Raw genomic sequence first — 113,647 nt, 5'->3', positions numbered from 1 at the left:
TGCAGCTCGCCCAGCCGCTGCTCACACTGGTGTGGTCGGTGCTGCTGCTGGGCGAGCACCTCACGGTCGCCGCCCCGCTGACGGCCGCGGCGGTGCTGGTCTGCATCGCCGTCACACAGCGATCACGCGGCTGAGCGGGACGGCGCACGGCCACTGCCGGCAGGCGCCCCCCGCCGTAGACTCAAGGCCACGGACCGCTGCTCCGCACATTCTGAGGAGGCCCCAGATGCGCGCAACCGTGGGCGACCAGCTTGTCCAGCACGGCAGGGTGGTCGGTCAGCACGACAAGGTCGGCGAGATCGTCGAAGTGCTCGGCCGGGAGGGCAACCCGCCGTTCCGCGTCCGGTTCGAGGACGGGCACGAGGGCGTGTGCTCCCCGGGACCCGACACGGAGATCCGGCACAGGGAGACCACCACCGGGCCATGACTCAGCGCGGGGGCGGCGCCGGCTTCCCGTAGTGGTCGGCGACCACCCGCGCCATCGCCCCGATCCGGTCGGCCGCCACGTCCTTGGCCGCGAAGTAGACGTGTCCGCGCACCTGCGGGTAGTCCCCGGCCAGCGTCAGGTGCCGGGACAACTCGCCGGTCTCCTGCCAGGCGGCGGGCTGCGCCGGGGCGCCGGCCTTGTACAGCGCCTCTCCCACGTAGAGCTGCGTCGAGCTGCCGCGTGCGACCCCCGCCCACCACGGCACCAGCTTCGCGTAGTCGGCGGCTGCGAAGCCGATGTTCCAGTACAGCTGCGGGACGATGTAGTCGATCCAGCCCTCGCGCACCCACTTCCGGGTGTCCGCGTGCAGATCGTCGTACGTCTCCACACCCGCCCGGGTGTCCGAGCCGAGCGGGTCGGTGGCGGCGTTGCGCCACACGCCGAAGGGACTGATACCGAAGCGGGCGCGCGGCCGGACCTCCTTGATGCGGTCCGCCGTCTCCCGCACCAGCCGGTCGATGTTGTCCCGCCGCCAGGCGGCCCGGTCCGGGAAGCCGCCGCCGTGCTCGTCGTAGGCCGCGTCGTCGTCGAAGCTCTGCCCCGCCACGGGGTACGGGTAGAAGTAGTCGTCGAAGTGGACGCCGTCCACGGGGTACTTCGCCACCGCGTCGAGCATCGCGTCCTCGACGAAGGCGCGGACCTCGGGCAGCCCCGGGTTGTAGAACAGCTTCCCGCCGTACGTCACCACCCAGTCCGGGTTCTGACGGGCGGGGTGGGAGGCGGCGAGCCGGGCCGGGTCGGCGTGGGCGGCGATCCGGTACGGGTTGAACCAGGCGTGCAGATGGAGGCCCCGGGCGTGCGCCTCCTTCACCGCCGTGCCCAGCGGGTCCCAGCCGGGGTTCTTGCCCTGGGTGCCGGTGAGGTACTGCGACCAGGGCTCGTACGGCGAGGGCCACAGGGCGTCCGCTGTGGGCCGGACCTGGAAGAACACCGTGTTGAGCCGGTTGCGGACCGCCGTGTCGAGGTGGGTGAGCAGTTCGGCGCGCTGCTGCGACGCGGTCAGCCCGGGTTTCGACGGCCAGTCGCGGTTGGCCACGGACGCGATCCAGACGCCCCGCATCTCGGGTTGCGGCGCCCCGCCCTTCCGTCCGGGGGCGGCCGATGCCTGCGGGATCATCGTGAAAGCCGACAGCGCCGCCACCGCGAACGCCCTGCGTGAGACTCGTCCCATCCGCATGCCCCAAAAGCCGCGGATCCGCCCGGTCGCGGATCGCTCCGGGCCCAGCATGCCCGAACCGGACCCGCCCCCCGCGATCGATCATCGATACTTGGCGGTAACGTGCACGAACGGAGCAGGCGCCGGGACCCGGCCGGCCTGCCCGGTCGTGGATCAGCAGCGAAAGGGACGATGTGACGGACATCCCAGCGGGAGACATTGCACGCGTCGGAGTCGTGGGCTGCGGTCAGATGGGCGCGGGCATCGCCGAGGTGTGCGCCCGGGCCGGCCTGGACGTCATGGTCGCCGAGACCACCGGCGAAGCCCTGGAGATCGGCCGCACCCGGCTGTTCACCTCCCTGGCCAAGGCAGCCGAGCGCGGCAAGATCACCGAGGAGGAGCAGGAGGCCACACTGGCCCGGCTGAGCTTCACCACGGATCTCGGCGAGTTCGCCGACCGTGACCTGGTGATCGAGGCCGTCGTCGAGAACGAGCAGGTCAAGACCGAGATCTTCCAGGTGCTCGACCAGGTCGTGACCCGGCCCGACGCGATCCTGGCCTCCAACACCTCCTCGATCCCGCTGGTGAAGCTGGCGGTGGCGACGTCGCGGCCCGATCAGGTCATCGGCATCCACTTCTTCAACCCGGCCCCGGTGCAGAAGCTCGTCGAGCTGATCCCGGCGCTCACCACGTCCGAGGGCACCCTCAGCCGCGCCCAGCTGTTCACCGAGAAGCTGCTGGGCAAGCACGCGATCCGCGCCCAGGACCGCTCCGGCTTCGTGGTCAACGCGCTGCTGATCCCGTACCTGCTCTCCGCGATCCGGATGTTCGAGACGGGCATCGCCAGCCGCGAGGACATCGACAACGGCATGGAGATGGGCTGCGCTCACCCGATGGGCCCGCTGAAGCTGTCCGACCTGATCGGCCTGGACACGGTCGCCTCGGTCGCGCAGTCCATGTACGAGGAGTACAAGGAGCCCCTGTACGCCGCTCCCCCGCTCCTGCAGCGCATGGTCGACGCGGGCCGGCTGGGCCGCAAGACGGGCTCGGGCTTCTACACCTACGGCTGACCGCCCGGCTGAAGCTGCCACCTCAGCGCCGCCGCTCCTCCGGCCACGGCCGGAACCGGCGGCGTCCCCATTCCGCCGCCTGCTCGTTGAGGCGGCTGCGCAGCCACCCCATCCAGAGGGTGAGCGGAGTGGCCGCCAGGGCGAGCAGCAGCGCCGTGCCCCATCCCGTTCCGCCGGAGGAGTACCGGATCACCACGACCGACAGCGCGTAGAGCGCCAGCGCGTACGCCGCGTACTTCTGCCACTTCGTCATGCCGTCCCGGGTACCCCCCAGGCCGATTACGGACGGTCAGATTTCGGCCAAGCTGCGGGCCCGGCACCGGACTTGGTGCCGGGCTCGCGGCATTCACACACCGTGTGCGCGCCGGGCTCGCATATGCCCCTCGCACACTCTCCTCAGGCGCCCACCAGGCGAGTTGACTCCTCATACGCATGCAAGGGATGTGAAACGACTACGGAAAGGAGCGGACTCGTGACCGCCGATCCCGAGCATCCCGTCGTCCATGGAGAACTCGCAGAGTTACGACGCCGCCTCGATGTGGCCTACGCCCGCGTCGAGGGCGGACTGGCTCTGCTCAGCCACCGCACCGAGGAGACCGCCAAGGAGATCGAGGAGCTCAACACCCGGATCCACACGCTCGAACACGCGCGCTGGCCGCTGCCCGCGGTCGCCGCCCTCACCGCCGTGGGCGCCCTCGTCATGGCGATCTGGCAGGTGCTCGGCCGTTGACTCAGGGCAGCGTGTCCTGACCGAGCCTGAGATGGTGCAGCAGAAGTAACGCGGCCGCCATGTTGGCGGCCGGGACCTCGCCGCGGGCGACCATGTCGGGGACGAGCTTGAGAGGCACCCATTCCCGGCGGTCCGACTCGAAGTCGTCCACGGGGTGCCCGACGTACTCGCCCTCGTCGGCCCAGTACACGTGGTGCCGGGCGTCGGTGAGCCCGTTGGACGGCTCCACGCTCATGAGGTGGTGCAGGGGTCCCGGCCGCCAGCCGGTCTCCTCCTCCAGTTCCCTGGCGGCCGCGCGGACGATGTCCTCACCGTCCTCGACCACTCCCGCCGCGAGTTCCCACCCCCAGCTGTCGGTGATGAAACGGTGCCGCCAGAGCAGCAGGACCTCGTTGGCCTCGTTCACGACCGTGGCCACCGCGACGGGCCGCAGCCGTATGAGGAAGTGGTCCAGGTGCCTGCCGTCCGGCAGTTCGACATCTGCGAGATTGACGCTGAACCAGCGGTTTGAGTACACAGTTTGCTCATTGTGTTTCGTCCACTGCACGGTTCTGCCACCTTCCGTCGAGTAAGTGGCAATATCGCAGCAGGGACGTACGGACAGCAGGCGCACGGTAAGCGCCTCGGAGCGACACGGGCACCACCGCCCGGACCTACAACGGTACGCGCAGTGCTCCGTCGATGAGTTCGGCGGCCTCGGCCGTGCCCGCGGTGCCACTGCGCACCAGGTGCTCCCGCACCGCGCGCAGCCGGTCGCGCAGCCGCTGGGACTCCATGCCCCGGGCCTGCTCGGCCATCTGCACGGCGATGACCACCGCCTTGTCGGCGTTGCCCTGCCGCAGCTCGATGGTGCTGAGCATGGCCAGCCGGTGCACCCGGCCGCGGTCGTGCGCCGGGTTGTCGACGGCGGCCGCGGCATGCTCCCCGGCGGCCGCGATCTCCCCGAGGCTCAGCAGTGCCTCAGCGACCTGCACGTTGACGAGCCCGGGCTGGACATAACCCGTCTCGTCGGGCTCGTGGCCGCGCCGGATGCGCTCGGCGGCCTGCTCGGCCCGCCGGATGCAGGACAGGGCACTGCCGCCGTCGCCGAGATGCGCGTACGCCTTGGCCTGCATCGCGTACAGGTCGGAGGCGAGCGCCGGCGTGATGTGCTTGCCGGCGGCCCGCAACGCCGCCTCCGCGAAGGCGACGGACTGGCGGTACTCCCGCATGAACAGCGACTGGTTGACGAGCAGGGCGATCACATACGCCCCGAGTCCCCGGTCCCCGCTGGCCTTGGCGAGCCGCAGCGCCTGGTGGAAGTAGCGCTGGGCGAGGCCGTGCGCGTCGGAGTCGTACGCGCAGATGCCGGCGACCGCCACCAACCCACCCGTGGCCCGGTGCAGTTGGCGGCCGGTCTCGTCGGTGTAGCCGCCGCGCAGCAGCGGGGCGGCCTCGGCGTTGAGAAAGCCGACGATACGGGCCCGCGTCGCGATGCCCCCGGCCTTGCGGTACATCTGCTCGTAGTGGGTGCGGGCGGCCCGCAGCATCTCCAGGTCGCTTGCGGTGACCCGGTGCCGGCCGCCGCGGGAGACGTCCACGTCCTCGGGCGGGTTCTCCCACTCCCACACCGGCATCACGGCGGGCGTGCCGGTGAGCGCGGGCGCGCCCAGGATGTGCGGGCGCTGCTGCTGGTCGGAGCGCCACAGGGCGGTGGCCCGTTCGACGAACCCGGACAGCGAACCGGTGTGCGGGGCGGACGGCTCGCCGGGCACGCCCAGGCCGATGTCGTCGAGGGTGACCGGCCGCTGCAGCCGGGCCGCGAGCACCTCGCAGATCAGGTCGGGCACCTGGCCCCGGGGACGCTGCCCCTTCAACCACCGGGCGACGGCGGTGTGTTCGTACCTCAGGGACAGGCCGCGTGCCCGTCCCGCCTGGTTGACGTGTGCGGCCAGCCCCGCGTGCGAGATCCCCGCTTCGTCCAGGATCGCGTCGAGCAGAGTGTTGGGCTGCATGTGGGCCCCCCGGATGGCTCGGTGCGGCCAGATTAGTGGGTCCGTCATCACACGGGGTGTGAACGGAGTGCCCGAATCCGCGCTGTGTGCGCACTGTCGCTGAGAGTCGCCGGCCGGTTGACTGAGTTGCCTCGAAAGAGGCCGGCCGGGCCGCCGGCTCCCCCTCGTACAGTGCGGCGGCCCGCTACCGCCGTCCGCCCAGCCGCCTGCCCGACACTCCGTGGCGGGGCGGACGGCTCCGCCGGCTGGACCGTCAGGGGCGCGGGGAACTGCGCGAACGACCACGACGAACCCGCGGCCGCCGGCACATCGCAGTTCCCCGCCCCTCGGGCACTCAGCTCCGCAGCTCGGCGCCCACACGCTCGCCCGCGAGGGCCACCGCTGCGTCCCGGGCCGCGGACGCCTCGTCCACGGTCAGCGTCCGGTCGGTCGCGCGGAACCGCAGCGCGTACGCCAGCGACTTCCGCCCCTCACCGAGCTGCTCGACGTTCTCGTACACATCGAACAACCGGATGGACTCCAGCAGTTCCCCGGCACCGTCGCGCAGGGCCTCCTCGACCTCCGCCGCCGGAACCACGGCGTCGACGACCAGGGCGACATCCTGCGTGGCCACGGGAAACGTGGAGATGCGCGGCGCCGCCGCCGTGGCGTCACCGGCGGCCTCCACCGCGTCCAGGTCGATCTCCATCGCGCAGGTGCGCGCGGGCAGCCCGAGGGCCTTCACGACCCGCGGATGCAGCTCGCCCGCGTGCCCCACGACCCGCTCGGCACCGTCCACGGTGACCGCCAGCTCGGCGCACCGCCCCGGGTGCCACGGCCCGTACTGGCCCTTGCGGATGACCAGCTCGGCGCCGGCCTCCCGCGCGACGGCCCGCGCGGCCTCGACCGCGTCGGCCCAGTCGGCCGGACGGCCCTTGCCCCACCAGCCGGCCTGCTCACGCGCACCGGCGAGGACGACGGCCACCTGACGCGGCTGCTCGGGCAGCGCCGCGTTCAGCTCGGCGAGCTCCTCGTCGGTCGGGCGGCGGTCGACCGGCAGCACGGCCGCGATCCGCTGCTCCTCACGCGGGCGGAAGACCAGACCGGACTCGAACAGCGCGAGGTCGTGCGAGCCGCGGCCGTCGTTGCGCCGCAGGGCGGCGAGCAGACCCGGCAGCAGCGACGTGCGCAGCGCGGGCTCCTCGTCACTCAGCGGGTTGCTGAGCTTCACGACGCGCCGCGCCGGGTCGTCCGCGTCGAGGCCGAGCTGGTCGAAGACCTGCTCACCGATGAACGGGTAGTTCAGCGCCTCGACGTATCCGGCACCGGCCAGGGCACGGCCCACGCGGCGGTGCAGCCGCTGCCGGTTCGTCAGGCCGAGGCCCGCCGGGGGCTTGGGCAGCGTGGAGGGCAGGTTCTCGTAGCCCTCCAGCCGGATGACCTCTTCGGCCAGGTCGTTCGGGTCGGTGAGGTCGGGCCGCCAGGAGGGCACGGTGACGATCAGCTCGTCCTGCCCGTACACGTCGCAGCCGACCTCCTGGAGGCGGCGCACGACGGTCTCGCGGCCGTAGGCCACGCCCGCGACCTTGTCCGGGTGGTCGGCCGGGATGGCGATGGTGCGCGGCGCGGAGGGGGCGAGGACCTCGGTGACGCCGGCCTCCGCGGTGCCGCCCGCGAGCAGCACCAGCAGGTCGACGGTGCGCTGCGCGGCGGCAGCGGCGGCCTGCGGGTCGACACCGCGCTCGAAGCGCCGGGACGCCTCGGAGGACAGCTTGTGCCGTCGTGCGGTGCGCGCGATCGACACCGCGTCGAAGTGCGCGGCCTCGATGACGACGTCCGCCGTGGCGTTCTCCACGGCGTCGTGGTCGGCGATCTCCGTGTTGGCGCCGCCCATGACACCGGCGAGCCCGATGGGACCGCGGTCGTCGGTGATCACCAGGTCCTCGGCGTCCAGCGTGCGCTCGACACCGTCGAGGGTGGTGAGCTTCTCGCCCGCCTCGGCCCGGCGCACGCCGATGGTGCCCTGGACCAGGCCGCGGTCGTAGGCGTGCAGCGGCTGGCCGAGCTCCATCATCACGTAGTTGGTGACGTCGACGGCGAGCGAGATCGGGCGCATGCCGACCTTCTGGAGCCGGCGCTGGAGCCAGATCGGGGAGCGGGCCTCGGCGCTCAGGCCGGTCACCGTGCGGGCCGTGAAGCGGTCGCAGCCGGTGGGGTCGGAGATCCGCACCGGGTAGCCGTAGGCGTTCGGGCCGGGCACGTCGATCAGCGCCGGGTCGCGCAGCGGCAGGTTGTAGGCGATGGCGGTCTCGCGGGCGACGCCGCGGATGGACAGGCAGTAGCCGCGGTCGGGCGTGACCGCGATGTCGAGGACCTCGTCGACCAGTTCCAGCAGCTCGACGGCGTCCTTGCCGACCTCGGTCTCCGGCGGCAGGACGATGATGCCCTTGGTGCCGTCGTCGCCCATGTTCAGCTCGTCGCTGGAGCAGATCATGCCGCGCGACATCTTGCCGTAGGTCTTGCGCTCGGCGATCTGGAAGTCACCGGGCAGGACAGAGCCGGGCAGGGCCACGACGACCTTGTCGCCGACGGCGAAGTTGCGGGCGCCGCAGACGATCTCCTGCGGCTCGCCCGTGCCGTTGGCCTGGCCGACGTCGACGGTGCAGAAGCGGATCGGCTTCTTGAACTCCGTCAGCTCCTCGATCGTCGCCACCTGGCCGACGACCAGCGGACCCTTGAGGTCGGCGCCGAGCTGCTCGACGGTCTCGACCTCCAGACCGGCCGAAATGAGCTTGGCCTGGACGTCCCGACCGGTCTCCGTCTCCGGCAGGTCGACGTACTCCCGCAGCCAAGAAAGCGGGACCCGCATCAGATCTCCATCCCGAACGGCCGGGTGAACCGGACGTCACCCTCGACCATGTCTCGCATGTCTTCGACGTTGTGGCGGAACATCAGCATCCGCTCGATGCCGAACCCGAAGGCGAACCCGCTGTACTTCTCGGGGTCGACGCCGCAGGCGGTGAGCACCCGCGGGTTGACCATGCCGCAGCCGCCGAGCTCGATCCAGCCCTCGGAGGAGCAGGTGCGGCAGGGCCGGTCGGGGTTGCCGATGGACTCGCCCTTGCAGACGTAGCAGAGCATGTCCATCTCGGCGCTCGGCTCGGTGAACGGGAAGTAGTTCGGCCGCAGCCGGGTCTTCATGTCCTCGCCGAACAGGGACTGGACCATGTGGTCCAGGGTGCCCTTGAGGTCCGCCATGGTCAGGCCCTCGTCGATCGCGAGCAGCTCGATCTGGTGGAAGACGGGCGTGTGCGTGGCGTCCAGCTCGTCGGTGCGGAACACGCGGCCGGGGCAGACGATGTAGACCGGCAGCTCACGGTCGAGCAGGGCGCGGGCCTGCACCGGGGAGGTGTGGGTGCGCAGGACGACGCCGGACCCGGACTCCTCGGTGCCCTCGGGGCCCTGCACGAAGAAGGTGTCCTGCATCTGTCGGGCCGGGTGGTCGGGCAGGAAGTTGAGGGCGTCGAAGTTGAACCACTCCGCCTCGGCCTCCGGTCCTTCGGCGACCTCGTAGCCCATGGCCACGAAGACGTCCGCGACCCGCTCCATCATGGTGGTGAGCGGGTGCCGGGCGCCGGACGGTACGCGGTCGTACGGCAGCGTTACGTCCACGGACTCCTCGACGAGCACCCGCGCGTCCCGCTCGGCCTCGAGTTCCACCTGGCGGGCGGCGAGGGCCTTGTTCACGGCGCCGCGGGCCTGGCCGACGCGCTTGCCGGCCTCGGCCTTGGCGTGCGGGGGCAGGGCGCCGATCTCGCGGTTGGCGAGGGCCAGCGGCGAGGCGGGGCCGGTCTGGGCGACCTTGGCCTCGTGGAGCGCGTCGAGGGAGTCCGCGGCGGCGAAGGCGGCGAGCGCCTCGTCCCGCATGCGCTCGATCTCTTCCGGTTTCAACGTCTCGACCTCGACAGGGTCGTACGACTTATTCGGTGCCGACATCTCTTCCCGTGCTTCCGATTGGCTGGCTGAAGGTCCCCGTCACCGACTCGGACGGCTGCCTGAAGGGACACAAAGGTGCCATTGGCCGAGTCTAACGGGGTGGAGATACGCGAATGCGCCCGCGGGGCTCAGGCGAGATAGGCCGGAGCGCTCACGGGCAACGTAAATCGGAACTCGGCGCCGGCGCCGGGCGCGCGGCCGACCGTGATGGTGCCGCCGTGGGCCTCGACGATGCCCTTGACGATGTAGAGCCCGAGGCCGGTGCCGCCGCGCTTGCTGCCCCGCCAGAAGCGGGTGAAGACGCGGTTCATGGACTCCTCCGGGATGCCGGGCCCCTCGTCGCTCACGGTGACCGACGTGGCTGCGTTCTCGGCGTACTCGCCCTCGCGGAGGGACGCCGTGGCCGTGACGTCGATCGTGACAGTTCCCTCGCCGTGCCGCACGGCATTTTCCAGGAGGTTGCTGAGCACCTGGTCGATCTTGTCGGGGTCGGCCCACAGGTCGGGCAGAGGCTGCTGGACGCGCAGCAGGAACCGGTCGGCGGGCTGCCCGGCGGCGACGTAGGCCTGGATGTGCCGTCCGACGGCGGCGCCGATGTCGACGGGCTGGCGGCGCACCTCCAGCCGGCCGGAGTCGATCCGGGAGATGTCGAGCAGCTCGGCGATGAGCCGGGTGACCCGGTCGGCGTCGGCGTCGACGGTCTCCAGCATCAGCCGCTTCTGGTCGTCGGTGAAGCGTTCCCACTTGGCGAGCAGGGTGGCGGTGAAGCCCTTGACCGAGGTGAGCGGGGAGCGCAGTTCGTGGGCGACGGTGGCGATCAGCTCGGCGTGGCTGCGCTCGGTGCGGCGGCGGGCCTCGGTGTCGCGCAGGGTGACGACCAGGCGCCGGACCGGTCCGGTGGGCCGGGTGCGGACGTAGCGCGCGGAGACCAGGACCTCGCGGCCGCCGGGGAGGAGGAGGTTGCGCTCGGGCTGTCCGACGCGGATGGCGAGACCGCCGTACGGGTCGGTCAGCTGCCACCAGCGCCTGCCCTCCAGGTCCTCTAACGGCAGGGCCTTCTCCAGCGGCTGTCCGAGGGCGTCCCGGGCGCGGACGGCGGTGATGCGCTCGGCGGCCGCGTTGAAGCAGATGACGCGGCCCTGCTCGTCGGCGACGACGAGCCCGTCGGGCAACTGGTCGGGGTCGATGCCGAGGCCGGCGGTGTCACCGGGTGGCCGGGACGCGGCGGGCGGGCTCCCGGCGTCCTGGGCTCCCGGTGCGCTGCTCGTGCCGACACTCATCCCCGTACCCCACCTCCAAGGCTCCGCAGAGGGGTCCTGAGCTGGTCACCCTACTAGTTCCCGGTGACGGAGCGGCACCCTCCGGAGGCGCGCTGTGCACGCGCCGACGCATAGAGACATACGGCGGCGGCGGTGGCGAGGTTCAGGCTCTCGGCCTTCCCGTGGATCGGAACGCGTACGACGGCGTCCGTCAGGGCGCGGGTCTCCTCCGGCAGGCCCCACGCCTCGTTGCCGAAGACCCAGGCGGTCGGCCCGCCCATGGTGCCCTCGTCGAGCTCGTCGTCGAGGTCGCGGTCGCCCGCCCCGTCGGCCGCGAGGACCCGGACACCGGCGTCCCGCAGCGCGTCGACGGCCTGCTCCACGGGGACGCCGACGGCGACCGGCAGGTGGAACAGGGAGCCGACGGAGGCGCGGACGGCCTTGGGGTTGTACACGTCGACGGAGGCGTCGGTCAGGACGACGGCCTCGGCGCCGGCGGCGTCGGCGCAGCGCAGCACGGTTCCCGCGTTGCCGGGGTCCCGGACGTTGGCGAGGAGGGCCACGAGCCGGGGGCGGGCCGCGAGTACCTCCTCGAAGGGCGTGTCCAGGAACCGGCAGACGCCGACGAGGCCTTGGGGGGTGACGGTGGTGGAGATGTCGGCGATGACCTGCTCGGCGGCGAGGTGCACCCGGACTCCGGCGTCCCGGGCCGCCCCGATGATGTCGGCGTAGCGCTCGGCGGCCTCCAGCGTCGTGAACAGTTCCACGAGCGTGGCCGCGCCTCCGGCCCGGTGCCCGGCCGCCTCCCGCACGGCCTGCGGCCCCTCCGCCAGGAACAGCCGCTCCTTCCCCCGGAAGTTCCGCTTGGCCAGCCGCCGCGCGGCCAGGACGCGGGGGGAGCGGGGGGAGACGAGCTCGGGGGTGGCGGAAGGCATCCTGTTCGCTTTCTCGGTAGCTACACAGCAGGACCCGCAGACCGTCCGGCCTGCGGGTCCTTCAGTCGCATCGGCTCGAGCCGGTGTCACGCAGCCTTCGGCGCGTTCACGTCGCTCGGCAGCGCCTTCTGGGCGACCTCGACGAGCGCGGCGAACGCACCGGCGTCGTTGACGGCCAGCTCGGCCAGGATCTTGCGGTCGACCTCGACGTTCGCGGCCTTCAGACCCTGGATGAAGCGGTTGTAGGTCATGCCGTTGGCGCGGGCAGCGGCGTTGATGCGCTGGATCCACAGCTGACGGAAGTCACCCTTGCGCTTCTTGCGGTCGTTGTAGTTGTAGACCAGCGAGTGGGTGACCTGCTCCTTGGCCTTGCGGTACAGGCGCGAGCGCTGACCGCGGTAGCCGGAAGCCTGCTCGAGGATCGCCCGGCGCTTCTTGTGGGCGTTGACTGCCCGCTTGACGCGTGCCACTTGTTAACTCCTTGTAGCGGGGTCGTGGGGGTGCTCACACGACCCGAAATCGATTGGGTCCCGGTCCGGCGTCCGTACGGCGCTCACGCGCCGGGACGTCACTTGCCGAGAAGCTTCTTGATCTTCGCGGCGTCGCCCGGGGCCATCTCGGCGTTGCCCGTGAGGCGACGCGTCACGCGGGACGACTTGTGCTCGAGCAGGTGGCGCTTGCCGGCACGCTCACGGAGCACCTTGCCGGAGCCGGTGATCTTGAAGCGCTTGCTGGCACCGCTGTGCGACTTGTTCTTCGGCATAGCGCCGTACTCTCCTCGTCGGTGGCGCTCCGGTGCCCGGTCGCGAAACCGGGCACGGTGGAGCGTCGTCTCGTAGTGGTTGCTTCCTGGGACTGGCGTCCCGGGGGTCACGCCTCTGCGGGCTCCTCGGCGGGCTCTTCAGCCGGCTCCTCGGACTCCGCGGCGTTCTGCGACTTGCCGGGGTTGGCCTTCGCTTCCGCCTTGCGGGCTTCCTGCGCCTGGCGAGCCTCGGCCATCGCCTCGGTCTTCTTCTTGTGCGGACCGAGAACCATGATCATGTTTCGGCCGTCCTGCTTCGGGTTCGACTCCACGAACCCGAGGTCGGCCACGTCCTCCGCGAGCCGCTGCAGCAGTCGGTAGCCCAGTTCGGGCCGGGACTGCTCGCGACCACGGAACATGATCGTGATCTTGACCTTGTCGCCCTGCTTGAGGAACCGAACGACGTGACCCTTCTTGGTGTCATAGTCGTGCGGGTCGATCTTCGGCCGGAGCTTCATCTCCTTGATGACCGTGTGCGCCTGGTTCTTGCGCGCCTCACGGGCCTTCATGGCCGACTCGTACTTGAACTTCCCGTAGTCCATGAGCTTGCACACAGGCGGACGGGCGGTCGCCGCCACCTCGACCAGGTCCAGGTCGTACTCCTGCGCAAGCTCCAGTGCCTTGGCCAGGGGGACGATGCCCACCTGCTCGCCACTGGGACCGACAAGTCGCACCTCGGGAACGCGAATCCGGTCGTTGATGCGGGGCTCGGCGCTGATGGATCCTCCTCGGTAGCACCACGCGACAGTCTGGCGGACAGCCGCGTTAACGTCTGTGTTCGATAGACCTAACCGCGTCGAAGCAACAAAAATGCCCCGGACGATCCCAGGCGGGGCTCCTCGAACTACCGGAGCACCGCCGCGGGAAGCCGCGGGGCGCGCTTTCGGACGGATCTCCGCCGCTGGGACGGGACCGCCTGACCGGTGACCCGCCGCCCTGAGGGTGATCGGGTGGGAGTTCGAAAGCCTCCACTTGTGGGCCGGGCTCGCAGGCTGTGAGACATACGTGTCCGACCGGTCGTTACATGAGGTTACCAGCAATGGCCGGCAACGACCAATTGGGGCGTGCCGGGGTCACGTGGGGAGCACACGCTCCCTGCGCCTATCGTGTGGGGCATGAGTGAGACCCCTCCTGAGTCCCCCGACTTCGACGCCATGGCCCGCGACATCGCCGAGGTCCCGGCGGTCGAGGTGATCGTGACGGTCGCCGTCAACCTGATGAGCGCCGCCGCCGTGAAGCTCGGTCTGACCGAGGAGGGCGAGGAGCACAAGGACCTGGACGAGGCCCGCAAGCTGGTCCACGCCCTGGCCGGTCTGCTGGACGCGACCGCGACCGAGATCAGCTCCTTCCACGCGGCTCCCCTGCGCGACGGCCTGAAGTCGCTGCAGCTGGCCTTCCGCGAGGCCTCGCTCGTCCCGGACGAGCCGGGCCAGGGCCCGGGCGAGAAGTACACGGGCCCGGTCTACGGCTAGACGGTCAGCGGACGAAGAGGGGCTCGCCCGGTGGCGTCGCCTCGGCCGGCAGCAGTGCCAGGTCGAGGCCGCGCACCAGGCGGGCCCTCAGTGTTTCGTCGGCGGCGAGCCGCTCGGCGACGGCCCTCGCCGCCGAGGCCGGTTCCGCGGACGGGTCCAGCACCAGGGCGAGGGTGCCGTCGGCCCGGCCCGGGCCGAGATGGGCGCGCAGGACGGCGGGCTCGGCGGCCACGGCTCCTCGCACGGCCCCGACGACGGCCGGGTCGGTGAGCGGGTCGGTGGTCGTGCGGCCCTCGGCGAGGGCGAGCAGGGCGGGGCCGGTCAGCTCGAAGGGCACCGGCCCGGCCATGTCGAGCACGATCGTGTCCGCCTTCTCGTGCGCGGCGGCCTGCAGGGCCTGGTGCAGCGGCACGGCGACGGGGCGGGCCTCCGGGTCCCAGCGGGCGAGGGAGTCCGTGGAGGTGAAGGCGGGCAGGGCGGTGCGGTCGCCGGCCTTCAGGGTCGGTACGGCCATGTCGCTGGTCTTCTCGCGGCGCAGTCCCCGCTCGTCCTCCTCGACCTCGCCGAGCACGGCCACGACGGGGACGAGCAGCCGGGCACCCTTGAGGGCGGCGAGGACCGGGCCGACGGCGCCGCGGTCGGCGGACCAGGCGGCGAGTGCCGCGCTCAGCCGGGGGTCGGCGGAGCCGTCGTCGTCGGAGAAGCCGGAGTCCGGGATGTTCTTGTTCGCCACGCGTCGACCCTATCGGCCGGACGGCGCGCTCCCGGCAGGGGCTCAGAAGTCCTCGCGGCTCGTACGGCGGCCGCGCCACAGGACGACCGCCGCGACCAGCAGGACGCCGCCGGTGCCGCCCGCGAGGGGGGCGGCCCAGTCGGCGGGGTCGTCGCCGGAGTCGTCGGCGTCCGGTCCGCTGCCGAAGTATGTGGCGCCGTAGGACGCCGACTGGAGGTCCTCGGGCCGGAGCCGGCCGGCGGCCTCGATGGCGGCGGCCGGGTCGATGAAGCCGAAGCCGCGGGAGTCGTCGCGGCCCCCGGCGGGGGCGTTGCGGGCGGTGTCCTCGAGAAGCGACTTGATCTGGGCCGGGGCGAGGGCGGGGTGGGCGGCCTTGACCAGGGCGGCGGCGCCGGAGACGAAGGCGGCGGCGGCGCTGGTGCCCCAGCCCTCGTAGTACTTGTGGTCGGGGTCGGCGATGACGACGTCGACGCCGGGGGCGCTGACCGTGGCGTACCAGCGGCGGGTGGAGAAGGAGGCACGGGTGCCGGCGCGGTCGACGGCCGTGACGGCGATGACGCCCGGGTAGGCGGCCGGATAGGAGATGTGGTCGCCCTTCTCGCCGCCGTTGCCGGCGGAGGCGACGACGACGACACCCTTCTTCAGGGCGTACTGGATGGCCTGGTCCTCGGCGGGTTCGGGGTGCGCGGAGGCGGAGTCGTCGCCGAGGGAGAGGTTGATGACGTCGGCGCCGTGGTCTGCGGCCCAGCGGATGCCCTCGGCGAGAGCGTTGCCGCGGGTGCTGCGGGCCTTGGCGCGGGAGGGGTCGCCGTCCTCCAGGATCACGCGGACGGGGAGGATCTTCGCCTCCGGGGCGATACCGAGGATGCCGTCGTCGCCGCCGGGGCCGTGTCCGTGGCCGGCGATGATGCCGGCCATGGCGGTGCCGTGCCGGGCCCAGGCGCGGTCGCCGGGTTCGGCCCCGAAGCGGATCAGGTCCTTGCCGGGCAGGACGTTGCCGGCCAGGTCGGGGTGGTCCTCCTCGACGCCGGTGTCCAGGACGGCGACGGTGACGCCCCGGCCCTTCGTGGTCTGCCAGGCCTGCTCGGTGTGCATGGCCTGCAGGGCCCACTGCTGGGCGCGGATGCCGTCGGCGTGCGCGGTGGCGGCGGGGAGGAGGACGAGACCGGCGGTGAGCAGGACGCCGAGGGCGGCGGCCTTCCGGGACGGCCTGCGCGGGCGTTTCCCGGCCGGGGTGGGCACGGCGGTCACGAGGGCTGCTCCGAGGCCGAACGGACGTTTCTGCGGAAGTCGCGTTCGACGCGGTCGGCGAGGCCCTTCGCCTCGTTGCCGAGGCCGGCCTGTGCGGCGGGGGTGGTGGCGTCGGCCTCCATGGCGTCCCCGGCGGGCTGCGGGTCGTCGACGCTGCGGCCGTCGGCCCAGCCGGAGACGGCGTAGACGACGACGGGGGCCTCGGTGAGCACGGAGACGGTCCAGGAGGCGCGCTGCCGGGCGCCGAACCCGGCGGCGGGCGTGCCCTCGGCGGCGTACGGCAGGGGCATCAGGTCGCTGCGGCGGTCCAGGCGTTCCTTGCGGAAACGGTTCGCGAGGGCGGTCATGCCGGGGGCGTCGGCCGTACTGAAGAGCAGGCCGACGGTGGTCACGTAGCTCTCGGTGGCGTCGGTGTAGGTGGCGCGCAGGAGGCGTTCGCAGCCGACGGGGGCGAGGGCCTTGCGCAGCAGCGGGTCGAAGGCGTCCTTGCAGCCGCTGTCGGGTGCGACGGCTATGCGGGTCCAGGTGCGGTCGGCTCCGCCGGGGCCGGCGCCCCGGCCCTGCACGGTGGGCGGGAAGAGCTGGTCGACGGGGACGCTGTGCCAGAGGCTTCCGGCGGCGGCGAAGGTGCTGAGTGTGCCGTCCTCCCCGGAGCCGCCGACGAGCCAGCTGCCGGTGACCGCACCCGAGATGAGTCCCAGCCCGAGCACGAGGCAGACGGCGGCAGCGGCGGCCTGCGACCTCCCGCGCCGGCCGAGCGGCCGGGGCCGGGCGTCACCCTCGTAGCCCTCGGGCTCACCGAACGACACCAGGGGGCGCGTGGCGCTCCAGGAGAGGGCGGGGTCGGGAGAGACGGGGGCGGGGTTCCGCGGTGGCGGGGCGAAGGACGCCTGCGGTGCCTGTGCGGGGCGCGGCGGAGTGGCGGGGCGCACGGGCACGGGGCGGCCTGCCGTCGCTCCCGGCGCGGCAGGGCGGCCGAAGGGTGCGGGGGGCTCGTCCGGTGCCGGGTCCGCGGGGACCGGGCGCAGGCGCGCGGTCGTCTCGGACGAGTTCTCGCCGGGGGCGCCGCTACGGCGCGGCACGGGGAAGCGGAACGGCCGGCCGGCCGGCTGCGGGGGTGCTCCGGCCGAGGCGTCCGAACGACCCGGTGCGGAGAGGCGGAAGGGACGGCCGGGCGCCTCCGGTGAGGTCCCGTCCGAAGTGTCCGAACGCCCTGCCCGGCCGGAGGAGCCCGGCGTGGGGAGGTGACGCGGCCGCAGCGGGGCGTCAGGTGCCGGGGAGGTGGACGGCCTGTTCGAGTCGGTGCGTGTCTCGCGGCCGACGCCGGGCGGCGTGTCCGAGCCGGAGCGGGTGTCACCGCGGGTCTCGCGGCCGACGCCGGGCGGCGTGTCCGGGAAGCGGGTGGAGGCGCGGGGCGGGGGCGGTGAGGCGGGCTCGGCGCGCCGGGGTGCGGCGGCGCCGAGGTTCGTGGCCCCGAGGGTGGGGAAGCGGGGGCGGCCGTCGGGCCTGTCGGAGGACTTCACGCCGGCCGGCCCGGCCGTGGTGGCCTGCGGTCCCGTAGCAGGGCCGGATGCTGTGCCCGGGGTGTCCCGCTCGTCCGTCGCCGGGGCTTCCGGTGCGGCCGGGGGGTGTGACGGGCGGGGTGGCGTGGCGGGGCGTGGGGGGAAGGAGGCGCGCTGCGCTTCCGTGCTCATGCACCCCCCGTTTCCTCATGCCCGGGCCGCTCGTCTCGCGCGGGCCGGTGGCATCCTGCCCGAGGCCCGGTACGGAATCGTCCCGGGCACACATACCCGTACGGACGGAGCGTCATCCGGCACGGATCTCCGGCCGGCGTCGTCCGCCGTACGTGCGCGTCACTCTACGGCTTGTTCCTGGGCGAACGGGAACCAGTCCACAAGGCCGGGGCATCTGCCCGGAACGTCCCCCTACCCTGCGGTAATCCGGTCTGGCAGGCTGCGTTCATGACTGCGCGCGCCGCCGACCGGGCCCGTTACGACCGGGCCACCGCCCATCTCGACGCCCCACTCGCGATCGTGGACCTGGAGGCTTTCGACGCCAACGCCGCCGATCTGGTCCGCCGCGCCGGGGGCAAGCCCGTCCGGGTCGCCAGCAAGTCCGTGCGCTGCCGGGCGCTGCTGGAACGCGTCCTGGCCCGGGACGGCTTCGCCGGGATCATGTCGTTCACCCTCGCCGAGTCGCTGTGGCTGGCCCGGTCGGGGTTCGAGGACGTGCTGCTCGCCTACCCGTCCGCCGACCGTGCCGCGTACGCCGAACTGGCCGGTGATCCCAAGCTCGCCGCGGCCGTGACCGTCATGGTGGACGACGTCGCCCAGCTGGATCTGATCGACGCCTCCCGGGGCGGCGGGCGTGAAGTGGTGCGGGTGTGCCTGGAGTTGGACACGTCCCTGAAGCTGTTCGGCGGGCGGGTGCGGGTGGGGGCCCGGCGCTCGCCGCTGCACTCCCCCGCCCAGGTCGCCGACGTGGCGCGGGCCGTGGCCCGGCGGCCCGGTTTCGAGGTCGTGGGCATCATGGCGTACGAGGGGCATGTCGCCGGTGTCGGGGACGCGGTGGCCGGGCGGCCGCTGCGGTCCCGTGCCATCCGGCTGATGCAGGCGGCCGCCAAGCGTGAACTCGCCGAGCGGCGTGCGGAGGTGGTGCGCGCGGTGCGGGCCGTCGTGCCGGGGCTGGAGTTCGTCAACGGCGGCGGCACCGGCTCGGTGCAGCACACGGCGGCCGAGGACGCGGTGACCGAGATCGCCGCCGGGTCGGGGTTGTACGTGCCGCGGCTGTTCGACAACTACACGGCGTTCAGCGGCCGTCCGTCGGCCCTCTTCGCCCAGCCTGTCGTGCGCCGGCCGGGGGTCGGGGTCGTGACGGTCCTCGGCGGTGGGTATCCGGCGTCCGGTGCGGCCGGGGCCGACCGGTCGCCGGTGCCGTATCTGCCCGAGGGGCTGCGCTACGACCCGCAGGAGGGGGCCGGTGAGGTGCAGACGCCGCTGCTGGGCTCGCCCGCCGACGATCTGCTGATCGGCGACAAGGTGTGGTTCCGGCACGCCAAGGCCGGTGAGCTGTGCGAGCGGTTCGACCGGCTGCACCTGGTCGAGGGCGACACGGTGACGGCGACCGTGCCCACCTATCGCGGCGAGGGTCACACGTTCCTGTAGGGCGTCAGCCGGCCGGGCCGATGCTGCTGCCGACACCGCCGCCCGTGTCCGCGTCGCCGACCGGGCGGATGCCCTTGGTGATGCGGTCCATGTCGGCGAGCGGCGGGCCGTCCTCGCCGGCGTCGAAGACGTACCGGACGAGGACCGGTGACTCGGTGCCGACGCTGGAGGGGAAGACGAGCGACTGGACGTAGCCGCCGGGGCCCTTGACTGTGGTGACACGCCAGCGCACGAGGTACCCGGCGCGGCCCGCCACCGCGACCGGTCCGGACTTGACGACCTGGTGCGACCGGAGGCCCCCGTAGAGCTCGCGGCCGAGCTGGTCGCGGTCGTAGGCGTCGTCGGCGGCCTCGGAGATGTCCGCCTTGGCGAGGGCTTCGGGGGACTTCTCGTCGTTCTCGGTCACCGTGCGGGAGAAGACCATGCCGTGGCGGCACAGGCCGACGCCGGCGGGGCAGTCGTAGGTGCCGTCGGTCGTCATGACGACATCGTCCTGGGCGACGTGCTGCGGGCGGACCCAGCCGTCGCGCAGGGGGAACGTGACGCCGTTGAGCTGGTCCTCGACGACCGCCGGGTCGTCGGCGGACGGCTCCGACGCGGGCGCCTCGGGGGCCGGCTCCGGCGAGCCGGGCGTGGCCTCGGAGGTGGGAGTCGGGGCCGTCCTGGTCTCCGTGCCGGAGCCGTCGCCCCCGCTGAGGGCGACGGCTCCGGTGACGATCGCCGCGACCAGGACGGCGCCGGCGGCGGTCAGGGCGACCGTCTTCGTCCGGCCGGTGCCGCCGCGCCGCGCCGGGGCGGTGGCGGCCCCGGGGGTGCGGCGGTGCTCGGTCCAGGCCGTGCCGTCCCACCAGCGTTCCAGGTGCGGGCCGTGCGGATCGGGATACCAGCCGGGCGGGGGCGTCATGCTCATCCCGGCACTGTAGGGCGAGAACCCGGCGGTCAGGACACGGCTTACAGGGGTGTGACGTACGCCCCCGCGATCCCGCCGTCGACCAGGAAGTCGGTGGCGTTCACGAAGGAGGAGTCGTCGCTGGCCAGGAAGGCCACGGCGGCGGCGATCTCCTCGGCCTCGGCGAACCGGCCCAGCGGAATGTGCACCAGGCGGCGCGCGGCCCGCTCCGGGTCCTTGGCGAACAGCTCCTGGAGCAGCGGGGTGTTGACCGGGCCGGGGCACAGGGCGTTCACGCGGATGCCCTCGCGGGCGAACTGCACGCCCAGTTCGCGGGACATGGCGAGGACGCCGCCCTTGGAGGCCGTGTAGGAGATCTGCGAGGTGGCCGCGCCCATCCTGGCGACGAAGGACGCCGTGTTGATGATCGAGCCGCGGCCCTGGCGCCGCATGTAGGGGATGGCGGCCTTGCAGCACAGGTAGACGGAGGTGAGGTTGACCTCCTGGACGCGCTTCCAGGCCTCCAGGCCGGTCTCCAGGATGGAGTCGTCGTCGGGCGGGGAGATGCCGGCGTTGTTGAAGGCGATGTCGACGCTGCCGTAGGTGTCGTAGGCGGTCTGGAAGAGGGCCTCGACCTGCTCGGGGTCGGTCACGTCGACCTTCACGAAGGTGCCGCCGGTCTCCTCGGCGGCGGCCTTGCCGCGGGTGTCGTCGACGTCGCCGCAGACGACGTGGGCGCCCTCGGAGGCGAGGCGGCGGGCGGCGGCGAGGCCGATGCCGCTGCCGGCTCCGGTGACGACGGCGGTACGGCCGACCAGGCGGCGGCAGATGTTCTCCTGGGCAGTCACTGTGCGGGGCCCTCCGTGCTGATGAAGACGTTCTTGGTTTCGGTGAAGGCGGCCAGGGCGTCGGGGCCGAGCTCGCGCCCGACACCGGACTGCTTGTAGCCACCGAAGGGGGTCCAGTAGCGGACGCTGGCATGGGAGTTGACGGACAGGTTGCCGGCGCGGACGGCCTGGGAGACGCGCAGGGCCCGGCCGAGGTCACGGGTCCAGATGGAGCCGGAGAGGCCGTAGGGGGTGTCGTTGGCCAGGCGGATCGCGTCCTGCTCGTCGGTGAACGGCAGCAGCACGGCGACCGGGCCGAAGATCTCCTCGCAGGCCGCCGCCGAGTCGGGACTCACCCCGGTGAGCACGGTCGGCGGGAACCAGAAGCCCGGGCCCTCGGGGGCGCTGCCGCGCAGGGCCGGGGCGTCGTCGGGCACGAAGCCGCGGACGCGGTCCAGTTGCTGCCGGGAGATCAGCGGGCCCATCTGGGTCTTGTCGTCGGCCGGGTCGCCCACCACCACGGCGGCCAGCGCCTCGGCGAGCAGCTCGCGGACCTCGTCGTAGACGGACTCCTGGACCAGGACGCGGGTGCGGGCGCAGCAGTCCTGGCCGGAGTTGTCCAGGAAGGAGAACGGGTCGACGGCCGTCTTGAGGTCGGCGTCGGCGAAGACGATGTTGGGGCTCTTGCCGCCGAGTTCGAGGGTGACGGGCTTGACCTGCTCGGCGCCGAGGGCCGCGACGCGCGTCCCGGTCCGGGTCGATCCGGTGAATACGATCTTGGCGACTCCGGGGTGCCGGACCAGGGCGTCGCCGGTGATGTCTCCGCGTCCCGGCAGGACCTGGAAGAGGTGCTCGGGGAGCCCGGCCTCCAGGGCGAGTTCGGCGAGGCGCAGCGCGGTGAGCGGGGTGCTCTCGGCGGGCTTGAGGATGACGGCGTTGCCGGCCGCGAGGGCGGGCGCGGTGCCCCAGGCGGCGATCGGCAGGGGGAAGTTCCAGGGCGCGATCACGCCGACGACGCCGAGCGGTTCGAGGATCGTGACGTTCAGGCCACCGGCCACCGGGATCTGCCGGCCGGTGAGCCGCTCCACTCCCCCGGCCGCGTAGTCCAGCAGGTCGCGGACGTTGCCGGCCTCCCAGCGGGCGTTGCCGACGAGGTGGCCGGCCTCGCGTACCTCCAGGCGGGCCAGTTCCTCCAGGTGCTCGTCGACGGTGGCCGCGAAGCGGCGCAGCAGCCGGGCGCGGTCGCCGGGGGCGAGGGCGGCCCAAATCCGCTGTGCCCTGGCGGCGTGGGTGACGGCCGCGTCGACGTCGGCGGGACTGGCCCCGGCGACGGCCGCGACGACCTCCTCGGTCGCGGGGTTCAGTACTTCCAGAAGGTGCTCGGAAGACAAGAGGGACCTCACAGGCGTTCGAAGGAGCGGCGCAGCTCCCAGTCGGTCACTGCGGCGTCGAAGGCGTCCAGTTCGACGCGCGCCATGTTGCGGTAGTGCGCGACGACCTCGTCGCCGAAGGCGGCCCGGGCGACAGTGCTGTTCTCCCAGAGCTCGGCTGCCTCGCGCAGGGTGGTGGGGACGTGGTCCAGGTCGGCGGCGTAGGCGTTGCCGGGGCAGGGCTCGGGCAGCTCCAGCTTCTGCTCTATGCCGTGCAGTCCGGCCGCGACCAGTCCGGCGACGGCGAGGTAGGGGTTGACGTCGCCGCCGGGCAGGCGGTTCTCGAAGCGCAGGGAACGGCCGTGGCCGACCACGCGCAGCGCGCAGGTGCGGTTGTCCTGGCCCCAGGCGACGGCGGTCGGGGCGAAGGATCCGGGCTGGAACCGCTTGTAGGAGTTGATGTTGGGGGCGTAGAGGAGGGAGAACTCGCGCAGGGCCGCCAGCTGGCCGGCGAGGAAGTGGCGCATGACCTCGGACATGCCGCCTTCGAGGTCGCCGGCCATGGCGTTGGTGCCGTCGGCGTCGGCGAGCGAGAGGTGGATGTGGCAGGAGTTGCCCTCGCGCTCGTTGTACTTGGCCATGAAGGTGATCGACATGCCCTCCTGGGCGGCGATCTCCTTGGCGCCGGTCTTGTAGACGGAGTGCTGGTCGCAGGTGACCAGGGCTTCGTCGTAGCGGAAGGCGATCTCGTGCTGACCGGGGTTGCACTCGCCCTTGGCGGACTCGACCGTGAGGCCCGCGGTGGCCATCTCGTTGCGGATGCGGCGCAGCAGGGGCTCGATGCGGCCGGTGCCGAGGACCGAGTAGTCGATGTTGTACTGGTTGGCGGGGGTGAGGCCCTTGTAGCCGGCGTCCCAGGCCTGTTCGTAGGTGTCCTTGAAGACGATGAACTCCAGCTCGGTGCCGACCTGGGCGGTGTAGCCGAGCTCGGCGAGGCGCTCCAGCTGGCGGCGCAGGATCTGGCGGGGTGCGGCGACGACCGGGGAGCCGTCGTGCCAGGCGAGGTCGGCGTGGAGCATGGCCGTTCCCTCGTTCCAGGGGACGCGGCGCAGGGTGGACAGGTCGGGGTGCATGGCGAAGTCGCCGTAGCCGCGGTCCCAGGAGGACATGGCGTAGCCGTCGACGGTGTTCATCTCGGTGTCGACGGCGAGCAGGTAGTTGCAGCCCTCGGTGCCGTGCTTGAGGACCTCGTCGAGGAAGAAGCGTGCGGCGAACCGCTTGCCCTGGAGCCGCCCTTGCATGTCGGGGAAGGCCAGGACGACAGTGTCGATCTCACCGCCGGCGACGAGGGTGTGCAGTTCCTCGACGCTCAGCGGGGGTGTGCGGTCTGCCACGGGAAGGCCTCCTAGGCTCCTTGGATCCGCTGCCTTGGATCCGCCGGGAGCCATAAGGTATTGCGGAGAACCATTGCTTGGGAAGGGGGTGCGGCCACATGCCGGACAAAGACGGCGGGGGCGAGCTGCGGGACGGACTGACACCGGTGCTGCGACCGGTGCGCGCGGGCAACGGCTTCGAGGAGGCGCTGGAGCAGATCCTCCAGGTCGTACGGCTGGGTCTGGTGCCGGGGGGCGAGCGGCTGCCGGCCGAGCGGGAGCTGGCGGAGCGGCTGGGGATCAGTCGGGTGACGCTGCGCGAGGTGCTGAAGGTGCTCCAGGACCAAGGGCTCGTCGAATCGCGCAGGGGCCGCTACGGCGGCACGTTCGTGCTGCCGCGGACCGAAGCCGTCGGCGAGGACGAGCTGCGGCGCCGGGTCGCCGAGGTCGACATAGAGGACGTGCTGCGGTTCCGGGAGGTGCTGGAGGTGGGCGCGGCCGGGCTGTGCGCGGGGCACGGACTGGACGAGAGGCAGGCGGACCGGCTCCGTGCGGCCCTGGCGCGCACGCACGACGCGCCGCTCGCCGAGTACCGCCGCCTGGACACGCTGCTGCACCTCACGGTCGCCGAGCTGTCCGGCTCCCCCACGCTGACCGCCCAGTACGCGGCCGTCCGGGCCAGGGTCAACGACCTGCTCGACTGCATCCCGCTCCTGGTGCGCAACCTGGAGCACTCCCAGCGGCAGCACACCGCCCTGGTGGAGGCCGTGATCGAGGGCGACGCCGACCAGGCGCGGGAGATCATGCGCGAGCACTGCGGGGGCACGGCGGCGCTGCTGCGGGGCTTCCTCGGCTGAGCCGGGCGGTGTCGCGGGGCGGTGAGGATTTACGGGCGATTAACGCAAGGGTCTTGCCTTCCCCGGTCGGCACCGCAAAGGTATGGCTCCATTCCATTGAGTCGTAGTCCGCTCGGCCCCGTGACCGCCGCCGCCCCGTCGGGAGTCTGCCCATGCCCCAGGAACCCACCGTCACACCCGCCGCCCCGGAGGGCGACGACTATCTGGAACGCAGAGCTCTGCGCCGCGGCAGCGCCGGCTGGGTGCTGCTGACCGGCCTCGGCGTCGCCTACGTCGTCTCCGGCGACTACTCGGGCTGGAACTTCGGCCTGGCCGAAGGCGGCTTCGGGGGCCTCGCGATCGCCATGGTGCTCATGGGCGCGATGTACGCGTGCATGGTCTTCGCCCTCGCCGAGCTGTCCTCCATCCTGCCCACGGCGGGCGGCGGCTACGGCTTCGCCCGGCGGGCGCTCGGCCCCTGGGGCGGCTTCCTCACCGGCACGGCGATCCTGATCGAGTACGTCCTCGCGCCCGCCGCGATCGTCATCTTCATCGGCGACTACGTCGAGTCGCTGGGCCTGTTCGGCCTCGAGTCCGGCTGGCCGATGTACCTGGTCTGCTTCGCGATCTTCCTCGGCATCCACCTGTGGGGCGTGGGCGAGGCGCTGCGCTTCAGCTTCGTCGTCACCGGCATCGCGGTGGTCGCCCTGATCGTGTTCGCGCTGGCGGCGCTGCCCGACTTCTCCTTCGCGTCGCTGGACGACATCCCGGTCGACCCCTCCGCCGCGGGTTCGAGCTCCTGGCTGCCGTTCGGACTGCTCGGCATCTGGGCGGCCTTCCCCTTCGGCATGTGGTTCTTCCTCGGCGTGGAGGGCGTGCCGCTGGCCGCCGAGGAGACCAGGGATCCGGCCCGTACGCTGCCGAAGGCGATCCGCTGGTCGATGGGCATCCTGGTGGTGCTGGCCGTGGTCACGTTCTTCGCGGCGGCCGGGGCCCGCGGTTCCGACGCGATCCAGGAGGCGGGCAACCCGCTGGTCGAGGCGCTCCAGCCGAACGGCGAGGCGACCACCCTCAGCCGGATCGTGAACTACGCGGGCCTCGCCGGCCTGGTGGCGTCGTTCTTCTCCCTGATCTACGCGGGCTCGCGCCAGCTGTTCGCCCTGTCCCGCGCGGGCTATCTGCCCCGCTTCCTGTCGCTCACCAGCCGCCGCAAGGCGCCCTACCTCGGCCTGCTGGTGCCCGGCACGATCGGCTTCCTGCTGGCGGCGCTCTCCGGCAACGGCGCGCGGATGCTGAACATCGCCGTCTTCGGCGCGACCATCTCCTACGCGCTGATGTCCCTGTCCCACATCGTGCTGCGCCGCCGCGAGCCGGAGCTGCCGCGGCCGTACCGCACGCCGGGCGGGGTGCTGACGTCCTCGGTCGCCCTGGTGCTGGCGTGCGCGGCGCTGGTCGCGACGTTCCTGGTGGACGTGACGGCGGCGTTGATCGCGCTCGTGGTGTACGCCGTGGCCGTCGGGTACTTCGGCCTGTACAGCCGCAAGCGGCTGGTGGCGAAGGCGCCGGAGGAGGAGTTCGCGGCCCTGGCGGCGGCCGAGGCAGAGTTGGCACGGGACTGAGGCGTCGAGTTTGTGAGGGAGTGTCCGTGGGCAGGCCGTTGATCGGGGTCAGCACCTATCTGGAGTCCGGTGCGCGCTGGGGAGTGTGGGAGCTGGAGGCCGCCCTGCTGCCGGTCGGCTACCCCCGGCTGGTCCAGCGGGCGGGCGGCCTGGCCGCGATGCTGCCGCCGGACGACCCGCGCCACGCCGCGGCTGCCGTGGCCCGGCTGGACGGGCTGGTCATCGCGGGCGGGCCGGATGTGGAACCGGTGCGGTACGGGGCGGAGCGAGAGGAGCGGACCGGGCCCCCGGCGCCGGAGCGGGACGCGTGGGAACTGGCGCTGATCGACGCGGCGCTGGCCGGCGGTGTGCCGTTGCTGGGGATCTGCCGGGGGATGCAGCTGCTGAACGTCGCTCTCGGGGGGACGCTCGTGCAGCACATCGACGGGCATGCCGAGGCCGTGGGCGTGTTCGGGGGGCATGCCGTCAAGCCCGTGCCGGGGAGTCTGTACGCCGGTGTCGTACCGGAGGAGACGTTCGTTCCCACCTACCACCACCAGGCCGTCGACCGCCTGGGCGCGGGCCTCGTCCCCTCGGCGTACGCGGCGGACGGCACGGTGGAGGCGGTGGAGCTGCCCTCTGCCGACTGGGTCCTGGGCGTGCAGTGGCATCCGGAGATGGGAGAGGACGTGCGGGTGATGCGGGCGTTGGTGGAGGCGGCGGGCTGAGCACCAAGGGGCTCCGCCCCTTCGACCCCGGTGGGGGCCGCAAGCCGGGCTCCCTGGGCGACTGATGCGGCGGTGGGTGGGCACAGGCCAGGGGTCCAGGGGGGGCGGAGCTTCCTGGCCACGGGGCGCCCTACCCCCGCGTCAGCGACAGCAGGTCCCGCGCCGGACCGGTAGGGCGATGCCCCGTCGGCCACACCGCCCTCAGATCCCGCGCCAGCGCCACCCCCGCCACCGGTACCCGCACCAGCCGCCGCATCGCCAGCTCCTCCCCCACCGCCAGCTCGCTCAGCACCGCCGGCCCCGCCCCGCTCACCACCGCCGCCTTCACCGCCGTCGTGGAGGACAACTCGATCAGCGGCCGGGCCAGCCCCCCGAGCGCCGCGTCCAGCACCTGCCGCGTCCCCGACCCCTTCTCCCGGAGGATCAACGGCGTCGACGCCAGTTCCTCCGCGGCCAGCGACCGCCGCCGCCGAGCCCACACGTGCCCCGGCGCGGTCACCACTATCAGCCGGTCGTGGGCGATGACCGCCGAGTCGAGACCCGCCGGCACCGACAGCCCCTCCACGAACCCCAGATCCGCCTCGTCCGACAGCAGCCGCTCCGCCACCACCGTCGAGTTCCCCGCGTGCAGCGACACCGCCGTATCGGGCCGTTGCGCGCGCAGCGCGAGCAGCCAGCCCGGCAGCAGGTACTCGGCGATGGTCATGCTCGCGGCCACCCGCAGCCGGGAGTCCCGGCGGACGCGCAGCGCCTGCGCCCCCGCGTCGAACGCCTCCGCCGCCTCCACGATCCGCCGCGCCCAGTCCGTCACCAGCGCCCCGGCGTCCGTGAGCCGGGACCCGCGGGGCGACCGGTCGACCAGCGCCACCCCGAGCTGCCGCTCCATCGACCGGACCCGGCTGCTGGCCGCGGGCTGGGTGATGCCCATCTCCCGCGCCGCCCCGCCGAGGCTGCCGAGCCGCGCCACCGCCAGCAGCAGCTCCAGGGCGCCCAGATCCGGCACCCGGTGCCCCAGGGACCCGACGGCCGCCGGCCCGGCCTGCTCATCCGCGTTGCTCATAAACCCAGCTTATGTCGCCATAGAGGCATGGTCCCTGGTGGTGCGTCTCCCCCGGCCCCACCGTGGAGACATGGTCACCGCAGCCCAGCCCCTCACGTACCCGCTGTCCGTCCGTCATCTCGGGCCCAACTGGTACGCCACGGTGATGGGCACCGCCGTCGTCGCCACCGCCGGAGCCACCCTTCCCCCGCACGTCCCGGGGCTGCGCGGTGTGCTCGTGGGGGTGTGGGCCCTCTCGCTCGCCCTGCTCCTGACGCTGCTCGCGGGACGGGCCGCGCACTGGGCCCGGCACCGGGACCGGGCCCGCGCCCACCTCCTCGACCCGGCGACCGCGCCCTTCTACGGCTGTCTCGCCATGGCCCTGCTGGCCGTGGGCGGCGGTGCCCTGACCGTCGGCCGGGACTGGATCGGCCTGCGGGCGGCCGTGGCGCTCGACGCGGTGCTGTTCACCGCCGGCACGGTTCTCGGGCTCGCCGCGGCCGTCGCCGTGCCGTATCTGATGGCCGTACGGCATCGGGTGGAGCCGGGGCAGGCCACGCCCGTCTGGCTGCTGCCGCTCGTCGCGCCCATGGTGTCGGCCGCCGTCGGGCCGCCGCTGGTGCCGCATCTGCCGCCCGGCCAGGCTCGGGAGACGCTGCTGCTCGGCTGCTTCGCGCTGTTCGGTCTCAGCCTGCTCGCGACCCTGGTCATGCTGCCGATGGTCTTCGCCAGGCTGCTCACCGGCGGGCCGCTGCCCCTCGCCCTGACCCCGACGCTGTTCCTGGTGCTGGGCCCCCTCGGGCAGTCCACCACCGCCGTCGACGCGTTCGCGGACGTCGCGCCCGGGGTCGTGCCGGAGCCGTACAGCGAGGGGTTCGATGCCCTGCCCGTGCTCTACGGCGTGCCCGTGATGGGGTTCGCGCTGCTGTGGTTCTGCCTGGCCGCCGCCCATGTGCTGCGCGCCCGGCGGCACGGGATGCGGTTCTCGATGACCTGGTGGTCGTTCACCTTCCCGGTGGGGACCTGTGTCACGGGCGCCGAGGCGCTGGGCCGGCACACCGGGCTGATCGCCTACGCGGGTCCGGCGGTCGTGCTGTACGCGGTGCTGGTCGCGGCGTGGGGCACCGCCGTCGTGGGCACCGTGCGCGGGCTGCTCAGGGGCGGGCTGCTCGCAGCGCCCGGCCCAGCACCCGCGGTGCCTCGGCCAGTGACGGTCCGTACCACGTCAGGTGCCGTCCGCTGACGAGCGCGCAGGGCAGGCCGGGGAAGGCCTCCGGGCCGTCGTCGGCGGTGAAGCGGTACGGTTCGTCGGGCAGCACCACCAGATCCGGTGCCGCGGCGCGGAGTTCCTCGAGCGGGACGCGAGGGTAGCGGTCGGGGTGCGTCGCGTGCACGAGGTCGACGCCGAGCCGGGCGAGGACGTCGCCCGCGAAGGTGTCACGGCCGAGCACCATCCACGGGCGGCGCCAGATCGGCACGACCGCCGTCAGCCGTTTCTCCGGCTGCGGCAGGGACGACCAGATCCTCTCCGCCTCGTCCAGCCAGCGCGGACGGGCCGTCACTCCGCAGGCGTCCAGCACCCGGGCCAGCTCCCCGAAGGCCTGCGGCACGTCACGGATCTCCGTCACCAGCACCTCGGCGCCCGCCGCGCGCAGGGCCGCGAGGTCGGGTGCGCGGTTCTCCTCCTCGTTGGCGATCACCAGATCGGGCGCGAGGGAGAGGATCCGGCCGGTCTCGGGGTTCTTGGTGCCGCCGACGCGTACGACGTCCAGGCCGGGGGGATGCGTGCACCAGTCGGTGGCGCCGGCCAGGATTCCGGGCGCGGACCGGGCCACGGCCTCGGTCAGCGAGGGGACCAGGGAGACGACTCTCAACGGCGCGGCCGGTCCCGGACCGCCTCGATGTGCTCCGCCACGGCGACGACGATGACGCGGGTGTCCGACTCGGCCGCCCGCCAGCGATGCCGTACGCCACCGGTCAGGTACAGCGTGTCGCCACGGCCCAGGCGGTAGGCGCGGCCCTCCGCCTCGATCTCCACCGCGCCGTCGGCGACGTACATCAACTGGTCGTTGCGGTACCGGAATTCACGACCGGCGTCATGGTCGCCGGTGAACTCGGAGGCGTGCATCTGGTGGTGTCCGCGGACCAGGGAGCGGGTCCGGGGCAGCGGCTCGGTGCCGTCGTCGCGGACGACGTCCACGCTGCATGCCGGGTCGGCCGCGGCGAGAAGCTCCACGGCGGTGGTGCGCAGGGCGTCGGCGACCTTCTCCAGGGAACTGGTGCTGGGCCGTGCCCGGTCGTTCTCGATCTGGCTCAGGAAGGGGACCGACAGGCCGCTGCGCGCGGCCACGACGGCGAGGGTGAGCTCCAGCGCGCGGCGCCGCCGGCGCACGGCCGCGCCCACCCGAAGGGGTTGCTCTTTGTGGTCGCCCATCGCTCCGGTTCCCTCCTTCGGCCGTCGGTTTGCTCCCCGTGCGGCGGTGTCCCGGCGCACTGCTTCTGTGGAGTTGTCTGCACCCTACGCATGTTCGGCAAACCGTTTCCCGCGCCTGTCACATCGACGTCATACGGGACGGTGCACGACCTCAGACTTCGCGCCAGGGGATCCGCCGCCGAAGAGGGCGGGGAAGCCTTCCGTCTGCGGGAAGAACGGGGTGGGAGAGGGGTTCTGGGGGTGGCGTAGCGCTCTGTGGTTGTCCGGATCCCACTCGTGGGACCGAGGGGGCGGGGCAGGACGCGGCGTGTCGCGCGTCCCACCCCGGAACCCTACTGCGGTGTCATGCGCCGCACCATGTCCGGGTGCTGCTCGAGCCACGCGGCCACGGCCTCTTCCTCATGACCCTGGCCGCGGTCCTTGATCTCGCTCTCCAGGCTGCCGAGCTCGTCCTCGCTCATCCTGAAGTTCTTGATCCACTTCGTGAGCTGCGGGTACTCCTCGGGGAACTTCTCGTTGGAGATGGTGCGGATCGTGTTGCCCTCGCCGAAGGCCTTCTTCGGGTCCTTCAGCTTGGTCAGCTCGTAGTCGCTGTACGCCCAGTGCGGCGACCAGAGGGTGACGGCGATCGGCTCCTTCTTGGCGTACGCGCGCTTCAGCTCGGCCAGCATCGCGGGCGTGGAGCCGTCGACGACCTCGTACTCCTCGTCCAGGCCGTAGCCGGGCAGGACCTTGTTCTTCAGCAGGTCCATCTCACCGGTGCCCGGCTCGATGCCGATGATCTTCCCCTTGAAGGTGCCGGACTTGCCCTTGAGGTCCGCCAGGGAGTCGACGCCCTTCACGTAGGACGGTACGGCGATCTCCAGGGACGTCGGTTCGTACCAGGTGCCGAGGTCCTTGAGCCGGTCCTTGTTCTTGTCCCAGTAGTTCTTCTGGGCGTAGGGCAGCCAGGCGTCGAAGTTGAGATCGAGATCGCCCGAGGCCAGACCCGTGTAGACCGGGCCGACGTCCATCTGCTTGAGGTTCAGCTGGTAGCCGCGCCGCTCCAGGACGTTCTTCCACAGATAGGTGACGGCGATGTCCTCGTCCCACGGGAACCAGGCGACGTCCAGGGGCTGCTTCGCCTCGGCGGGCGTGCTGCCGCCGGAGTCCGGCACCGGGGCGAGCTTGTCGACGACGCCCGGGTTCTGCTTCAGCCAGGTACGGACGGCTTCCTGCTGGCTGCCCTTGCCCGCCTTGTTGATCTCGGCTTCGAGGCTGGTGAGCTGCTTCTCGCTCATCGTGAAGTTCTTCAGCCACTCGGCGACCGTCGGGTCGTCGTCGGCGAAGCCCTTGCGGGACAGGGTGTGCACACCGTCGCCCTCGCCCCAGGCGCCCTTCGGGTCCTTGAGCTTCTTGAGGTCGTAGTCGTTGTACGCCCAGTGCGGCGACCAGAGCGTGACGACGATCGGCTTCTTCTGGGCGTACGCGCGCTTCAGCTCGGCCAGCATCGCGGGCGTGGAGCTGTCGACGACCTTGTACTCCTTGTCGAGGCCGTACTCCTTGAGGACCTTGCTCTTCAGCAGGGCCATCTCACCGGCGCTCGCCTCGATACCGGTGATCTTGCCGCCGAACTCGGCGGCCTTGCCCTCGAGGTCCGCCAGGGAGTCGATGCCCTTCATGTAGGAGGGCACGCTGAGCTCCAGGGACGTCTTGTCGTACCAGGCGCCGAGGTCGTCGAGCTGCTTGCCGTACTTCTTCCAGTACTGGGCGTGGGTGGTGGGCAGCCAGGCGTCCGTCTGGAAGTCGACGTCGCCCTGGGCGAGGGAGGTGTACAGGGGGCCCGCGTCGAACTGCTTGGCCTCGACCTCGTAGCCGCGCTGTTCCAGGATCTCCTTCCACAGGAAGGTGGAGGCGACGCCCTCGTCCCATGGGATGTAGCCGATGCTGATCTTCTTGCCCTGGCCGATGTTCTTGCCGTCCGCCGCGGCCTCGGTGCCGGCGCTGCCGCCGAAGGCACCCATGCCGCCCGCGGTGAGCGCGAGGACGACGACGCCGATCAAGGCGACCGCGGGACGCGGCCGGTACGACCAGATCTTCAGCCCCTGGGCGGCGCGCAGCTTGGCGGCGGCGCGGCGGCCGAGCGGGGAGACCTGGGTGCCCAGCGCGCTGGTCATGCGGTCCAGGTAGATCGCGAGGATCACGATGGCCACACCGGCCTCGGAGCCCAGGCCGACGTTGAGCTGGCCGATGGCCTCGTTGACGTCGCCGCCGAGGCCGCCGGTGCCGACCATGCCGGCGATCGCGGCCATCGACAGGCCGAGCATGATGACCTGGTTGACGCCCGCCATGACGGTGGGCAGGGCCAGCGGGAGCTGGACGCGCAGCAGGGTGTTGCGGGGCGTGGTGCCGAACGCGTCGGCGGCCTCGACCAGTTCCTTGTCGACCTGCCGGATGCCCAGCTCGGTCATGCGCACGCCCGGGGCGAGCGCGAAGATCAGCGTGGCGACGATGCCGGCGGGGGCGCCGGTGCCGAAGAACAGGATCGCCGGGATGAGGTAGATCATCGCGGGCAGCGTCTGCATGAAGTCCAGGACGGGCCGGACCAGACCGCTGACGCGGTCCGAGCGGGCCGCCCAGATGCCCACGGGTATGGAGATCACGAGTGCGATGACGGTCGCCACGAGGACGAGCGCCAGGGTGATCATCGCGTTCTCCCACAGTTCGAGGGAGTCGATGAACGCGAAGCCGGCGAAGGTGAGGACACCGGCGAGCGTGCCGCGCAGCCAGAAGGCGATCACGGCGAAGATGCCCGCGAGGAGCAGCGGTTCGGGGGCCTGGAGGACGGCGTTGATGCCGTCGTAGAGGCCGAGGAAGACGGTCTTGCAGAAGTCGAACAGCCACGCCATGTGGGTGGTGAGCCAGTCGACCGCGTCGTTGACCCAACTGCCGAGCTGAATCCTAGGCACGGGCGGTCACCTTCTCTCCGCCCTTGTCGCGCGGGGAGTCGCAGGGCTGCGGGGTGGCGTCCTGCTCGTCGCCGAGGAACCCGATCAGGCGCTGCCGGGGGACGACGCCGATCTGCTTGTTGTCCTTGTCCACGACCGAGACGGGGTGGGAGAGCCGGGCGCTGATCGCGCACAGCTCCGTGAACGGGGTGTCGGCCGTGGCGGTCTCGCAGTGACAGCCCGGGTCGTCGCCGGTGACCGAGGGGTCCATGATCTCGCCCGCGGTCAGGACGCGGGAGCGGTCGACGTCCTGGGTGAAGGAGGCGACGTAGTCGTTCTCCGGCCGCAGCAGGATGTCCTGTGCGGTGCCGATCTGGACGATGCGGCCGTCACGCATGACGGCGATGCGGTCGCCCAGGCGCATGGCCTCGTTCAGGTCGTGGGTGATGAAGACGATCGTCTTCTTGAGCTTCTGCTGGAGTTCCAGCAGCTGGTTCTGCATGTCACGGCGGATCAGCGGGTCCAGGGCGCTGAAGGACTCGTCCATCAGCAGCAGGTCGGCGTCGGTGGCGAGCGCGCGGGCCAGGCCGACGCGCTGCTGCATGCCTCCGGACAGCTCGTCGGGCCAGGACTTCTCCCAGCCGGCCAGGCCGCACAGGGCGAGCGCCTCGTCGGCGCGGCGTGCGCGCTCGGCGCGGGGCACGCCCTGCACTTCCAGACCGTAGGCGGCGTTCTCGCGCACGCTGCGGTGGGGGAAGAGCGCGAAGTGCTGGAACACCATGCTGATCTTCTTGGAGCGGACCTCGCGCAGCTCGCGGGCGGTCAGCGTGGTCAGGTCCTGACCGTCGAAGCGCACGTGTCCGGCGGACGGCTCGAGCAGGCCGTTCAGCATGCGCAGCAGGGTGGACTTGCCGGACCCGGACAGGCCCATGACGACGAAGATCTCGCCGGGCTGCACGGTGAAGGACGCGTCGATCACGGCGGCGGTGGCGCCCTCGGCGCGCAGCTCCTCCCGGTCGGCTCCGCCGCGCAGCCGCTCGACCGCCCGGCCCGGTCTTCTGCCGAACACCTTGTACAGGCTCTCTGCCTCAAGCGTCGCTGACACGTGGACCTCTATTTCCTTGGCAACAGAACAGAGCGAGGACAGGGCGCAAACAGTTGAAATGCGCAACCAGCCTCGCTCCGGGGCGGCGCCTCCCCTCGATTGCCGATAGCAAACGGAAAAGTGGGGCGCTTCACATCAGAGGCGCAGGGCGCAACGTGTTGCGCAGCAGCGGGTGACTGTCGGCGGTGTACGGCATGATGCGTGGCGTGACCGGACGACTGATGCTTCTCGACACCGCCTCCCTGTACTTTCGCGCCTACTTCGGCGTCCCGGACTCGGTCAGGGCCCCGGACGGCACGCCGGTGAACGCCGTGCGCGGACTGCTCGACTTCATCGACCGCCTGGTCAAGGACCACCGGCCGGACGAGCTCGTGGCCTGTATGGACGCCGACTGGCGGCCGCAGTGGCGGGTGGAGCTGATCCCCTCGTACAAGGCGCACCGCGTCGCCGAGGAGCACGCGGTGGGCCCGGACGAGGAGGAGGTGCCCGACACGCTGTCGCCGCAGGTGCCGGTCATCGAGGACGTGCTGGACGCGGTGGGCATCGCGCGCGTGGGGGTCGCCGGGTACGAGGCGGACGACGTGATCGGCACGTTCACCGCGCGGGCGAAGGGCCCGGTCGACATCGTCACCGGCGACCGCGACCTGTACCAGCTGGTGGACGACGCGCGCGGGGTGCGTGTGCTGTACCCGCTGAAGGGCGTGGGCACTTTGCAGCACACCGATGAGGCGGTGCTGCGTGAGAAGTATGGGGTCGACGGCAGCGGGTACGCGGATCTGGCCCTGCTGCGCGGCGACCCCAGCGACGGCCTGCCGGGCGTGCCGGGCATCGGCGAGAAGACGGCCGCCAAACTGCTGGCCGAGTTCGGGGACCTGGCCGGGATCCTGGCGGCGGTCGAGGACCGGAGGTCGAAGCTGACGCCGACGCAGCGCAGGCGGCTGGACGAGGCGCGTCCCTATCTCGCGGTCGCGCCGAAGGTCGTCCGGGTCGCGGAGGACGTGCCCCTGCCTGGCGTCTCCACGGCGCTGCCGCGGGCGCCACGGGACCCGGCGGCACTGGAGGCACTGGCGGCCCGCTGGGGACTGGGCGGGTCACTGGAGCGCCTGTTGACGACACTCGTGGCGTGATCTCTCACCGCAAGAGGTGTGAAGTGGGGACGAGGTGCTAACTTAGGTAACCCTAACTACGCGAGACAGGGAGGTCCTCATGGCAGAGCGACCGGGACGCCAGCCGCGCAGGATCCACTCCGCGCTGGTCGTGCGCACCGAGCGGCTGACCCCGCACATGCAGCGTGTGGTGCTCGGCGGCGAGGGCCTCGCCGACTTCGCGGCGGGCACCTGCACCGACCACTATGTGAAGCTGCTGTTCCCGCCCGTGGGCGTCACCTATCCGGAACCCTTCGACCTGCAGCGCGTCCGGGACGAGCTGCCGCGCGAACAGTGGCCGGTGACCCGGACCTACACGGTCCGCCAGTGGGACGCCGAGCACCGCGAACTGACGCTGGACTTCGTCATCCACGGCGACGAGGGCCTGGCCGGTCCGTGGGCCATGCAGGTGAGGCCCGGCGAAACCGTGCGCTTCATGGGACCCGGTGGGGCCTACGCGCCCGACCCGGCCGCCGACTGGCATCTGCTCGTCGGTGACGAGAGCGCGCTGCCCGCGATCGCCTGCGCCCTGGAGGCGCTGCCGCGCGGAGTCAGGGCGTACGCCTTCGTGGAGATCGCCGGCCCCGAGGAGGAGCAGAAGATCGACTCGGACGTGGAGGTCGTCTGGCTGCACCGCGGCGCCCGGCCGCACGGTGAGGCGCTGGTCGAGGCCGTACGGAACCTGGAGTTCCCCGAAGGCCGCGTGCACGCCTTCGTCCACGGCGAGGCGCACTTCGTCAAGCAGCTGCGCCAGCTGCTCCGCGTCGAGCGTCACGTCCCACGCGAGGACCTGTCCATCTCCGGCTACTGGCGCCGCGGCCACGACGAGGACGGCTGGCAGGCCTCCAAGCGTGAGTGGAACGCCCGGATCGAGGCGGAGCAGGAGAGCGTGTCCGCGGCCTGAGGACGTTCTCGTCACCGGGGCGGAGACGTGCGGGAGCCGACCCGCGCATGCAGGTGCATGTCGTGCCACCCGTCCGGGTGCAGGATCGCGCTGCGCTTGGTGCCCTCCAGACCGAAGCCGGTCCTGGCGGCGACACGGCACGAGGCCTCGTTGCGGACGGCGTGCAGAAGCTCCAGACGGTGGAAGCCGGTCTCGTCGAGGGCCCAGTGGGCGAGCGCCGTCGTGGCGCGGGCGGCGACGCCCCGCCCCCGGGCCGCCGGGACGGTCCAGTACGCCACCTCCGCCGTCCCGTCGTCGAGCCGGAGCTCGCGCAGCGCCACCCGGCCCAGCAGCACGCCGGACTCCGCGTCGGCCACGGCCCAGTGCGCTTCCCGCTCCCCCTGCCATGCCTGTCGCCACTCGCGGATCCAGTCCCCGGCCTCCGCCACGGAGTCGGCTGCTCGGGCGTGCCACTGGTGCATCACGGGGTCCTGGAAGACCTCGTGGACAGCGGGCGCGTCCCCGGCCCGCCAGGGGCGCAGCACGAGTCCGCCGTCGGCGGGGAGTGTCGGTTGCGGGCGGCCCGCGAGGGTCCCGGCGTTCAGAACCGGGCTGATGAGGAACGGCATGCCCGCATCCTGGCAAGGGCGGGCCGGGCGGCCCCACTGGTTTTCCGCCCCCGCGCACCGGCCTCGTACGCTGGGCCGCGATGAGACGCAAGCCCCACACCCCGCCCGCTCCCCTGCCGCAGCGCCACGGCGTGGACCCGGTCCGGGTGCGGCTGCCCGCCGCCGGGACGTGGGGCACGGTGCGCGAGCATCTGGTGGAGCGGCTCTCCGGGGCAGGCGCCGGAGTCGTCGACGGCATGTTCGCCGCGGGCCGGATCGTCGGGGCGGACGGACGGCCCGTCGCGGCGGACGCCCCCTTCGTGCCCGGGATGTTCGTGTGGTTCCACCGGGACCTGCCCGACGAGGTGCCGGTGCCCTTCCCGGTGGAGGTCGTGCACCGGGACGAGCACATCGTCGTCGCCGACAAGCCGCACTTCCTCGCCACCACCCCGCGCGGCAGCCATGTCGCCGAGACCGCGCTGGCCCGGCTCCGCCGCGAGCTGGACCTCCCGGCGCTCACCGCCGCGCACCGCCTGGACCGGCTCACCGCGGGACTCGTGCTGTTCACCGTGCGCCCCCAGGAGCGCGGCGCGTACCAGACGCTGTTCCGCGATCGCCGGGTCCGCAAGGAGTACGAGGCCGTCGCCCCGTACGACCCCGCCCTCACCGTGCCCCGGACCGTCCGCAGCCGGATCCTGAAGGAGCGCGGGGTGCTCACCGCCCGGGAAGTCCCGGGCGAACCCAACGCCGTCAGCCACATCGAGCTCGTCGAGCACCGCGACCGCCCCGACGGGCCCGGCGGCCTCGCCCGGTACCGGCTCACACCGTCCACCGGGCAGACCCACCAGCTGCGCGTCCACATGACCGCGCTGGGCGTGCCGATCCTCGGCGACCCGCTCTACCCGGAGGTGACCACCCCCGGGCCGGCCGGCGACTTCCGCCGTCCGCTCCAGCTGCTGGCGCGGTCCCTGGAGTTCACCGACCCGGTCACGGGCGAGGAGCACCGGTTCCGCAGCGGCCGGGTGCTCGTGGCCTGGGCGTCGTACGACCGGTGGGCCGCCGGGACGTACGACGGCCCGTCAGACGGTCAGTAGCCGCGCCACCAGCTCAGGAACCGCTGCCAGACCCCCTTGCGGCGGAGCGGTTCCGCGACGGCCGGCTGCGGCGGCCCCGACACCGGCTGGGGCTGCACCGGCGCCGGCTGGGGCTGCGCGGCGGCCGGCTGGGGCTGCGCGCCGGCCGGGGCGGCCTGCGGCTGCGCGATGCCGATCTGCCAGTCCGAACGCTGCGCGGCGACCGGCTTGTGGTTCGGCACCTCCTGCACGTCCTGCGGCGGCTTGGGAGCGAACTGCACCGGCAGTTCCACCAGATGCCGGGAGGCGATGGACGCCGTCCACCGCAGCTCCTCCTCGTCGCAGTCGAGTTCGACGTCCGGCAGCCGCATCAGCAGCGCGTCGACGCCCACGTCGGCGATGGAGCGGCCGATGTCCTGCCCGGGGCACTCGTGCGGTCCGCCGCCGAAGGCGAGGTGGGAGCGGTTGCCCTGCATGCTGGCCTTCAGGTCCGGCCGCACCCGTGGGTCGATGTTGGCAGGCAGCGGCGCGAAGAGCAGCCCGTCGCCCCGGCGGATGCGCTGCCCGCCCAGCTCGGTCTCCTGCTTGGCGAAGTAGGCGAAGACCGTGCTGAACGGCGGCTCGTCCCACAGGGACTGCTCCACCGCCTCCGGCACCGTCATCTGGCCGCCGTTGAGCTGGGCCCGGAAGCGCGGATCGATCAGCACCGTGAGCAGCACGTTGGACAGCAGGTTGGTGGTGGCCTCGTAGGCGGCGAAGAGCACCAGGCGCAGGTGCTCCCTCACCTCGTCGTCGCTCAGCCGGGCCGGGTGGGTGATCAGGTAGCTGGCGAGGTCCTCCTCCGGCTGGGCGCGGCGGGTGGCGGTGAGCCGGCTCAGGGCGTCCATGACGTAGGAGTGGCTGGCGATCGCGGTGTCGGTGCCCTTGAGGGCGTCGCGGGCGGCCTCGACGAGCCGGTCGTCGTACTCGTCGGGCATGCCGAGGATCTCGCACATCACCGCCATCGGCAGGTGCTCGGTGAACTGGCTGACGAGGTCCGCCTCGCCCGCCTCGCAGAACCGGTTGACGATCACCTGCGTACTGCGGTTGATGTAGCGGCGCAGGCTGCGGAAGTCGATGGTGGAGATGGCGCCCATGACGGCGCCGCGCAGCCGCTTGTGCTCGTCGCCCTCGGCGTGCGAGGCGATGGGCTGCCAGGCGATGTGCGGCATCAGTGGGTGGTCGGGCTTGACCAGCCCCTCCCTGAGCGGGGTCCAGATCCGGCTGTCCCGGCAGAACTGCGAGGGCGAGCGCACCATGTGAAGGTTCTCGGCGTGGCCGAGGACGATCCACATCGGCACGTCGTCGTGGAGCAGCACGGGCGCCACGGGACCGTGCTGGTCCCGCAGCTGTTCGTACAGCGCTCCCAGGTCCTCCGCGTCGTGCAGCCGGTGCAGCCCCCCGGGCCCGAGGCCGTGGGCGGGGCAGCCGGGGGGCGGGCCGGGCCGGAGGTCGTCGTCCGTACTGGTCGGGGCGTGGGATTCAGGCGTCACAGTGGTCGCTCCGAAGCTTTCCAGGTGGCATGGGGGGATGGGGGGTGGTGCGTACGGACACGGATCAGGTGCGCGAGCCCGTCATGGCGAGCGAGTGCAGGAAGCGCATGAGGGTCATCAGGACGTCGCGGCTGGAGGCCCGCCGCCGCGCGTCGCACTCGATGATCGGGATGTCCGGTGTGAGGTCGAGGGCCGTGCGCAGCTCCTCGACGGCGAAACGGGGTGCGTCGGGAAAGGAGTTGATGGCGACCACGAACGGCACGCCGCGCTCCTCCAGGCGCCCCATGACGTCGAAGCTGACCTCCAGCCGCCGGGTGTCGACCAGCACCACCGCGCCGAGCGCGCCCTCGAACAGGCCGTTCCACAGGAACCAGAAGCGCTGCTGGCCGGGCGTGCCGAAGAGGTACAGCACGAGCTGGTCGGTGATGCTGATCCGGCCGAAGTCCATGGCGACGGTGGTGGCCGTCTTGGACGCGGAGCCGAAGTTGTCGTCGACACCGATGCCGGCCTGCGTCATGGTCTCCTCGGTGGTCAGCGGTGTGATCTCGCTGACCGAGCCGACCATGGTCGTCTTGCCGACGCCGAAGCCACCCACGATCACGATCTTGGCCGCGGCCTGTGCCGAGTGGGGCAGCTGGTCCTCGGTCCGGGGGCCCGGGATGGTGTCAGAGCCGTTGAAGTCCATTCATCACCGCTTCGAGGAGGGAACGGTCGGTGCGCGCCTTGCGGACGATCGGGGCGCGCGCCTGTACCAGTTCCGCCGTCAGCAGCTCGGTGAGCAGCACGCCCATCGCGCTGAACGGCAGGTGGAGGTAGGCCGACAGCTCGGCCACTGACAGGGGGGCGGCGCAGAGTCGGAGCAGCGCCGCCTGCTCGGGGGATGCGGAGGGCGGCGGGTCCGTGGCACGCGCCACGATTAACGTCACCAGGTCGAGCTCGGCCCGTTCACCGTCCGGGCCGGCCACCACGTACATCCGCTCCGGGTTCCCGGGTTTGTCCTCGCCGCCCTGGGGCGGCGTGGGCGGTTCCGGTGCGAGGTCGCGCCTCTGGCGTTGCGGAGGCGTCATACGATCTGCCCGTTCCGCCGGGGCGGACTGGTGAGATGGCCGCCGATCCGGACGACCAGATCGCGCATCATCGCGCTCATCCGGCCGGGTTCGCACCGGACGTCGGAGAGCACCGCGAGGAAGGCGTTGGCGCCGGCGGACATCAGGTAGAAGTAGCCGCGGTCGATCTCGATCATGACGAGTTTCATCTCGCCGTCGCCGACGGTGAGTTCCTGGCAGACGCTGCCCGCGAGGGACTGCAGGCCGGCGCAGGCCGCGGCCACCCGGTCGGCCGCGTCGGGCTCGCCGCCGTAGCGGGCGATGCGCAGACCGTCGGCCGAGAGCACCACGATCATCTCGATGCCCGGCACGCCGTCGGCGAGCTGCTTGAGCATCCAGTCGAAGTTGCCTCGCTGCTGGATCACTTGAGGTCCCCCTCGTCGTCGGCCTCGGTGGGAGCCGGGTCGTTGATCAGATGCAGGTACTTGGTCGGGTTCCGGATGAAGTCCGTCGGGTGCGTGCCGGGCTCGATGCCCTGCTTCAGCCCCTCCCAGAAGGCCTCGAGGCCCTTGCCGGGGGCGTCGGGCGCCGACATGTCGCGCAGGGGCTTGATCTCGGGCTCCTGCGTCGCCGCCCACGGGTTGTACTCGCCGCGCTCGGCGGCCTCCCGGTCGGCCTTCTCGTTGGCGGCCTGCTGGGCGAGTCGCTCGGCGAGCGGCATCTTCACCCGGCTGCGGCGCTGCGGCAGGCCGTTCGCGGTCCACTCGGTCACCTCGGGGACGTCGTCGTCCTCCAGGGAGACCGTGGCGGGGATCTTCGGGCTGGTGGGGCGTCGCCTCTTGGGCGCGCGCTTCGGGCCCTCGGGGATGCCGACCGTCATGGGGATGCCGGTGGCGCCGATGCCGTGGGCGAGTCCGACACCGGGCTCGTGGGTGATCATCTGGCTGGGCACGATGAGGATGGCGCGGACGCCGCCGTACGCGGAGGCGCGCAGCGAGACCTGCATGTTGTACGCCGTGCAGAGGCGGCCCACGACGGCCAGGCCGAGGCGCGGGTGCTCACCGATGTCCTGCAGGTCGACGCCCGCCTTGGCGGCCTCCAGCATGCCCTCGATGCGGGCGCGTGCCTCCTCGTTGAGGTTGACACCGCCGTCCTCGATCTCGATGCAGACGCCGGTCTGCACCTCGGTGGCGGTGACGTGCACCTTGGTCTGCGGCGGCGAGTAACGCGTGGCGTTGTCGAGGAGTTCGGCGGCGGCGTGGATGACCGGCTCGACGTAGATGCCCTTGACGCTGACCTTGGCGATGGAGGACAGCTGGATGCGCCGGTACTCCAGGATGCGGGACATGGCGCCGCGCAGGGTGCTGTAGAGGGACACCGGCTCGGGCCACTGCCGTCCGGGGCGGCCGCCGCCGAGGACGGAGACGGAGTCGGCCAGGCGGCCGATCAGGGCGTTGCCGTGGTCGATGCGCAGGAGGTCGTCGAAGACCTCCGGGTTGCGGCCGTGGTCCTCCTCCATCTCCCGCAGTTCCTCGGCCTGCTGGTGGATGATCGCCTGGACGCGGCGGGCGACACTGACGAAGGAGCGTGCGGCGGCGTCACGCATGGTCACTTCGCGGTCGACGATCTTGAGGACCGTCAGCAGCGTCTCGGCCTGCGGTGCGGGGAGGTTGCGGAACGCGGGGTTGGCGAGGCCGAGCTTGCGAATCACCTCCCTGGGGGATTCTCCGGTGCGCAGCAGGTCGAGCGCGGCGGGCACGATCTCCCTCGAGAAGCGGACCAGTTCGTTCTCGTGGGCGGCGATCCGCTGTTCCAGATGCGCGCTGTGCCGGGCGTGCTCCGCACGCTGGTTGCGCAGCGCACGGCCGCGGCGCACCGCCTCGGCAGCCGTCGCGAGCACCAGCGCGGTGGCGATGCCGCCGCACCAGCCGACGGCGGCCCGGGCGGGCTCCGTCACCAGGGCGACGGCGGCTCCGGTCGCCGCGGCCATGACTATGGCAGGCAGCAACAGCACGCGCGCGTAGGGAAGTTCACGGCGACCGGGAGGGGATTGAACACTCACCATGTGGGCCTTCTGACAGGAGTCGACTGAGGTTTGGAGGGACGTGCGAGGGGGTATGTCATGAAACTGTCGGGATCTTCCACACACTGGGGAACAAGCGCACGAATTCATCTCAAGCCGGTGCGCTGCGGGCGAGCTTAGTCCGACCGGATCATCGCCGTGTCATATTCAGCAACTGCCGGAAACCGGACGCGAAGGGATAGTACGCTCAGTCGTTTACACGGTGCGACATCGTTCGAATACGGTCCGTAGTGACGAACGGGCGTACGAAAGCCCACTCACCGTGGTGGGTGAATGGGCTTCAGTGCAACGCCATTCCGGGGGCGCGGGGAACTGCGCGAGCAACCACGAACCACCGGCACCCGCGCAACAGGCTCACCCCACCGACGAGTAGGCGACCACTCCCCGCAGCAGCAGATCCACGGCCTTACGGGCGTTCTTCACCACGGACGACCCCTGCGGGGCGGCCGCGGCGATCTGCCCCAGCACGTCGATGACCTGCTTGCACCACCGCACGAAGTCCCCCGCCGGCATCTCCGCCTCGCGCAGCACCTCGTCGAGCCCCTTCCCGGAGGCCCACTCGTACGCGGCCCAGGCGAAGCCGAGATCGGGCTCACGCTGCCCGACCCCCTCGGTCTGGGTGATCCGGAAGTCCTCCTCCAGCGCGTCCAGCCGCCCCCAGATCCGCACCATCTCGCCCAGCGCGGCCTTGGCCTTCCCGGACGGCACCTTCGGGGCCATCGCGTCGTCCGCGACACGCGACTCGAACACCAACGCCGAGACGCACCCGGCCAGTTCCGCCGGGCCGAGGCCCTCCCAGACCCCTTCGCGCAGACATTCGCTGGCAAGCAGGTCCAGCTCGCCGTACAGCCGCGCGAGCCGCTTGCCGTGCTCGGTGACCTCGTCGGCGCGCAGATAGTCCAGCTCGGTCAGCAGCGCCACAATGCGGTCGAACGTCCGGGCGATCGTGTTCGTACGGCCCTCGATCCGCCGCTCCAGCTGCGAGGTGTCGCGCAGCAGCCGGTGGTACCGCTCGGCCCACCGGGCATGGTCCTCGCGGTCGCTGCAACCGTGGCAGGGGTGTGCGCGCAGCGCGGTGCGCAGCCGGGCGATCTCGCGGTCGTCGGCCGCCTGGGAGCGCTGCTTGCGGTGCCGCTCGGCCGGGATGTGCCCGGCCTTGGTGCGCAGCGCCGAGGCGAGATCCCGACGGGACTGGGGGGAACGGGGGTTGAAGGACTTGGGGATCCGCATCCGCTCCAGCGGCGCCACCGGCACCGGGAAGTCCATGGACGCCAGCCGCTTCACCTGCCGCTCGGCGGTCAGCACCAGCGGGCGCGGCCCGTCGTGGTGCTCGAAGCCGCGGTGGCCGTTCGAACGGCCCGCCGGCAGGCCCGGGTCCAGCACCAGCGCCAGGCCCGCGTACTTGCCGGTGGGCACGTGGATGACGTCACCGGGCTTCAGCTTCTCCAGCGCGACGGCGGCCTCCGCGCGCCGGTGTGCCGCGCCCTGCCGGGCGATCTCGTTCTCCCGGTCCTTCAGCTCGCGGCGCAGTCGCGCGTACTCCTCGAAGTCGCCGAGGTGGCAGGTCATGGACGCCTTGTAGCCCTCCAAACCCTCCTCGTTGCGCTGCACCTGCCGGGAGATGCCGACAACCGACTTGTCCGCCTGGAACTGCGCGAACGACGTCTCCAGCAACTCGCGCGAGCGGTGCCGCCCGAACTGCTCGACCAGGTTGACCGCCATGTTGTACGACGGCTTGAAGCTGGAGCGCAGCGGGTAGGTGCGCGTGCCGGCCAGGCCCGCGAGGTGCTCGGGGCTCATGCCGCGCTGCCAGAGCACCACGGCGTGGCCCTCGACGTCGATGCCGCGCCGCCCGGCCCGGCCCGTCAGCTGGGTGAACTCGCCCGGGGTGATGTCCGCGTGCTGCTCGCCGTTCCACTTGACGAGCTTCTCCAGCACCACCGAGCGGGCGGGCATGTTGATGCCGAGGGCGAGTGTCTCGGTGGCGAACACGGCCTTGACCAGGCCGCGGACGAACAGTTCCTCGACGACCTCCTTGAAGGTCGGCAGCATGCCCGCGTGGTGGGCGGCGATGCCGCGCTCCAGGCCCTCGAGCCACTCGTAGTAGCCGAGGACGTGCAGGTCCTCGCGCGGGATGGACGCCGTGCGCTCCTCGACCAGGGCGCGGACCCGCTCGCGCGCCTCCTCGTCGTTGAGCCGGAGCCCCGCGTGCAGGCACTGCTGGACGGCGGCCTCGCAGGCGGCGCGGCTGAAGATGAAGGTGATGGCGGGCAGCAGCCCCTCGGCGTCGAGCCGCTCGATGACCTCGGGCCGGCTCGGTGTCCAGATCCGGGACCGCTGACGGCGCTCGCGCTCGCGGTCGGCTTCGCGCAGGGACCGGCCGCGTCGGCGGTCCTGGTACGAGGGCCGGCTAGCCTCCATGCGCGCCATGCGCGTGAGATCGGGGTTGACGGCCTTCTTGTGGCCCTCGCCCTCCTCGAACAGGTCGTACATCCGCCGCCCGGCCAGCACGTGCTGGAACAGCGGCACGGGCCGGTGCTCGGAGACGATCACCTCGGTGTCGCCGCGGACCGTGTCGAGCCAGTCGCCGAACTCCTCCGCGTTCGACACGGTCGCCGAGAGCGAGATGAGCGTGACCGACTCGGGAAGGTGAATGATCACTTCTTCCCACACGGCGCCCCGGAACCGGTCGGAGAGGTAGTGCACCTCGTCCATGACCACGTAACCGAGGCCCAGGAGGGTCTGGGAGCCGGCATACAGCATGTTCCGCAGCACCTCGGTGGTCATCACGACCACCGGGGCGTCGGAGTTGACGCTGTTGTCGCCGGTGAGCAGGCCCACCTTGTCCGTGCCGTAGCGGCGGCACAGGTCGGCGTACTTCTGGTTCGACAGCGCCTTGATGGGTGTCGTGTAGAAGCACTTCTTGCCCTGCTGGAGGGCGAGGTGGACGGCGAACTCGCCGACGATCGTCTTGCCGGAACCGGTGGGTGCGGCGACCAGCACGCCCTTCCCCGCCTCGAGCGCCTGGCAGGACTCGATCTGGAAGGGGTCGAGGCCGAAGTCGTACATCTCGCGGAAGGAGGCGAGCGCGGTGGCCTGCTCGACAGCACGCTTGCGGGCTGCCGCGTACCGCTCGGCCGGTGAGAGATCCTCTGTCATCGTGCTTTCGAGCGTACCGGGCCGCACTGACAACAGGACGATCATTATCCGGATCCGTTCCTGTGAAACCCGGGATCGGCGCAGCTCAGGGGCAGCGGGGCTCAGGGGCCGACGACCCGCACGCCCCCGCGTACGCAGTGCGCGCTCAGCGGCAGCGGGCCGAGCGGCTCCCCGTCCGCGTACCCGGTGACGCCCTCGGCGGCGATCTCGACCCGGGCCGCCCGCAGCACCGTCACCTTCGGATGGCCGACGTGCGTCCCGCGGTACACCCTGGGAAACACCCGCAGCAGTGTCGTCCGGCTGCAGTCCCCGACCACCGTGATGTCGAACAGCCCGTCGGTCAGGTCGGCGCCGGGGCAGATCCGCATACCGCCGCCGTAGGAGGTGCCGTTGCCGACGGCCACGAGGGTCGCCTCGACCTCACGGACCTCACCGCCGTCGAGCCGGATCCGGTACGGGACGGGCCGGAACCCGGCGAGTTCGGCGATCATCGCCAGGTCGTACTTGAGGCGGCCGGTGGGCCATCGCATGCGGTTGCCCCGGTCGTTGACGCGGGAGTCGAAGCCGGAGGCGAGGACCGTGCCGAACCAGCGGTCGCCGACCTGCCCGAGGTCGATGTCGCGGAGCCGGCCGCACTTGAGGGCGTCGGCGATCATGCGGCCGGCAGCGGCCGGCTCCCGCACGGGCAGGCCGAGGGCGCGGGCGAAGTCGTTGCCGGTGCCGACGGCGACCAGGCCGAGCGGGGTGCGGGTACCCGCGACCGCCCGCAGCGCGAGGCCCGCCATTCCGTCACCGCCGACGGCGATCAGCGCGCCCGTGCCGCCCTCGACGGCCGCACGCGCGCGGACGAGGGCGTCCGAGGCGTCCTCCCCGAGGACCGTCCGCACCGAGAAGCCGGCCGCCCGCAACGCGGAAGCGGCCGGCTGCGCCGCGCGGGCGCCCCGGCCGCGGCCCGCGGTGGGGTTGACGAAGAGGGTGATCTCGCTGGTCACGCGACCGACCCTACGAGCTGCCTGCCGATCTTCAGGTCACGTCGTCATAACCGTTGACCCGGTCCGAGCGGTCCGAGCTCGCCTGCTCGGGCAGGGCGGCCCGGCTGGTGGTCACGGGCTCGATCGCGCCGATGTCGTCGGGAGTGAGGTCCAGTTCGGAGGCCTCGTCGTCGCCGGGGCCCAGGGCCTCGCGACGGCTGCGCCGACGGTCGTTGAGCAGGGAGAAGGCGGTGGCCGCGAAGTACAGGATCCAGATCGGCCCGGCGAGCGCCAGCATGGTCAGCGGGTCGGTGCTGGGCGTGGCGAGGGCCGCGAAGACCGTGATGCCCATGATCATGCCGCGCCACCAGCCGAGCATGCGCTTGCCGGTGAGTGCCCCGGTGAGATTGAGCATGACCAGCAGCAGCGGCAGCTCGAACGAGAGGCCGAAGACGAGCACCATCCGCATGACCAGGTCGAGGAGGTCGTCCAGCGGAAGGAGGTTGGACGTGCCGCCCGGGGTGAACTCGAGGAGCACCTTCGCCGTGGTGGGAAGCACCGTGTACGCGAAGTAGGCGCCGACGATGAACAGCGGAGCGCCCGTGGCGACGAAGGCGTAGGCGTACTTCTTCTCGTGCCGGTGCAGGCCCGGAGCGACGAAGGCCCACAGCTGGTAGAGCCAGGCCGGGGAGGCCAGCACGACACCGGCCATCAGGGACACCTTCAGCGCCAGCGTGAAGGGCGTGAGCAGACCGTTGATGGTGATCTGCGCGCAGGGCTTCGTACCGGTCTGCGACTTGGCCAGTTCCGCGAAGGTCTTGTCACAGCCGACCGAGTCGAGGATCGGCTTGGTGATCAAGTTGATGATGTCGTTGTAGAAGAAGGCGGCGACGACCGTGACGGCGACGATCGCCAGAATCGCCTTGGCGAGCCGGTTGCGGAGCTCGCGAAGGTGCTCCGCGAGGGGCATGCGCCCCTCCGGATCCCTCTCCTGCTTGCGGGCAGACTTCAGCAACCCACGTTCCCATCTCGTGCGGCGGGCCGGAGGTCACCGGCCCTGCGTCAGCGCTTGGTCGTGTCCGTGGGCTCGTTGACCGGACGCGAGCTGGTCACGTCGCCGGGCGCTGCCTGGATGGTGCGGTGCGAGGACTGCTCGTCGTTGTTGGGCGGGCCGGCCGGGGTCGTGGACGACTTGCCTTCGTCCTTCATCGCCTTGGCCTCGCTCTTGAGGATGCGGGCCGACTTGCCGAGCGACCGAGCCATGTCCGGAAGCTTCTTCGCGCCGAACAGCAGGATGATGACGACGAGGATGAGAATGATCTCGGGGGCTCCGAGCCTTCCGAACATAAGTCTTTACCTTCTCACCGAGGCGGCTGTGGTGGGGGTGCTGTCCGACCGGTCGGACAAGTGTCCGAACGATCGTGCTGGCAGCGATCGTAACGCTCGGGGGTAAACGTGAGGCAATCCCTCTGCATCCCCCGTGCGTACTCCCGTCCGCGACCAGTGCCTCGTTAACCGGGCCGCGACCAGCAGCGTACCTGCACGAACCGCCGACGTGACAGGGCGAAGTGTCCCGAAACGCAACTCGAGGCCGCCCGCCGGACGGCTCACAGAGCGTCCGCGGAACGGGCGGCGCTCTCCGCGGCCCGCTCCAGGTCCTCGGCCGCCCGGTTGATACGGCGGGCCGAGTCGGTGACCTGCCTGCCCAGACGCTGTGCCGCCACGAAGACCCGCACGGCGAGCACCCCGAGCACCAGGAGACCCACGAAACCCACAGCAACCGCGAACATCGGCCAGAACATGACGCCGAGCCTAGACCTTCCCGCGCGGGCGAACGCCCCGGCCCACCAGCACCTAGACGGTGGAGTGCAGCCTGAGGGTCCGCACACCGCCGCCGGTGAGCAGTTCCACGATCCGCTCCCCCGCGGGCTTGCGGACGGACGCGCCGCACTCCGGGCAGATGAAGGAGTAGAAGGTGGTGCGGCTCGTGGCGCCGATGGCCAGGCGCAGGGCGCCCGCGGCGAGCTCGAAGCATCCTCGGCAGTCGGGGCAGCCCGCCTTGAACACGACCGGGGTCACGCTTCTCATCCCGGCGAACGCGGACTCCACCGTCATGCCCCGCACACCGGACGTCGCCGACTCGCTCAAGCCCTCGCTCCTCTTCCTGGGGTCGTTCGCCTCCGGGGCGCCACGGCCGGTGTCGCGGTCCGGCCGTGCCCGGCCGTGAACCCCGGTGGGCGCCTGCGGCTCACTCGCGTCCGTCGCCCGACCCGTCCGGAACCGCGTGCGGCCCGGGTACGCCGGCCTCCACGACTCGAGCCGTCCGCACCGCCTCGAGCCCGTCGTACGCCGCCAGCGCCTCGCGGGCCGCCTGCCGGGCGCTGTCGGCGAGCTCCGGCGGCGACACGATCCGGCCGTCCCGCCCGAGCCGCAGTGCCAGGCGCCGGAGCGACGCCGGTTCGGGGGTCCGCAGAGTGATACGCAGCCCGCCGTCCGGGAGCTCATCCGCACTGTCGTGCGGGTAGTACTCCGCGACCCAGCGGCCGCCGGGCCCGACCTCGACCACGACCTCCGGATCCTCCGCCGCAGGCTGCACCAGCGCCTCCGAGAGGTCCCGCAGCTCGATCTCGGGCGGCGCCGACGGCTCGTCCAGGATCTTGATCTCGGCGACCCGGTCGAGCCGGAAGGTGCGGCGCGCCTCGGAACGGCGGCACCAGGCCTCGACATAGGTGTGCCCGACGCTGACCAGGCGGATGGGGTCGATCTCCCGCTCGGTGACCTCGTCGCGCGCGGGCGAGTAGTAGCGGATCCACAGCCGGCGGCGCTCGGCGATCGCCCGGTCGACGTCCGCGAACACGCCGCCCTCGGACTCGAAGGTCACCGACAGGCGCGAGCTGGCGCCCGCCGCCTCGCCGGCCGCCGTCTCGACCTTGGCCGTCGCCCGCAGCAGCGCCTGCCGGTCGCTCTCGCGCAGACCGGGCAACGTGGACACCGCCCGGGCGGCGACGAGCAGGGCGGTGGCCTCGTCGGCGGCGAGCCTGAGCGGCTCGGCCGCTTCCGCCGCGAGGGCGGCCGGGTTGTGCCACCAGATGCGCTCGCCGTCGGTGTCGATGTCGAGCAGGTCGCCACCACGGAAGCTGGTGCCGCACATGGGCAGCACGTCGAGGTCGGAGACCAGTTCGTCCTCGCTGATGCCGAAGGCGCGCGCGACGTCCTCGACCCGGGCTCCGGGGCGCTCCTTCAGATACGTCACCAGCGAGAGCATCCGCCGGGTCTGGTCGATGGCGTTCACTGGCCTGACCGGTTTGCCTGCCACTGTCTTTCCGCTCCCCCTCAGCCCTTGGCCACGGCCCGCAGCCGGTCCACCACGTCGGCCCGCAGCTCGGCGGGCTCCAGGACGACCACGTCCGGCCCGAACTCCACCAGCCAGGCGTCCAGCCCGTGACCGTACGGAATCTCCAACTCGTCCCAGCCGTCGCCGAGTTCCCGAACGGAGGTGGCCTTCGCCCGAAGGGGGTACCCCGATCCCGTACGCAGCCGGATCCGCGCCGACCGGTCGGCGATCTCCCCGGCCCAGCCCGCGACGGTCTCCCGGACGGTGACGACGTCCGGCACGTCAGCGGTGTACCGGCCACCGCGCGAGCGGACCTTGCCGGTGATCCGGGACAGCCGGAAGACCCGCTCGGCGCCCCGGTCGCGGTCCCAGCCCGCCAGGTACCAGTGCCCCCGCCAGCACTCCAGCGCCCACGGCTCCACGTGCCGCTGCTCGGGGTGGGCGGCGGTGGCCTTCCGGTAGTCGAAGGCGACGGGCCGGCGGTCCCGGCAGGCCAGCATCAGCGGCTCGAACGCCGCCTCGTGCACGGGGATGCGCGGCTCCAGCGCGCCGTGCGACCCGTACGGGTCGACGTCCTCGGGGAGTCCGGCCGCGCGCAGCTTCTGCAGGGCGCCGCTGGCCGCTCCGGCGAGCCGGGCCTGCTGCCACACCTTGGCGGCCAGCCCGAGTGCGGCGGCCTCCTCGGCGTCCAGGGTGATGGGCGGGAGGCGGTTGCTGTCGCGGCGGGCCATATAGCCGACGTCGCCGTCGAGGCTCTCGACGGTCTCGATGACCAGCCCGAGTTCGCGCAGGTCGTCCTTGTCGCGCTCGAACATGCGGTTGAACGAGTCATCGGAGCCGCTCGCGCCGTTGCCCGGCCCGAAGGCCTCGACGTAGGCCTCGATGGAGTCGCGCAGCTCACGCTTGCTGAGCGGCCGGCGTGTCCCGAGCAGACACAGCGCCAGATTCATCAGCCGCTCCGCCTTGGCAATGGCCATCGACGCGCTTCGCCTCCCTATGGTGCTTACGAGCGATGACCGTACCGCCACACGGTGGCACGGCAAAAGCCGAGGGCCCATGCCCGAACAGGCATGGGCCCCACATGATCGAGTCTGTTCGGAGCTTGTCAGACCCCGAGCAGGTCGACCACGAAGATCAGCGTCTCGCCGGGCTTGATCAGAGGGGTCGGGCTCTGGTTGCCGTAGGCGAGGTGGGCGGGGACGGTCAGCTGGCGGCGGCCGCCGACCTTCATGCCCTGCACGCCCTGGTCCCAGCCCTTGATGACCCGGCCGCCGCCCAGCGGGAAGCGGAAGGGGGCGCCTCGGTTCCAGCTGGCGTCGAACTCCTCGCCGGTGCTGAAGGAGACACCCACGTAGTGCACGGTGACGGTCTGGCCGGCCTGCGCGACCGGGCCGTCGCCCTCCCAGATGTCCTTGATCTCGAGGTCCGCCGGGGGCTCGCCGCCCGGGAAGTCGATCTCGGGCTTGTCGATGCTCACTTCATCTCTCCTTGTTACGTGACCTGCGTCGGGGACAGTCTCACAGACCGGCCGGGTCAGACCGTGCCGAGGATGTCCACGGTGAAGACCAGCGTGTTCTTGGACAGCTCGCTCTGAGGGTTCCCGCCGTAGCCGAGCGAGGGCGGGATCACCAGCAGCACCCGGTCGCCCACGTGCTTGCCGACGAGGCCCTTGTCCCAGCCTGCCACCACGGAGCCGTTGCCGATCTGGAAGGCGGTGGCCCCGCCGTGGTCCCAGGAGGAGTCGAACTTCTTGCCGTCCTCCCACTTGACGCCGGTGTACTGGGCGATGAGGCCCTGGCCGGCCTCGACCTTCTTGCCGTCGCCCTTGATCAGCACCTGCTCCTTGAGGTCCTTGGGAGCCTTGTCTCCCTTGGGGACGGTGATGGTCGCGGCCTTCTGCGACGGCGACTTCACCTCGGGCATGCCCGCCTCGGAGGCCGCCTGCTCGCCCTCGGCCTCACCCTTGGCGTCGACGCTCGCGGCCCCGACCGGGTCGACCACCCAGATCAGCACGTCCTTCGCGGAGATCCCCGAGGACGTGTTCAGGCTCTGGCCGATCAGATCACCCGCGGTGCCCTGCACCAGGATCCGGCTGCCGGGCTTCTTGCCCTTGACCGCGTCGAGGACCTTCTCGGGAAGCTGCTGACTCGGCTTGCCGATCTGCTCGATGGACTGCCGTCGGGGCGCCTTGTCACCCGTCGCCCCCGCGGCCCAGCTGCCGCCGAGCTCCTGGCCGCCGCTCCACTTCTCGACGGTCCAGTCCAGGCGGACGAAGTCCGAGCCCTTGATCGGGGTCCCGCTGCCCGCCGAGACCGTCTCGACCACGGTCTTGTCGGACGGCTTGCCGTCCTTGGGCACGGAGATCTCGGGCTTCGCCCCGACCTTCCCCTTGACCTCGGCGACGCCGCCCGCCGCGTCACCGTTGTTCCCGTCGTCCGATCCGCACGCGGCGGTGAACAACAGGGCGGGAACGGCCAGCAGCGCGGCCACGAGTCGTTTCGTGTTGTAGTTCATCAGTCCAACTGGGATCGGGAGTGGGGGGCAATGGCCGCCACTCTACGGCGTACACGCTCCCCGCTCGGTTCACCGCGCGACACGACGTCGCCCTGGCCGGTTTCCGGCCAGGGCGACGTCACTGGGTGTGCGGCTCGCGGACGGACGGTCAGGAAGCGGTACCGCCGTCGAGCGACCGCAGCTTGCCGTGGAACGTCGTCCGCTTCATCCGGTCGGCCGGACCGCCGTCGTGCGCGCCGTCCGCGTAGGTGGCGTCGACGACGGTGTCGCCGGTCTCCCGGTAGAGGAAGTTGGGCGTCATGGCCGGGGCGGTCTCCGAGTCCACGGTCTCGTACGCGCTGCCGAAGACGACGAGCGAGGCGCCCTTCGTGAAGGTCTTCTTCGCCGGCGCCTCCTCTATCTCGTAGCGGACGCCGTCGGCGGTACCGCCCATGGACCGCAGGACGACCTCGGTGCCCTCTTCCAGACCGCCCTTGTGCACCTCGTCAACCCGGACGACGACAGGCGTGTAGACGACCTCGAACTCCGATCCGTCGTCGAGCACGTCCTTGGCGTACACGTCGGGACGCGTGCCCACGACCGTGCCCTCGAAGACGTTCTCGTTCATCGGGAACTCGAGGGCGGCCGTGGGACTGCTGTCGACCGCGTACGGGTGCGCCGATATGACGCGCACCGACCTGTCCCCGTCCTTCTTCGCGGCCTGATCCCTGTCGTCACCGCCGGCCCCGGCGCATGCCGTGGTGCCGAGTGCCACAAGGGCGAGAGCGGCCGCCACGCGGACCGCAGTGCTGTGCCGCATGGTGCGTACTGCGCTCATTTCTTGGTTTCCCCCGTTCAGTAGATGGCCCGGACGCCCGCGATGTCGTCGCTGTTCAGCGCGCGGCGGGTGCCCGTGTTGACGGCCGTCATGACCGACTTCTTCTCGGCGTTGGTGTACGAACTGCCGTCCGAGCAGTGCGGGGGCCAGGGGTGGGCCAGGCCGGTGAAGTGACCGACCTCGTGCACGGCCACCGTCTGCACGTCCGCCTTGCCCTGACTGATGTTCTGGCTGCCGTTCACCCACCGGAACCGGTTGGACAGGTACAGCGTTCCGCCCTTGTGGGTGCTGCCGGAGCGCTGGGCCGCCGCGTATCCGGGCGCGTTGCCCATGAGGCTGGTGTAGCCGTAGGAGGCGCGGAAGGCGTAGATCTGCCAGCCGCTGGTGTAGACGGGCGAGTTGTAACGCAGTGCGGAACTGCTGCGGTTCCACTGCTTCAGTCCACTGTTGAGGCCGGCCCGCAGACTGCTCGGGAACGTGGTGTTGGCGCCTATGGTCTTCGCGGTGCCGGGGCTGACCCACTTCGTCATGCCGGAGCGGCAGTACGCCTCGGCGTTCGAAGCGCTCAATCCCACCAGCGCCGTCGTCATCACGGTTCCCGCCGTTGCGAGGACGGCCGCGTGACGGGTCCTTGTCATGACAGAGCGCAAAATGACCCCCCGTTGTGTGTCGATGCTTCCGGGCTCCCCGGACAGGGCTCCCCTAGCGATGCCGTCGACCCGGTCATGGTCATGACGGCTGGCCAGAAGTTAACACCACGTCACTGACATGAACACGTGATTTTTCACAGGAGGATGCGAACCGAAGAGGACAGACAGGCCCACGCCCCGGCGCGTCACACGCAGCCATCGGATCCTGCGTGATAAAGACCTATCGGCGCACGGCAGGCGTTCCGCGCCCCCCGAGGGAACAAATCACCTGGAACAGTGCCAGGAATGAACGATTCCACTCAGGGCGGCTCAGCCTGCCCAAAGTGAAATCTTTCACAGCGGACACGCAAAAGCCCGCTGCCCGGAGGTGCGAACACCTCCGGGCAGCGGGATCACGGACGGACACGAGTCCGGCCGGCGCCGGCTCACATTCCGGCGATCAGCTTCTCCACCCGCTCGTCCACGGAACGGAACGGGTCCTTGCACAGCACGGTCCGCTGAGCCTGGTCGTTGAGCTTGAGGTGAACCCAGTCGACCGTGAAGTCACGGCGCTGTTCCTGGGCCCGCCGGATGAAGTCGCCGCGCAGCCGGGCCCGAGTGGTCTGCGGCGGGACGGACTTGCCCTCGAAGATCTTCAAGTCGTTGCAGATACGGGCCGCCTGGCCCTTCTTCTCGAGCAGGTAGTACAGGCCACGACGGCGGTGGATGTCGTGGTAGGCGAGGTCTATCTGCGCGACCCGCGGATGCGACATGGTCATGTTGTGCTTGGCGCGGTACCGCTCGATGAGCTTGTACTTCATGACCCAGTCGATTTCGGTCCCGATGCGGTCGAGGTCCTCGGCCTCGATCGCGTCCAGCGTGCGGCCCCACAGCTCCAGGACCTGCTCGACGGTGCCGGTGCGGATGCCCCGGCGCTCGCAGAAGTCCACGGCCTTCTCGTAGTACTCGCGCTGCACCTCCAGGGCGGAGGCCTCGCGTCCGCTGGCCAGGCGCACCTTGCGCCGGCCGGTGATGTCGTGGCTGACCTCGCGGATCGCCCGGATCGGGTTCTCCAGGGTGAGGTCCCGCATCACCGTGCCCGCCTCGATCATGCGCAGCACCAGGTCGGTGGCACCGACCTTGAGCAGCATGGTCGTCTCGGACATGTTGGAGTCGCCCACGATGACGTGCAGGCGGCGGTAGCGCTCGGCGTCGGCGTGCGGCTCGTCTCGCGTGTTGATGATGGGCCGGGAGCGGGTCGTCGCCGAGGAGACGCCCTCCCAGATGTGCTCGGCCCGCTGGCTGACGCAGTACACGGCACCGCGCGGCGTCTGCAGCACCTTGCCGGCACCGCACAGCAACTGCCGTGTGACCAGGAACGGAATGAGAATGTCCGCGAGCCGGGAGAACTCCCCGTGCCGGGCGACCAGATAGTTCTCGTGGCAGCCGTAGGAGTTGCCCGCCGAGTCGGTGTTGTTCTTGAAGAGGTAGACGTCGCCCGCGATTCCCTCCTCGTGCAGGCGTCGTTCGGCGTCCACCAGGAGTCCTTCGAGAATGCGCTCGCCTGCTTTGTCGTGGGTGACCAGTTCGGTCACGTTGTCGCATTCCGGTGTCGCGTATTCCGGATGCGATCCCACGTCGAGATAGAGGCGGGCGCCGTTTCGCAGAAAGACATTGCTGCTGCGGCCCCATGACACGACACGGCGGAAGAGGTAGCGCGCCACCTCGTCAGGAGACAGGCGGCGCTGTCCCCTGAACGTGCACGTGACGCCGTACTCGTTCTCCAGCCCGAAAATGCGGCGGTCCATGAGGGAACATTACGCCCGATCCCCTGAACTGAAACGGGGTTCGACAGCACGGTTTGGATCATTTTCCGAACCGGCCGCAACGACCGCTCCCTGGCCGGGAGCTGCGACTACCCGTCCTGTCGCGGTCAAAACCAGCAGAGACACGCCACCGGCGACACCCGGTACCGCGAAGCCCCACAGAGCTCCGCCCGCCTCGACCACGGGCCCCGCGACGCCCGTTCCGACCGAGTGGCCCACGGTGAACGTCGTCACCAGCCAGGAGAACGCCTCGGTGACCGTACCGCGCGGCGCGTGCCGGTCGACCAGGACGAACGCGCACGCGATGGCGGGCGCGAGGAAGACCCCGGCGAGCGCGGTCAGCGCCACCATCGGCACCGCGTCCGGCATGAGCATCAGCGGGAGGTAGCACACCACCAGAAGCCCCACCAGCACCCGCAGTCGCCGCGCCGGCTCACCGGCCCACTGCCGGGCCCCGTAGACGGCCCCGCCGACCAGCGCCCCGAAGCCCAGGGCGGCCATCAGCCACCCGTACACGGCGTCCCCGCCGTGGTCGTCCGCGTAGGGCACCGAGGCGACCGTGATGGAGCCGAGCGCCATCCCGATGAACAGGAACGCCGCCAGCAGCGCCAGCAGCCCCGGTGAGCGCAGCGCGCCGAGCCAGTGCGCCTCGCGCGGCGCCGACCGCCACGCGCGCGAGGGCTGCGACACCACCACGGACAGCGCTCCCAGCACGCCGACCACGTTCAGCACGAGCAGCGCGGCCTGGGCCGACCACAGGGACACGCACAGCATCACGAGCAGCGGCCCGACGGTGAACATCACCTCCTGGGCCACGGCGTCCATGGCGTACGCCGTGTGCACCTGGTCCTCCCGCTTCAGGACGGAGGGCCACAGAGCCCGCAGCCCGCCCTCCAGGGGCGGCGTGAAGAGCCCGGCGCCGGCGACGGCGGCGTAGGCGAGCGGCAGCGACCCGATCCCGGAGAAGGCGAAGACGGCCATGGCGAGCCCGGAGAGGACGGCCGCAGGAAGCTGCACACGGGGCTGCCCGCGCAGGTCCACGATCCTGCCCAGCACGGGCTGCCCCACGGCATTGGCGACCCCGTAGACGGCCGCCAGGGCCCCCGCCAGGCTGTACGTCCCGCCCTCGGCCCGGACGAACAGCACGATCGCGATGGCCGCCGTGGCATTGGGCAGCCGGCCCACCAGCGTGCCGACGAGCAGCCGGGCGGCGTGTCGCGCCCGAAGGATCTCCAGGTATCCCGTGGCCATGTCCCCGCCCTAGGTTTTACGTATAACGTCAGCTTCCATACGTACCATGGCCGCTGTTCACGAGTCCAGACGAAGGAGCAGGCCGACAGTGGCACGAGGCAGCACCCGCCCCACGAGCCGGGACGTCGCCCAGGCCGCCGGCGTCTCCCAGGCGGCCGTGTCCCTCGTCCTGGGCGACAAGTGGCGCGGCCGCGTCTCGGAAACGACCGCCGAACGCGTCCGCGAGGCCGCACGCGACCTCGGCTACCGACCGAACCTGGCCGCCCGCAACCTGCGCCTGGGCCGCACTCGTACCGTCCTCCTGGTCGTCCCGGCCCTCACCACGGAGTTCTTCGCCGGCGTCTACACGGGTGCCGCCCGCGTCGCCGCCGAACACGGCTTCGGCGTGGTCCTCTACCCCTCCCCCGAAGGCATCGGCCCCGCCCGCGACCCCTTCGCCTCCGCGCAGGCCGCACTGGACGGCGTGATCGCCTCCTCCATGGCCGCGGACGCGCTGACCGCCATCCGAGGCGAGGCACTCCCCCTGGTGATGCTGGACAGCGACCCCGCCGGAAGCCTGGGCGCCGCGACGGTGAACCTGGACATCGCCGACGGCATCCGCCAGGCCGCGGAGCACCTGCTGTCCCTGGGCCACCGCCACTTCCTCCATCTGGCCGCGGACGTCCCCTCCTGGACCTTCGACGTACGAGCCCGGGAACTGGCCGCGCGGCTGGCAGAGGTATCCGGCACCTCGGTCCGCACGGCCCGCTCCCCCATCCACATCGAGGGAGCGGTGACCGCCGCCGAAGCGGCGCTCTCAGCCCCCGGCCCTCGCCCCACCGCCGTGATCTGCGACGACGACCAGCTGGCGGCCGGCACGTACAAGGCGGCCCGCCGTCTGGGCCTGCGCATCCCGGACGACCTGTCGGTCACGGGCGTCGACGACCTGGCCCTTGCCACGGCCATGGACCCGGAACTGACGACGGTCCACCTGAACGCAGAGCTGTTCGGCGAGCGGGGCATGCGGGCGCTGCTGGCCGTACTGGAGGGCCGTGCACCGGAGGCAGGCGACATCCCGGTCCAGCTGGTGCTCCGAGGCTCCACGGCCGGTCCGCGTTAGCGGTGCTGGGCGTCGATGCCAGGACCGGGGGTGGGTGCGCAACCCGGCGTGACGGGGTGCCGCCCGCGCCCACCCGTGCCGCCCCAGGCGGCACGCATGCCCGCAGGATGGGCGGACCGGCACCCGCGTACGGCGAGAAGGGGCTGTGTCGGGGGGTGTCCGCCCACAGCTGGTTGGCGCGTCAACGGACAGTCAGTTGGTTCCCAAGCCCATCGCGCCGTTCCGAGGACGGACACCCCCCGACCCACCCCCGCACAGCGACGCGCCCCGGCCACATCCGGCCAGGGCGCGTCGCATCACGACAGAACCATCAGAACTACTCGGCGTCCTCCGACGCCGAGTCCTCCGTACCGCCACCGAGCAGCCGCGACAGCTGGGGCCCGGTGATCCGCCTGAACTTGCGCTTCTGCGGTCGTGTGCGGTCCAGCACCGCCACCTCCAGCCGCTCCGCGGGAATCTCCCGCTCGCTGCCGTTGGTATCGCGGGACAGCGCCTGCACCGCCAGCTTCAGCGCCTCCGCGAGCGTCATGCCCTCCCGGTGGCGCTGGTCCAGATAACTGCTGATCTGCTCGGCGTTGCCGCCCACCGCGACCGAGCCGTGCTCGTCCACGATGGACCCGTCGTGCGGCAGCCGGTAGATCTGGTCACCCTCGGGCGTCTCCCCGACCTCGGCGACGACAAGCTCCACCTCGTACGGCTTCTCCGCGGCACTGGAGAAGATCGTGCCCAGCGTCTGCGCGTAGACGTTCGCCAGGCCCCGGGCCGTCACATCGTCCCGGTCGTAGGTGTAACCCCGCAGGTCGGCGTAGCGCACGCCGCCGATCCGCAGGTTCTCGTACTCGTTGTACTTGCCGGCGGCCGCGAAGCCGATCCGGTCGTAGATCTCGCTGAACTTGTGCAGCGCACGGGACGGGTTCTCGCCGACGAAGACGATGCCGTCGGCGAACTGCAGCACGACCAGGCTGCGACCACGGGCAATGCCCTTGCGGGCGTACTCCGCCCGGTCGGCCATGGCCTGCTGGGGGGAGACATAGAACGGCGTCGACACCGGTTATCCGTCCCTCTCTTGAAGATTCCGTCGGTTCACTGGACCACCCTCACGAAGACGATCGCCGCTACAGCAGCGCGGCCCGCGGCCCGTCGGGCTGCTCCAGCCGCCGCTCGAGAATCGAGCGCGCGATCTCGGACGCCTCGCTGTCGGTGAGCCGACGGAAACCGTCGTCGGTGATCACGGTGACGATGGGATAGATCCGGCGGGCGACATCGGGACCGCCGGTCGCCGAGTCGTCGTCTGCCGCGTCGTAGAGCGCCTGGATCACGAGCGTGGTGGCCTCGGCCTCGCTGAGGTCGTCCCGGAAGAGCTTCTTCATCGCGCCACGCGCGAAGATCGACCCGGAACCGGTGGCCGCGTAGTTCTGCTCCTCGGAGCGGCCGCCGGTGACGTCGTAGGAGAAGATGCGGCCCTTGCCGCGGTCCACGTCGTACCCCGCGAACAGCGGCACCACGGCCAGGCCCTGCATGGCCATGCCGAGGTTGGAGCGGATCATCGTCGACAGCCGGTTCGCCTTGCCCTCGAGGGACAGCTGCGCGCCCTCGACCTTCTCGAAGTGCTCCAGCTCCAGCTGGAACAGCTTCACCATCTCCACGGCCAGGCCCGCCGTACCGGCGATGCCCACCGCCGAGTACTCGTCGGCCGGGAAGACCTTCTCGATGTCCCGCTGCGCGATGACGTTGCCCATGGTCGCCCGCCGGTCACCGGCGAGCACCACACCGCCGGGGAACGTCGCCGCGACGATCGTCGTCCCGTGCGGCGCCTCGATCACGCCCTGGGTGGGAGGCAGTTGCCGGTTGCCGGGCAGGATCTCCGGCTGGTGCTCGGACAGGAAGTCCATGAAGGAGGAAGACCCTGGCGTCAGGAAGGCAGCTGGTAGACGCCCGGTGCTACGAGTGTTGGCTTCCACGCGATTCCTTCCACGTATGCGACAGCCCGCCCTGTGACGTCGGGCCGATCCTTGGAACAACCCCGGTCCGGTTGCCACCGGGGGCTCGGTATGCCTCGGACCCTACCCGTCCTTCGGCGGTGATCCACATGCCCGGCGGGACCAACTCCGCCGGGGCGACGCCGCACTTGCCCGCCGCCCACACCGGGCGGGCCGGCGGGCTCCGGAGCCCGCCGGCGCCCGGAGCGCCGCACACGAGGGCATCACGTCAAACCCTGCCCCGCGCGCAGCGCTCCGCGCTCGGCTCGTCCGTCACCACGCACCCCGTTCACCTTCGGAGTGAAGGCTCAGGCGCCTTACTGGCCACCCTTTTGAACGAAGGACCGCACGAAGTCCTCTGCGTTCTCCTCGAGTACGTCGTCGATCTCGTCCAGAACCGAGTCCACGTCGTCGCTCAGCTTCTCCTGACGCTCCTTGAGGTCCTCGGAAGCCTGCGTCTCCGCCGCCTGCTCCTCGACCTCCTCGGTGGACCGGGTGGCCTTCTGCTGTCCGCCGCCGGTGTCCTTGGTCGCCATATCCCTCACCCCGCTCGGTTCGCCCGACACAGTTGCTCGGTCAAGATCAGACCCTACTCGCCGGGTCTGACAATGGCCCCGCAGTTGCTCCAACGTACGGGGACCACCTCGATGATTCCCGGACCAGGGATTTTCCACCCTGCCCGGCCGGCTCCCGACGAGTACCCGCTCAACGCGTTCACCCGCCCGACAGGACCCTGACCAGGTCTTCCGCGGTGCGGCAGCGGTCCAGGAGCTCCTTGACGTGATTACGCGTTCCGCGAAGCGGTTCCAGGGTTGGGACGCGCTGCAGCGAGTCCCGGCCCGGCAGATCGAAGATCACCGAGTCCCAGGAGGCCGCGGCGACGTCGTCCGCGTACTGCTCCAGGCAGCGGCCGCGGAAGTACGCCCGGGTGTCCTCCGGCGGCACCGTACGGGCCCGCTCGACGTCGGCGTCGGTCAGCAGCCGCTTCATGCGCCCACGGGCCACCAGACGGTTGTACAGGCCCTTCTCGGGCCGTACGTCGGCGTACTGGAGGTCGACCAGGTGCAGTCGCGGCGCGTCCCAGTCGAGGCTGTCCCGGCGCCGGTAGCCCTCCATGAGCTCCCGCTTGGCGACCCAGTCCAGCTCTCCGGCCAGACTCATCGGGTCGTGCTCCAGACGGGTGAGGGTGTCCTCCCAGCGGGACAGGACGTCCTTGGTCTGGTCGTCGGCGTCGGCCCCGAACCGCTCCTCCACGTACTTGCGCGCCAGCTCGTAGTACTCCATCTGCAGCTGGACCGCCGTGAGCGTACGGCCGCTGCGGAGCGTGACCAGGCGCTTCAGGGACGGGTCGTGGGAGACCTGGTGGAGCGTACGGACGGGCTGGTCGACCGCCAGGTCGACGGCGATGAAACCGTCCTCGATCATCGACAGCACCAGCGAGGTCGTGCCCAGCTTGAGATAAGTCGAGATCTCGGAGAGGTTCGCGTCGCCGATGATCACATGCAGGCGCCGGTACTTCTCGGCGTCCGCGTGCGGCTCGTCGCGGGTGTTGATGATCGGGCGCTTCAGCGTCGTCTCGAGGCCCACCTCGACCTCGAAGTAGTCGGCTCGCTGGCTGAGCTGGAAGCCGTGCTCGTGCCCGTCCTGGCCGATGCCGACGCGGCCCGCTCCGGCGAAGACCTGACGGGAGACGAAGAACGGCGTCAGGTGGCGCACGATGTCCGAGAAGGGGGTCTCCCGCTTCATCAGGTAGTTCTCGTGCGTGCCGTAGGACGCGCCCTTGTTGTCGGTGTTGTTCTTGTACAGGTGGATCGGCTGGGCACCGGGCAGCTGGGCGGCCCGTTCCGCGGCCTCGGCCATGATCCGCTCGCCGGCCTTGTCCCAGAGGACGGCGTCCCGGGGATTGGTCACCTCGGGGGAGCTGTACTCGGGGTGTGCGTGGTCGACGTAGAGCCGTGCCCCGTTGGTGAGGATGACGTTGGCCAGGCCGATGTCCTCGTCGGTGAGCTGGCTGGAGTCGGCGGCCTCGCGGGCGAGGTCGAAGCCTCGCGCGTCCCGCAGCGGGTTCTCCTCCTCGAAGTCCCATCGGGCCCGCCGGGCCCGGTGCATCGCCGCCGCGTAGGCGTTCACGATCTGGGACGAGGTGAGCATGGCATTGGCGTTGGGGTGGCCGGGGACGGAGATCCCGTACTCCGTCTCGATGCCCATTACTCGCCGTACGGTCATGCGGCCCTCCTTGCCCGGCGGCACCCTCGGTCGTGGGCGCCACTCAGATACCGCTGGCGCTCGGTTGCGTGTGCGGTGCCCGTCCCCGCACTGCGCGACTCGGCGGTACGCAAGAGCCTAGAACGCCTTTGCGCTGGTGGGGAGATCATTTGCGTCATTGCGTTGCTCCAGCCGTGGCCTGAAAAACAGTCGGCTGCGGGTACCCGCCTAGGGCACCCGCAGCCGCCCTGCCTTTTACAGGTACTGACCGGTGTTCGCCACCGTGTCGATGGAGCGTCCGGTGTCCGAGCCCTGCTTTCCGGTGATGAGCGTACGGATGTACACGATCCGTTCGCCCTTCTTTCCGGAGATCCGGGCCCAGTCGTCCGGGTTGGTGGTGTTGGGCAGGTCCTCGTTCTCCTTGAACTCGTCCACGCAGGCCTGGAGGAGGTGGGAGACGCGCAGGCCCTTCTGGTTCTTCTCGAGGAAGTCCTTGATGGCCATCTTCTTGGCGCGGCCGACGATGTTCTCGATCATGGCGCCGGAGTTGAAGTCCTTGAAGTAGAGGACTTCCTTGTCACCGTTGGCGTAGGTGACCTCGAGGAAGCGGTTCTCCTCGGATTCGGTGTACATGTGTTCCACGGCCGTCTGGATCATGCTCTGGACGGTGGTGGCCTTACTGCCGCCGTGCTCGCCGAGGTCGTCGGAGTGCAGCGGGAGGCGCTCGGTGAGGTACTTGCCGAAGATGTCCTTCGCCGCCTCGGCGTCGGGACGCTCGATCTTGATCTTCACGTCCAGGCGGCCGGGCCGCAGGATGGCGGGGTCGATCATGTCCTCGCGGTTGGAGGCACCGATCACGACCACGTTCTGCAGGCCCTCCACACCGTCGATCTCGGCGAGCAGCTGCGGGACGATGGTGTTCTCCACGTCCGAGCTGACACCGGAGCCTCGGGTGCGGAACAGGGACTCCATCTCGTCGAAGAAGACGATGACGGGGGTGCCCTCGCTGGCCTTCTCGCGAGCACGCTGGAAGACGAGGCGGATCTGCCGCTCGGTCTCGCCGACGTACTTGTTCAGGAGCTCGGGGCCCTTGATGTTGAGGAAGAAGCTCTTGCCGGCGGCCTGGCCGGTGACCTCGGCGACCTTCTTGGCCAGCGAGTTGGCGACGGCTTTGGCGATGAGCGTCTTGCCGCATCCGGGAGGGCCGTAGAGCAGGACGCCCTTGGGCGGGCGCAGCTCGTGCTCCTTGAACAGGTCCGGGTAGAGGTACGGCAGCTCGACCGCGTCGCGGATGGCCTCGATCTGGCCGCCGAGACCGCCGATCTGCTCGTAGCCGATGTCGGGGACTTCTTCGAGGACGAGTTCCTCGACCTCGCTCTTCGGCACGACCTCGTAGACGTAGCCGGAGCGGGGTTCGAGCAGGAGGGCGTCGCCGGGGCGGATGGTGACGTCCAGCAGTGGCTCGGCGAGCCGTACCACCCGCTCCTCGTCGGTGTGTCCGAGCACCAGGGCTCGCTCGCCGTCCTCGAGGATCTCCTTGAGGGTGACGATGTCACCGACGCGCTCGAACTCCATGGCGTCGACCACGTTGAGCGCTTCGTTGAGCATTACTTCCTGGCCGCGCCGGAGCTCCTCGAGCTCGACGCTGGGGCTGACGTTCACCCTGAGCTTGCGGCCGCCGGTGAAGATGTCGGCGGTGCCGTCCTCGTTGGCCGTCAGGAAGACACCGAAGCCGGCCGGCGGCTGTGCGAGCCGGTCGACCTCCTCCTTGAGGGCCACAATCTGGTCACGGGCCTCACGGAGCGTGTTGGCGAGTCGCTCGTTCTGCGCGGACACGCCGGCCAGATTGGTCTGCAGCTCGACGATCCGCTCTTCGAGAATCCTCGTGTGTCGCGGAGAGTCGGCGAGCTTGCGTCGCAGGACGGCGATCTCCTGCTCAAGGTAGGCAATCTGCCCGGCCGGGTCGTCGGACCCGCGTCCCGGGCGGATGCCGCGGTTCATGTCGTCGTCGTGGGCTGCCACGGTCCTCACCTCCTCCAAGGGGAGCTGGACGCTTCCAGACCCTACCTGGGCGGGTGTCGATTGAAACCCCTAGATCACAAAGACGGTCGGGGTGTGTCCGATCTTCACCCTTGCGCTCTCCCTCACGCCAGGGGAATACCCAGCGAACATGATTGGAACCCAGCCGGAGGTAGGGTCGAACTGTTCAACACCCGCCGGAGCTGGCCGGATTCCCGACACGGCTCGGCGGAGAAACGGCAGGAGAGATGAGCGTGCAGCAGGTGGCCGGGGCCGACGGCGCGGAGCTGGAGGTCTGGATCGACCAGGATCTGTGTACCGGTGACGGCATCTGCGCCCAGTACGCGCCCGAGGTGTTCGAGCTGGACATCGACGGGCTGGCCTATGTGAAGAGCGCCGACGACGAGTTGCTCCAGGACAAGGGCGCGACAACGCCCGTTCCCCTGCCGCTCCTCACGGACGTGATCGACTCCGCGAAGGAGTGTCCGGGCGAGTGCATCCACGTACGTCGGGTTTCGGACAGGGCCGAAGTCTACGGACCGGACGTGGAGTGACCACTTCTCCACGTTCCGTCACTGCTGTCTGATATCTCACACGTGCCGTCGCAGGCGCCTCAGACGCTGCGGGCTCCGGCCGGGGTGGAGCGGACGAACGAGCCGCTGTGCCAACGCCATTTCACGTCGCTCTTCTCGTCGGGGCAGCAACGCGGCACGTCGGCCGACGAGTAGCCGAGGAGCGTGGCCGTGACGGCGCCGTCGCGCACGGCGAAGTCGGTGACGGTGGTGCCGTCCTCGGGGTCGAGCAGGGTGGCCACGATCCGCGGCTTGCCGCCTTCGGTGCCGCGCGTGAGGACGTACACGCCGTCGGGCGGGGTGCCCATCGGGGAGTCGCAGTGGACCACGGCCACCGTCTCCGGCCTGCCGTCGCCGTCGAGGTCTCCGGAAGCCCGCTTCTTCACCACGGCCTTCACCGGACCGCAGTCGTTCGGGAACGTCACCGCTGCCGGGTCGGGCGGAGTCATCTGCGCGGGAGCGCTCTTGGTCTCGGGGGTGGCGGACTGGGCCGCCGTCGCCGCGCCGGGCTGCAGGCCCGAGGAGAGGGCCACGACACCCGCGACGGCTGTCGCGGTGGCGAGCCAGTGGATGGGGCGGGTGTGGGTGTGGGCGAGCTCCGGGACGGCGGAAGACTGCACTAGGAGGGTCTCCTGAGGCTGTGCCGGTGGGGTGGCCAGCATGGTGCCACACGTCACACCGCGAGGGAACGGCGGGGTGTGCGCGTCTCGTGCCGGGGCAGCCAGAAGGGTTACGGTGCCTGCCGCTGCGTCAGGGGGCCTGTGCGGGCGGGGCCTCTGCTCGGCACGACGTGGGCCGTGGCGGCCTTCGCAGCAGGTCAACGGCGTTCCGCGAGGGTTCACCCGGGGCGGCAACAAAGAGGCGCCGTGGCGGAGTTCCGGTACGGGTCCGGGAACTCCGCCACGGCGCCTGTGCGTTGGGTGCGGTGACGGGCCGCGTCAGCGGGCGGTGCCGCCGTCGGCGTTGGGGCCTGCGTAGTCCTCGCCGTAGGCGCCCTTGGCGGGGCGGCGGCGGCGCATGGGCGGCTCGACGCCGTCGGCGAGGCGGCGGGCGGTGAGCAGGAAACCGGTGTGGCCGATCATCCGGTGGTCCGGGCGGACTGCCAGGCCCTCGATGTGCCAGTTGCGGATCATCGTCTCCCACGAGGTCGGCTCGTTGAAGCAGCCGATCTCGCGGATGGACTCGACGGTCCGGGCGAGCTGGGTGGTGGTCGCCACGTAGCAGCACAGGATGCCGCCGGGGACGAGCGCCTTGGAGACGGCCTCGAGGCACTCCCAGGGGGCGAGCATGTCGAGGATGACGCGGTCGACGTCGGCGTCGGACAGGTTGTCCTGAAGGTCGCCCACGGTGAGCTGCCAGGCGGGGTGCGGGCCGCCGAAGTAGCGCTCGACGTTCGCCTGGGCGATCTCGGCGAAGTCCGCGCGGCGCTCGTAGCTGTGCAGCATGCCCTGGTCGCCGATGGCCCGCAGCAGGAAGCTGCTGAGCGAGCCGGAGCCGACGCCCGCTTCCACGACGCGCGCGCCGGGGAAGATGTCGGCGAAGGCGAGGATCTGCCCCGCGTCCTTGGGGTAGACCACGGCGGCGCCGCGGGGCATGGACAGGACGTAGTCGGGGAGCAGGGGGCGCAGCGCGAGGTAGGCGACGTTTCCGGTGGTGCGGACAACGCTGCCCTCGGGAGCGCCGATCAGCTCGTCGTGCGGGAAGGAACCCTTGTGGGTGTGGAAGTTCTTCCCGGCCTCGAGCGTGAACGTGTAGTGGCGGCCCTTGGGGTCGGTCAGCTGAACCTGGTCCCCGACCTTGAAGGGCCCGCGCCTGCGGGCGGCACCGGTCGGTTCGGACATGTGACCAGCCTACCGGCCCCGGAGAGGGCCTCCGACCACCCGGACCTGTCGCTCTAGGACGGCCTCGCCATCGCCTTGACGAAGGCGCGCTCCACGTCGGCCGCCGACAGGACGCCGTAGATCTCGCCGGTCTCCTCCACCACCAGGTACTCGGTGGCGGGGGTGGCGCGCAGGGCGTCCAGGAGTTCCTCGCCGGACAGTTCCGCGGAGACGCGCATGCCGTCGGTGAGGTCCTGGGCGAGGCCGCTGACGGCGACCCAGGGACGGCGGTGCTCGGGCACGCCGACGATGGCGGCCTCGCGGACGAGGGACAGGGGCTGGCCGTCGGGGTCGACGACGACCAGGGCGCGGGCCCCGGCGGCGTTGGCGCGGCGCAGGGCTTCCGAGAGCGGGGTGTGGGTCTCGACGGGGACCGCGCGGCGGGTGAGCGTCCGGGCGCGCAGCTCGGGGAGGTGCTCGCGCAGGCGGGCCATGCGCAGGCTGTTGCCGGCGCCGGTCCAGATGATCGCGGCGAGGATGGCGGCGAGCAGGGCGTCGAGGACGGTGTCCATGCCGACGTTGTCGGTGGCGTCGGTGCCGAGGGCGCCGGACTGGGTCAGCAGGGGCAGTCCGATGAGCACGGAGACGGCGAGGGCGCGGCCGACCCAGGCGGCGGCGATGGTGCCCTTCATCGGCTTGCCGGTGATCTTCCAGACGACGGCGCGGAGCATGCGGCCGCCGTCGAGGGGCAGGCCGGGCAGGAGGTTGAACGCGGCCACGATGAGGTTGGAGATCATCAGGCCGGCGAGCAGGACGCCCGGGACGGTGCCGGGGTCCACGGTCTGCATGGCGGCGTAGAAGACGCCGGAGAGGGCGAGGGAGAGCAGGGGCCCGACGAAGGCCAGCACGAACTCCCGGCCGGGGGTCTCGGCTTCCTTCTCGATCTCGGAGACGCCGCCGAAGAACTGGAGCTGGATGCGGCGGACCGGGAGTTTGAAGCGGAGTGCGGCGACCGTGTGGGCCAGTTCGTGGACGAGTACGGAGGCGTAGAAGGCGACCGCGAAGAAGAGGGAGACCAGGTAGCGGGCGGCGCCGAGTTCGGGCAGCACGCGCTCCAGCTGGCCGCCGAACACCCAGGTGATCAGCGCGGCGACGAGGAACCAGCTCGGCGCGACGTACACGGGCACCCCGAAGGGCCGTCCCATGAGCAGCCCGCCGCGGGGCTCCGGCCGCTGGGGCGCGGGGCCCCTGCCTCTGGCGGAGTGGGCGAGGGGGCGGTCGTCGTGGGCGGGGACGGAAGGGTCGGGGTGGCCGGGGCCCGGGGCTGCGGCGGAGGGCTGCTGCCGGCGGTTCGGATCGCCGGAGCCGGGGGCCGGAGCCGGGGCCTGCGCCTTGTGCAGCCGGTCCGCCTCGGGCCGCCCTGCGGCAGAAGCCGACTGCGGGCCGCTGGCGTAGGCGCGGTCGGGGTGTGCGTCGGCCTCCGGCGAACCGCCGCCTCCCTCCCCCTCGGCACGGACGGGTGCCGGCCGCGGTACGTCCGCATCGGCGCGGACGGGTGCCGCGTGCGGGCCGTCGGCGTAGGCGCGGTCGGGGTGTGCGTCGGCCTCCGGCGAACCGCCGCCTCCCTCCCCCTCGGCACGGGCGGATGCCGGCCGCGGTACGTCCGCACCGGCGCGGACGGGTGCCGCGTGCGGGCCGTCGGCATCGGCGCGCTCGGGGTGCGGGGCGGTCTCCGGCGGGTGGTTTGTGTGGTGCTCGGCGGGGGCGGGGGTCGCGTCATGCGGATTCCGCGGGTCCGGCGAAGCGCCGCGCCGGTCCGTCGCCGACTCGTCCCTCGGGGCGTCCGGAGAGCTTGCCGGGGTGCCGGTGGGCGCGGGTTGACCGGTCGGCTCCGGTCCCGGGGTGGACTGCTCGGGAGCGGAACGGTGCTCGTCCGTGGGCTGTTCGTCGGCGGGGGCCGCGTCGGTGGGCCGGGGCGGGAGCCCCTGCCGCTCGGCCGACTCGTCGTTGCCGGACCGCGGCTGCCCGCGCCCGCCGCTCTCGTCCACCGGTGTCCCCTCGTCGAAGCGTCTCCCGCGCCTGCCGGGCGGGAGGGTCTCGAGTCGATGGTATGCGTCCGTCGAGGTGCGCTCCGCCCCGGCACCCCTGTGTTTCCTGTACCTCGGCCTCCTCTCCCGGCTTCCCCCACGGAACGCGGCCGGGTCACTGTCAGTGGCGGGCCGTATGGTCTGGGGCATGGAGACGAGCAGCGAGGGCGCGGCGCCGCCCGGGAGCGGTCCTGCCGCGGCGGCGGATCCGCCGGTCCCGGCGGGGCCCGCGGAGACGGCAGTGCAGACGGCGGCAGAGGCACAGACGGTGGCGGAGGCGGCGGCCGAGACCGCCGCCGTGAGCGACCTCGTGACCGGGTCCACCGCCATACCGCCCGCCTCGCTGTCCCCCTCGCGTGCCAGTGACTTCATGCAGTGCCCGCTGCTGTACCGCTTCCGTGTCATCGACCGGCTGCCGGAGAAGCCGAGCGAGGCGGCGACCCGGGGCACGCTGGTGCACGCGGTTCTGGAGCGGCTCTTCGACGCCCCGGCCGCCGAGCGCACGGCGCCCCGGGCGAAGTCGCTGGTCCCGGGCCAGTGGGACCGGTTGCGCGAGTCGCGGCCGGAGGTCGAGGAGCTGTTCGCCGACGATCCGCAGGGCGAGCGGCTGGCGCGCTGGCTGGGCGAGGCGGAGCAACTCGTCGAGCGCTGGTTCACGCTGGAGGACCCCAGCCGTCTGGAGCCGGCCGAGCGGGAGCTGTTCGTCGAGGCCGAGCTGGAGTCCGGGCTGCGGCTGCGCGGCATCATCGACCGGGTCGACGTGGCCCCCACGGGCGAGGTCCGGATCGTCGACTACAAGACGGGGAAGGCCCCCAGGCCGGAGTACTCCGAGGGCGCCCTGTTCCAGATGAAGTTCTACGCCCTGGTGGTGTGGCGGCTGAAGAACGTGGTCCCCCGGCGGCTCCAGCTGGTCTATCTCGGCAGCGGCCAGGTGCTGACGTACGACCCGGTCCTCGCCGACCTGGAGCGGGTCGAGCGCAAGCTGCTGGCGCTGTGGGAGGCGATCCGGCTGGCCACCGAGACGGGCGACTGGCGGCCGCGCCCCACGAAGCTGTGCGGATGGTGCGACCACCAGGCCCACTGCCCGGAGTTCGGCGGCACTCCCCCGCCGTACCCGCTGCCGGTGCGCGCGGCGGACCTGCCGGGGCAACCGGTGAGGGCGGCTGAGTCCGGCGGGCCCGCCCAGGGCAGAATGGGGCCGGACTAGCGAAGGAGACTTACGTGGCCATCCGCGTCCTACTGGTCGACGACCAGCCCCTGCTGCGTACCGGCTTCCGGATGATCCTGGAGGCCGAGCAGGACCTCGCGGTCGTCGGCGAGGCCGGAGACGGCCTCCAGGCGCTCGACCAGGTGCGGGCCCTGCAGCCCGACGTGGTCCTGATGGACATCCGCATGCCGCGGATGGACGGTGTGGAGGCGACCCGGCAGATCACCGGACCCGGGCGGGACGGCCCGGCGAAGGTGCTGGTGCTGACCACCTTCGATCTCGACGAGTACGTGGTCGAGGCACTGCGGGCCGGGGCCAGCGGGTTCCTGCTCAAGGACGCGCCCGCCAACGAGCTCGTGCAGGCCATCCGGGTGGTCGCCTCCGGCGAGGCGATGCTCGCGCCGAGCATCACGCGCCGGCTGCTCGACAAGTACGCCACGCATCTGCCGTCGGGTGAGGAGCCGGTGCCGGACACCCTGCACACGCTCACCGACCGTGAGGTGGAGGTGCTGAAGCTGGTGGCGCGGGGGCTCTCCAACGCGGAGATCGCCGCCGACCTGTTCGTCAGCGAGACCACCGTCAAGACGCACGTCGGGCACGTGCTCACCAAGCTGGGCCTGCGCGACCGCGTGCAGGCGGCGGTGTACGCGTACGAGAGCGGGCTGGTGCGCCCCGGCGCGCAGTAGCGGCCGCGGTCCGGTACGTGAGAGGGCGCCCCCCGCCGAGCGGGAGGCGCCCTTCTTCACGTCAGTGCGTCAGGCGTCCTTGCTGAGCTCCCAGAAGCGGAAGACCGTCGAGGCGTCGAGGCAGTACTCCAGGCCGTAGACGCCGTCGCGGACGACCGCGTACTGCTTGGCCTGCCACACCGGCAGGACGGGGAGTTCGTCGGCGACGATGTCCTGCAGCTCCCCGAACTCCTTGTCGGTGCCGGCCCGGTTGGTGAGGGCGGCGGTGCGCGGGATGAGCGAGCCGGTGATCGTGCCGTTGTCGTAGTTGTTGTTCAGCACGTTGCCCTTGCCGAAGAAGGGGCCGGTGAAGTTGTCGGCGTCCGGGTAGTCCGGCACCCAGCCCTTCACGTACACGCCGTACTTGCCGGCGGCGATGTCCTTCTCGTACTGGCCGAAGGGCACGGACTTGACGTCGGCGTCGAACAGGCCGCTGGCGTTGAGCTGGCCGGCGATGGCGTTCAGCTCCTGGTCGGTCGCGGGGCCGTAGCGGGAAGGGGTCGACCAGAGGGTCAGCTTCACCTTGCCGTTGATGCCGTCCTCACGCAGCGCGGCCTGGGCCTTGGACCGGGAGGGGCGGGCGCCGTAGGTGTCGAAGAAGGCCGTGTTGTGGCCCGCGATACCGGCCGGGATGATGGAGTACAGCGGGGTCGCGGTGCCCTGGTAGACGTCCCTGATGAGCGCCTCGCGGTCGAGCAGGTGGGCCATGGCCTTGCGGACGCCGAGCTTTCCGGCGACCGGGTCGTCCATGTTGAACACCAGGTGCTGCACCTCGGCGCTGCTGCCCTCGACGACCTCGACGCCGGTGCCGTCGTCGGCCTTCTCCGTGTCCGCGATGTCGCCCGCGGTGAGCCCGCGGTAGGCGATGTCGACGTCCCCGTTCTGGATGGCCTGCTTCAGGGCCGTCTGGTCGCCGTCGAAGAACTTGAGCGTCACGCCGGTGTTGTTCACCTTGGCGGTGCCCTTGTAGTTCTCGTTGACGGAGAAGATTGCCTGCCCGTCGTCGAACGAGTCGAGCCGGTACGGGCCGGAGCCGACCGCCTTGCCGTCCTTGCGGAGCCCGTCGGCGTCGTACTGGGTGTGGTCGACGATGGAGCCGGCACCGGAGGCGATCTTGCTCGGGAAGGTGGCGTCGGCCGTGTTGAGGCGGAAGACGACCGTCTTCTCGTCCGGCGTCTCGACCTTGTCCAGCATGGGGAACATGATCGCGGGCCCGTCAGGGTCGTTGATCTTCAGCATGCGGTCGAAGGAGAACTTGACGTCCTCGGAGGTGAGCTCGTCACCGTTGCTGAACTTGAGTCCGTCCTTCAGCGTGCACTTGTAGACCGTGGTCTGCGTGTCGGTGAACGCGCACCTCTCGGCGGCCTCCGGCTGCGGTTCCGTGGCGCCCTTGGGAAAGCTGAGCAGGGACTGGAAGACGTTGTTGAACAACAGCCAGGAGCCGGGGTCGTAGCCGGAGGCGGGGTCCGTGGCCAGGACGTCGTCGGACATCCCCACCACCACGTTGGAGCCGTCCCCCGCGGCGTCTCCGCTCTCCGTGCCACAGCCGGTCAGCAGTCCGGAGGCGAGCCCCGCCACGATGGGCAGGACCGGCCACTGGTTGCGTATGTTCACGTGTGTGCCTTGTCGTCGGTTCTCGAGAACTCCCGGAGCATGTCCCCGGCTCCGGGGCACGGCTCCCCGGAGGCCGCGGTCACAGGCCCCGGGGAACCAGCGGGTCCGTCAGCCGCTCACGCCCCGCCCGAGCTCCCACAGCTGAAGCGTCGAGGCGGAGTTGAGCGCGTAGGCGGTACCCGTGATGTCATCGCGCGCGGCGACGTACTGCTTGCCCTGCCACAGTGGCAGCACCGGCACGTCACCTGCGACGATGTCCTGAATGTCCGTCAGGCTGGCGGAGGCGGACAGCCGGTCCGCCTCGCGGCGGGACTCCGGGATCAGGGTGTTGCGGATCTGGCTGTTGTCGTACGGCGAGCCGAGCGTGTTGTCCGCGTCGAGGAACGGCGCGAGGAAGTTGTCGGCGTCCGGGAAGTCCGGGAACCAGCCCATGCCGTAGACGTCGTACTCGCCCTTCTTCTCGGCCGGGCGGAACGTGTCCCACGGGGTGCCCTTGATGCCGACGTCGAACAGGCCGCTGGAGTTCAGCTGGTCGCGCAGGACCTCGAACTCCTTCTTGGTGGCCGGGCCGTAGTGGTCGGTCGTGTAGTGCAGCGTGAGCTTCACCGGGGTGGTGATGTTCGCCTGGTCGAGCAGGGAACGGGCCTTGGTGACGTTGGGCTCGCCGTACTTGTTGAAGAACGAGTTGGAGTGGCCGGTGACGGTGGCCGGGACCAGCGAGTACAGCGGCTCGGCCTGGGAGCCGTAGACCTTGGAGACCAGCGCGCTGCGGTTGACGACCTGGGCCATCGCCTGGCGCACGGCCTTGGACTTCACCGTCGGGGCGTCGGTGTTGAAGCCCAGGTAGCGGATCTCCAGGCCGGGCATCTCGACGAGGTCGACGTCGGTGTCCGCGTCGGCCGAGAGCTCACGGATCTGATCCGGCGACATGGTGCGGGTCATCAGGTCGATGTCACCCTTGTCCAGCGCCTTGCCCATGGCGTCGGCGTCCTTGTAGGAGACCATGTCGACCTTGTCGTTGTTCACCTCGAGGGTCCCCTTGTAGTCGGGGTTCTTGGTGAACTCGGCCTTGACCAGCTCGCCGTCCTCGACGTCGGCCTTCAGGGTGTACGGGCCGGAGCCCCCCAGCTCGAAGCCGTCGCGCAGCTTGTTCTTCGGGTAGTCGTCGGGGTCGACGATGCCGGCGACCGGGGTCGACAGCTTGTACGGGAAGGTCGCGTCGGCGGTCTTGAGGTGGAAGACGACCTCGCGGTCGCCCTGCGTCTCGACGGTGTCGATGGTGGACAGCAGCGCGAACACGCCGCTGTCGGCCTTGAGGGAGCGCGCGCGGTCGATGGAGTACTTCACATCGGCCGCGGTGACAGCGTTACCGTTGGCGAATGTCAGGCCGTCGCGCAGGGTGCAGGCGTAGCGCTCGTTGCCGGTGTCGGTGAAACCGCAGCGCTCGGCGGCCTCCGGTACCGGCTCGCCCTCGCCGCGGGGCTGGATCATCAGGGTCTGCACGGTCTGGCGCAGGATGTTCCAGGTGCCGACGTCGTAGGCGTACGCCGGGTCGAGGGGCGCGGGGGCGTCCTTCGAGGCGGTGAACCGGTCCGTGGTGCCGACGACGATCGCGCCGCTGCCGCCGCTCCCGCTGTCGGACCCGCCGCAGGCGGCGAGCACCGGCGCGAGCAGGCCGATCACGGCCGGCAGCACCAAAGTTCTGCGGTTCATGCTCGAGTTTCTCCAGAGCTGTCGACTCCGTGTATCCGGCATGCAGGGGTGGCGCAGCGGATCACGGGGGTGGGGCGATGTTCTCGCGACGAGATTAGTCCGGACCGGCAGGAGGGTTCGCAGCCACCGGAGTTGAGCACCCATCACGCTGCGGAACCGGGTGTGGACAGACCGAAAACCCGACAGCGGAAGCTTTGGTGCAGGGTTCCATCAATCGGGACACAAGGGCACGTCTACAGCTCCTCGGAGGGGTGGCGCAGCACATGCCGGATCGACTGTCGACCCCGGACCACGTGGGGAACGTCACACGCGTAAACGGGTGCGAAGGTACGGGAATTCGCGCATCCGGAGGGGTTCGAATTCGCCTTCGGAATTACCGCCCTAACGCCGCTGCACGCTGGGTGAACGCCTAGCGCATTTGTGTCATCAGCCCGTGCAGAAATGTCAGGTCGACCTCTTCGAGGGAGGTGACGACCGTGCGGCGCAGGGCCGGGGAGATGGGGGCCACGGAGGGCACGGCCACGACGTGGCAGCCCGCTGCCTCGGCGGCGGCGACCCCGGTCGCGGTGTCCTCGATGACGGCGCACCGGGCCGGGTCCACGCCGAGTCCGGCGGCGGCGGCGAGGTACGGGTCGGGGTGGGGCTTGGTGCGCGGCACCTCGTCACCGGCCACGGTGAGGCTGAAATGGTGGGCGCCCAGCGAGGTCAGCACCCGGTCGATGATGCGCCGGTGGGAGGCCGAGACCAGGGCGGTGGGGATCTCGTACTCGTACAGCTCGGCGAGCAGCCGTCCGGCGCCCGGCATCAGCGGCAGGGCGCGGCCGATGCGGTCTTCGAAGCCGTCGTTCAGGAGCTCGGTGAGTTCGTCGAGGGTGATGTCGGCACCGGTGGCCTCGATGAGGAATCCCGCGCTGCGGGTCATGGGGCCGCCGACCACGACATGCCGCCAGGACTCGTCGAGCGTGTGGCCGAGGGAGGCGAAGACCTCGGCCTCGACGTCCCACCAGAAGCCCTCCGTGTCCACCAGGGTGCCGTCCATGTCGAGGAGCACCCCCTGAAGGGCGGAGCCTTCGGCCGTGCGTGTTCCGAGCGCGGGGACCGTACTGGTCATCCACGTACCTCCTTGAGGGACGTTCAGGCCGGTTCCCACGAGGGGAACCGGCCTGCGGTGGACCGACCAGTCTACGTCGTGCGCGGCCGAAGCGCCTCTTCTGGCCTGTGTACCCGGTGGGGCCGCTCAGCGCGCGTTGAAGTACTTCGCCTCCGGGTGGTGGATCACGATGGCGTCCGTGGACTGCTCAGGGTGCAGCTGGAACTCCTCGGACAGCTGGACGCCGATGCGCTCCGGCTGGAGCAGGTCGGCGATCTTGGCGCGGTCCTCCAGGTTGGGGCAGGCGCCGTAGCCGAGGGAGAAGCGGGCGCCGCGGTACTTCAGCTCGAACATGCCCTGCATCTCGTCCGGGTCCTCGCCGGCGAAGCCGAGTTCGGAGCGCACGCGCGCGTGCCAGTACTCGGCGAGCGCCTCGGCCAACTGCACGGACAGCCCGTGCAGTTCGAGATAGTCCCGGTAGGCGTTGGCCTCGAACATCCGGGCCGTCTCCTCGCCGATGCGCGAGCCGACGGTGACGACCTGGAGGCCGACGACATCCGTCTCGCCGGACTCCTCCGGGCGGAAGTAGTCGGCCAGGCACAGGCGGCGGCCCCGGCGCTGGCGCGGGAAGGTGAAGCGGGTGCGTTCGTTGCCCTGCTCGTCGAGGATGATCAGGTCGTCGTCCTTGGAGACGCACGGGAAGTAGCCGTAGACCACGGCCGCCTCCAGCAGGTTCTCCGTCTGGAGCCGGTCCAGCAGTCCGCGCAGCCGGGGCCGGCCCTCGGTCTCGACGAGCTCCTCGTAGGACGGGCCCTCGCCGGTGCGGGCCTGCTTCAGGCCCCACTGGCCCTTGAAGAGGGCGCCCTCGTCGAGCCAGCTCGCGTACTCCTTGAGCTGGATGCCCTTGATCACGCGGGTGCCGCGGAAGGGCGGCTCGGGCACGGGGTTGTCGACGGCGACGTCGGAGCGGACGTGCCCCTCCTCGGGGCGCTCCTCCGTGACGGCCGAGGCCGCTGCCCTGACCCGGCGCTGCTTGAGCTCAGGCAGCTTCGCGCCGGGCACGCCCCGCTTGACGCCGATGAGGGCGTCCATCAGGCGCAGGCCCTCGAAGGCGTCGCGGGCGTAGCGGACCTCGCCCTCGTAGATCTCGTGCAGGTCCTGCTCGACGTAGGCCCGGGTGAGGGCGGCGCCGCCGAGGATGACCGGGAAGTTCGCCGCCAGCCCGCGCTGGTTGAGCTCCTCCAGGTTCTCCTTCATGATCACCGTGGACTTCACCAGGAGACCGGACATGCCGATGACGTCGGCCCTGTGCTCCTCGGCGGCTTCGAGGATCGCGGAGACCGGCTGCTTGATGCCGAGGTTGACGACGTTGTAGCCGTTGTTGGACAGGATGATGTCGACGAGGTTCTTGCCGATGTCGTGCACGTCGCCGCGCACGGTGGCGAGCACGATGGTGCCCTTGCCCGCCTCGTCGCCCTCGACCTTCTCCATGTGCGGTTCGAGGTGGGCGACGGCCGTCTTCATGACCTCGGCGGACTGCAGGACGAACGGCAGCTGCATCTGGCCGGAGCCGAACAGTTCGCCGACGACCTTCATGCCGTCCAGGAGGGTCTCGTTGACGATGTCGAGGGCGGGCCGCTCCTGGAGGGCCTCGTCGAGGTCGGCCTCCAGGCCGTTCTTCTCGCCGTCGATGATGCGCCGCTTGAGGCGCTCGTCCAGCGGCAGGGCGGCCAGTTCCTCGGCCTTGCCGGCCTTGAGGGACTTGGCGGTGGCCCCCTCGAACAGCTGCATGAGCTTCTGCAGCGGGTCGTAGCCCTCGGCGCGGCGGTCGTGGATGAGGTCCAGGGCCGTCTGGACCTCCTCCTCGCTGAAGCGGGCGATCGGCAGGATCTTCGACGCGTGCACGATCGCCGAGTCCAGGCCGGCCTTGACGCACTCGTCGAGGAAGACGGAGTTCAGCAGGATGCGGGCGGCCGGGTTGAGGCCGAAGGAGATGTTGGACAGGCCCAGCGTGGTCTGCACCTTCGGGTGGCGCCGCTTCAGCTCCCGGATGCCCTCGATGGTGGCGATGCCGTCCTTGCGGGACTCCTCCTGGCCGGTGCAGATGGTGAAGGTCAGGCAGTCGACGAGGATGTCCTCCTCGTGGATGCCCCAGTTGCCGGTCAGGTCGTCGATGAGCCGTTCGGCGATCTCGACCTTCTTCTCGGCGGTGCGGGCCTGGCCCTCCTCGTCGATGGTCAGCGCGATGAGGGCGGCGCCGTGCTCCCGGGCGAGCGCGGTGACCTTGGCGAAGCGGGACTCGGGGCCGTCGCCGTCCTCGTAGTTCACCGAGTTGATCACCGCGCGGCCGCCGAGCTTCTCCAGGCCGGCCCGGATGACGTCGACCTCGGTGGAGTCCAGCACGATGGGCAGGGTGGAGGCGGTGGCGAAGCGGCCGGCCAGCTCCTCCATGTCGGCGACGCCGTCGCGGCCAACGTAGTCCACGCACAGGTCGAGCATGTGCGCGCCCTCGCGGATCTGGTCGCGGGCCATCTCCACGCAGTCGTCCCAGCGGCCGTCCAGCATGGCCTCGCGGAACTTCTTCGAGCCGTTGGCGTTGGTGCGCTCGCCGATGGCCAGGTAGGAGGTGTCCTGCCGGAACGGCACCGACTGGTACAGGGAGGCCGCGCCCGGCTCGGGCTGCGGGCTGCGCTCGGGCGGGGTGACGTCGCGGACCCGCTCCACCAGCTGACGCAGGTGCTCGGGGGTGGTGCCGCAGCAGCCGCCGACGAGGGAGAGGCCGTAGTCGCGGACGAAGTTCTGCTGCGCGTCGGCCAGGCCCTCCGGGTCGAGCGGGAAGTGCGCTCCGTCCTTGGTCAGGATCGGCAGGCCGGCGTTCGGCATGCACAGCAGCGGGATGCGCGAGTGGCGCGCCAGATGGCGCAGGTGCTCGCTCATCTCGGCCGGGCCGGTGGAGCAGTTCAGGCCGATCATGTCGATGCCGAGCGGCTCCAGCGCGGTGAGCGCGGCACCGATCTCGGAGCCGAGCAGCATGGTGCCGGTGGTCTCGAAGGCCATGGAGACCAGCAGGGGCACGTCGGCGCCGGTGGCCTCCATGGCGCGGCGGGCACCGAGGACGGACGCCTTGGTCTGGAGGAGGTCCTGGGTCGTCTCCACGAGCAGCGCGTCCGCACCGCCGGCGAGCAGGCCCTCGGCGTTGGCCTGGTAGCCGTCGCGGATCGTGGCGTAGGTGACGTGGCCGAGCGTGGGCAGCTTGGTGCCGGGACCGACCGAGCCGAGCACCCAGCGCGGGCGGTCGTCCCGGGCGGCGTACTCGTCGGCCACCTCGCGGGCGATCCGCGCACCCGCCTCGGACAGCTCGTGCACCCGGTCGGCGATCTCGTACTCGGCGGCGGCGGTGTGGTTGGCGCCGAAGGTGTTGGTCTCCACGCAGTCCACACCCACCGCGAAGTAGGCGTCATGGACCGAACGGACGATGTCCGGCCGCGTCAGGTTGAGGATCTCGTTGCAGCCCTCGAGATTCTCGAAGTCCTCGAGCGTGGGGTCCTGCGCCTGGAGCATGGTGCCCATGGCTCCGTCGGCCACGACCACGCGGGTGGCCAGGGCCTCTCGGAGCGCGGACGCACGGGTCCGGCTGTCTGCGGAAGGGGTCGGCGGCAACGAGGCCATGAAAAGGGCTCCCTCGGATGCGACGGCTGTCGGCTTTGCGGTTCCCGGACAGCCGGAGGGCATCCGGGAAGGGCGCACCGCGCCAGCGTAACCGGGAGGGGGCTCGGATGGGCACCGCGTCCACTGGCCGGACTTCGACGGCACCGGTACGCCCGCTCGATGGTGCCGGTACGGCGTGCGGGTGACGCATCGGTCACCGGCGGCGCAACAAAAGACGACCGGCCATTAGCGAGAGGTCGGCAACGACCGGTAGTGTTCGGCATTGCCGAACGAGGGCTGCCGGCCCGGCTCGTCGGCGGTCTTAGGGGACGGAGGCAGTACGGCGATGGCACGGAACATCCAGTCGCTCGAACGGGCGGCCGCGATGCTGCGGCTGCTCGCGGGCGGCGAGCGGCGGCTCGGCCTGTCGGACATCGCCTCGTCGCTGGGCCTGGCCAAGGGCACCGCCCACGGCATCCTGCGCACCCTTCAGCAGGAGGGCTTCGTGGAGCAGGACGACGCCTCCGGGCGCTACCAGCTGGGCGCGGAGCTGCTGCGTCTGGGCACCACCTACCTCGATGTGCACGAGCTGCGGGCCCGCGCCCTGGTGTGGACCGACGACCTGGCGCGTTCCAGCGGCGAGAGCGTCTATCTGGGGGTCCTGCACCAGCAGGGCGTGCTGATCGTGCACCACGTCTTCCGGCCCGACGACAGCCGGCAGGTCCTGGAGATCGGGGCCATGCAGCCGCTGCACTCCACGGCCCTGGGCAAGGTGCTGTCCGCCTACGACCCGGTGGCGCACAGCGAGGCGCTGGAGGCCGACCGCAAGGCGTTCACCGACCGGACGGTGTGCGAGCCGGAGGGCTTCGAGCACATCCTCGACGTGACCCGCGCGCGCGGGTACGCGGCGGACGTGGAGGAGACCTGGGAGGGCGTCGCCTCGCTCGCGGCGCCCATCCACGACCGAAGGCGCATGCCGGTGGGCGCGGTCGGCATCACCGGGGCCGTGGAGCGGCTGTGCCGGTCCGGCGAAGAGGGAGCGCTGCGGCCCGAGCTGATCGCGGCGGTCCGGGACTGCGCCCGCGCGGTCTCCCGGGACCTGGGCGCCGGGCGGTTCTGAGAGCACACCACCGGACCGGGGCGCCGTGCGGCGTTCCGGCCCCCGGCATGTCCACGCTCACCTGCGGCGAAGATCCATCAGTCCGGCTCGATCAGTAACGATCGTGTTTTCGACAACAGAGCTCTTGACGTGCTCGTAACGCCGAAGCAAGACTCCCGTCCATCGGTCGACATTGTCGAACAGCTACCGGCAATACGCGTTAGAGTGTGACAACGCCAGGCCGGTATCGCACTTCACCCCTGGACGAAGGACAAAGGAGTCGCGGGTGTCCAGCTCCGACATCTTCATCGGCGAGACCATCGGTACCGCCATACTCATCCTGCTCGGCGGCGGCGTCTGCGCCGCCGTGACGCTCAAGGCTTCCAAGGCCCGCAACGCCGGCTGGCTCGCCATCACCTTCGGGTGGGGCTTCGCGGTGCTCACGGCCGTCTACACCTCGGCGCCGCTGTCCGGTGCCCATCTGAACCCGGCCGTCACCCTCGCGCTCGCGATCAAGGACGGCGACTGGAAGAACGTCCCGGTCTACTGGGCCGGACAGATCCTCGGCGCCATGATCGGCGCGGCCCTGGTCTGGATCGCCTACTACGGCCAGTTCCACGCCCACCTCACCGACCGCGAGATCGTCGGCGGTCCCGGTGCGCAGGACACCACGGCCAAGGCCGTCGAGGCCCAGGAGAAGGGCGCCGGCCCCGTGCTGGGCGTCTTCTCCACCGGCCCCGAGGTCCGGGTCGCCTGGCAGAACGTCGCCACGGAGATCATCGGCACCATCGTGCTGGTGCTCGCCGTGCTCACGCAGGGCCTGAACGACAAGGGCAACGGTCTGGGCACCCTGGGCGCCCTGATCACCGCGCTCGTCGTGGTCTCCATCGGCCTGTCCCTCGGCGGCCCGACGGGGTACGCGATCAACCCGGCCCGTGACCTCGGTCCGCGTATCGTGCACGCCCTGCTGCCGCTGCCCAACAAGGGCGGCTCCGACTGGGGCTACGCCTGGGTCCCCGTGGTGGGTCCGCTGATCGGCGGCGCCATCGCGGCAGGCATATACAACGTCGCATTCGCCTAGGAGCGATCCTCGCCCCCGAAGCGAAACTTCCAGCACGCGCCGTACGTAAAGCCCCTTAAACCCGGAATTACCAGGAGCACACTGTGACCGACGCGCACACCGCCGGCCCCTTCATCGCCGCCATCGACCAGGGCACCACCTCCAGCCGCTGCATCGTCTTCGACCGGGACGGCCGGATCGTCTCCGTCGACCAGAAGGAGCACGAGCAGATCTTCCCGAAGCCGGGCTGGGTCGAGCACAACGCCAACGAGATCTGGACCAACGTCCAGGAGGTCGTCGCCGGGGCCATCCAGAAGGCCGGCATCACCCGCGACGACATCAAGGCCATCGGCATCACCAACCAGCGCGAGACGACCGTGCTGTGGGACAAGAACACCGGTGAGCCCGTCCACAACGCCATCGTCTGGCAGGACACCCGCACCGACGCCCTCTGCCGCGACCTCGGGCGCAACGTCGGCCAGGACCGCTTCCGCCGCGAGACGGGCCTGCCGCTGGCCTCCTACTTCGCCGGCCCCAAGGCCCGCTGGCTGCTCGACAACGTCGACGGCCTCAAGGAGCGCGCCGAGGCGGGCGACATCCTCTTCGGCACCATGGACAGCTGGGTCATCTGGAACCTGACCGGTGGTGCCGACGGCGGCAAGCACGTCACGGACGTCACCAACGCCTCGCGCACGATGCTCATGAACCTGCACACCATGCAGTGGGACGACAAGATCTGCGATTCCATCGGCGTCCCGAAGCAGATCCTGCCCGAGATCCGCTCCTCCGCCGAGGTCTACGGCGAGATCACCGGCGGCAAGCTGGGCGACCTGCTCGGCGGGATCCCGGTCGCCTCCGCGCTCGGCGACCAGCAGGCGGCCCTGTTCGGCCAGACCTGTTTCGCCGAGGGCGAGACCAAGTCGACCTACGGCACCGGCACCTTCATGGTGATGAACACCGGCGACAAGATCATCAACTCCTACAGCGGCCTGCTGACCACCGTCGGCTACAAGATCGGCGACCAGAAGACGGTCTACGCCCTGGAGGGCTCGATCGCGGTCACCGGTTCGCTGGTGCAGTGGATGCGCGACCAGATGGGCCTGATCTCCACCGCCGCGGAGATCGAGACCCTCGCCCTGTCGGTCGAGGACAACGGCGGCGCCTACTTCGTGCCGGCCTTCTCCGGCCTGTTCGCCCCGTACTGGCGCTCCGACGCCCGCGGTGTGATCGCCGGCCTGACCCGGTACGTCACCAAGGCGCACCTCGCGCGTGCGGTCCTGGAGGCGACCGCCTGGCAGACGCGGGAGATCGCCGACGCCATGACGAAGGACTCCGGCGTCGAGCTGGCCGCCCTGAAGGTCGACGGCGGCATGACCTCCAACAACCTGCTGATGCAGACCCTCGCCGACTTCGTGGACGCCCCCGTGGTGCGCCCGATGGTCGCCGAGACCACCTGCCTCGGCGCGGCCTACGCCGCCGGTCTCGCCGTCGGCTTCTGGAACAGCACCGACGACCTGCGCGCCAACTGGCGCCGGGCCGCCGAGTGGACCCCCCGCATGGACGCGGAGACCCGCGCCCGTGAGTACAAGAGCTGGCTCAAGGCCGTCGAGCGGACCATGGGCTGGCTCGAGGACGAGGAGTAAGAAACAGCATGACCACCAAGTCCACCCTGCAGTCCGTGCCTGCCCTGGGGACGCACCCGGCCTCCGGCTCGAACCCGAGCCGAGCCGAGACCAGGGAGCAGCTTTCCAAGGCGTCGTACGACCTTCTCGTGATCGGCGGCGGCATCCTGGGCATCTCCACCGCCTGGCACGCCGCGCAGTCCGGCCTCAGGGTGGCTCTGGTCGACGCCGGCGACTTCGCCGGTGCCACGTCCTCCGCCTCCTCCAAGCTGCTCCACGGCGGTCTGCGCTACCTGCAGACCGGCGCGGTGAAGCTGGTTGCGGAGAACCACTTCGAGCGCCGTGCGGTCTCCCGTCAGGTGGCTCCCCACCTGGCGAACCCGCTCACCTTCTACCTCCCCGTGTACAAGGGCGGGCCGCACGGCGCGGCGAAGCTCGGCGCGGGCGTCTTCGCCTACTCCGCGCTCTCCGCGTTCGGTGACGGCGTCGGGCACCTGCTCTCGCCGGCCAGGGCCGCCCAGGACGTGCCGGAGCTGCGCACCGAGAATCTCAAGGCCGTGGCCGTCTACGGCGACGACCAGATGAACGACGCCCGCATGGCGCTGATGACGGTCCGCGGGGCCGTCGAGGCGGGTGCGGTCGTCCTCAACCACGCCGAGGTGACGGGCCTGCGCTTCACCCAGGGCCGCGTCACCGGCGCCGAGCTGAAGGACCGCCTGTCCGGCGACGAGTTCGGCGTCAGCGCCCGGCTCGTGCTGAACGCGACCGGCCCCTGGGTCGACCACCTGCGGAAGATGGAGAACCCGAACGCGGCGCCGTCCATCCGCCTGTCGAAGGGCGCGCACCTGGTCCTCAAGCGCACCTCCCCCTGGAAGGCCGCGCTCGCGACCCCGATCGACAAGTACCGCATCACCTTCGCCCTCCCGTGGGAGGACATGCTGCTGCTCGGCACCACCGACGAGGAGTTCGAGGGCGACCCGGCGGACGTCTCGGTCACCGAGCAGGACATATCCCAGATCCTCGACGAGGCCGCCTTCTCCGTCCGCGACCAGCAGCTGAGCCGCGACCTCATCACCTACTCCTTCGCGGGCCTGCGGGTACTGCCGGGCGGCCCCGGCGACACCTCCAAGGCCAAGCGGGAGACGGTCGTCACCGAGGGCCGGGGCGGCATGCTGTCCGTCGCGGGCGGCAAGTGGACGACCTTCCGCCACATCGGCCGGACGATCATGAAGAAGCTGGAGGCGCTGCCGGGCCACCCGCTGGGCGACGACTTCGAGCCGATCAGCGCACTGCCGAAGAGGCTGCCGCTGCCCGGCATCGCCAACCCGCGCGCGGTCGCCCACCGGCTGCTGACCGACCGCCCGGCGCCCGGCCCGCGCATGGGGGCCGACACGGCCAGGCACCTGGCCACGCACTACGGCTCGCTGGCCTTCGACATCGCCCGCCTGGCCAACGAGAGCCCCGAGCTCGCCGAGCGCGTCCACCCCGACGCCCCGGAGATCTGGGCGCAGGTCGTCTGGGCCCGGGACCACGAGTGGGCCGAGACGCAGGACGACGTGCTGCGCCGCCGCACGACGCTGACGATCCGCGGCCTCGCCACGGACGACGTCCGCGCCAGGGTGCAGGACGTGCTCGACAAGAAGTAGGCACGGGTACGGGGGACCCATTCCGCAAGGGGCGGCTCCACGCCGACGGAGCCGCCCCTTCCGCGTTCCCGCGCCCCCATAATGACCTGATACGTCGGAGGTCTTAAGCGCACAGGGAGGCCTGCCATGGCAGTAACCGACGAGGCGATCGAGAAGATCAAGGGGATGATCGTCTCCGGCGCGCTGCGCCCGGGCGACCGGCTGCCCAAGGAGAGCGAACTCGCCGCCGACCTCGGGCTGTCCCGCAACTCCCTGCGGGAGGCCGTGCGTGCCCTGTCGCTGATCCGGATCCTGGACGTACGGCAGGGCGACGGCACGTACGTCACCAGCCTCGACCCGCAACTGCTGCTGGAGGCGCTGAGTTTCGTCGTCGACTTCCACCGCGACGACACGGTCCTGGAGTTCCTGGCCGTACGCCGCATCCTGGAGCCGGCGGCGACCGCGATGGCGGCCGTGCGGATCAGCGAGCAGCAGCTGGACGCGCTGACGGCCCAGCTGGACAAGCTCGGCGACAACCCGTCCGTGGAGGATCTGGTCGCCTGCGACCTGGAGTTCCACCGGGGCATCGTGCACAGTTCGGGCAACTCCGTGCTGTGCTCGCTGCTCGACGGATTGTCGGGCCCCACCACCCGGGCCCGGATCTGGCGGGGCCTCACCCAGGAGGACGCCGTCGCCCGCACCCTGCGTGAGCACCGTGCGATCCTCGCCGCCCTGCGCGACCGGGACGCCGAGGCGGCGCGCTCGTGGGCGACCGTCCACATCGCGAGTGTGGAGCAGTGGCTGCGCTCCACGCTGTGACCAGGGCCTCACCGACTGCTCGGAGGGGTCCGGGGTGTTCAGGGGCGGATCGCGGGGCAGTGATGGGGGCACTCCCCCTGCAAGGGGGCTGCGGGCGCCCCCGCGGCACGCCGTAAGGTTGGGTGGTCAAGCGAGGGCACGTCGGAAGGAGGCGCTGGGTGATCGAGCTCGAGGGGGTTCCCGAGCTGATCGACCCGGTCATGGTGGCCGCGTTCGAGGGCTGGAACGACGCCGGCGACGCCGCCTCCACCGCGGTCGCGCATCTCGACAGGGAATGGAAGGGCGAGGTGTTCGCGGCGCTGGACGCCGAGGACTACTACGACTTCCAGGTCAACCGCCCCACGGTGTTCATGGAAGCGGGCGTCCGCAAGATCACCTGGCCCACGACCAGACTGTCGGTGGTCCGGGTCGGCGGTGAGAAGCCGCGCGATCTCGTCCTCGTCCGGGGCATCGAACCGTCCATGCGGTGGCGGTCGTTCTGCAACGAACTGCTCGGCTTCGCGCACGAGCTGGGCGTGGAACTGGTGGTCGTCCTGGGCGCCCTGCTCGGCGACACCCCGCACACCCGTCCGGTTCCCATCAGCGGTACGACGTCCGACCCGGACCTGGCCCGCCGCATGGACCTGGAGGAGACCAAGTACGAGGGCCCCACGGGCATCGTCGGCGTCCTCCAGGAGGCGTGCACGCACGCGGGCGTCCCGGCCGTCTCGCTGTGGGCGGCGGTGCCGCACTACGTGTCGCAGCCGCCGAACCCGAAGGCCACGCTGGCCCTGCTGAACCGCCTGGAGGACCTGATCGACGTGCGCATCCCGCTGGGCGAGCTGCCCGAGGACGCGCGCGCCTGGCAGGTCGGCGTGGACCAGCTGGCCGCCGAGGACAGCGAGGTCGCCGAGTACGTCCAGTCACTGGAGGAGGCCCGGGACACCGCCGAGCTGCCGGAGGCGTCCGGCGAGGCGATCGCCCGGGAGTTCGAGCGCTATCTGCGGCGCCACGACGGCGGCGGACCGCCCGCGGCCGGCGGTCACGCCACGGCGGACGGCAGCGACAGCACGTCGTACCTGCGGGACAACCCCAGCGGCCGCACGCGCCCGCCGAAGCCGCCGAAGCCGGGCACGGACGACGACGAGTCGTCGGAGGACTGAGACACTCCACGGACGCCTGAGGGGCGTCTCCCGGCCGGGAGACGCCCCTCAGTCTGCTTCCCGGCTACAGCGCTACGCCCAGCAGCGCGTCCACCGCCCGGGAGACCACCCCGGGCGCGCCGATGTCCGTGCCGCCGCTCCGCTCCTGGAGCGCGGCCCAGCGGTCGACCGCGGTGAGCGCGGCCGGGGCGTCCAGGTCGTTCGCGAGGGCCTCGCGGATCTCCTCCACGAGCGCCTCCGCCGGCGGCCCGTCGGGCCGGGACACGGCGGCCCGCCAGCGGCCGAGCCGTGCCACGGCGTCCTGGAGGACCTGGTCGGTCCACTCCCAGTCGGCGCGGTAGTGGTGGGCGAGCAGCGCGAGCCGGATGGCGACCGGGTCGACGCCGTCGTGCCGCAGCCTGGAGACGAAGACCAGGTTGCCCTTGGACTTGGACATCTTCTCGCCGTCCAGGGCGACCATGCCGGCGTGCACGTACGCCTTGGCCATGGGGAACTCGCCGGTGAGGGCCTGGGCGTGCGAGGCGCCCATCTCGTGGTGCGGGAAGGCCAGGTCGGAGCCGCCGCCCTGGATGTCGAAGCCCATGCCGAGGTGGTCGAGGGCGATGGCCACGCACTCGATGTGCCAGCCGGGCCGTCCGCGCCCGAGCGAGCCGCCGTCCCAGCTGGGCTCGCCCTCGCGGGCCGCCATCCACAGCATGGGGTCGAGGGGATTCTTCTTGCCGGGACGGTCCGGGTCGCCGCCGCGCTCGGCGGACAGCATCCGCATCGCCGCGGCGTCCAGGTTCGAGACCTTGCCGAAGTGCGGGTCGGACTCGACGGAGAAGTAGACGTCCCCGTCCAGTTCGTAGGCCGCGCCGGCGTCCCGGAGCCGCTCGACGAGCGGGACGATCCCGGGTATGGCCTCGACGGCGCCTATGTACTGCCGCGGCGGCAGCATCCGCAGGGCCGTCATGTCCTCGCGGAAGAGGGCCGTCTCCTTCTCGGCGAGCGCGGCCCAGTCGAGGCCGTCGCGCTGTGCCCGCTCCAGGAGCGGGTCGTCGACGTCGGTGACGTTCTGGACGTAGTGAACCTGCCGCTTGGTGTCGAGCCACACGCGCTGCACGAGGTCGAACGCGTTGTAGGTCGCCGCGTGTCCCAGGTGCGTGGCGTCGTACGGGGTGATGCCACAGACGTAGATACGGGCGACGGGACCGGGGTCGAGGGTGACGAGACCGCCGGTCGCGGTGTCGTGGATCCTCAGGTCGCGGCCCTGACCAGGCAGGGCGGGGACCTCGGAAGCGGGCCAGGCATGCATGCCCTGAGCCTAACCGGACTGAAGTTCCATATACGAATGGGAGCGGGTCACTCGGCCGAGAAGGCGCTCTTGCGGCGATCCGGCGACTGTGCTGCTATACGGGCGGCCAGGGAATCGCCGGCCACTCCCCGCTGGGCTCGGGGTGGGTCCCCGAGGCGAGCAGCGCGCCGACTCGCGCGCGGGTGGCGTCGATCTCCGCTCCGGTGATCAGCGGTTCGAGCCGCGCGGTGAGCGTCCCGCCCTCTGCCAGGTCCTTCCTGAGGCCTTCGAGGACGTCGGCGGCCTCCTGGGTGAGGGGTTCCCCCGCCCATCCCCACAGCAGGGTCCGCAGCTTGTTCTCGGCGTTGAAGGTCACCCCGTGGTCGATGCCGAACAACCGCCCGTCCCCGGTGGGGAGCAGGTGCCCGCCCTTGCGGTCGGCGTTGTTGATCACCGCGTCGAGGACCGCGAGCCGCCGCAGCCGTTCGTCGTCGGCGTGCACGAGCAGCGCGGTGCGTCCCTCGCCCACCTCGGCGAAGCCGATCGCCTTCCAGCCCGGCTCGGGTTCCTCGCCGTCGACCAGGGCGAGCAGCTCCGCCTCGGGCACCACCTCGACCCACAGCTGGCACATGCCCTCGCCGTAGGGGCCGTCGCGCAGCACGGTGGGCGGCACGAGGCCCCAGCCGGTCGCCTCGGAGACCTCGTACGCGGCGACCTCGCGCTGGGCCAGCGTCCCGTCGGGGAAGTCCCACAGGGGCCGCTCCCCCGCGACCGGCTTGTAGATGCAGGCCGCTTCCTCGCCGTCGTAGGACACCGTGCAGTACAGGGCCGCGTTGGAGGCCTCACGGATGCGTCCGCGCACGGTCAGGTCGCCCCGGGCGAGCAGCTCGGCGGTGTTCGGAGGAGGTGTCACGCTCCGCGGCGGTATCCGTTCTGGCGCGGACATACGTGTCCTTCCGGGTCGAGCGGGAGGCTGCACAGCGGGCACGGCGGCCGCCCGGCGTTGACGACGTCGAGTGCGCGCTTGGCGAAGGCCCTGGCCTGCGCGCCGGTGAGCCGGACCCGCAGCATCGGGGGCCCGTTCTCCTCGTCCTGGAGCAGCCGCTCCTCGGCCTCGGCGAGGTCCTCCTCGGATTCCGCGTCGAGCTCCACGAGCGCCTGCGCCTCGACGATCATGAGCTGCTCGTCGCTGTCCCAGGCGAGCGCCATGGTGCCGACCCGGAACTCCTCCTCGATGGGGGTGTCCAGCGGGGCGGTGTCGGTGTCCGACGGTGCGACGGCGGGGACGTGGGCGCTGCCGCCGGTACGGCGTACGACCTCGTCGAGCAGTTCGTCCATGCGTTCGGCGAGCGCGGCGACCTGGGTCTTCTCCAGGCCCACGCTGGTCACCCGGGAGCCGGCGGAGGCCTGGAGGAAGAACGAACGGCGCCCGGGCAGTCCGACCGTACCGGCTACGAAACGCTCCGGATGGTCGTAGAGGAACACCTGACGGGACACGTCCTGTCTCCATTGGAATCGTGGGAACCGTGTGACCACGGCACTGCTGCGACCGCTTCACCCTACTGCGGCGAACGATCACGGTGCGCCCGCACCACCCCCGACTTCGGCCTCGCCGCCCGGCGGTTCCTCGCGCGGCACGAGGGTCGTGAAGTCGCCGGTGTCGCCGAGCCGGACGAGAAAAGGCCTCAGTCGTGTGTAGCGGATCGCGGTGATGGAACACGGTTCGACGGAAATCCGCTGGAAGAGGTCCAAGTGAAGTCCGAGTGCGTCCGCGACGAGCGACTTGATGACGTCGCCGTGCGAGCACATGAGGTAGACGGCGTCGGCTCCATGGTCGCGCTCCACGCGCGCGTTCCACTCGCGTACGGCCTCGGCGGCGCGGGTCTGCATGGCCCGCATGGACTCCCCGTCGGGGAACGCCGCCGCGGAGGGGTGCGTCTGCACCACCTCCATCAGGGGCTCGTCCTTCAGCTCGGCGAGCTTGCGGCCGGACCAGTCGCCGTAGTGGCACTCGCCGATGCGCTCGTCGGTGTGCGGGCTCAGTTCCGGCCTGGCCTCGAGCAGCGGCCGGATCGTTTCCCGGCAGCGCTGGAGCGGGCTCGTGACGATTTCGGCGAGGGGCAGTGCGGCCAGCCGCCCGGGGAGGGCGGCGGCCTGCGCGGCGCCGCGCTCGTCGAGGGCGACACCGGGCGTCCAGCCGGCGAGCAGTCCCTCCGTATTGGCGGTGGAGCGTCCGTGCCTGACCAGGATCAGCGTGGGCATGCGCTCCAGCGTAGGCGCACGCGCGCGTGTGGTGTCGTTCGAGTGACGGGAGACTCGCTTCGTGATCGTCGACTGTGCCATCTACCGCGACGGACAACGGACGGAGGGGCCCGAGGACCTCTCCGACGCCCTGGGTGAGGCCCGCACGGCGGGCGGGTTCGTGTGGATCGGGCTGCACGAGCCGACGGAGAGCGAATTCGATCATGTGACCCGGGAGTTCGGGCTGCACCCGCTGGCCGTCGAGGACGCCCTCAAGGCCCACCAGCGGCCCAAGCTGGAGGTGTACGACGACTCGCTCTTCGTGGTGCTCAAGCCGGTGGCGTACGAGCCGCAGAGCGACACCGTCTCCTCCGGCGAGATCATGATCTTCCTGGGTGACTCCTTCGTGGTGACCGTCCGGCACGGCGAGGGCGCCGCCCTCAAGGCCGTGCGCCACCGGCTGGAGCAGGAGCCCGAGCTGCTCGGCAAAGGCCCCACGGCCGTGCTGTACGCGGTCGCCGACGCCACCGTCGACCACTATCTGGACGTGGCGGCCGAGTTGCAGGCCGACCTGGAGGGTCTCGAGGCGGAGGTGTTCTCGCCGGACGGCGGGGGCTCACGGAACACGGCGTCCCGGATCTACGACTTCAAGCGGCAGGTCCTGGAGTTCCGCCGGGCGACCGGGCCGCTGGCCCTGCCGATGAGCCGGCTGGGGGGCACGGCACTGCACGGTGTGGCGGTGCCGTTCGTGGACGACCGGGCCCAGCCGTTCTTCCGCGACGTCAGCGACCACCTCACGCGCGTGAACGAGTCCGTGGAGAACCTGGACCGGCTGGTGTCGGACATCCTCTCGGCGCATCTGGCGCAGATGAGCGTCCGGCAGAACGACGACATGCGGAAGATCTCCGCGTGGGCGGCCATGGCCGCGATCCCCACGATGCTCGCGGGGGTCTACGGCATGAACTTCGACCACATGCCCGAGCTGCGCTGGGTCTGGTCCTACCCGGCGCTGATCGCCCTGATGGCCGTCCTGGAGGTGATGGTCTTCCGGCTGTTCAAGCACCGCGGGTGGTTGTAGCCGGGCCGGCTCAGGCGAACTCGGGTTCCGGGGTCGCGGGACCGCCGAGGGCGTTGCGGCGCTCGGGCGCCGTCAGCGACACCATCCGGCGCCAGCCGCCCATGCGCTCGTAGGCGTACACCGCGTGGATGCCCGCCGCGAGGACCGCCGACCTGGCCTTGGACCAGCCGAGGATGCGGCCCATGTGCGCCATGACGGCGAGGCTGACGTCCCGGTAGATCCGGATCTCGGCGAGCGCGCTCTCGCGCAGGGTGCGCTGGATGTCCCGGCCGTGGCCCGCGTAGGCGAAGCGCAGCAGTTCCTCGTGGCAGTAGGCGAGGTGGTTGTCCTCGTCGTTGGAGATCTGCCTGACCGCGCGGCCGATGCCGGGGTGGTCGGCGAAGTGCTTGCGGAGCAGGTCCATCTGCTCGGAGGCGCGCTGCTCGGTGACTCTGCTGTGCGAGAGGTAGGTGACGATGTCCTGGACCGTGAGCCGCTCGTCGCGCCTCAGCTGCTCGTGAGCGAGGCCGATGCCGTTCTTCTCCAGGAGCATGGTGTAGTCGGTCTCCGGCGGGACCGGGACGGGGTCGAGACCGCGCTTCTTCATCAGGGCGTTGAAGATCCGGCCGTGCTTGTCCTCGTCGGCGCCGTGCCGGCTGATCTTGGGGGCGAGTTCACGCTCGGCCTCGGGCACGAGCGCGGCGATACGGGCGTTCTCCCAGCCGCCTTGGGACTCACCGCTCGCGGCGATGGAGCAGAACAGGGCGAAGGACTCGTCGTTGTCGAGGATCTCCTGGAACAGACTCTTGGCCGAAAGCATCGTGGGCACCTCTCCCGCGCGCGTGGGCGTACTGCAGCATTCCGCAGGTCTCCGCGAAGAACGAGTCAAGTGCGGGGTGGAGGGCGCTGCAACAGGTGTGCGCGACAACTCCGCCGAATGGAGGACACGGGGGCGCGTGTGCCGGGCCCGGCCCGGACGCTCCGCCGTAACCACCGGGGACCCCGGCGCGTTGTTCCGCGTGACGGCCGTGGCGGGGAAGACCCCCGAGCCCCCACCACGGCCGCTGAAACCTCTCGGGCCTGTCCGATGAACCGCCACGGGCCCCTCCTCGCAGAGCTCGGCGAAGTGCGGGGCGTCGTGGGCCGGCGGACTTCGCGGGAAGCTGCTAGGCGAGCCCGGCGCGTTCCAGGGCCTCCGTGCCGGCCCTCAGGGACGTGAGCCGCTCGTCGAGCGTGAAGCCCGCCGGCGCGAGGGACAGGGTGGTGACTCCGGCCGCGGCGTAGGCCTTCATCCGGTCCGCGATCCGGTCCACGGAACCGAGCAGGGCCGTCTTGTCGATCAGGTCGTGCGGCACGGCGGCCGCGGCGCCCTGCTTGTCGCCGGAGAGGTACTTGCTCTGGATCTCGGCGGCTTCCCGCTCGTAGCCCATGCGCTGGGCGAGCTGGTTGTAGAAGTTCTGCTTGGGGCTGCCCATGCCGCCGACGTACAGCGCGGTGTAGGGGCGGAAGGTGTCGGCGAGCGTGGCCACGTCCTTGTCGTCGCCGACGGCGAGCGGCAGGGTCGGGCAGACGTCGAACCCGTCGAGGTTCTTGCCGGCCTTCTCGCGCCCGGCGCGCAGGTACTTGATCGTCGTGTCCTCGAGGTGCTCGGCGGACGGGAAGATCAGCAGGGCACCGTCGGCGATCTCGCCGGTCTGCTCGAGGTTCTTCGGCCCGATCGCGGCGATGTACAGCGGGATGTGCTCGCGCTGCGGGTGCACGGTCAGCTTGAGCGGCTTGCCCGGGCCGCCGGGCAGGGGCAGCGTCCAGTGCTGCCCCTCGTAGGACAGACGCTCGCGGGTCATGGCCTTGCGGACGATCTCGACGTACTCACGGGTGCGGGCGAGCGGCTTGTCGAACTTGACGCCGTACCAGCCCTCGGAGACCTGCGGGCCGGAGACGCCGAGACCGAGACGGAAGCGGCCGCCGGAGAGGGAGTCGAGGGTGGCGGCCGTCATAGCCGTCATCGCGGGCTGGCGGGCCGGGATCTGGAAGATGGCGGAGCCGACGTCGATGCGCTCGGTCTGGGCGGCGACCCAGCTCAGTACGGTGGCGGCGTCGGAGCCGTAGGCCTCGGCGGCCCAGCAGACGGCGTATCCGAGCCGGTCGGCCTCCTGGGCGACGGCCAGGTTGTCCGCGTCCATTCCGGCACCCCAGTAGCCGAGGTTGATACCGAGCTGCATGCCGCATCCCCTTACTGATCAGTAACGTGCCTTGTGCGGGCACCTTAGCGCGGGCACGGGGGCGGGGTACACGGCCACACCTCGATCCACTCTTCAGATTCGTGAACAAGAATCAAGGACGCGACCATTGACGCGTGCACGGCAAGTTCGTACGTTCGCTGGAAAGCGCTTTCCATCACCCACCTTCCGCAGACGAACGGAGAGGCAAGGATGAAGCGAGCACTCCCCCTAAGGCTCCACGCGGCACTGGCCACGATGGCCCTCGCCGCCGCGACCGGCACGCTCGTGTCGATGCCCGAGGCATCGGCGGCGACCGGCAGCGCCACCGGCTACGCGGCGCAGAACGGCGGAACCACCGGCGGCGCCGGAGGCAGCACCGTCCGGGCGACGACGGGAACGGCGATACACCAGGCCCTGTGCGGCCGGGCGAGCACCAGCACCCCGATCATCATCGAGGTCACCGGAACCATCAACCACGCCAACACCAAGAAGGTCTCCGGCAGCAGCTGCGACACCGCCGACGGCGTGATCGAGCTCAAGAAGGTCAGCAACGTGACCCTCGTCGGAGTCGGCGGTGGCGCCGTCTTCGACCAACTGGGCATCCACATCCGCGAATCGAAGAACATCATCATCCAGAACGTGACCGTCCGGAACGTCAAGAAGTCGGGCTCCCCGACGTCCAACGGCGGGGACGCCATCGGTATCGAGCGCAACGTCCGCAACGTCTGGATCGACCACACCACCCTGGAGGCCTCGGGCGGCGAGTCGGAGGGCTTCGACGGCCTGTTCGACCTCAAGGACAACACCCAGTACGTGACTCTGTCCTACAGCGTCCTGCGCAACTCCGGCCGGGGCGGCCTGGTCGGGAACAGCGAGAGCGACCGGTCGAACGGCTACATCACGTACCACCACAACCGGTACGAGAACATCGACTCCCGCGCCCCGCTGCTGCGCGGCGGCATCGCGCACATATACAACAACCATTACGTGCGCCTCAACGAGTCCGGCATCAACTCCCGGGCCGGCGCCCGCGCCAAGGTGGACAACAACTACTTCGAGGGCTCCAAGGACGTCCTCGGCACCTTCTACACCGACGAGGCGGGCTACTGGCAGGTCGGCGGCAACGTCTTCGACAACGTGACCTGGTCCCGCCCGGGCAGCGAGAACCACCCGGCCGGCCCCGACCCGAAGTCGAACACCACCGTCACCCTCCCCTACTCGTTCACCCCGGACGCCGCCGGGTGCGTGCCGGCCATCGTGAACCGAACGGCGGGCGCCGGCAAGGGCCTTCAGGTGTCGGACGGCAAGTGCTAGCAATCGGTGGTCCGCAGCCACCCACACCGTAGGTTCTGGCCAGTAATCTCGGCGTTCATGGAGCAGAGGCATCTCGGCCACACCGGCCTTCGTGTGTCCCGGATCGGGCTCGGCACCCTGACCTGGGGGCGGGACACCGACGAGCACGACGCCGCGGACCTGATGAAGACGTTCTGGGAAGCAGGCGGGACCCTCGTCGACACCGCGGACGTGTACGGCGACGGTGAGGCCGAGTACCTGCTCGGCAAGCTCATGGACGGGCTGGTGCCCCGTCGTGACCTGATCATCTCGACCAAGGCCGGCAGCGTGCCGGACCCCGACCGCCGCTTCGACTGCTCCCGCGGCCATCTGCTCTCCGCGCTGGACGGTTCGCTCTCCCGGCTCGGCACCGACTACGTCGACCTGTGGCATGTGCACGCGTTCGACCCGGACACCCCGCTGGAGGAGACGCTCCAGGCTCTCGACCTGGCAGTCTCCAGCGGGCGTGCCCGCTATGCCGCCGTCTCCAACTTCTGCGGCTGGCAGCTGGCCAGGTCCGCGACCTGGCAGCTGGCGGCTCCCGGGACCCGCACCCGCCTGGCCGGTACGCAGCTGGAGTACTCCCTGCTCCAGCGCGGTGTCGAGCGGGAGGTGCTGCCGGCCGCGCTCGATCTGGGCATAGGCCTGCTGCCGTCCTCGCCGCTCGGGCGCGGGGTGCTGACGGGCAAGTACCGGGGCGACACGATGCCGCCGGACTCGCGCGGAGCGTCGGAGCACCTCGCGCCGTTCGTCGCGCCGTACCTCGACGAGACGGCGAGCCGCATCGTGGACGCCGTGGCGACCGCGGCCGACGGGCTGGCGGTGACGCCGCTCCAGGTGGCCCTTGCGTGGGTCCGCGACCGGCCCGGCGTGGCCGCCCCGATCGTCGGCGCGCGCAACGCGCAGCAGCTCACGGCGGCATTGTCAGTGGAGACCCTTAGTCTTCCTGACGAGATCTGCCGGGCGCTCGACGATGTGTCGGCGCCCGTGCACCGCTATCCCGATCACGACTGGAGCACGCTGTGAGCACGGAGCCCGAGACCACGGAGGACGCCGAGCCGGGGACGCCGGGCGCCGACAGCACACCGGGGCCGGCCGACCGGGCCGGGACTGGTGAGGCCGACACCGGGCAGGAGCCCGCCGCCGAGGGCGGTGACGCCGGCGCCGGGCAGACCTCCGACGCCGAGAGCACTGAAGCGGTCACCGAGCAGGCGCCCGGCGCCCAGAGCGCCGAAGCCGGCGCCGGGCAGACCTCCGACGCCGAGAGCGCTGAAGCCGGCGCCGGGCAGGTGTCCGAGGCCGAGGCCGAGCTGCGGGCTCAGCAGGCCGAGCGGGAGCGCATCGAGCAGCGCAAGGCCGAGAAGAAGGCGCCGATCGAGAGCGGCACCAAGCTGAGCGGCAAGGCCGCCGATCTGCTCGCGGCCGTACGGGCCGTCGAGAGCGGCGAGAAGCCGGTGGCCACGGTGTTCGAAGAGCCCCGGCCCGCCGCCCGGCGCTCCGCCCCCGAGCCGGAACGGCGGCCGCGGCCCATGGCACCCGAGCCTGTCGCGTCCCCGGCGGCACCCGCGCCGGAGGCGGTCCAAGCCGTGCGGCAGGTGCTCGCGGAGGGCGGCGCCCCGGAGGCGCTCGCGCCGCAGATCACCGCCGTACTGGGCGAGGGCGCGGACGAACAGCTGCGCGCCGACCCCTGGCAGTTGCTGCGGATCCCCGGCGTGCGCCCCGAGCAGGCCGACGGTTTCGCCCGGGCCCTGCTCGGCGCCGAGTGCGGCCCGGACGACGAGCGGCGGGGCCGGGCCCTCACCGGCTGGCTCCTGGAGCAGGCGGCCCTGGCCGGGCACACCGCCCTGGAGATGCCGGCCCTCCTCGCGGCCCTGGCCCAGCGGGGCGTGCCGGAGCCCGACAGCGCCGTGCGGGACGCGATCGCGGAGGGTGAGGCACTGGTCTTCCAGGACGCCCTGGAGGTGAAGGCCGGTGCCCCGGCCCGGAGCGACGAGGAAGGCGCGGAGGAGGACGAGGAGCGGCCGGTGCGTGTCCTGGTCGGGCTGGAGCGGTACGCGCTGGCGGAGGAGAGCCTGGCCGACGGCCTGGCCCGGCTGGTCAATTCGGTGCCCAAGCAGGACGGTTCGGCCGAGGACTGGGAGCGGGCCGCCGCCGCGGCCCAGGGTTCGACGGCGGAGCTGATCCGCGCGGTCGCCGGCCAGGGCCTGGTGCTGCACACCGGCGGGGAGGCGTCCCTGGCCGAGCCCGCGGCCCTGCTGAACGCCGCGCGGTCCCTCGGGCTGCGGGCCTGGGCGGCCACGCACGGCCCGATCGGCCGCAACCGTTTCGCGGCCCTGCTGCGGCGGTCCGGCCAGGCGGCGGACGTCTCCGAGCGAGCTGACGAGACTCCCGCCGAGTACCCCGTCGCCACTGTCTCCGGACTGCTCGCCGGCCTCGAAGGGCCCGGCCGGGACGCGGACGGGGCCCTCGATCTCGATCTGCTCGTCGTGCTCGACGCGCCCCAGCTGGATGTCGAGGCGGCGGCTCTGCTGACGGAGTCGCTGCCCGACGGGGCACGGCTGGTGCTGGCGGGGGATCCGGCGGTGCTGTGGTCCGTGGGGCCGGGGCGGGTGTTCGCGGATCTGCTCGCGGCGCGGATCTGCCCCCAGGTGGCCTCGCGACGGCCGGATCCGGGGCCGCTGGGCGAGCTGGTCTCCGGGATCGGCATCGGCGAGCTGAACCAGGTCGAGGCCCCCGGCAAGGAGGTCGTGATCGTGCCCGTGCGGGACGCGGGCGAGGCCGTGCACCGGACGGTGCAGCTCGTCGTGGACTCGGTGCCGCGGGCGATCGGCGTACCGGCCGAGGAGACCCAGGTGATCACCCCCGGGCACGGCGGGGCCGTCGGCACGCGTGCGCTCAACGCGGCGCTGAAGGAACGGCTCAATCCCGGCCCGGGCCGCTTCGGCGGCTTCGACCCCGGTGACCGGATCGTCCACTCCCCCGTGCCGGGGCGTGCGCTGCAGGGCCGTGTAGTGACGGCGGACGGCGAGGGGCTGCACCTGTCGTGCGAGGGCGAGACCGTCGTCGTGCCGAGGGAGCGGGTGGAGCAGTCCGTGCGGCACGGGTGGGCGCTGACCGCGCACCAGGCCGTGGGGAGCCGGTGGCCAGCGGTGGTCGTGGTGCTGCCGGGCGATGCGGCCCAGGCGCTCAGCCGGCCATGGGTGTACACGGCGTTCGGGCGGGCCGACCGGCATCTGTCCGTGGTGCACGGGGTGGAGCAGGCGCTTGCCCGGGCCGTGGCCGAGATTCCCGCGAAGCCGCGGACGACCCGGCTTCCGGTGCTGCTCGCGCCGCAGGTCAGCGGCGCGTGACGGGGGTGGTGGTCAAGGGCCCTGGCCCTTGACCACCACCCCCGTGGTCGCCGGCGTGCGCCGCTCAGCGGCGGTCGGCGTCCAGCGGCTCCAGGTCCTCGTCCTCGTCCAGGTCGCCCTCGAGATCGTCCCCGTCCTCGTCATCGTCGACGTCGTCGATCTCGTCGTCGAAGACGGCGCTGACGTCGAAGCGGCAGACCACCTGCTGCGGGTCGACCTGTTCGAACGGTGCCTCCAGCCACTCGCCGGGCTCGGTTGGGTCGTCCGCCGCCGTCACCCAGAGCGTGGAGTCGCCCTCCTCCAGCCCGAACTCCTTGTGCCGGGAGGCGATCTCGTCGGGCTCGAACTCGCCGAACAGCAGCCCGAGCGCGCCGTGCACCGTCCCGGAGGCCGCGGCGCCGTCCTCGCCCTCCGCCGCCTCGATCCGCTGTGCCTGCGCCAGCAGTCGCTGCGGTTCGGCGACGGCGTAGTCGCGGCGGATCAGTACGCTCAGCGCGTTCGGTTCCTCGGGGCCCGTGTACGGGGGCAGCGCGTCCTCCGCACCGGGGATCTCGAAGGGCGTGACCTCGTCGTAGCGGTCGTAGAGCAGTTCGTCGTACACCTCTGCGGCCGCGGCCAGCTGGTTGAACGCCTCGTAGACGGCCGGGTCGTCCTCTCCCGACCTGCGTTCGACCGCGGCCAGGTGGCGGTCGAGCGCGGTCTTGACCGCCTCGGCGGCGGCGCGTACCTCGGCAGCGGTGGGCTGCGCAGCATCAGACATAGTGCAGACGCTATCCGTACCGGGCCCCAGCCCGCACAATAGATGCGATGCCGGAATACGAATTTGTCGACGTGTACGTTCCGCGCGGGGTCTCCCGCAAGGAAACGGCACGTCTGCTGACGGACCACGCGGAGTACGGACACTGGGAGTTGCACCGTCTGAGCCTGCTGCGCGACGGCAGCCGCAAGGTGCGGTTGCGTCGGCGGATCATCCGCCAGGTGCGGGCCACGTGGTGAGCGGAGACGGGCACTGAAAGAAGGCACATCACGGAGCGGGCCCCGCGTCGGCGGGGCCCGCTCCGTTTTGCGTGAGGGTGTCAGGCCGAGGCGCGCGCCTTGCGGTAGAGGATCGCGCCCGCGAGCAACGCGCCCGCGCCGGCCGGGAGGGCGAAGCCGAGGGGCAGGTCGCTGCCGGTGCTGGCGAGCTGGGAGTCCCCCTCGGGCTGGGTGACGAACTGGCCGCCCGGCTTGTTGCCGTGCGAGGAGCCGCCCGGGGCCTCGCCATCGGTGGAGGGCGGGGTGCCCGGGGTGCCGGGGTGACCGGGCTCACCCGGGGTGCCGGGGTGACCGGGCTCACCCGGGGTGCCGGGGTCACCGGGCTCACCCGGGGTGCCGGGGTCACCCGGGTTGCCGGGGTCACCCGGGTTGCCGGGGTTGCCGGGGTCACCCGGATGTCCGGGGTTCCCCGGGTCGCCCGGGTCACCGGGGTTGCCCGGATGGCCGGGGTCGCCCGGCTGCCCAGGGTTTTCGTGGCCGCCGCCGGGCGGGGTGCCGTGGTGGCCGCCGCCACCGTTCGAGCAGTCGTTGCCCGTACTGGGGTTGCCGACGCCGATGACGTCGACACTGTTGCCGCAGACGTTCACCGGCACGTGGACCGGCGCCTGGACGTGGTTGCCGGAGCCGACGCCGGGTGAGTCGGTGGCGTGTCCGCCCGCGTGCGAGCCACCCTTGCCGCCGTGTTCGCCGTATCCCCCCGACGACGATCCGCCGCCCTGGTTCGCACACGAGTTGCCCACCGACGGGTTGAGTACACCGACGACGTTGACCGTGTTCCCGCACACGTTGACCGGCGCGTGCACCGGCGCCTGCACCGAGTTTCCGGAGAGCACGCCGGGCGAGCCCGACGCCGAACCCTGGGCGCCCGAGTCGGCGTGAGCGGAGCCGCCCGCGGCGGCGATCACGCCGGTCGCGGCCGCCACGGTCATCAGACCCTTGCGGGTAGCCTGTCGCATTGCTGAATACCTGCCTTCGACCCTGTCTCGAATTCTTCTCGAATTCCACGAAAGAAGCGTTCGGTCCCGGAGCGCATGGCTCGCGCTCCGGGACCGATGGCTTTGGACTCCCCTCAGCGAGGGGGAAGCATCACTTGTTGATGCAGGTGTTGCCGAAGGCGGGGTTCAGCAGCCCGATCACGGAGACCGTGTTGCCGCAGACGTTCACCGGGACGTGAACGGGCACCTGAACAACGTTGCCGGACAGGACGCCCGGGGAGTGCACGGCGGCACCCTGAGCACCCGAGTCGGCGACGGCCAGGCCCGCGCCCGCGAGAACCAGCCCACCGGTGGCAGCCGCAGCAGCGACGACCTTCTTGATCATTATTCCTCCTAGTTGGCAAAGCGACCCATCTTGCGATCGCATTACCTGTAACGAGGCTGGAGTAATGAGGCTACGAGCTTATGGTCGCATTCACTCTTCCCAGTCGATTCCGTACGCGCGACCGAATATCACCGTTTCGCAGGGGTGGTTTCAGGACGCGTCGATGAAGCGGTCGAGCACCCGCACGCCGAACTGCAGCCCCTCCACCGGCACTCGCTCGTCCACGCCGTGGAACATGCCGGCGAAGTCCAGCTCCGGCGGCAGCTTCAGCGGCACGAAGCCGAAGCCCCGGATGCCCAGGTCGTCGAAGGACTTGGCGTCCGTGCCACCGGAGAGCATGTAGGGGACCGCCTTGGCGGTCGGGTCCTCGGCCAGCAGCGCGGACTGCATCGCCGCCACGAGCGCCCCGTCGAAGGTGGTCTCCACGGCCTTGTCGGCGTGGACGTCCTCGCGCCGCACGTTCGGGCCGAGGATCCGGTCGAGGTCGGCGAGGAACTCCTCCTCGTGTCCGGGCAGGAACCGTCCGTCGACATGCGCGGTCGCCTCGCCCGGGATGACGTTGACCTTGTAGCCGGCCCCGAGCTGTGTGGGGTTGGCCGTGTTGCTCAGGGTCGCGCCGATGAGCTTGGCGATGCCGCCGAGCTTCGCCAGGGTGGACTCCATGTCCTCCGGGTCGAGTTCGGTGCCGAACGCGTCACCGAGCTCGTCGAGGAAGGCGCGGGTGGTCTTGGTGACCCGCACCGGGAACTTGTGCCGGCCCAGCCGGGCGACGGCCTCCGACAGCTCGGTGATCGCGTTGTCCCGGTGGATCATCGACCCGTGCCCGGCCGTGCCGGCCACGGTGAGCTTCATCCAGTGCATGCCCTTCTCGGCCGTCTGGATCAGGTAGAGCCGCCGCTGCTCGCTCACGGTGAAGGAGAATCCGCCCACCTCGCTGATCGCCTCGGTGACGCCCTCGAACAGGTCGGGATGGTTGCGGACGAGGTGCTTGGCGCCGTACATGCCGCCGGCCTCCTCGTCGGCGAGGAACGCGAGGACGATGTCGCGCGGGGGCTTGCGCCCGCTGCGCAGCCGGTCGCGGACGACCGCGAGGGTCATCGCGTCCATGTCCTTCATGTCGACCGCCCCGCGGCCCCAGACACAGCCGTCGGCGATCTCGCCGGAGAAGGGGTGGTGGGTCCAGTCGTCCGCGTTGGCCGGGACGACGTCGGTGTGGCCGTGGATGAGGAGCGCGGGCCGGGAGGGGTCCTCGCCCTCGATCCGGGCCACCGTGGAGGCGCGGCCCGGGTGGGATTCGAAGATCTGGGGTTCGAGCCCGACCTCGGCGAGCTTCTCGGCGACGTACTCGGCCGCCTTGCGCTCGCCCGGACCCGAGTGGTCGCCGTAGTTGCTGGTGTCGATCTGGATCAGCTCGCGGCAGAGGTCCACGACCTCGTCCTCGCCGGTGACGCTCCTGGCCGTGTCCGTCTCGCTCACGTGCTTCCTCCCGGTGTCACTGCTGGTGGGTCCCCCTCATCCTCTCTCTCCCCGGCCCGCTCCCCAAGAGCCCTCCCGGCCCGTCACACGCCGTTCACGCCCTCTCGGGGTGCGGACGGGGGGTGATCGGCCACCCCGGAAAGCCTGGTAATGTTTACGTCGTCGCCGCGGGGAGAACCCGCGCGACAGACACCTTGTCCGGGTGGCGGAATGGCAGACGCGCTAGCTTGAGGTGCTAGTGCCCTTTATCGGGCGTGGGGGTTCAAGTCCCCCCTCGGACACATGAAACTGAGGGCCGCGACCGCGAGGTCGCGGCCCTCGGTCGTTGCCGCGGAGAGGTGACCATGACCAGGCGTTCCTGCCCCTGCGGGCTCCCCCAGGCCTACGAGGCATGCTGCGGCCGGTTCCACTCCGCCGCCGCTGCCGCCCCGACCGCCGAGGCGCTGATGCGGTCGCGGTACTGCGCCTTCGTGAAGGGGGACGCCGGGTATCTGCTGCGGACCTGGCATCCGCGGACACGGCCGGCACAGCTGGAGCTGGATCCGGGGATGCGGTGGACCGGGCTGGAGATCCTGGGGACGGGCGACGGGTCGGCGTTCCACTCCACCGGGATCGTGGAGTTCCGGGCGTCGTACCGGGGCGGTTCGCTGCACGAGCGGAGCAGTTTCGAGCGGGTCGACGGGGACTGGGTCTACGTCGACGGGGAGTTTTCGGCGTAGCGGGTGCTACGGCGCCAGGATGTCGAGCTCCTGGAGGGCGCCGACCGTGATCTCGCGGGTCAGCTCCTCCGCGCGGGTGGCGTCGCCCGCGCGGACCGCTTCGGCGACCTGGACGTGCAGGGTGACGGCGGCCGGGTCGGGGTCCTCGAACATCACGTCGTGCTGGGTGCGGCCCGTGAGGACCTCGGCGACGACGTCGCCGAGGCGGGCGAACATCTCGTTGCCGGAGGCGTCCAGGATGACGCGGTGGAAGGCGACGTCGTGGAGGAGGTACCCCTCCAGTTTGTGACCGCGTGAATGGGCGACCATGCCGAGGGCGCATTCGGTGAGTTCGGCGCACTGCTCGGACGTGGCGTGCCGGGCGGCGAGGCCGGCCGCGACGGGTTCGATCGCCGAGCGCAGCACCGTGAGGGAACGCAGTTGCCCGGGGCGGTCGGCGCCGGCCAGCCGCCAGCGGATGACCTGCGGGTCGTAGACGTTCCACTCGGACTTCGGGCGGACCGTCACGCCGACGCGGCGGCGGGACTCGACCAGGTACATGGACTCCAGGACACGGACCGCCTCGCGCATCACGGAGCGTGACACGTCGAAACGCTGGGCGAGTTCGTCGGTGCGCAGGACACTGCCCGGCGGGTACTCACCCGCCGTGATCTCGGGGCCGAGGGTGTCCAGTACATGGCCGTGCAGGCCCCGGCCCGGTGCGCTCATGCACTCAGCGTACGGGGTAGATCACGGAGACAAAAAGTCAGACTTATTGAGCACGACCTCTTGAATTCGTCGTACCTAATGGGTTTCAGTTGCGTCGACATCACGTGTCGACCTCGGACAGCAGACAGTGAGGCAGCGATGAACACCCCCCATGTCGTCGTGGTCATGGGCGTAGCGGGCACCGGCAAGACCACCATCGGCCCCCTGCTCGCGGCCCGGCTCGGCGTTCCGTACGCCGAGGGCGACGACTTCCACCCGCAGGCCAACATCGCCAAGATGTCGGCCGGTACCCCGCTCACCGACGAGGACCGCCTGCCCTGGCTCGACGCCATCGGCGAGTGGGCGCACGGGCGGGCCGGGCTCGGCGGGGTGGTCAGCTGCTCGGCACTGAAGCGGTCGTACCGCGACCGGCTGCGGGCCGCCGCGCCCGGCGTGGTCTTCGTGCACCTCACGGGTGACCGCGCGCTGATCGAGGACCGGATGTCGCACCGGCAGGGGCACTTCATGCCCACGGCGCTGCTCGACTCCCAGTTCGCCACGCTCCAGCCCCTCGCGGCGGACGAGGCGGGGGTCGGGGTCGACGTCGCGGGCGGCCCGGAGGAGATCACCGAACGGGCGGCGCACGCCCTGCGGGAGCTCCCCGAGCCCGTCCAGTAGCCCCTGGCGGTTTCCCCTCCCCCCTCCCCTTCTCCCAACGCAAGGGAACCCACCGTGACCAGACTCAGCGTCGAGATGCTGGCAGCGGACGCACCCGAGCCGATCACCTCGGCCGGCCACGCTCAGCTGGGCATCGCCGTCCTGGCGGGCATCGTCGTCATCGTCCTGCTCATCACGAAGTTCAAGCTGCACGCCTTCCTGGCACTGACCATCGGGTCACTGACGCTCGGCGCGATCGCCGGGGCGCCGCTGGACAAGGTGCTCACCAGCTTCAGCGCCGGCCTCGGCACGACGGTCGCCGGCGTCGGTGTGCTGATCGCCCTCGGGGCGATCCTCGGCAAGATGCTCGCCGACTCCGGCGGCGCCGACCAGATCGTCGACACCATCCTGGAGAAGGCCGGCGGGCGGTCGATGCCGTGGGCGATGGTGCTGATCGCCTCCGTGATCGGGCTGCCGCTGTTCTTCGAAGTCGGCATCGTGCTGCTGATACCGGTCGTGCTGATGGTCGCCAAGCGCGGCAACTACTCGCTGATGCGCATCGGTATCCCGGCGCTCGCGGGCCTGTCCGTGATGCACGGCCTGGTGCCGCCGCACCCCGGTCCGCTGGTCGCGATCGACGCGGTCGGGGCCGACCTGGGCGTGACGCTGGCGCTCGGTGTCCTCGTCGCCATCCCCACCGTGATCATCGCCGGTCCGGTGTTCTCGAAGTACGCGGCCCGCTGGGTCGACGTCCCCGCCCCCGAGAAGATGATCCCGCAGCGCGCCTCCGAGGAGCTCGACAAGCGCCCCGGCTTCGGTGCCACGCTCTTCACCGTGCTGCTTCCGGTGATCCTCATGCTCGCCAAGGCGCTGGTCGACATCGTCGTGGACGACCCGGAGAACCCGGTGCAGCGCGTCTTCGACGTCATCGGCGCCCCGATGATCGCCCTGCTCGCCTCGGTGCTGGTCGGCATCTTCACGCTGTTGCGGCCCGCCGGGTTCTCCAAGGAGCGGATCTCGCCGCTCGTCGAGAAGAGCCTCATGCCGATCGCGGGCATCCTGCTGATCGTCGGCGCGGGCGGCGGGTTCAAGCAGACGCTGATCGACACCGGTGTGGGCCAGATGGTCCTGGACATCTCCGAGAACTGGTCCATCCCCGCGCTGCTGCTGGCCTGGCTGATCGCGGTGGTGATCCGCCTGGCGACGGGTTCGGCGACGGTGGCCACGGTCTCGGCGGCCGGTCTGGTCGCCCCGCTCGCGGCCGACATGTCGACCACGCACGCCGCCCTGCTCGTCCTCGCCATCGGTGCCGGTTCGCTCTTCTTCAGCCATGTCAACGACGCCGGGTTCTGGATGGTGAAGGAGTACTTCGGGCTGAGTGTCGGCCAGAACATCAAGACCTGGTCCGTCATGGAGACGATCATCTCGGTGGTCGCCGGCGGCCTCGTCCTGCTGTTGTCCCTCGTGATCTAGGAGTACCGCTGCGATGACGGCTCATCCCCTCTTCGACATCGGCGGCCGTACGGCCCTGGTCACCGGCTCCAGCCGGGGCATCGGACTCGCTCTCGCGCGCGGTCTGGCGGAGGCCGGCTGCACGGTCGTCCTGAACGGCCGCGACAAGGACCGGCTCGCCGATGCCGCCGCCGGGCTGCCCGGCGACCGGGTGCACACGGCCGCGTTCGACGTGACCGACGGATCCTCGGTGGCCTCGGGGGTCGCCGAGGTCGAGGAGCGGGTGGGTCCGCTCGACATCCTCGTCAACAACGCGGGTATGCAACTGCGCGCCCCGCTGCTGGAGTTCGGCGAGGCAGACTGGCACCGGATCCTGGACACCAACCTGACCAGTGCCTTCCTGGTCGGCCGTGAGGCGGCGCGCCGGATGACGGAACGCGGCCACGGGAAGATCATCAACATCTGCTCGCTGCAGAGCGAGGTGGTGCGGCCCGGGATCGCGCCGTACGCCGCCACCAAGGGCGCGCTGAAGATGCTCACCAAGGGCATGTGCGCGGACTGGGGTCCGTCCGGCGTGCAGGTCAACGGGCTCGGCCCGGGCTACATCGAGACCGAGCTGACCCGGCCGTTGGTGGAGGACGAGGAGTTCAGCGCCTGGGTGCGGCGGCGTACCCCGGCCGGGCGCTGGGGGCGGACGCAGGACCTGGTGGGCGGGGTGCTGTTCCTCGCCTCCCCCGCGGCCGACTTCGTCAGCGGGCAGGTGCTGTATGTCGACGGCGGTATGACGAGCGTGCTGTGACCTGCCGGGAGGCGGCTGTGATGCTGGGGTGTGTGATCCACGGTCAGGGCGATCTGCGGGTGGCGGAGCTGCCGGTGCCGCGGCCCGGACCAGGTCAGGCGCTGGTCGCCGTGCGGTACGGCGGGGTGTGCGGGTCCGATCTGCACTACTGGCGGCACGGCGGGGTCGGCGACTTCCGGCTGCGGGAGCCGATGGTGCTCGGGCACGAGGTCGTGGGCACCGTCGTGGAGTACGGCGCCGACGCGTCGGGGCCGGCACCGGGCAGCGCCGTCGCCGTGCATCCGGCCACCCCCTGCGGGGTCTGCCCGGAGTGCGCGGCCGGGCGGCGCAACGTCTGCCGCGACACGCGGTATCTCGGCAGTGCGGCGCGGTTTCCCCATGTACAGGGAGGTTTCGCGGCCCGGGTGGTCGTTCCGGCGGAGCAGGTGCGGGCGCTGCCCGACGGTCTGGAGCTGCGGCGGGCCGCGCTGGCCGAGCCCCTGTCGGTCGCTCTGCACGCGGTGCGGCGGGCCGGTGGGGTGGCGGGCCGGCATGTGCTGGTGACGGGCGCCGGGCCCATCGGGTGTCTGGTGGTCGCGGCGGCCGAGGCGGCCGGGGCCGCGCACGTCACCGTCTCGGATCTGCTGCCCGAGGCGCTCGCGTACGGGCGGATCGCCGGGGCCGGGACGGCCGTACGGGCTGATGATCTTGAGGACCGCGGGTGGCCGGACGAGGTCGATGTGGCCATCGAGGCGTCCGGGGTGGCCGCGGGGCTCGACACCTGTCTGCGGCGGGTGCGGCGGGGCGGGATCGTCGTCCAGCTGGGAATGCTGCCGGCGGGGCACAGTCCGTTCGCGGGGAACCTCGTGGTGAGCCGGGAGATCGAGCTGCGCGGGGCGTTCCGCTTCGACGGTGAGTTCGACGAGGCGCTGGAGCTGCTGGCCGGGGAGCCGGCGTTCGACGGGCTGATCAGTGCGGTGGTTCCCGTGGGGGAGGCCGAGTCGGCTTTTGCCCTGGCCGCCGATCGGAGTCGGTCGTGCAAGGTGTTGTTGGATTTCGCCCCTGCGTCGTAGGGGTGCGTGTCGTCGGGCGGGTGCGGTGTGTCGTGGTTGCTCGCGCAGTTCCCCGCGCCCCCCAGGGCAACGGGTCTACGGGCGCCACAACGGGTGCTCCCGGTCCGCCCACTCTCTGCTCACCCTGCCCGTGCGCAGGCCCCTCCTGGATTCCGGGTCCGCCAGGGCCATGCCGATGTGGCCTGCCAGGACGATGCCGATGGTGAGGGCCAGCCAGTCGTGGACGAAGGTGGCGCTGGTGCGCCAGAGCAGGGGGGTGAGGTGGGTGAACCACATCATCAGGCCCGTGGCGAGCATGACCAGTGTGGCGCCGGCGATCCAGGCCGCGTAGAGCTTCTGGCCGGCGTTGAACTTGGCCGCGGGGCGGGACGACCAGCGTTTGTCGCGGTGCAGGGCCGCGCGCAGCCAGGTGCGGTCGTGCGGGCCGAAGCGGTTGAGGCGGCCGAGGTCGGCGCGGAAGGCGCGGGAGACGAGGGCGGCCAGGACGGGGACGGGCAGGGCGAGGCCGGACCACTGGTGCAGGGTGACGACCAGGGCGCGGCGGCCGACGAGTTCGGCGAGCTGCGGGACGTAGAGGCAGGCCGCCGTGAGGACGCAGACGCCCATCAGCGCGGCCGTGGTGCGGTGCACCCAGCGCTGCACAGGGGTGAAGCGGCGCACTTCCACCGTTGCCGGCGGTGTGTCAGCTCGTAGGGTCATCGTCCCGTCCGTTCGAGCGGCCCACCCACGCGTCTACGTCATAGCCGCGCTCCTCCCAGTAGCCCGGCCTGACCTCGTCGGTGACGGTGATGCCGGAGAGCCACTTGGCGGACTTGTAGAAGTACATGGGCGCCACGTAGAGGCGGACCGGGCCGCCGTGGGAGTGGCCGAGGTCCTTGTCCTGCATGCGCAGGGCGACCAGGACGTCCGCGCGGCGGGCCTGGGCGAGGGTGAGGCTCTCGGTGTACGTGCCGTCGAAGCAGGTGAAGCGGATGGCCTTGGCCGTGGGGCGCACCCGGGCGGCGTCCAGGAGCCGGGACAGGCGTACGCCCTCGAAGGGCGTGTCGGGGACGCGCCAGCCCGTGACGCACTGGACGTCGCGGACCATGCGGGTCTGGGGCAGGGCCTTGAGGTCGTCGAGGGTGTAGGTGGTGGGGCGGTCGACCAGGCCGTCCACGGTGAGGCGGTAGCTGCCGGCGTTCTTGCGCGGGACGGACGAGGCGACCGAGTAGTAGCGGAAGCCGCCGCCGTTGGGGAGCAGGCCGGTCAGGCCTGTGGGGTCCTTGTCGGCCGCGCCGCCCAGGAAGCCCTCCAGGCCGCGTTGCAGTGGGGGCGCGGCGACCACGCCGACGGCGCCCAGGGCGAGGGTGCCGAGGAAGACGCGGCGGCCGATCGGGGTGCCCCGCTCTTCGGGGTGGTCGTCGCTCACACCCTTGGGTACGTCCTCGTTCACGTACTCATTCGAACACCCGCGGCCCCGGTAGGACAGGGATCGCGGGTGCTCGTCAGACTTCCGTAACGACTTCTTACACGGGCCGCCTCAGGAGGAGGCCGCCTTGTCCAGCTGGAACGCCTCGTTGCCGAGGCCGATCCGGGCGTGCTTCTCGGGGGCGCGGGCGCGGAGCACCAGGCCGAGGACCACGCCGGCGAGCGCGGCGAGGCCGATGATGCCGGGCAGCACCCAGCTCAGCGACGAGTCGGGGCCGGCGCCGACCAGCACCTCGAAGTCCTTCACCGTGTAGCCGGCGATCACCAGCAGGGCGATGCCCGCCAGCGCGGACGTGACCAGCCGCCAGGCCTGGGCGCCCGCGGCGCCGCGGCGGACGAAGAAGACGACCACGGACAGGGACGCCGCCGCCATCAGCACGATCACGCCGAGGGCGCCGATGTTGCCGAACCAGGTGAACAGGTGCAGGACGGGCGCGGTGGGGTCGCCGGCCGGTTTGTCGTCGGCGATCGCGAAGGCGGCCACGACCACGACGGCCACGACGGTCTGGAGCAGCGAACCGGTGCCGGGGGCGCCGCTGCTGCCGCTGGTGCGGCCGAAGGCGGCGGGCAGCAGCCCCTCGCGGCCCATGGCGAAGGCATAGCGGGCGACGACGTTGTGAAAGCTGAGCAGCGCGGCGAACATGCCGGTGACGAACAGGACGTGCAGGACGTCCGTGAAGGTGCCGCCGAGGCGGGACTCGGTGAGGAAGAACAGCAGTCCGGCGCTCTGCTTCTGGGACGTGCCGACGATGGCGGAGGGCCCGGTGGCGACGGTGAGGGCCCAGGAGCTCAGCGCGAAGAAGACGGCGACCCCGCCGACGGCGAGGAACATCACGCGCGGTACCAGGACGTGCGGGCGGCTGGTCTCCTCGGCGTACACCGGGGCCTGCTCGAAGCCGAGGAACGCGGCGATGCAGAAGCACAGAGCCGTGCCGACACCGGCGCCGGTGAGGGTGTCGGGGTTGAAGGCGTGCAGCGAGAGACCTTCCTTCCCGGGATCGGCGATCGCGGCCACGTCGAAGACGACGACCAGGAGCACTTCGATGACCAGCAGCACGCCGAGCACGCGGGCGTTGACGTCGATCTTGAGCCAGCCCAGCAGCCCGACGGCGAGCGCGGCCACGAGCGCCGGTATCCACCAGGCGATCTCCACGTCGGCGTAGGTGGCGAGGAGTCCGGAGACCTCGAAGCCGAAGATGCCGTAGATGCCGACCTGGAGCGCGTTGTAGGCGACGAGGGCCACGAGGGCGGCGCCCGCGCCGGCGGTGCCGCCGAGGCCCCGGGAGATGTACGCGTAGAAGGCGCCCGCGTTGTGGACGTGGCGGCTCATCTCGGCGTATCCGACGCTGAAGAGGATCAGGACGACGCCGAGGAGGACGAAGAGCAGCGGCTGGCCGACGATGCCCATCACCGCGAATGTCGTGGGCATGACACCTGCGACGACCATGAGGGGGGCGGTCGCGGCGAGGACGGAGAGCAGCAGTCCCCCGGTGCCGAGCCGGTCGGCGCGCAGGGCGCGCTCCTGCCCCTTGAACGTACTGATGCCGCCGGAGGCGGATGTGCTCGTTCTCGAACTGTCCGTGGTCATCGGGGGAGCGTCCTCACTCTTCGAGTCGGGGGTGTCAGGCCGTGCCGAGCGCGCCGGCGCGGGCGGCGGCGAAGGCGGTGTGCGGGTCGCGGTCCGGGTACGACCAGGGCGCCGGGGTGGCGTGGCGGCCGATCCGGTGGAACAGGGCGGCGGCCTCGGCGCCCCGCCCCTCGCAGAACTTGGCGTGGGCGAGGAAGTTCAGATCGATCAGCCGCCGCGGATGCCCCTCCAGCTCCCACTCCAGCCACCAGTCGAAGGCGGCCTTCATGACCTGCCGGGCGCGACGGCCCGTCCAGTGGCCGGAGGCGGCCGGGTCGGCGGGCCCGTGCCCGGCGGCGGCCAGCACGCGGTAGCGCTCGGCGTGCGCGATGACCGGCAGGATCGCGAGCGGGGAGTCGGCGGGAGCCTGCTCGGCGGCCCAGTTGGCGAAGTCGTAGACCTCGTGCAGCGGGTCCGGGCCGGCCTCGGCGCGGCGGCCGGCGAGCCGGGCGACCATCAGATGGTGGGCGTGGTGGTGGTCGGCGTACCGGCCGCGGACGGCCTCGAAGCTGCGGACCGCCTCCTGGTCACCGCCGACCGCGCACTCCAGCATGAGCAGGCCGAGCCAGGGGGTGGGGTCGGCGGGGGCACGGGCCGCGGCGACCCGGCAGGCCTCCCGGGCGCGGTCCGGTTCGGCCTTGCCGTGCAGGGCGCGCCGGACCTGGGCGAGGGCGAGCAGCACGGCGGCGTCGGCGGACTCGGGATCGGCGAGCAGCCACTCCCGGGCCCACGCGGCGCAGGAGGACTCCCGCGCGAGGACGGTGACGCGATGGCCGCGCCGGTCCCAGTCGTCCCCGGTGCGCACCAGCAGGGAACGGGCGTTCTGCCAGCGGCCCTGCACCAGTGCGGCGCGCGCGGCCATGAGATCGGCGTCGTCGAGGGCCTCGTCGAAAGCCTGCGCCGCACGTCTGCGGCCACGGCCGAGGGGAGGCGGGGGTGGGGACACCGCGGAACTTCCTCACGCGCTCTTCTGGTGTTTCGGCTCACGGTGACAGAGGGAGCGCGGATGTGCGCATCGCCATGAACCGATCACGCACAGCCAACCCCCAGCCAATGGTCGCCGTCAAGGGCCGCCGGAGCGTTACACGCGTCAACTGCCGTTGTCTGTGAGGGTTTTGTGACCCAAGGGGCGTGAGAGGCCAGTGGGACCGTGATCGATTCATCCCTTTTGCCCGTTGTGACGTACGTCATAGCGCGGGCTGCCACCGCCCCCGACGATGACATGACGTACGGGCACGCCGGGCGGGACCGGCCGGTACAGTCGGCCCCTACGCAACCGTGACCCGACCTGACGATCGAGGTACACCGCGTGTCGGTTCTAGTTCTGGCGCTCGCTCTGGGCGCCGCCTGCTGTCTGGGCTTCGGCTTCGTCCTCCAGCAGAACGCGGCTCAGCGGGCCCCGCTGAGCGACTTCCTCTCCTTCCGGCTGCTGATCGACCTCGTGAAGGTGCCGCGCTGGCTCGGCGGCATCGCGCTGATGGTGGTCGGCATGGGGCTGGGCGCCGCCGCACTGGGGCAGGGTGAGCTGTCGCTGGTGGAGCCGCTGCTGGCGACGAACCTGCTCTTCGCGCTCGCCCTCTCCCGTAAGCAGACCCGGCAGCCGCTGGGCCGCCAGGGCTGGGCGGGCCTCCTGCTGCTGGCGGGCGGGGTGACCGCGTTCATCGTGGCCGGTCAGCCGGAGGGCGGCGCCGCGACGGCCGATCCGGTGCGGCAGTGGCTGATCATCGGGGTCATGATCGGACTCGCCCTGGTGCTCACGGCGCACGGCAAACGGTCCCGGCTGAGCTCCGGTCCGGTGCTGCTGGCACTGGCCGCCGGACTGCTCTACGGCGTGCAGGACGCACTGACACGGGTCAGCGGGCAGAAGGTCTCCGAGGGCGGCTTCGCCGAGTTGCTCACCGGCTGGGAGCCGTACGCGGTGCTCGCGCTGGGCGTCACCGGGCTGGTCCTCGTGCAAAGCGCGTTCGAGACAGCCTCCCTGCGCAAGTCGCTGCCCGCCCTGACCGCGGCGCAGCCGCTCGCCGGGATCGTCTGCGGCGTCGGCTTCCTCGGCGACCGGCTGCGCACCGACGCGGTGGCCCTCGGCTGGGAGGCCGGTGGTCTGCTCGCGGTGGTGGTAGGGATCGTGCTGCTGGGGCTGCATCCGGCGATGCCGCAGGGGGCGCCGGAGCGGGCACGGGTGGCCGCTCCCGCGGTCAGCCCGGCCTCGTCCTGACGGACCCCGCCCGGCGGGTGCGCGTGCCCTGCTTGGATGGGGGGCATGAGCGCTGCTGACGAGATCCTCGACATCGTCGACGAGAACGACCAGGTCATCGGGCAGTTCCCCCGCGGTGAGGTCTATGCCCGCGGTCTGCGGCACCGCTGCGTGTTCATCCAGGCCCGGGACGCCGAGGGCCGCGTCTTCGTGCACCGGCGTACCCCGACCAAGCTGGTCTTCCCGTCCCTCTACGACATGTTCGTCGGCGGAGTCGTCGGCGCCGGCGAGTCCTACGGGACGGCCGCCCTGCGCGAGGCCGAGGAGGAACTGGGCGTGAGCGGCCTGCCGCAGCCACAGCACCTCTTCACGTTCCTCTACGACGACGGCTCCGGCCGGAGCTGGTGGTCGGCGGTCCACGAGGTCCGCTGCGACCTGCCCGTGCGGCCGCAGGCCGAGGAGGTGGCCTGGCACGCCTTCCTGCCCGAGGCCGAGATCGAGCGACGCCTCGGCGACTGGGAGTGGGTGCCGGACGGGCTGGCGGCGTACGAGCGGCTCAAGGCGTTCCGGTCGGCCGGCTGACGCGGAGCCGGACCGGGCTCCCGGGTAGGGTCGCGCACGTGATCGAGTTCGTACGGAACGTCCGGTTGTGGTTCGCACCCGCGGAGGTCCGGGAGGACGGCGAGACGCCCGACTACCGGTTCTCGCTGGCCAACGAACGCACCTTCCTGGCCTGGCTGCGCACCGCGCTGGCGCTGATCGGCGGCGGCTTCGCCGTGGACCAGTTCCTGCCGGACCTGCGGTGGGCCTGGCGGGTCGGGCTGGCGCTCGCGCTGCTGGCCGCGGGCGTGCTGTGCTCGCTGCGGGCCGTCAACCACTGGGTGCGCTGCGAGCGGGCCATGCGCCGGGGCGAGGATCTGCCGGTGTCCCGGTTCCCGGCACTGCTGAGCCTCGTCGTCGCGGTCGTGGCCGTCGCCATGGTCGTGGTGGTGCTCGTGGGGTGGGAGGGGTGAGCGCCCCGGCCGCCCGGCGGCGCGACCCGGACCGCGACCCCGGCCTCCAGCCCGAGCGGACCCGGCTCGCCTGGCGGCGTACGACGCTGTCGGGCACCGTCGTCGCCGTACTCGCGGTGAAGACCGTGCTGCACGGCGGGGCGTCGGCGGCCGGGGTCGTCGCGGGCGCCCTGTGCTGTGTGCTCTGGCTAGGCGTCCTGAGCGTCGCCCACCGGCGTATCCGCACCCTCGCGGCCGCCGCGAGCCCCGCGGCGTTCACGCCCCGGCACGCGGTGGCCGCGGTGCTGTGCACGGTGGCGATGGCGGTGTGCGGGGCCGCCCTCGTTCTCTAGGGCCTGTCGTTCGGATCAGGTCGCAGGGAATCGACGGTGCCTCCCGACACCGGTGAGCGGGGCCTGGTGCGTGTAGCTGCAAGGCGGAGGAGAGAGGCGACGCGGAGCGTCGGTGACCGACGACAACGCCGCAGATGCGCGCACCAGGCCCCGCGTCTGCGACCTGATCCGA

Annotated in this window: 106 protein-coding genes, 1 tRNA gene and 1 pseudogene (1 of these 108 cut by a window edge); 38 read left to right on the top strand and 70 right to left on the bottom strand. The window is 71.2% G+C overall.

Annotated features, from left to right (window positions below):
• Positions 1-134, top strand: the final stretch of a protein-coding gene (locus IO24_RS0132610) for a DMT family transporter (protein WP_031142055.1). It extends 787 nt beyond the left edge of the window; the window shows 134 of its 921 coding nt (coding positions 788-921); its start codon lies beyond the left edge, outside the window; its stop codon occupies positions 132-134.
• A 92-nt stretch (positions 135-226) separates the two neighbouring features.
• The gene (locus tag IO24_RS0132605) at positions 227-427 is read left to right on the top strand and encodes a DUF1918 domain-containing protein (RefSeq protein ID WP_031142053.1); all 201 of its coding nucleotides are present in this window, start codon (positions 227-229) and stop codon (positions 425-427) included.
• Position 428: 1 nt separating this feature from the next.
• Here IO24_RS0132605 and IO24_RS0132600 read toward each other — a convergent pair whose 3' ends face one another.
• Positions 429-1,658: a glycoside hydrolase family 10-like protein gene (locus tag IO24_RS0132600; protein WP_031142051.1), complete on the bottom strand. Its 1,230-nt coding sequence runs from the start codon at positions 1,656-1,658 to the stop codon at positions 429-431.
• Between the two features lie 179 nt (positions 1,659-1,837).
• Here IO24_RS0132600 and IO24_RS0132595 point away from each other — a divergent pair, with 179 nt between their 5' ends.
• Complete coding sequence (locus tag IO24_RS0132595) at positions 1,838-2,713, top strand: 3-hydroxybutyryl-CoA dehydrogenase (RefSeq protein WP_031142049.1); 876 nt, start codon at positions 1,838-1,840, stop codon at positions 2,711-2,713.
• Between the two features lie 22 nt (positions 2,714-2,735).
• Here the strand turns inward: IO24_RS0132595 and IO24_RS0132590 are convergent, their stop codons facing one another.
• A complete protein-coding gene (locus tag IO24_RS0132590) occupies positions 2,736-2,966 on the bottom strand; it encodes a hypothetical protein (RefSeq protein ID WP_031142047.1) in 231 nt (76 codons plus the stop codon).
• A 219-nt stretch (positions 2,967-3,185) separates the two neighbouring features.
• Between IO24_RS0132590 and IO24_RS0132585 the strand changes: the two genes are divergently transcribed.
• Positions 3,186-3,443, top strand: coding sequence for a hypothetical protein (locus IO24_RS0132585; protein WP_031142045.1), 258 nt, complete (start codon positions 3,186-3,188; stop codon positions 3,441-3,443).
• Between the two features lies 1 nt (position 3,444).
• Here IO24_RS0132585 and IO24_RS0132580 read toward each other — a convergent pair whose 3' ends face one another.
• The 9 genes from IO24_RS0132580 to infC form a co-directional block, all read right to left on the bottom strand.
• The gene (locus IO24_RS0132580) at positions 3,445-3,990 is read right to left on the bottom strand and encodes an NUDIX hydrolase (RefSeq protein WP_031142043.1); all 546 of its coding nucleotides are present in this window, start codon (positions 3,988-3,990) and stop codon (positions 3,445-3,447) included.
• A gap of 106 nt (positions 3,991-4,096) precedes the next feature.
• The gene (locus IO24_RS0132575; RefSeq protein WP_031142041.1) at positions 4,097-5,437 is read right to left on the bottom strand and encodes an NsdA family TPR-like regulatory protein; all 1,341 of its coding nucleotides are present in this window, start codon (positions 5,435-5,437) and stop codon (positions 4,097-4,099) included.
• Positions 5,438-5,771: 334 nt separating this feature from the next.
• Positions 5,772-8,285 (bottom strand): phenylalanine--tRNA ligase subunit beta, encoded by a 2,514-nt coding sequence (gene pheT / locus IO24_RS0132570; protein ID WP_031142039.1) that lies wholly within the window; start codon positions 8,283-8,285, stop codon positions 5,772-5,774.
• The gene (gene pheS, locus IO24_RS0132565; RefSeq protein ID WP_031142036.1) at positions 8,285-9,412 is read right to left on the bottom strand and encodes a phenylalanine--tRNA ligase subunit alpha; all 1,128 of its coding nucleotides are present in this window, start codon (positions 9,410-9,412) and stop codon (positions 8,285-8,287) included. The genes pheT and pheS overlap by 1 nt, the downstream gene beginning before the upstream one ends.
• A gap of 128 nt (positions 9,413-9,540) precedes the next feature.
• A complete protein-coding gene (locus IO24_RS0132560) occupies positions 9,541-10,692 on the bottom strand; it encodes a sensor histidine kinase (RefSeq protein WP_031142034.1) in 1,152 nt (383 codons plus the stop codon).
• Between the two features lie 53 nt (positions 10,693-10,745).
• Entirely contained in the window at positions 10,746-11,606 is an 861-nt protein-coding gene (locus IO24_RS0132555; RefSeq protein ID WP_031142032.1) for a TrmH family RNA methyltransferase, read from the bottom strand.
• Between the two features lie 86 nt (positions 11,607-11,692).
• On the bottom strand, positions 11,693-12,076 hold the full coding sequence (rplT, locus tag IO24_RS0132550) for a 50S ribosomal protein L20 (protein ID WP_003989074.1): 384 nt from the start codon (positions 12,074-12,076) through the stop codon (positions 11,693-11,695).
• Positions 12,077-12,174: 98 nt separating this feature from the next.
• On the bottom strand, positions 12,175-12,369 hold the full coding sequence (gene rpmI / locus IO24_RS0132545) for a 50S ribosomal protein L35 (protein WP_003977225.1): 195 nt from the start codon (positions 12,367-12,369) through the stop codon (positions 12,175-12,177).
• Positions 12,370-12,476: 107 nt separating this feature from the next.
• On the bottom strand, positions 12,477-13,127 hold the full coding sequence (infC, locus tag IO24_RS0132540; protein WP_078899443.1) for a translation initiation factor IF-3: 651 nt from the start codon (positions 13,125-13,127) through the stop codon (positions 12,477-12,479).
• Positions 13,128-13,523: 396 nt separating this feature from the next.
• On the opposite strand from infC, the gene IO24_RS0132535 reads away from it, so the two are divergent.
• On the top strand, positions 13,524-13,880 hold the full coding sequence (locus tag IO24_RS0132535) for a DUF1844 domain-containing protein (RefSeq protein WP_031142026.1): 357 nt from the start codon (positions 13,524-13,526) through the stop codon (positions 13,878-13,880).
• 4 nt (positions 13,881-13,884) lie between these two features.
• On the opposite strand, the gene IO24_RS0132530 is transcribed toward IO24_RS0132535, so the two are convergent.
• Genes IO24_RS0132530 through IO24_RS47440 form a run of 3 tightly spaced genes read right to left on the bottom strand, consistent with a single transcriptional unit; the run spans position 13,885 to position 17,558 of the window.
• Entirely contained in the window at positions 13,885-14,613 is a 729-nt protein-coding gene (locus IO24_RS0132530) for an SseB family protein (RefSeq protein WP_031142024.1), read from the bottom strand.
• 42 nt (positions 14,614-14,655) lie between these two features.
• Complete coding sequence (gene mycP / locus IO24_RS0132525; RefSeq protein WP_031142022.1) at positions 14,656-15,855, bottom strand: type VII secretion-associated serine protease mycosin; 1,200 nt, start codon at positions 15,853-15,855, stop codon at positions 14,656-14,658.
• 5 nt (positions 15,856-15,860) lie between these two features.
• Complete coding sequence (locus IO24_RS47440) at positions 15,861-17,558, bottom strand: hypothetical protein (RefSeq protein WP_338055601.1); 1,698 nt, start codon at positions 17,556-17,558, stop codon at positions 15,861-15,863.
• 267 nt (positions 17,559-17,825) lie between these two features.
• Between IO24_RS47440 and IO24_RS0132515 the strand changes: the two genes are divergently transcribed.
• Complete coding sequence (locus tag IO24_RS0132515; RefSeq protein WP_031142019.1) at positions 17,826-19,028, top strand: amino acid deaminase/aldolase; 1,203 nt, start codon at positions 17,826-17,828, stop codon at positions 19,026-19,028.
• A 4-nt stretch (positions 19,029-19,032) separates the two neighbouring features.
• Here the strand turns inward: IO24_RS0132515 and IO24_RS0132510 are convergent, their stop codons facing one another.
• From IO24_RS0132510 to IO24_RS0132495, 4 genes are read right to left on the bottom strand one after another with little or no spacing between them, the layout of a single operon-like run.
• On the bottom strand, positions 19,033-19,932 hold the full coding sequence (locus IO24_RS0132510) for a DUF2510 domain-containing protein (protein ID WP_031142016.1): 900 nt from the start codon (positions 19,930-19,932) through the stop codon (positions 19,033-19,035).
• Positions 19,933-19,979: 47 nt separating this feature from the next.
• Positions 19,980-20,765, bottom strand: a complete 786-nt coding sequence (locus IO24_RS0132505) for a 3-oxoacyl-ACP reductase (RefSeq protein WP_031142014.1) — start codon at positions 20,763-20,765, stop codon at positions 19,980-19,982.
• A complete protein-coding gene (locus tag IO24_RS0132500; RefSeq protein ID WP_031142012.1) occupies positions 20,762-22,135 on the bottom strand; it encodes an aldehyde dehydrogenase family protein in 1,374 nt (457 codons plus the stop codon). The genes IO24_RS0132505 and IO24_RS0132500 overlap by 4 nt, the downstream gene beginning before the upstream one ends.
• An 8-nt stretch (positions 22,136-22,143) precedes the next feature.
• Positions 22,144-23,508 (bottom strand): glutamine synthetase family protein, encoded by a 1,365-nt coding sequence (locus IO24_RS0132495; protein WP_031142010.1) that lies wholly within the window; start codon positions 23,506-23,508, stop codon positions 22,144-22,146.
• Between the two features lie 98 nt (positions 23,509-23,606).
• Here IO24_RS0132495 and IO24_RS0132490 point away from each other — a divergent pair, with 98 nt between their 5' ends.
• From IO24_RS0132490 to IO24_RS0132480, 3 genes are all read left to right on the top strand, one after another.
• On the top strand, positions 23,607-24,344 hold the full coding sequence (locus IO24_RS0132490; protein WP_031142007.1) for a FadR/GntR family transcriptional regulator: 738 nt from the start codon (positions 23,607-23,609) through the stop codon (positions 24,342-24,344).
• 152 nt (positions 24,345-24,496) lie between these two features.
• Complete coding sequence (gene eat, locus IO24_RS0132485) at positions 24,497-25,942, top strand: ethanolamine permease (protein WP_031142005.1); 1,446 nt, start codon at positions 24,497-24,499, stop codon at positions 25,940-25,942.
• A 38-nt stretch (positions 25,943-25,980) separates the two neighbouring features.
• Positions 25,981-26,649: a gamma-glutamyl-gamma-aminobutyrate hydrolase family protein gene (locus tag IO24_RS0132480; RefSeq protein WP_031142003.1), complete on the top strand. Its 669-nt coding sequence runs from the start codon at positions 25,981-25,983 to the stop codon at positions 26,647-26,649.
• Positions 26,650-26,779: 130 nt separating this feature from the next.
• On the opposite strand, the gene IO24_RS0132475 is transcribed toward IO24_RS0132480, so the two are convergent.
• Entirely contained in the window at positions 26,780-27,709 is a 930-nt protein-coding gene (locus IO24_RS0132475; RefSeq protein ID WP_031142001.1) for a LysR family transcriptional regulator, read from the bottom strand.
• Between the two features lie 70 nt (positions 27,710-27,779).
• Between IO24_RS0132475 and IO24_RS0132470 the strand changes: the two genes are divergently transcribed.
• Positions 27,780-28,931 carry a TDT family transporter gene (locus IO24_RS0132470; protein WP_031141999.1) on the top strand — a complete coding sequence of 384 codons (1,152 nt, stop codon included), beginning with the start codon at positions 27,780-27,782 and terminating at the stop codon, positions 28,929-28,931.
• Here IO24_RS0132470 and IO24_RS0132465 read toward each other — a convergent pair.
• The 4 genes from IO24_RS0132465 to IO24_RS0132450 form a co-directional block, all read right to left on the bottom strand.
• Positions 28,843-29,562 carry a helical backbone metal receptor gene (locus IO24_RS0132465; protein ID WP_031141997.1) on the bottom strand — a complete coding sequence of 240 codons (720 nt, stop codon included), beginning with the start codon at positions 29,560-29,562 and terminating at the stop codon, positions 28,843-28,845. The two genes, IO24_RS0132470 and IO24_RS0132465, sit on opposite strands and share 89 nt — an antisense overlap.
• The gene (locus IO24_RS0132460; protein ID WP_031141995.1) at positions 29,559-30,122 is read right to left on the bottom strand and encodes a helix-turn-helix domain-containing protein; all 564 of its coding nucleotides are present in this window, start codon (positions 30,120-30,122) and stop codon (positions 29,559-29,561) included. Before IO24_RS0132460 ends, IO24_RS0132465 begins: the two co-directional genes overlap by 4 nt.
• Before the next feature lie 332 nt (positions 30,123-30,454).
• Positions 30,455-33,070 (bottom strand): ABC transporter permease/substrate binding protein, encoded by a 2,616-nt coding sequence (locus IO24_RS0132455; RefSeq protein ID WP_031141993.1) that lies wholly within the window; start codon positions 33,068-33,070, stop codon positions 30,455-30,457.
• Positions 33,063-34,154: a quaternary amine ABC transporter ATP-binding protein gene (locus IO24_RS0132450; RefSeq protein WP_031141991.1), complete on the bottom strand. Its 1,092-nt coding sequence runs from the start codon at positions 34,152-34,154 to the stop codon at positions 33,063-33,065. Before IO24_RS0132450 ends, IO24_RS0132455 begins: the two co-directional genes overlap by 8 nt.
• A 197-nt stretch (positions 34,155-34,351) precedes the next feature.
• Between IO24_RS0132450 and IO24_RS0132445 the strand changes: the two genes are divergently transcribed.
• Positions 34,352-35,281 (top strand): 5'-3' exonuclease, encoded by a 930-nt coding sequence (locus IO24_RS0132445; RefSeq protein WP_234335310.1) that lies wholly within the window; start codon positions 34,352-34,354, stop codon positions 35,279-35,281.
• A gap of 79 nt (positions 35,282-35,360) precedes the next feature.
• Complete coding sequence (locus tag IO24_RS0132440) at positions 35,361-36,203, top strand: siderophore-interacting protein (protein ID WP_031141987.1); 843 nt, start codon at positions 35,361-35,363, stop codon at positions 36,201-36,203.
• 11 nt (positions 36,204-36,214) lie between these two features.
• Here IO24_RS0132440 and IO24_RS0132435 read toward each other — a convergent pair whose 3' ends face one another.
• Positions 36,215-36,811, bottom strand: coding sequence for a GNAT family N-acetyltransferase (locus IO24_RS0132435; RefSeq protein WP_031141985.1), 597 nt, complete (start codon positions 36,809-36,811; stop codon positions 36,215-36,217).
• Positions 36,812-36,891: 80 nt separating this feature from the next.
• On the opposite strand from IO24_RS0132435, the gene IO24_RS0132430 reads away from it, so the two are divergent.
• A complete protein-coding gene (locus tag IO24_RS0132430) occupies positions 36,892-37,884 on the top strand; it encodes a pseudouridine synthase (RefSeq protein WP_031141982.1) in 993 nt (330 codons plus the stop codon).
• Here IO24_RS0132430 and IO24_RS0132425 read toward each other — a convergent pair.
• The 19 genes from IO24_RS0132425 to IO24_RS0132335 form a co-directional block, all read right to left on the bottom strand.
• On the bottom strand, positions 37,878-39,395 hold the full coding sequence (locus IO24_RS0132425) for a cytochrome P450 (protein WP_031141980.1): 1,518 nt from the start codon (positions 39,393-39,395) through the stop codon (positions 37,878-37,880). The genes IO24_RS0132430 and IO24_RS0132425 overlap by 7 nt on opposite strands.
• A 64-nt stretch (positions 39,396-39,459) precedes the next feature.
• Positions 39,460-40,080 carry a GTP-binding protein gene (locus IO24_RS0132420; protein WP_031141978.1) on the bottom strand — a complete coding sequence of 207 codons (621 nt, stop codon included), beginning with the start codon at positions 40,078-40,080 and terminating at the stop codon, positions 39,460-39,462.
• Positions 40,061-40,462 (bottom strand): DUF742 domain-containing protein, encoded by a 402-nt coding sequence (locus tag IO24_RS0132415; protein WP_031141976.1) that lies wholly within the window; start codon positions 40,460-40,462, stop codon positions 40,061-40,063. The genes IO24_RS0132420 and IO24_RS0132415 overlap by 20 nt, the downstream gene beginning before the upstream one ends.
• Positions 40,459-40,866: a roadblock/LC7 domain-containing protein gene (locus tag IO24_RS0132410; protein WP_031141974.1), complete on the bottom strand. Its 408-nt coding sequence runs from the start codon at positions 40,864-40,866 to the stop codon at positions 40,459-40,461. Before IO24_RS0132410 ends, IO24_RS0132415 begins: the two co-directional genes overlap by 4 nt.
• On the bottom strand, positions 40,863-42,506 hold the full coding sequence (locus IO24_RS0132405; RefSeq protein WP_078899441.1) for a sensor histidine kinase: 1,644 nt from the start codon (positions 42,504-42,506) through the stop codon (positions 40,863-40,865). The genes IO24_RS0132410 and IO24_RS0132405 overlap by 4 nt, the downstream gene beginning before the upstream one ends.
• A gap of 372 nt (positions 42,507-42,878) precedes the next feature.
• On the bottom strand, positions 42,879-45,728 hold the full coding sequence (locus IO24_RS0132400; protein WP_031141969.1) for a DEAD/DEAH box helicase: 2,850 nt from the start codon (positions 45,726-45,728) through the stop codon (positions 42,879-42,881).
• Positions 45,729-45,784: 56 nt separating this feature from the next.
• The gene (locus IO24_RS0132395; RefSeq protein WP_031141967.1) at positions 45,785-46,675 is read right to left on the bottom strand and encodes a diacylglycerol kinase; all 891 of its coding nucleotides are present in this window, start codon (positions 46,673-46,675) and stop codon (positions 45,785-45,787) included.
• A gap of 31 nt (positions 46,676-46,706) precedes the next feature.
• Positions 46,707-47,669, bottom strand: coding sequence for a twin-arginine translocase subunit TatC (gene tatC, locus IO24_RS0132390; RefSeq protein ID WP_031141965.1), 963 nt, complete (start codon positions 47,667-47,669; stop codon positions 46,707-46,709).
• A 47-nt stretch (positions 47,670-47,716) separates the two neighbouring features.
• Positions 47,717-48,001: a Sec-independent protein translocase subunit TatA gene (gene tatA / locus IO24_RS0132385; protein WP_031141963.1), complete on the bottom strand. Its 285-nt coding sequence runs from the start codon at positions 47,999-48,001 to the stop codon at positions 47,717-47,719.
• A 260-nt stretch (positions 48,002-48,261) separates the two neighbouring features.
• Entirely contained in the window at positions 48,262-48,456 is a 195-nt protein-coding gene (locus IO24_RS0132380; protein ID WP_031141961.1) for a hypothetical protein, read from the bottom strand.
• A 52-nt stretch (positions 48,457-48,508) separates the two neighbouring features.
• Positions 48,509-48,802: a hypothetical protein gene (locus IO24_RS0132375; RefSeq protein ID WP_031141959.1), complete on the bottom strand. Its 294-nt coding sequence runs from the start codon at positions 48,800-48,802 to the stop codon at positions 48,509-48,511.
• Positions 48,803-48,902: 100 nt separating this feature from the next.
• Positions 48,903-49,970: a helix-turn-helix transcriptional regulator gene (locus IO24_RS0132370; RefSeq protein WP_031141957.1), complete on the bottom strand. Its 1,068-nt coding sequence runs from the start codon at positions 49,968-49,970 to the stop codon at positions 48,903-48,905.
• Between the two features lie 17 nt (positions 49,971-49,987).
• Positions 49,988-50,965, bottom strand: a complete 978-nt coding sequence (locus tag IO24_RS0132365) for a helix-turn-helix transcriptional regulator (protein ID WP_031141955.1) — start codon at positions 50,963-50,965, stop codon at positions 49,988-49,990.
• Positions 50,966-51,093: 128 nt separating this feature from the next.
• Entirely contained in the window at positions 51,094-51,465 is a 372-nt protein-coding gene (locus tag IO24_RS0132360) for an FKBP-type peptidyl-prolyl cis-trans isomerase (protein ID WP_031141953.1), read from the bottom strand.
• Between the two features lie 56 nt (positions 51,466-51,521).
• Positions 51,522-52,502 carry an FKBP-type peptidyl-prolyl cis-trans isomerase gene (locus tag IO24_RS0132355; RefSeq protein ID WP_031141951.1) on the bottom strand — a complete coding sequence of 327 codons (981 nt, stop codon included), beginning with the start codon at positions 52,500-52,502 and terminating at the stop codon, positions 51,522-51,524.
• A 148-nt stretch (positions 52,503-52,650) separates the two neighbouring features.
• A complete protein-coding gene (locus IO24_RS0132350; protein ID WP_157851297.1) occupies positions 52,651-53,319 on the bottom strand; it encodes a hypothetical protein in 669 nt (222 codons plus the stop codon).
• A gap of 17 nt (positions 53,320-53,336) precedes the next feature.
• Positions 53,337-53,957 carry a matrixin family metalloprotease gene (locus IO24_RS0132345; protein WP_078899440.1) on the bottom strand — a complete coding sequence of 207 codons (621 nt, stop codon included), beginning with the start codon at positions 53,955-53,957 and terminating at the stop codon, positions 53,337-53,339.
• Between the two features lie 437 nt (positions 53,958-54,394).
• A complete protein-coding gene (gene pafA / locus IO24_RS0132340) occupies positions 54,395-55,756 on the bottom strand; it encodes a Pup--protein ligase (RefSeq protein WP_031141946.1) in 1,362 nt (453 codons plus the stop codon).
• A gap of 9 nt (positions 55,757-55,765) precedes the next feature.
• On the bottom strand, positions 55,766-57,025 hold the full coding sequence (locus IO24_RS0132335) for an MFS transporter (RefSeq protein WP_031141944.1): 1,260 nt from the start codon (positions 57,023-57,025) through the stop codon (positions 55,766-55,768).
• A gap of 88 nt (positions 57,026-57,113) precedes the next feature.
• On the opposite strand from IO24_RS0132335, the gene IO24_RS0132330 reads away from it, so the two are divergent.
• Complete coding sequence (locus IO24_RS0132330) at positions 57,114-58,124, top strand: LacI family DNA-binding transcriptional regulator (protein ID WP_031141941.1); 1,011 nt, start codon at positions 57,114-57,116, stop codon at positions 58,122-58,124.
• Positions 58,125-58,440: 316 nt separating this feature from the next.
• Here the strand turns inward: IO24_RS0132330 and prcA are convergent, their stop codons facing one another.
• From prcA to arc, 5 genes are all read right to left on the bottom strand, one after another.
• Positions 58,441-59,172 (bottom strand): proteasome subunit alpha, encoded by a 732-nt coding sequence (gene prcA, locus IO24_RS0132325; RefSeq protein ID WP_031141939.1) that lies wholly within the window; start codon positions 59,170-59,172, stop codon positions 58,441-58,443.
• Between the two features lie 67 nt (positions 59,173-59,239).
• Positions 59,240-60,085 (bottom strand): proteasome subunit beta, encoded by an 846-nt coding sequence (gene prcB / locus IO24_RS0132320; protein ID WP_031141937.1) that lies wholly within the window; start codon positions 60,083-60,085, stop codon positions 59,240-59,242.
• Between the two features lie 335 nt (positions 60,086-60,420).
• Positions 60,421-60,639 (bottom strand): ubiquitin-like protein Pup, encoded by a 219-nt coding sequence (locus tag IO24_RS0132315; RefSeq protein WP_019757212.1) that lies wholly within the window; start codon positions 60,637-60,639, stop codon positions 60,421-60,423.
• A gap of 178 nt (positions 60,640-60,817) precedes the next feature.
• Positions 60,818-62,329 carry a depupylase/deamidase Dop gene (gene dop / locus IO24_RS0132310; RefSeq protein WP_338055599.1) on the bottom strand — a complete coding sequence of 504 codons (1,512 nt, stop codon included), beginning with the start codon at positions 62,327-62,329 and terminating at the stop codon, positions 60,818-60,820.
• A gap of 234 nt (positions 62,330-62,563) precedes the next feature.
• Positions 62,564-64,330 (bottom strand): proteasome ATPase, encoded by a 1,767-nt coding sequence (arc, locus tag IO24_RS0132305; RefSeq protein WP_031141919.1) that lies wholly within the window; start codon positions 64,328-64,330, stop codon positions 62,564-62,566.
• 245 nt (positions 64,331-64,575) lie between these two features.
• On the opposite strand from arc, the gene IO24_RS0132300 reads away from it, so the two are divergent.
• Entirely contained in the window at positions 64,576-64,881 is a 306-nt protein-coding gene (locus tag IO24_RS0132300; protein WP_031141917.1) for a ferredoxin, read from the top strand.
• Positions 64,882-64,940: 59 nt separating this feature from the next.
• On the opposite strand, the gene IO24_RS0132295 is transcribed toward IO24_RS0132300, so the two are convergent.
• The 3 genes from IO24_RS0132295 to IO24_RS0132285 all read right to left on the bottom strand — a co-directional run bounded on the left by IO24_RS0132295 (position 64,941) and on the right by IO24_RS0132285 (position 68,767).
• Positions 64,941-65,519 carry a hypothetical protein gene (locus IO24_RS0132295; protein ID WP_031141915.1) on the bottom strand — a complete coding sequence of 193 codons (579 nt, stop codon included), beginning with the start codon at positions 65,517-65,519 and terminating at the stop codon, positions 64,941-64,943.
• A gap of 318 nt (positions 65,520-65,837) precedes the next feature.
• A complete protein-coding gene (locus IO24_RS0132290; protein WP_031141913.1) occupies positions 65,838-66,740 on the bottom strand; it encodes a tRNA (adenine-N1)-methyltransferase in 903 nt (300 codons plus the stop codon).
• Positions 66,741-66,793: 53 nt separating this feature from the next.
• Positions 66,794-68,767, bottom strand: a complete 1,974-nt coding sequence (locus IO24_RS0132285) for a site-2 protease family protein (RefSeq protein WP_031141911.1) — start codon at positions 68,765-68,767, stop codon at positions 66,794-66,796.
• 187 nt (positions 68,768-68,954) lie between these two features.
• Here IO24_RS0132285 and IO24_RS0132280 point away from each other — a divergent pair, with 187 nt between their 5' ends.
• The gene (locus IO24_RS0132280; RefSeq protein WP_031141909.1) at positions 68,955-70,013 is read left to right on the top strand and encodes a RecB family exonuclease; all 1,059 of its coding nucleotides are present in this window, start codon (positions 68,955-68,957) and stop codon (positions 70,011-70,013) included.
• A gap of 14 nt (positions 70,014-70,027) precedes the next feature.
• Positions 70,028-70,699: a response regulator gene (locus tag IO24_RS0132275; RefSeq protein WP_030038367.1), complete on the top strand. Its 672-nt coding sequence runs from the start codon at positions 70,028-70,030 to the stop codon at positions 70,697-70,699.
• A 69-nt stretch (positions 70,700-70,768) separates the two neighbouring features.
• Here IO24_RS0132275 and IO24_RS0132270 read toward each other — a convergent pair whose 3' ends face one another.
• The 4 genes from IO24_RS0132270 to metH form a co-directional block, all read right to left on the bottom strand.
• Positions 70,769-72,352: an ABC transporter substrate-binding protein gene (locus tag IO24_RS0132270; protein ID WP_031141904.1), complete on the bottom strand. Its 1,584-nt coding sequence runs from the start codon at positions 72,350-72,352 to the stop codon at positions 70,769-70,771.
• A gap of 108 nt (positions 72,353-72,460) precedes the next feature.
• The gene (locus tag IO24_RS0132265) at positions 72,461-74,065 is read right to left on the bottom strand and encodes an ABC transporter substrate-binding protein (RefSeq protein ID WP_031141902.1); all 1,605 of its coding nucleotides are present in this window, start codon (positions 74,063-74,065) and stop codon (positions 72,461-72,463) included.
• Positions 74,066-74,474: 409 nt separating this feature from the next.
• Positions 74,475-75,176 (bottom strand): HAD family hydrolase, encoded by a 702-nt coding sequence (locus IO24_RS0132260; RefSeq protein ID WP_031141900.1) that lies wholly within the window; start codon positions 75,174-75,176, stop codon positions 74,475-74,477.
• A gap of 126 nt (positions 75,177-75,302) precedes the next feature.
• Positions 75,303-78,824 (bottom strand): methionine synthase, encoded by a 3,522-nt coding sequence (gene metH, locus IO24_RS0132255; RefSeq protein ID WP_031141898.1) that lies wholly within the window; start codon positions 78,822-78,824, stop codon positions 75,303-75,305.
• A 325-nt stretch (positions 78,825-79,149) separates the two neighbouring features.
• Here metH and IO24_RS0132250 point away from each other — a divergent pair, with 325 nt between their 5' ends.
• From IO24_RS0132250 to IO24_RS0132225, 6 genes are all read left to right on the top strand, one after another.
• Complete coding sequence (locus IO24_RS0132250; protein WP_031141896.1) at positions 79,150-79,923, top strand: IclR family transcriptional regulator; 774 nt, start codon at positions 79,150-79,152, stop codon at positions 79,921-79,923.
• Between the two features lie 265 nt (positions 79,924-80,188).
• Positions 80,189-80,983: an MIP/aquaporin family protein gene (locus IO24_RS0132245; protein WP_031141893.1), complete on the top strand. Its 795-nt coding sequence runs from the start codon at positions 80,189-80,191 to the stop codon at positions 80,981-80,983.
• 83 nt (positions 80,984-81,066) lie between these two features.
• Positions 81,067-82,605, top strand: coding sequence for a glycerol kinase GlpK (gene glpK, locus IO24_RS0132240; protein ID WP_031141891.1), 1,539 nt, complete (start codon positions 81,067-81,069; stop codon positions 82,603-82,605).
• Positions 82,606-82,613: 8 nt separating this feature from the next.
• A complete protein-coding gene (locus tag IO24_RS0132235) occupies positions 82,614-84,230 on the top strand; it encodes a glycerol-3-phosphate dehydrogenase/oxidase (protein WP_031141889.1) in 1,617 nt (538 codons plus the stop codon).
• A gap of 126 nt (positions 84,231-84,356) precedes the next feature.
• Complete coding sequence (locus IO24_RS0132230; RefSeq protein ID WP_031141887.1) at positions 84,357-85,028, top strand: FadR/GntR family transcriptional regulator; 672 nt, start codon at positions 84,357-84,359, stop codon at positions 85,026-85,028.
• Positions 85,029-85,186: 158 nt separating this feature from the next.
• Positions 85,187-86,170: a PAC2 family protein gene (locus IO24_RS0132225; protein WP_031141885.1), complete on the top strand. Its 984-nt coding sequence runs from the start codon at positions 85,187-85,189 to the stop codon at positions 86,168-86,170.
• A 64-nt stretch (positions 86,171-86,234) separates the two neighbouring features.
• On the opposite strand, the gene mshC is transcribed toward IO24_RS0132225, so the two are convergent.
• The 4 genes from mshC to IO24_RS0132205 form a co-directional block, all read right to left on the bottom strand.
• Positions 86,235-87,464, bottom strand: coding sequence for a cysteine--1-D-myo-inosityl 2-amino-2-deoxy-alpha-D-glucopyranoside ligase (mshC, locus tag IO24_RS0132220; protein ID WP_031141883.1), 1,230 nt, complete (start codon positions 87,462-87,464; stop codon positions 86,235-86,237).
• Positions 87,465-87,558: 94 nt separating this feature from the next.
• The gene (locus tag IO24_RS0132215) at positions 87,559-88,389 is read right to left on the bottom strand and encodes an SCO1664 family protein (protein WP_045296816.1); all 831 of its coding nucleotides are present in this window, start codon (positions 88,387-88,389) and stop codon (positions 87,559-87,561) included.
• A complete protein-coding gene (locus tag IO24_RS0132210) occupies positions 88,353-88,940 on the bottom strand; it encodes a DUF3090 domain-containing protein (protein ID WP_031141878.1) in 588 nt (195 codons plus the stop codon). Before IO24_RS0132210 ends, IO24_RS0132215 begins: the two co-directional genes overlap by 37 nt.
• A gap of 78 nt (positions 88,941-89,018) precedes the next feature.
• On the bottom strand, positions 89,019-89,705 hold the full coding sequence (locus IO24_RS0132205) for a histidine phosphatase family protein (protein WP_031141876.1): 687 nt from the start codon (positions 89,703-89,705) through the stop codon (positions 89,019-89,021).
• 61 nt (positions 89,706-89,766) lie between these two features.
• On the opposite strand from IO24_RS0132205, the gene IO24_RS0132200 reads away from it, so the two are divergent.
• Entirely contained in the window at positions 89,767-90,762 is a 996-nt protein-coding gene (locus tag IO24_RS0132200; protein WP_031141874.1) for a magnesium and cobalt transport protein CorA, read from the top strand.
• A 10-nt stretch (positions 90,763-90,772) separates the two neighbouring features.
• On the opposite strand, the gene IO24_RS0132195 is transcribed toward IO24_RS0132200, so the two are convergent.
• Positions 90,773-91,561, bottom strand: coding sequence for a hypothetical protein (locus tag IO24_RS0132195; protein ID WP_031141872.1), 789 nt, complete (start codon positions 91,559-91,561; stop codon positions 90,773-90,775).
• Positions 91,562-91,907: 346 nt separating this feature from the next.
• Positions 91,908-92,963 carry an LLM class F420-dependent oxidoreductase gene (locus IO24_RS0132190; RefSeq protein WP_031141870.1) on the bottom strand — a complete coding sequence of 352 codons (1,056 nt, stop codon included), beginning with the start codon at positions 92,961-92,963 and terminating at the stop codon, positions 91,908-91,910.
• Positions 92,964-93,173: 210 nt separating this feature from the next.
• On the opposite strand from IO24_RS0132190, the pseudogene IO24_RS0132185 reads away from it, so the two are divergent.
• The 3 genes and pseudogenes from IO24_RS0132185 to IO24_RS0132175 all read left to right on the top strand — a co-directional run.
• Positions 93,174-94,274, top strand: a pseudogene (locus IO24_RS0132185) (pectate lyase family protein); the annotation flags it as partial.
• Between the two features lie 60 nt (positions 94,275-94,334).
• A complete protein-coding gene (locus IO24_RS0132180; protein WP_031141866.1) occupies positions 94,335-95,321 on the top strand; it encodes an aldo/keto reductase in 987 nt (328 codons plus the stop codon).
• A complete protein-coding gene (locus IO24_RS0132175) occupies positions 95,318-97,645 on the top strand; it encodes a helix-hairpin-helix domain-containing protein (RefSeq protein ID WP_031141863.1) in 2,328 nt (775 codons plus the stop codon). Before IO24_RS0132180 ends, IO24_RS0132175 begins: the two co-directional genes overlap by 4 nt.
• A gap of 64 nt (positions 97,646-97,709) precedes the next feature.
• Here the strand turns inward: IO24_RS0132175 and IO24_RS0132170 are convergent, their stop codons facing one another.
• A complete protein-coding gene (locus IO24_RS0132170; RefSeq protein WP_031141861.1) occupies positions 97,710-98,405 on the bottom strand; it encodes a hypothetical protein in 696 nt (231 codons plus the stop codon).
• Between the two features lie 47 nt (positions 98,406-98,452).
• Between IO24_RS0132170 and IO24_RS0132165 the strand changes: the two genes are divergently transcribed.
• Entirely contained in the window at positions 98,453-98,641 is a 189-nt protein-coding gene (locus IO24_RS0132165) for a DUF5703 family protein (protein WP_010045410.1), read from the top strand.
• Positions 98,642-98,721: 80 nt separating this feature from the next.
• On the opposite strand, the gene IO24_RS46060 is transcribed toward IO24_RS0132165, so the two are convergent.
• The 3 genes from IO24_RS46060 to IO24_RS0132150 all read right to left on the bottom strand — a co-directional run bounded on the left by IO24_RS46060 (position 98,722) and on the right by IO24_RS0132150 (position 101,476).
• The gene (locus IO24_RS46060; protein WP_031141857.1) at positions 98,722-99,636 is read right to left on the bottom strand and encodes a chaplin family protein; all 915 of its coding nucleotides are present in this window, start codon (positions 99,634-99,636) and stop codon (positions 98,722-98,724) included.
• 130 nt (positions 99,637-99,766) lie between these two features.
• Positions 99,767-100,000 carry a chaplin ChpH gene (chpH, locus tag IO24_RS0132155; protein ID WP_030608446.1) on the bottom strand — a complete coding sequence of 78 codons (234 nt, stop codon included), beginning with the start codon at positions 99,998-100,000 and terminating at the stop codon, positions 99,767-99,769.
• A gap of 150 nt (positions 100,001-100,150) precedes the next feature.
• Complete coding sequence (locus tag IO24_RS0132150) at positions 100,151-101,476, bottom strand: M20/M25/M40 family metallo-hydrolase (RefSeq protein WP_031141853.1); 1,326 nt, start codon at positions 101,474-101,476, stop codon at positions 100,151-100,153.
• Between the two features lie 196 nt (positions 101,477-101,672).
• On the opposite strand from IO24_RS0132150, the gene IO24_RS0132145 reads away from it, so the two are divergent.
• Together IO24_RS0132145 and IO24_RS0132140 are read left to right on the top strand one after the other, a co-directional pair.
• Positions 101,673-101,757, top strand: a tRNA-Leu gene (locus tag IO24_RS0132145).
• Positions 101,758-101,820: 63 nt separating this feature from the next.
• Entirely contained in the window at positions 101,821-102,195 is a 375-nt protein-coding gene (locus tag IO24_RS0132140; protein ID WP_031141851.1) for a YchJ family protein, read from the top strand.
• Positions 102,196-102,201: 6 nt separating this feature from the next.
• On the opposite strand, the gene IO24_RS0132135 is transcribed toward IO24_RS0132140, so the two are convergent.
• Positions 102,202-102,903, bottom strand: coding sequence for a FadR/GntR family transcriptional regulator (locus tag IO24_RS0132135; RefSeq protein ID WP_031141849.1), 702 nt, complete (start codon positions 102,901-102,903; stop codon positions 102,202-102,204).
• Positions 102,904-103,041: 138 nt separating this feature from the next.
• On the opposite strand from IO24_RS0132135, the gene IO24_RS0132130 reads away from it, so the two are divergent.
• Genes IO24_RS0132130 through IO24_RS0132115 form a run of 4 tightly spaced genes read left to right on the top strand, consistent with a single transcriptional unit; the run spans position 103,042 to position 106,842 of the window.
• Entirely contained in the window at positions 103,042-103,560 is a 519-nt protein-coding gene (locus IO24_RS0132130) for a gluconokinase (RefSeq protein WP_031141847.1), read from the top strand.
• Positions 103,561-103,614: 54 nt separating this feature from the next.
• On the top strand, positions 103,615-105,012 hold the full coding sequence (locus tag IO24_RS0132125; protein WP_031141844.1) for a GntP family permease: 1,398 nt from the start codon (positions 103,615-103,617) through the stop codon (positions 105,010-105,012).
• A gap of 13 nt (positions 105,013-105,025) precedes the next feature.
• The gene (locus IO24_RS0132120; RefSeq protein WP_031141842.1) at positions 105,026-105,790 is read left to right on the top strand and encodes an SDR family oxidoreductase; all 765 of its coding nucleotides are present in this window, start codon (positions 105,026-105,028) and stop codon (positions 105,788-105,790) included.
• Between the two features lie 20 nt (positions 105,791-105,810).
• A complete protein-coding gene (locus IO24_RS0132115) occupies positions 105,811-106,842 on the top strand; it encodes an L-idonate 5-dehydrogenase (RefSeq protein ID WP_031141840.1) in 1,032 nt (343 codons plus the stop codon).
• 75 nt (positions 106,843-106,917) lie between these two features.
• Here the strand turns inward: IO24_RS0132115 and IO24_RS0132110 are convergent, their stop codons facing one another.
• From IO24_RS0132110 to IO24_RS0132095, 4 genes are all read right to left on the bottom strand, one after another.
• Positions 106,918-107,541, bottom strand: a complete 624-nt coding sequence (locus tag IO24_RS0132110; RefSeq protein WP_031141838.1) for a cytochrome b/b6 domain-containing protein — start codon at positions 107,539-107,541, stop codon at positions 106,918-106,920.
• The gene (locus IO24_RS0132105; RefSeq protein ID WP_037668957.1) at positions 107,525-108,274 is read right to left on the bottom strand and encodes a molybdopterin-dependent oxidoreductase; all 750 of its coding nucleotides are present in this window, start codon (positions 108,272-108,274) and stop codon (positions 107,525-107,527) included. Before IO24_RS0132105 ends, IO24_RS0132110 begins: the two co-directional genes overlap by 17 nt.
• An 87-nt stretch (positions 108,275-108,361) precedes the next feature.
• On the bottom strand, positions 108,362-109,897 hold the full coding sequence (locus tag IO24_RS0132100; RefSeq protein ID WP_031141834.1) for an APC family permease: 1,536 nt from the start codon (positions 109,895-109,897) through the stop codon (positions 108,362-108,364).
• 34 nt (positions 109,898-109,931) lie between these two features.
• Positions 109,932-110,882 (bottom strand): hypothetical protein, encoded by a 951-nt coding sequence (locus tag IO24_RS0132095; protein WP_031141831.1) that lies wholly within the window; start codon positions 110,880-110,882, stop codon positions 109,932-109,934.
• A gap of 363 nt (positions 110,883-111,245) precedes the next feature.
• Here IO24_RS0132095 and IO24_RS0132090 point away from each other — a divergent pair, with 363 nt between their 5' ends.
• The 4 genes from IO24_RS0132090 to IO24_RS0132075 are packed head-to-tail and all read left to right on the top strand — an operon-like array spanning position 111,246 to position 113,475.
• Positions 111,246-112,151: a DMT family transporter gene (locus tag IO24_RS0132090; RefSeq protein WP_031141829.1), complete on the top strand. Its 906-nt coding sequence runs from the start codon at positions 111,246-111,248 to the stop codon at positions 112,149-112,151.
• A gap of 45 nt (positions 112,152-112,196) precedes the next feature.
• Positions 112,197-112,712, top strand: a complete 516-nt coding sequence (locus tag IO24_RS0132085; RefSeq protein WP_031141827.1) for an NUDIX hydrolase — start codon at positions 112,197-112,199, stop codon at positions 112,710-112,712.
• Positions 112,713-112,750: 38 nt separating this feature from the next.
• Entirely contained in the window at positions 112,751-113,143 is a 393-nt protein-coding gene (locus IO24_RS0132080) for a YidH family protein (RefSeq protein ID WP_031107873.1), read from the top strand.
• Positions 113,140-113,475, top strand: a complete 336-nt coding sequence (locus IO24_RS0132075) for a DUF202 domain-containing protein (protein WP_031141825.1) — start codon at positions 113,140-113,142, stop codon at positions 113,473-113,475. The genes IO24_RS0132080 and IO24_RS0132075 overlap by 4 nt, the downstream gene beginning before the upstream one ends.
• Positions 113,476-113,647: the final 172 nt, after the last annotated feature.

This window comes from Streptomyces flavovariabilis, assembly GCF_000725785.1.
GTDB classification, from domain to species: domain Bacteria; phylum Actinomycetota; class Actinomycetes; order Streptomycetales; family Streptomycetaceae; genus Streptomyces; species Streptomyces hawaiiensis.
This window is presented reverse-complemented; position numbering and strand designations above follow the sequence as displayed.

Bases quoted from the DNA above. Each gene is read 5' to 3' on its own strand.
- IO24_RS0132235 (WP_031141889.1), top strand. From the start codon at position 82,614: ATGACCACCAAGTCCACCCTGCAGTCCGTGCCTGCCCTGGGGACGCAC.
- IO24_RS0132335 (WP_031141944.1), bottom strand. From the start codon at position 57,025: ATGGCCACGGGATACCTGGAGATCCTTCGGGCGCGACACGCCGCCCGG.
- IO24_RS0132440 (WP_031141987.1), top strand. From the start codon at position 35,361: ATGGCAGAGCGACCGGGACGCCAGCCGCGCAGGATCCACTCCGCGCTG.
- IO24_RS0132195 (WP_031141872.1), bottom strand. From the start codon at position 91,561: ATGCTTTCGGCCAAGAGTCTGTTCCAGGAGATCCTCGACAACGACGAG.
- dop (WP_338055599.1), bottom strand. From the start codon at position 62,329: ATGACCGTACGGCGAGTAATGGGCATCGAGACGGAGTACGGGATCTCC.
- IO24_RS0132180 (WP_031141866.1), top strand. From the start codon at position 94,335: ATGGAGCAGAGGCATCTCGGCCACACCGGCCTTCGTGTGTCCCGGATC.
- IO24_RS0132260 (WP_031141900.1), bottom strand. From the start codon at position 75,176: ATGACCAGTACGGTCCCCGCGCTCGGAACACGCACGGCCGAAGGCTCC.
- IO24_RS47440 (WP_338055601.1), bottom strand. From the start codon at position 17,558: ATGAGCACGGAAGCGCAGCGCGCCTCCTTCCCCCCACGCCCCGCCACG.
- IO24_RS0132280 (WP_031141909.1), top strand. From the start codon at position 68,955: ATGGAGACGAGCAGCGAGGGCGCGGCGCCGCCCGGGAGCGGTCCTGCC.
- metH (WP_031141898.1), bottom strand. From the start codon at position 78,824: ATGGCCTCGTTGCCGCCGACCCCTTCCGCAGACAGCCGGACCCGTGCG.
- IO24_RS0132135 (WP_031141849.1), bottom strand. From the start codon at position 102,903: ATGAGCGCACCGGGCCGGGGCCTGCACGGCCATGTACTGGACACCCTC.
- IO24_RS0132470 (WP_031141999.1), top strand. From the start codon at position 27,780: ATGGTCACCGCAGCCCAGCCCCTCACGTACCCGCTGTCCGTCCGTCAT.
- IO24_RS0132165 (WP_010045410.1), top strand. From the start codon at position 98,453: ATGCCGGAATACGAATTTGTCGACGTGTACGTTCCGCGCGGGGTCTCC.
- IO24_RS0132575 (WP_031142041.1), bottom strand. From the start codon at position 5,437: ATGCAGCCCAACACTCTGCTCGACGCGATCCTGGACGAAGCGGGGATC.
- IO24_RS0132435 (WP_031141985.1), bottom strand. From the start codon at position 36,811: ATGCCGTTCCTCATCAGCCCGGTTCTGAACGCCGGGACCCTCGCGGGC.
- IO24_RS0132415 (WP_031141976.1), bottom strand. From the start codon at position 40,462: ATGACGCCTCCGCAACGCCAGAGGCGCGACCTCGCACCGGAACCGCCC.
- IO24_RS0132190 (WP_031141870.1), bottom strand. From the start codon at position 92,963: ATGCAGCTCGGTATCAACCTCGGCTACTGGGGTGCCGGAATGGACGCG.
- IO24_RS0132110 (WP_031141838.1), bottom strand. From the start codon at position 107,541: ATGACCCTACGAGCTGACACACCGCCGGCAACGGTGGAAGTGCGCCGC.
- eat (WP_031142005.1), top strand. From the start codon at position 24,497: ATGCCCCAGGAACCCACCGTCACACCCGCCGCCCCGGAGGGCGACGAC.
- IO24_RS0132515 (WP_031142019.1), top strand. From the start codon at position 17,826: ATGACTGCGCGCGCCGCCGACCGGGCCCGTTACGACCGGGCCACCGCC.
- IO24_RS0132510 (WP_031142016.1), bottom strand. From the start codon at position 19,932: ATGACGCCCCCGCCCGGCTGGTATCCCGATCCGCACGGCCCGCACCTG.
- IO24_RS0132230 (WP_031141887.1), top strand. From the start codon at position 84,357: ATGGCAGTAACCGACGAGGCGATCGAGAAGATCAAGGGGATGATCGTC.
- IO24_RS0132460 (WP_031141995.1), bottom strand. From the start codon at position 30,122: ATGGGCGACCACAAAGAGCAACCCCTTCGGGTGGGCGCGGCCGTGCGC.
- IO24_RS0132490 (WP_031142007.1), top strand. From the start codon at position 23,607: ATGCCGGACAAAGACGGCGGGGGCGAGCTGCGGGACGGACTGACACCG.
- IO24_RS0132350 (WP_157851297.1), bottom strand. From the start codon at position 53,319: ATGAGCGCAGTACGCACCATGCGGCACAGCACTGCGGTCCGCGTGGCG.
- IO24_RS46060 (WP_031141857.1), bottom strand. From the start codon at position 99,636: ATGCGACAGGCTACCCGCAAGGGTCTGATGACCGTGGCGGCCGCGACC.
- IO24_RS0132600 (WP_031142051.1), bottom strand. From the start codon at position 1,658: ATGGGACGAGTCTCACGCAGGGCGTTCGCGGTGGCGGCGCTGTCGGCT.
- IO24_RS0132535 (WP_031142026.1), top strand. From the start codon at position 13,524: ATGAGTGAGACCCCTCCTGAGTCCCCCGACTTCGACGCCATGGCCCGC.
- IO24_RS0132560 (WP_031142034.1), bottom strand. From the start codon at position 10,692: ATGAGTGTCGGCACGAGCAGCGCACCGGGAGCCCAGGACGCCGGGAGC.
- IO24_RS0132400 (WP_031141969.1), bottom strand. From the start codon at position 45,728: ATGATCGTCCTGTTGTCAGTGCGGCCCGGTACGCTCGAAAGCACGATG.
- mshC (WP_031141883.1), bottom strand. From the start codon at position 87,464: ATGCATGCCTGGCCCGCTTCCGAGGTCCCCGCCCTGCCTGGTCAGGGC.
- IO24_RS0132590 (WP_031142047.1), bottom strand. From the start codon at position 2,966: ATGACGAAGTGGCAGAAGTACGCGGCGTACGCGCTGGCGCTCTACGCG.
- IO24_RS0132115 (WP_031141840.1), top strand. From the start codon at position 105,811: ATGCTGGGGTGTGTGATCCACGGTCAGGGCGATCTGCGGGTGGCGGAG.
- IO24_RS0132170 (WP_031141861.1), bottom strand. From the start codon at position 98,405: ATGTCTGATGCTGCGCAGCCCACCGCTGCCGAGGTACGCGCCGCCGCC.
- IO24_RS0132265 (WP_031141902.1), bottom strand. From the start codon at position 74,065: ATGAACCGCAGAACTTTGGTGCTGCCGGCCGTGATCGGCCTGCTCGCG.
- IO24_RS0132100 (WP_031141834.1), bottom strand. From the start codon at position 109,897: ATGACCACGGACAGTTCGAGAACGAGCACATCCGCCTCCGGCGGCATC.
- IO24_RS0132140 (WP_031141851.1), top strand. From the start codon at position 101,821: ATGACCAGGCGTTCCTGCCCCTGCGGGCTCCCCCAGGCCTACGAGGCA.
- IO24_RS0132120 (WP_031141842.1), top strand. From the start codon at position 105,026: ATGACGGCTCATCCCCTCTTCGACATCGGCGGCCGTACGGCCCTGGTC.
- IO24_RS0132430 (WP_031141982.1), top strand. From the start codon at position 36,892: ATGAGACGCAAGCCCCACACCCCGCCCGCTCCCCTGCCGCAGCGCCAC.
- IO24_RS0132290 (WP_031141913.1), bottom strand. From the start codon at position 66,740: ATGTCCGAACCGACCGGTGCCGCCCGCAGGCGCGGGCCCTTCAAGGTC.
- rpmI (WP_003977225.1), bottom strand. From the start codon at position 12,369: ATGCCGAAGAACAAGTCGCACAGCGGTGCCAGCAAGCGCTTCAAGATC.
- IO24_RS0132355 (WP_031141951.1), bottom strand. From the start codon at position 52,502: ATGAACTACAACACGAAACGACTCGTGGCCGCGCTGCTGGCCGTTCCC.
- IO24_RS0132555 (WP_031142032.1), bottom strand. From the start codon at position 11,606: ATGCCTTCCGCCACCCCCGAGCTCGTCTCCCCCCGCTCCCCCCGCGTC.
- IO24_RS0132250 (WP_031141896.1), top strand. From the start codon at position 79,150: ATGGCACGGAACATCCAGTCGCTCGAACGGGCGGCCGCGATGCTGCGG.
- IO24_RS0132345 (WP_078899440.1), bottom strand. From the start codon at position 53,957: ATGACAAGGACCCGTCACGCGGCCGTCCTCGCAACGGCGGGAACCGTG.
- IO24_RS0132130 (WP_031141847.1), top strand. From the start codon at position 103,042: ATGAACACCCCCCATGTCGTCGTGGTCATGGGCGTAGCGGGCACCGGC.
- IO24_RS0132205 (WP_031141876.1), bottom strand. From the start codon at position 89,705: ATGCCCACGCTGATCCTGGTCAGGCACGGACGCTCCACCGCCAATACG.
- pheS (WP_031142036.1), bottom strand. From the start codon at position 9,412: ATGTCGGCACCGAATAAGTCGTACGACCCTGTCGAGGTCGAGACGTTG.
- pheT (WP_031142039.1), bottom strand. From the start codon at position 8,285: ATGCGGGTCCCGCTTTCTTGGCTGCGGGAGTACGTCGACCTGCCGGAG.
- IO24_RS0132365 (WP_031141955.1), bottom strand. From the start codon at position 50,965: ATGGCCATTGCCAAGGCGGAGCGGCTGATGAATCTGGCGCTGTGTCTG.
- IO24_RS0132605 (WP_031142053.1), top strand. From the start codon at position 227: ATGCGCGCAACCGTGGGCGACCAGCTTGTCCAGCACGGCAGGGTGGTC.
- IO24_RS0132085 (WP_031141827.1), top strand. From the start codon at position 112,197: ATGAGCGCTGCTGACGAGATCCTCGACATCGTCGACGAGAACGACCAG.
- IO24_RS0132420 (WP_031141978.1), bottom strand. From the start codon at position 40,080: ATGGACTTCAACGGCTCTGACACCATCCCGGGCCCCCGGACCGAGGAC.
- IO24_RS0132315 (WP_019757212.1), bottom strand. From the start codon at position 60,639: ATGGCGACCAAGGACACCGGCGGCGGACAGCAGAAGGCCACCCGGTCC.
- IO24_RS0132445 (WP_234335310.1), top strand. From the start codon at position 34,352: ATGCGTGGCGTGACCGGACGACTGATGCTTCTCGACACCGCCTCCCTG.
- pafA (WP_031141946.1), bottom strand. From the start codon at position 55,756: ATGGACCGCCGCATTTTCGGGCTGGAGAACGAGTACGGCGTCACGTGC.
- tatA (WP_031141963.1), bottom strand. From the start codon at position 48,001: ATGTTCGGAAGGCTCGGAGCCCCCGAGATCATTCTCATCCTCGTCGTC.
- IO24_RS0132215 (WP_045296816.1), bottom strand. From the start codon at position 88,389: ATGTCCGCGCCAGAACGGATACCGCCGCGGAGCGTGACACCTCCTCCG.
- IO24_RS0132475 (WP_031142001.1), bottom strand. From the start codon at position 27,709: ATGAGCAACGCGGATGAGCAGGCCGGGCCGGCGGCCGTCGGGTCCCTG.
- IO24_RS0132380 (WP_031141961.1), bottom strand. From the start codon at position 48,456: ATGTTCTGGCCGATGTTCGCGGTTGCTGTGGGTTTCGTGGGTCTCCTG.
- IO24_RS0132405 (WP_078899441.1), bottom strand. From the start codon at position 42,506: ATGGTGAGTGTTCAATCCCCTCCCGGTCGCCGTGAACTTCCCTACGCG.
- IO24_RS0132300 (WP_031141917.1), top strand. From the start codon at position 64,576: ATGAGCGTGCAGCAGGTGGCCGGGGCCGACGGCGCGGAGCTGGAGGTC.
- chpH (WP_030608446.1), bottom strand. From the start codon at position 100,000: ATGATCAAGAAGGTCGTCGCTGCTGCGGCTGCCACCGGTGGGCTGGTT.